Annotated in this window: 114 protein-coding genes and 3 pseudogenes (1 of these 117 only partly in view); 56 read left to right on the top strand and 61 right to left on the bottom strand. The window is 71.8% G+C overall.

Going from position 1 to position 111,300, the window contains the following annotated elements; translation table 11 throughout:
* From Val02_RS28175 to Val02_RS28155, 5 genes are all read right to left on the bottom strand, one after another.
* Window positions 1-311: the start of an ATP-binding cassette domain-containing protein gene (locus Val02_RS28175; protein ID WP_203902254.1), read on the bottom strand. The gene continues 664 nt to the left of window position 1, outside the view; the window shows 311 of its 975 coding nt (coding positions 1-311); its start codon is at window positions 309-311; its stop codon lies off the left edge, out of view.
* Window positions 312-340: 29 nt separating this feature from the next.
* Window positions 341-1,138 (bottom strand): DUF4097 family beta strand repeat-containing protein, encoded by a 798-nt coding sequence (locus Val02_RS28170; RefSeq protein WP_203902253.1) that lies wholly within the window; start codon window positions 1,136-1,138, stop codon window positions 341-343.
* A 64-nt stretch (window positions 1,139-1,202) separates the two neighbouring features.
* Window positions 1,203-1,721 carry a toxin-antitoxin system HicB family antitoxin gene (locus tag Val02_RS28165; protein ID WP_203902252.1) on the bottom strand — a complete coding sequence of 173 codons (519 nt, stop codon included), beginning with the start codon at window positions 1,719-1,721 and terminating at the stop codon, window positions 1,203-1,205.
* 175 nt (window positions 1,722-1,896) lie between these two features.
* On the bottom strand, window positions 1,897-2,739 hold the full coding sequence (locus Val02_RS28160) for an LLM class flavin-dependent oxidoreductase (RefSeq protein ID WP_239153391.1): 843 nt from the start codon (window positions 2,737-2,739) through the stop codon (window positions 1,897-1,899).
* A 17-nt stretch (window positions 2,740-2,756) separates the two neighbouring features.
* Complete coding sequence (locus Val02_RS28155; protein ID WP_203902250.1) at window positions 2,757-3,776, bottom strand: aldo/keto reductase; 1,020 nt, start codon at window positions 3,774-3,776, stop codon at window positions 2,757-2,759.
* An 87-nt stretch (window positions 3,777-3,863) separates the two neighbouring features.
* On the opposite strand from Val02_RS28155, the gene Val02_RS28150 reads away from it, so the two are divergent.
* On the top strand, window positions 3,864-4,454 hold the full coding sequence (locus Val02_RS28150; protein WP_203902249.1) for a TetR/AcrR family transcriptional regulator: 591 nt from the start codon (window positions 3,864-3,866) through the stop codon (window positions 4,452-4,454).
* 171 nt (window positions 4,455-4,625) lie between these two features.
* Entirely contained in the window at window positions 4,626-5,282 is a 657-nt protein-coding gene (locus Val02_RS28145) for a response regulator (RefSeq protein ID WP_203902248.1), read from the top strand.
* On the opposite strand, the gene Val02_RS28140 is transcribed toward Val02_RS28145, so the two are convergent.
* Window positions 5,283-7,751, bottom strand: a complete 2,469-nt coding sequence (locus Val02_RS28140) for an ABC transporter permease (protein WP_203902247.1) — start codon at window positions 7,749-7,751, stop codon at window positions 5,283-5,285.
* Window positions 7,748-8,431: an ABC transporter ATP-binding protein gene (locus Val02_RS28135; protein WP_203902246.1), complete on the bottom strand. Its 684-nt coding sequence runs from the start codon at window positions 8,429-8,431 to the stop codon at window positions 7,748-7,750. The genes Val02_RS28140 and Val02_RS28135 overlap by 4 nt, the downstream gene beginning before the upstream one ends.
* Window positions 8,432-8,542: 111 nt before the next feature.
* Between Val02_RS28135 and Val02_RS28130 the strand changes: the two genes are divergently transcribed.
* Window positions 8,543-10,045 (top strand): sensor histidine kinase, encoded by a 1,503-nt coding sequence (locus Val02_RS28130; protein WP_203902245.1) that lies wholly within the window; start codon window positions 8,543-8,545, stop codon window positions 10,043-10,045.
* Window positions 10,046-10,052: 7 nt separating this feature from the next.
* Here the strand turns inward: Val02_RS28130 and Val02_RS28125 are convergent, their stop codons facing one another.
* The 3 genes from Val02_RS28125 to Val02_RS28115 form a co-directional block, all read right to left on the bottom strand.
* Window positions 10,053-10,616: a DUF305 domain-containing protein gene (locus tag Val02_RS28125; RefSeq protein WP_203902244.1), complete on the bottom strand. Its 564-nt coding sequence runs from the start codon at window positions 10,614-10,616 to the stop codon at window positions 10,053-10,055.
* Window positions 10,597-11,877 (bottom strand): DUF1996 domain-containing protein, encoded by a 1,281-nt coding sequence (locus tag Val02_RS28120; RefSeq protein ID WP_239153390.1) that lies wholly within the window; start codon window positions 11,875-11,877, stop codon window positions 10,597-10,599. The genes Val02_RS28125 and Val02_RS28120 overlap by 20 nt, the downstream gene beginning before the upstream one ends.
* A gap of 173 nt (window positions 11,878-12,050) precedes the next feature.
* Complete coding sequence (locus Val02_RS28115; RefSeq protein WP_203902243.1) at window positions 12,051-12,482, bottom strand: hypothetical protein; 432 nt, start codon at window positions 12,480-12,482, stop codon at window positions 12,051-12,053.
* A gap of 113 nt (window positions 12,483-12,595) precedes the next feature.
* Between Val02_RS28115 and Val02_RS28110 the strand changes: the two genes are divergently transcribed.
* Window positions 12,596-13,723 (top strand): serine hydrolase domain-containing protein, encoded by a 1,128-nt coding sequence (locus tag Val02_RS28110; protein ID WP_203902242.1) that lies wholly within the window; start codon window positions 12,596-12,598, stop codon window positions 13,721-13,723.
* A gap of 88 nt (window positions 13,724-13,811) precedes the next feature.
* Window positions 13,812-14,777, top strand: a complete 966-nt coding sequence (gene add / locus Val02_RS28105) for an adenosine deaminase (RefSeq protein WP_203902241.1) — start codon at window positions 13,812-13,814, stop codon at window positions 14,775-14,777.
* On the opposite strand, the gene Val02_RS28100 is transcribed toward add (Val02_RS28105), so the two are convergent.
* Window positions 14,756-15,706, bottom strand: coding sequence for a GlxA family transcriptional regulator (locus Val02_RS28100; protein ID WP_203902240.1), 951 nt, complete (start codon window positions 15,704-15,706; stop codon window positions 14,756-14,758). The two genes, add (Val02_RS28105) and Val02_RS28100, sit on opposite strands and share 22 nt — an antisense overlap.
* A 70-nt stretch (window positions 15,707-15,776) precedes the next feature.
* On the opposite strand from Val02_RS28100, the gene Val02_RS28095 reads away from it, so the two are divergent.
* Window positions 15,777-16,514, top strand: coding sequence for an isocitrate lyase/PEP mutase family protein (locus Val02_RS28095; RefSeq protein ID WP_239153389.1), 738 nt, complete (start codon window positions 15,777-15,779; stop codon window positions 16,512-16,514).
* 8 nt (window positions 16,515-16,522) lie between these two features.
* Here the strand turns inward: Val02_RS28095 and Val02_RS28090 are convergent, their stop codons facing one another.
* Complete coding sequence (locus Val02_RS28090; RefSeq protein ID WP_203902239.1) at window positions 16,523-17,032, bottom strand: MmpS family transport accessory protein; 510 nt, start codon at window positions 17,030-17,032, stop codon at window positions 16,523-16,525.
* Window positions 17,029-18,009 carry a LysR family transcriptional regulator gene (locus tag Val02_RS28085; RefSeq protein ID WP_203902238.1) on the bottom strand — a complete coding sequence of 327 codons (981 nt, stop codon included), beginning with the start codon at window positions 18,007-18,009 and terminating at the stop codon, window positions 17,029-17,031. Before Val02_RS28085 ends, Val02_RS28090 begins: the two co-directional genes overlap by 4 nt.
* A gap of 70 nt (window positions 18,010-18,079) precedes the next feature.
* Here Val02_RS28085 and Val02_RS28080 point away from each other — a divergent pair, with 70 nt between their 5' ends.
* The 3 genes from Val02_RS28080 to Val02_RS28070 all read left to right on the top strand — a co-directional run bounded on the left by Val02_RS28080 (window position 18,080) and on the right by Val02_RS28070 (window position 21,369).
* Window positions 18,080-18,817: an SDR family NAD(P)-dependent oxidoreductase gene (locus Val02_RS28080; RefSeq protein WP_203902237.1), complete on the top strand. Its 738-nt coding sequence runs from the start codon at window positions 18,080-18,082 to the stop codon at window positions 18,815-18,817.
* Entirely contained in the window at window positions 18,814-20,271 is a 1,458-nt protein-coding gene (locus Val02_RS28075) for an MFS transporter (RefSeq protein ID WP_203902236.1), read from the top strand. The genes Val02_RS28080 and Val02_RS28075 overlap by 4 nt, the downstream gene beginning before the upstream one ends.
* Before the next feature lie 96 nt (window positions 20,272-20,367).
* The gene (locus Val02_RS28070) at window positions 20,368-21,369 is read left to right on the top strand and encodes an LLM class flavin-dependent oxidoreductase (RefSeq protein WP_239153388.1); all 1,002 of its coding nucleotides are present in this window, start codon (window positions 20,368-20,370) and stop codon (window positions 21,367-21,369) included.
* On the opposite strand, the gene Val02_RS28065 is transcribed toward Val02_RS28070, so the two are convergent.
* The 3 genes from Val02_RS28065 to Val02_RS28055 are packed head-to-tail and all read right to left on the bottom strand — an operon-like array spanning window position 21,356 to window position 22,901.
* Window positions 21,356-22,165 carry a hypothetical protein gene (locus tag Val02_RS28065; protein WP_203902235.1) on the bottom strand — a complete coding sequence of 270 codons (810 nt, stop codon included), beginning with the start codon at window positions 22,163-22,165 and terminating at the stop codon, window positions 21,356-21,358. The two genes, Val02_RS28070 and Val02_RS28065, sit on opposite strands and share 14 nt — an antisense overlap.
* A gap of 39 nt (window positions 22,166-22,204) precedes the next feature.
* Entirely contained in the window at window positions 22,205-22,468 is a 264-nt protein-coding gene (locus Val02_RS28060) for a hypothetical protein (RefSeq protein ID WP_203902234.1), read from the bottom strand.
* A 16-nt stretch (window positions 22,469-22,484) separates the two neighbouring features.
* Window positions 22,485-22,901 (bottom strand): hypothetical protein, encoded by a 417-nt coding sequence (locus tag Val02_RS28055; RefSeq protein WP_203902233.1) that lies wholly within the window; start codon window positions 22,899-22,901, stop codon window positions 22,485-22,487.
* A 427-nt stretch (window positions 22,902-23,328) separates the two neighbouring features.
* Between Val02_RS28055 and Val02_RS28050 the strand changes: the two genes are divergently transcribed.
* Window positions 23,329-23,628, top strand: coding sequence for a hypothetical protein (locus Val02_RS28050; protein ID WP_203902232.1), 300 nt, complete (start codon window positions 23,329-23,331; stop codon window positions 23,626-23,628).
* 377 nt (window positions 23,629-24,005) lie between these two features.
* Window positions 24,006-25,193, top strand: coding sequence for an alanine--tRNA ligase-related protein (locus Val02_RS28045; RefSeq protein ID WP_203902231.1), 1,188 nt, complete (start codon window positions 24,006-24,008; stop codon window positions 25,191-25,193).
* Here Val02_RS28045 and Val02_RS28040 read toward each other — a convergent pair.
* A complete protein-coding gene (locus Val02_RS28040; RefSeq protein WP_203902230.1) occupies window positions 25,165-26,607 on the bottom strand; it encodes a M20/M25/M40 family metallo-hydrolase in 1,443 nt (480 codons plus the stop codon). The two genes, Val02_RS28045 and Val02_RS28040, sit on opposite strands and share 29 nt — an antisense overlap.
* Before the next feature lie 98 nt (window positions 26,608-26,705).
* On the opposite strand from Val02_RS28040, the gene Val02_RS28035 reads away from it, so the two are divergent.
* Window positions 26,706-27,395 (top strand): hypothetical protein, encoded by a 690-nt coding sequence (locus Val02_RS28035; protein ID WP_203902229.1) that lies wholly within the window; start codon window positions 26,706-26,708, stop codon window positions 27,393-27,395.
* Between the two features lie 2 nt (window positions 27,396-27,397).
* On the opposite strand, the gene Val02_RS28030 is transcribed toward Val02_RS28035, so the two are convergent.
* A complete protein-coding gene (locus Val02_RS28030; protein ID WP_239153387.1) occupies window positions 27,398-28,630 on the bottom strand; it encodes a pectinesterase family protein in 1,233 nt (410 codons plus the stop codon).
* Window positions 28,631-28,810: 180 nt separating this feature from the next.
* Here Val02_RS28030 and Val02_RS28025 point away from each other — a divergent pair, with 180 nt between their 5' ends.
* On the top strand, window positions 28,811-29,212 hold the full coding sequence (locus tag Val02_RS28025) for a DUF805 domain-containing protein (RefSeq protein ID WP_203902228.1): 402 nt from the start codon (window positions 28,811-28,813) through the stop codon (window positions 29,210-29,212).
* Window positions 29,213-29,424: 212 nt separating this feature from the next.
* On the opposite strand, the gene Val02_RS28020 is transcribed toward Val02_RS28025, so the two are convergent.
* Window positions 29,425-32,493, bottom strand: coding sequence for an AfsR/SARP family transcriptional regulator (locus tag Val02_RS28020; RefSeq protein WP_203902227.1), 3,069 nt, complete (start codon window positions 32,491-32,493; stop codon window positions 29,425-29,427).
* Between the two features lie 122 nt (window positions 32,494-32,615).
* Here Val02_RS28020 and Val02_RS28015 point away from each other — a divergent pair, with 122 nt between their 5' ends.
* Window positions 32,616-33,509 (top strand): bifunctional helix-turn-helix transcriptional regulator/GNAT family N-acetyltransferase, encoded by an 894-nt coding sequence (locus Val02_RS28015; protein WP_203902226.1) that lies wholly within the window; start codon window positions 32,616-32,618, stop codon window positions 33,507-33,509.
* Here the strand turns inward: Val02_RS28015 and Val02_RS28010 are convergent.
* On the bottom strand, window positions 33,492-34,604 hold the full coding sequence (locus Val02_RS28010) for a serine hydrolase domain-containing protein (RefSeq protein WP_203902225.1): 1,113 nt from the start codon (window positions 34,602-34,604) through the stop codon (window positions 33,492-33,494). The two genes, Val02_RS28015 and Val02_RS28010, sit on opposite strands and share 18 nt — an antisense overlap.
* Window positions 34,605-34,636: 32 nt before the next feature.
* Complete coding sequence (gene ybiA / locus Val02_RS28005) at window positions 34,637-35,182, bottom strand: riboflavin biosynthesis intermediates N-glycosidase (RefSeq protein ID WP_203902224.1); 546 nt, start codon at window positions 35,180-35,182, stop codon at window positions 34,637-34,639.
* Between the two features lie 56 nt (window positions 35,183-35,238).
* Here ybiA and Val02_RS28000 point away from each other — a divergent pair, with 56 nt between their 5' ends.
* The 3 genes from Val02_RS28000 to Val02_RS27990 are packed head-to-tail and all read left to right on the top strand — an operon-like array spanning window position 35,239 to window position 37,950.
* Window positions 35,239-35,814 carry a TetR/AcrR family transcriptional regulator gene (locus tag Val02_RS28000; RefSeq protein WP_203902223.1) on the top strand — a complete coding sequence of 192 codons (576 nt, stop codon included), beginning with the start codon at window positions 35,239-35,241 and terminating at the stop codon, window positions 35,812-35,814.
* Between the two features lie 46 nt (window positions 35,815-35,860).
* The gene (locus Val02_RS27995) at window positions 35,861-37,258 is read left to right on the top strand and encodes a nitrilase-related carbon-nitrogen hydrolase (RefSeq protein ID WP_203902222.1); all 1,398 of its coding nucleotides are present in this window, start codon (window positions 35,861-35,863) and stop codon (window positions 37,256-37,258) included.
* 50 nt (window positions 37,259-37,308) lie between these two features.
* Window positions 37,309-37,950 carry a DUF2461 domain-containing protein gene (locus Val02_RS27990; protein WP_239153386.1) on the top strand — a complete coding sequence of 214 codons (642 nt, stop codon included), beginning with the start codon at window positions 37,309-37,311 and terminating at the stop codon, window positions 37,948-37,950.
* Here Val02_RS27990 and Val02_RS27985 read toward each other — a convergent pair.
* The 5 genes from Val02_RS27985 to Val02_RS27965 form a co-directional block, all read right to left on the bottom strand.
* Window positions 37,936-39,135 carry an MFS transporter gene (locus Val02_RS27985; protein WP_203902220.1) on the bottom strand — a complete coding sequence of 400 codons (1,200 nt, stop codon included), beginning with the start codon at window positions 39,133-39,135 and terminating at the stop codon, window positions 37,936-37,938. The genes Val02_RS27990 and Val02_RS27985 overlap by 15 nt on opposite strands.
* 37 nt (window positions 39,136-39,172) lie before the next feature.
* The gene (locus Val02_RS27980; protein ID WP_203902219.1) at window positions 39,173-39,664 is read right to left on the bottom strand and encodes a hypothetical protein; all 492 of its coding nucleotides are present in this window, start codon (window positions 39,662-39,664) and stop codon (window positions 39,173-39,175) included.
* 190 nt (window positions 39,665-39,854) lie between these two features.
* Entirely contained in the window at window positions 39,855-40,823 is a 969-nt protein-coding gene (gene add / locus Val02_RS27975; protein WP_239153385.1) for an adenosine deaminase, read from the bottom strand.
* Window positions 40,816-42,036: an MFS transporter gene (locus Val02_RS27970; RefSeq protein WP_203902218.1), complete on the bottom strand. Its 1,221-nt coding sequence runs from the start codon at window positions 42,034-42,036 to the stop codon at window positions 40,816-40,818. The genes add (Val02_RS27975) and Val02_RS27970 overlap by 8 nt, the downstream gene beginning before the upstream one ends.
* Window positions 42,026-42,598: a winged helix-turn-helix domain-containing protein gene (locus Val02_RS27965; protein WP_203902217.1), complete on the bottom strand. Its 573-nt coding sequence runs from the start codon at window positions 42,596-42,598 to the stop codon at window positions 42,026-42,028. Before Val02_RS27965 ends, Val02_RS27970 begins: the two co-directional genes overlap by 11 nt.
* A 72-nt stretch (window positions 42,599-42,670) precedes the next feature.
* On the opposite strand from Val02_RS27965, the gene soxR reads away from it, so the two are divergent.
* From soxR to Val02_RS27950, 3 genes are all read left to right on the top strand, one after another.
* Entirely contained in the window at window positions 42,671-43,108 is a 438-nt protein-coding gene (gene soxR / locus Val02_RS27960; RefSeq protein ID WP_203902216.1) for a redox-sensitive transcriptional activator SoxR, read from the top strand.
* A gap of 134 nt (window positions 43,109-43,242) precedes the next feature.
* The gene (locus tag Val02_RS27955; protein ID WP_239153384.1) at window positions 43,243-46,161 is read left to right on the top strand and encodes a glycoside hydrolase family 48 protein; all 2,919 of its coding nucleotides are present in this window, start codon (window positions 43,243-43,245) and stop codon (window positions 46,159-46,161) included.
* Between the two features lie 82 nt (window positions 46,162-46,243).
* Complete coding sequence (locus Val02_RS27950) at window positions 46,244-46,639, top strand: hypothetical protein (RefSeq protein WP_203902214.1); 396 nt, start codon at window positions 46,244-46,246, stop codon at window positions 46,637-46,639.
* Here the strand turns inward: Val02_RS27950 and Val02_RS27945 are convergent.
* Window positions 46,636-46,923 carry a GNAT family N-acetyltransferase gene (locus Val02_RS27945; protein WP_203902213.1) on the bottom strand — a complete coding sequence of 96 codons (288 nt, stop codon included), beginning with the start codon at window positions 46,921-46,923 and terminating at the stop codon, window positions 46,636-46,638. The two genes, Val02_RS27950 and Val02_RS27945, sit on opposite strands and share 4 nt — an antisense overlap.
* A 592-nt stretch (window positions 46,924-47,515) precedes the next feature.
* Here Val02_RS27945 and Val02_RS27940 point away from each other — a divergent pair.
* The 5 genes from Val02_RS27940 to fabG all read left to right on the top strand — a co-directional run bounded on the left by Val02_RS27940 (window position 47,516) and on the right by fabG (window position 52,726).
* Window positions 47,516-50,473, top strand: a complete 2,958-nt coding sequence (locus Val02_RS27940) for a sensor histidine kinase (RefSeq protein ID WP_203902212.1) — start codon at window positions 47,516-47,518, stop codon at window positions 50,471-50,473.
* Complete coding sequence (locus Val02_RS27935) at window positions 50,470-50,895, top strand: roadblock/LC7 domain-containing protein (RefSeq protein WP_203902211.1); 426 nt, start codon at window positions 50,470-50,472, stop codon at window positions 50,893-50,895. Before Val02_RS27940 ends, Val02_RS27935 begins: the two co-directional genes overlap by 4 nt.
* Before the next feature lie 43 nt (window positions 50,896-50,938).
* Window positions 50,939-51,346: a DUF742 domain-containing protein gene (locus tag Val02_RS27930; RefSeq protein WP_203902210.1), complete on the top strand. Its 408-nt coding sequence runs from the start codon at window positions 50,939-50,941 to the stop codon at window positions 51,344-51,346.
* Window positions 51,324-51,905 carry a GTP-binding protein gene (locus Val02_RS27925; protein WP_203902209.1) on the top strand — a complete coding sequence of 194 codons (582 nt, stop codon included), beginning with the start codon at window positions 51,324-51,326 and terminating at the stop codon, window positions 51,903-51,905. The genes Val02_RS27930 and Val02_RS27925 overlap by 23 nt, the downstream gene beginning before the upstream one ends.
* Before the next feature lie 68 nt (window positions 51,906-51,973).
* Entirely contained in the window at window positions 51,974-52,726 is a 753-nt protein-coding gene (fabG, locus tag Val02_RS27920; protein WP_203902208.1) for a 3-oxoacyl-ACP reductase FabG, read from the top strand.
* Window positions 52,727-52,733: 7 nt separating this feature from the next.
* Here the strand turns inward: fabG and Val02_RS27915 are convergent, their stop codons facing one another.
* A complete protein-coding gene (locus tag Val02_RS27915; RefSeq protein WP_203902207.1) occupies window positions 52,734-54,299 on the bottom strand; it encodes a PP2C family protein-serine/threonine phosphatase in 1,566 nt (521 codons plus the stop codon).
* A gap of 74 nt (window positions 54,300-54,373) precedes the next feature.
* On the opposite strand from Val02_RS27915, the gene Val02_RS27910 reads away from it, so the two are divergent.
* Genes Val02_RS27910 through Val02_RS27890 form a run of 5 tightly spaced genes read left to right on the top strand, consistent with a single transcriptional unit; the run spans window position 54,374 to window position 60,518 of the window.
* The gene (locus Val02_RS27910; protein ID WP_203902206.1) at window positions 54,374-56,464 is read left to right on the top strand and encodes a sensor histidine kinase; all 2,091 of its coding nucleotides are present in this window, start codon (window positions 54,374-54,376) and stop codon (window positions 56,462-56,464) included.
* A 10-nt stretch (window positions 56,465-56,474) separates the two neighbouring features.
* Window positions 56,475-57,476, top strand: coding sequence for a glycosyltransferase family 9 protein (locus tag Val02_RS27905; protein WP_239153383.1), 1,002 nt, complete (start codon window positions 56,475-56,477; stop codon window positions 57,474-57,476).
* Window positions 57,473-58,489, top strand: a complete 1,017-nt coding sequence (locus Val02_RS27900) for a bifunctional heptose 7-phosphate kinase/heptose 1-phosphate adenyltransferase (protein WP_203902205.1) — start codon at window positions 57,473-57,475, stop codon at window positions 58,487-58,489. The genes Val02_RS27905 and Val02_RS27900 overlap by 4 nt, the downstream gene beginning before the upstream one ends.
* Before the next feature lie 50 nt (window positions 58,490-58,539).
* On the top strand, window positions 58,540-59,781 hold the full coding sequence (locus tag Val02_RS27895; RefSeq protein WP_203902204.1) for a GAF domain-containing sensor histidine kinase: 1,242 nt from the start codon (window positions 58,540-58,542) through the stop codon (window positions 59,779-59,781).
* Window positions 59,727-60,518 (top strand): YqjF family protein, encoded by a 792-nt coding sequence (locus Val02_RS27890; protein ID WP_239153382.1) that lies wholly within the window; start codon window positions 59,727-59,729, stop codon window positions 60,516-60,518. Before Val02_RS27895 ends, Val02_RS27890 begins: the two co-directional genes overlap by 55 nt.
* Here Val02_RS27890 and Val02_RS27885 read toward each other — a convergent pair.
* Entirely contained in the window at window positions 60,471-61,004 is a 534-nt protein-coding gene (locus tag Val02_RS27885; RefSeq protein WP_203902202.1) for a metallophosphoesterase family protein, read from the bottom strand. The genes Val02_RS27890 and Val02_RS27885 overlap by 48 nt on opposite strands.
* 65 nt (window positions 61,005-61,069) lie before the next feature.
* Between Val02_RS27885 and Val02_RS27880 the strand changes: the two genes are divergently transcribed.
* Window positions 61,070-61,303, top strand: a complete 234-nt coding sequence (locus tag Val02_RS27880; RefSeq protein WP_203902201.1) for a hypothetical protein — start codon at window positions 61,070-61,072, stop codon at window positions 61,301-61,303.
* A pseudogene (locus tag Val02_RS27875) lies at window positions 61,303-61,932 on the top strand (Clp protease N-terminal domain-containing protein); the annotation flags it as partial. The gene Val02_RS27880 and the pseudogene Val02_RS27875, both read left to right, overlap by 1 nt.
* A gap of 51 nt (window positions 61,933-61,983) precedes the next feature.
* Here Val02_RS27875 and Val02_RS27870 read toward each other — a convergent pair.
* The 5 genes and pseudogenes from Val02_RS27870 to Val02_RS27855 all read right to left on the bottom strand — a co-directional run bounded on the left by Val02_RS27870 (window position 61,984) and on the right by Val02_RS27855 (window position 64,783).
* A complete protein-coding gene (locus tag Val02_RS27870) occupies window positions 61,984-62,385 on the bottom strand; it encodes a hypothetical protein (protein WP_203902199.1) in 402 nt (133 codons plus the stop codon).
* A gap of 74 nt (window positions 62,386-62,459) precedes the next feature.
* Window positions 62,460-62,780 carry an SbtR family transcriptional regulator gene (locus tag Val02_RS48725; RefSeq protein ID WP_373317959.1) on the bottom strand — a complete coding sequence of 107 codons (321 nt, stop codon included), beginning with the start codon at window positions 62,778-62,780 and terminating at the stop codon, window positions 62,460-62,462.
* 152 nt (window positions 62,781-62,932) lie between these two features.
* Window positions 62,933-63,076, bottom strand: a pseudogene (locus Val02_RS48720) (TetR/AcrR family transcriptional regulator); the annotation flags it as partial.
* Window positions 63,077-63,079: 3 nt separating this feature from the next.
* Window positions 63,080-63,403, bottom strand: coding sequence for a hypothetical protein (locus Val02_RS27860; protein WP_203902197.1), 324 nt, complete (start codon window positions 63,401-63,403; stop codon window positions 63,080-63,082).
* A gap of 312 nt (window positions 63,404-63,715) precedes the next feature.
* Entirely contained in the window at window positions 63,716-64,783 is a 1,068-nt protein-coding gene (locus Val02_RS27855; RefSeq protein ID WP_203902196.1) for a helix-turn-helix domain-containing protein, read from the bottom strand.
* A gap of 85 nt (window positions 64,784-64,868) precedes the next feature.
* Here Val02_RS27855 and Val02_RS27850 point away from each other — a divergent pair, with 85 nt between their 5' ends.
* Complete coding sequence (locus Val02_RS27850) at window positions 64,869-65,228, top strand: hypothetical protein (RefSeq protein ID WP_203902195.1); 360 nt, start codon at window positions 64,869-64,871, stop codon at window positions 65,226-65,228.
* Window positions 65,229-65,309: 81 nt separating this feature from the next.
* Here the strand turns inward: Val02_RS27850 and Val02_RS27845 are convergent, their stop codons facing one another.
* The 3 genes from Val02_RS27845 to Val02_RS27835 all read right to left on the bottom strand — a co-directional run bounded on the left by Val02_RS27845 (window position 65,310) and on the right by Val02_RS27835 (window position 67,013).
* Window positions 65,310-65,615, bottom strand: coding sequence for a DUF3817 domain-containing protein (locus tag Val02_RS27845; protein ID WP_203902194.1), 306 nt, complete (start codon window positions 65,613-65,615; stop codon window positions 65,310-65,312).
* 4 nt (window positions 65,616-65,619) lie between these two features.
* A complete protein-coding gene (locus Val02_RS27840) occupies window positions 65,620-66,006 on the bottom strand; it encodes a hypothetical protein (protein ID WP_203902193.1) in 387 nt (128 codons plus the stop codon).
* Window positions 66,007-66,104: 98 nt separating this feature from the next.
* A complete protein-coding gene (locus tag Val02_RS27835; RefSeq protein ID WP_203902192.1) occupies window positions 66,105-67,013 on the bottom strand; it encodes a cation diffusion facilitator family transporter in 909 nt (302 codons plus the stop codon).
* A 90-nt stretch (window positions 67,014-67,103) separates the two neighbouring features.
* Between Val02_RS27835 and Val02_RS27830 the strand changes: the two genes are divergently transcribed.
* From Val02_RS27830 to Val02_RS27815, 4 genes are all read left to right on the top strand, one after another.
* Window positions 67,104-67,868: an endonuclease/exonuclease/phosphatase family protein gene (locus Val02_RS27830; protein ID WP_203902191.1), complete on the top strand. Its 765-nt coding sequence runs from the start codon at window positions 67,104-67,106 to the stop codon at window positions 67,866-67,868.
* Between the two features lie 69 nt (window positions 67,869-67,937).
* A complete protein-coding gene (locus tag Val02_RS27825) occupies window positions 67,938-69,326 on the top strand; it encodes a GGDEF domain-containing protein (RefSeq protein ID WP_203902190.1) in 1,389 nt (462 codons plus the stop codon).
* Window positions 69,323-69,793, top strand: a complete 471-nt coding sequence (locus Val02_RS27820; RefSeq protein WP_203902189.1) for a MarR family winged helix-turn-helix transcriptional regulator — start codon at window positions 69,323-69,325, stop codon at window positions 69,791-69,793. Before Val02_RS27825 ends, Val02_RS27820 begins: the two co-directional genes overlap by 4 nt.
* Window positions 69,794-69,830: 37 nt before the next feature.
* On the top strand, window positions 69,831-70,724 hold the full coding sequence (locus Val02_RS27815) for an LLM class flavin-dependent oxidoreductase (RefSeq protein WP_203902188.1): 894 nt from the start codon (window positions 69,831-69,833) through the stop codon (window positions 70,722-70,724).
* On the opposite strand, the gene Val02_RS27810 is transcribed toward Val02_RS27815, so the two are convergent.
* Both Val02_RS27810 and Val02_RS27805 read right to left on the bottom strand, forming a co-directional pair.
* The gene (locus Val02_RS27810; RefSeq protein ID WP_203902187.1) at window positions 70,721-71,467 is read right to left on the bottom strand and encodes an ATP-binding protein; all 747 of its coding nucleotides are present in this window, start codon (window positions 71,465-71,467) and stop codon (window positions 70,721-70,723) included. The genes Val02_RS27815 and Val02_RS27810 overlap by 4 nt on opposite strands.
* A 59-nt stretch (window positions 71,468-71,526) precedes the next feature.
* Entirely contained in the window at window positions 71,527-72,219 is a 693-nt protein-coding gene (locus Val02_RS27805) for a phosphoribosyltransferase (protein WP_203902186.1), read from the bottom strand.
* A gap of 122 nt (window positions 72,220-72,341) precedes the next feature.
* Here Val02_RS27805 and rfaE2 point away from each other — a divergent pair.
* From rfaE2 to Val02_RS27790, 3 genes and pseudogenes are all read left to right on the top strand, one after another.
* Window positions 72,342-72,785 (top strand): annotated as a pseudogene (gene rfaE2 / locus Val02_RS27800) (D-glycero-beta-D-manno-heptose 1-phosphate adenylyltransferase); the annotation flags it as partial.
* Between the two features lie 6 nt (window positions 72,786-72,791).
* Window positions 72,792-73,262, top strand: coding sequence for a phosphatase domain-containing protein (locus Val02_RS27795; protein WP_203902184.1), 471 nt, complete (start codon window positions 72,792-72,794; stop codon window positions 73,260-73,262).
* 140 nt (window positions 73,263-73,402) lie between these two features.
* On the top strand, window positions 73,403-73,921 hold the full coding sequence (locus Val02_RS27790) for an RICIN domain-containing protein (RefSeq protein ID WP_203902183.1): 519 nt from the start codon (window positions 73,403-73,405) through the stop codon (window positions 73,919-73,921).
* Between the two features lie 55 nt (window positions 73,922-73,976).
* On the opposite strand, the gene Val02_RS27785 is transcribed toward Val02_RS27790, so the two are convergent.
* Window positions 73,977-74,189, bottom strand: coding sequence for a hypothetical protein (locus Val02_RS27785; protein ID WP_203902182.1), 213 nt, complete (start codon window positions 74,187-74,189; stop codon window positions 73,977-73,979).
* 107 nt (window positions 74,190-74,296) lie between these two features.
* On the opposite strand from Val02_RS27785, the gene Val02_RS27780 reads away from it, so the two are divergent.
* The 11 genes from Val02_RS27780 (at window position 74,297) to Val02_RS27730 (ending at window position 84,344) form a co-directional block, all read left to right on the top strand.
* Window positions 74,297-75,520 carry an MFS transporter gene (locus Val02_RS27780; protein ID WP_239153381.1) on the top strand — a complete coding sequence of 408 codons (1,224 nt, stop codon included), beginning with the start codon at window positions 74,297-74,299 and terminating at the stop codon, window positions 75,518-75,520.
* A 73-nt stretch (window positions 75,521-75,593) separates the two neighbouring features.
* Window positions 75,594-76,283, top strand: a complete 690-nt coding sequence (locus tag Val02_RS27775) for a class E sortase (protein ID WP_203902181.1) — start codon at window positions 75,594-75,596, stop codon at window positions 76,281-76,283.
* Between the two features lie 84 nt (window positions 76,284-76,367).
* Window positions 76,368-78,770: a chemotaxis protein CheW gene (locus tag Val02_RS27770; protein WP_239153397.1), complete on the top strand. Its 2,403-nt coding sequence runs from the start codon at window positions 76,368-76,370 to the stop codon at window positions 78,768-78,770.
* A gap of 4 nt (window positions 78,771-78,774) precedes the next feature.
* Window positions 78,775-79,218 (top strand): chemotaxis protein CheW, encoded by a 444-nt coding sequence (locus Val02_RS27765; protein WP_203902179.1) that lies wholly within the window; start codon window positions 78,775-78,777, stop codon window positions 79,216-79,218.
* Between the two features lie 237 nt (window positions 79,219-79,455).
* The gene (locus tag Val02_RS27760) at window positions 79,456-80,409 is read left to right on the top strand and encodes a hypothetical protein (RefSeq protein WP_239153380.1); all 954 of its coding nucleotides are present in this window, start codon (window positions 79,456-79,458) and stop codon (window positions 80,407-80,409) included.
* A gap of 94 nt (window positions 80,410-80,503) precedes the next feature.
* Window positions 80,504-81,745 carry a protein-glutamate methylesterase/protein-glutamine glutaminase gene (locus tag Val02_RS27755; protein ID WP_203902178.1) on the top strand — a complete coding sequence of 414 codons (1,242 nt, stop codon included), beginning with the start codon at window positions 80,504-80,506 and terminating at the stop codon, window positions 81,743-81,745.
* On the top strand, window positions 81,742-82,593 hold the full coding sequence (locus Val02_RS27750) for a CheR family methyltransferase (protein WP_203902177.1): 852 nt from the start codon (window positions 81,742-81,744) through the stop codon (window positions 82,591-82,593). The genes Val02_RS27755 and Val02_RS27750 overlap by 4 nt, the downstream gene beginning before the upstream one ends.
* 13 nt (window positions 82,594-82,606) lie before the next feature.
* Window positions 82,607-82,984, top strand: a complete 378-nt coding sequence (locus Val02_RS27745; protein WP_203902176.1) for a response regulator — start codon at window positions 82,607-82,609, stop codon at window positions 82,982-82,984.
* On the top strand, window positions 82,981-83,469 hold the full coding sequence (locus tag Val02_RS27740; protein WP_203902175.1) for a chemotaxis protein CheX: 489 nt from the start codon (window positions 82,981-82,983) through the stop codon (window positions 83,467-83,469). Before Val02_RS27745 ends, Val02_RS27740 begins: the two co-directional genes overlap by 4 nt.
* Complete coding sequence (locus Val02_RS27735; protein ID WP_203902174.1) at window positions 83,466-83,828, top strand: response regulator; 363 nt, start codon at window positions 83,466-83,468, stop codon at window positions 83,826-83,828. Before Val02_RS27740 ends, Val02_RS27735 begins: the two co-directional genes overlap by 4 nt.
* A 30-nt stretch (window positions 83,829-83,858) precedes the next feature.
* Window positions 83,859-84,344: a hypothetical protein gene (locus Val02_RS27730; protein ID WP_203902173.1), complete on the top strand. Its 486-nt coding sequence runs from the start codon at window positions 83,859-83,861 to the stop codon at window positions 84,342-84,344.
* A gap of 218 nt (window positions 84,345-84,562) precedes the next feature.
* Here Val02_RS27730 and Val02_RS27725 read toward each other — a convergent pair whose 3' ends face one another.
* From Val02_RS27725 to flhA, 4 genes are read right to left on the bottom strand one after another with little or no spacing between them, the layout of a single operon-like run.
* Window positions 84,563-86,125, bottom strand: coding sequence for a methyl-accepting chemotaxis protein (locus Val02_RS27725; RefSeq protein WP_203902172.1), 1,563 nt, complete (start codon window positions 86,123-86,125; stop codon window positions 84,563-84,565).
* A gap of 49 nt (window positions 86,126-86,174) precedes the next feature.
* The gene (locus Val02_RS27720; RefSeq protein ID WP_203902171.1) at window positions 86,175-86,426 is read right to left on the bottom strand and encodes a hypothetical protein; all 252 of its coding nucleotides are present in this window, start codon (window positions 86,424-86,426) and stop codon (window positions 86,175-86,177) included.
* The gene (locus Val02_RS27715) at window positions 86,413-88,209 is read right to left on the bottom strand and encodes a hypothetical protein (RefSeq protein ID WP_203902170.1); all 1,797 of its coding nucleotides are present in this window, start codon (window positions 88,207-88,209) and stop codon (window positions 86,413-86,415) included. The genes Val02_RS27720 and Val02_RS27715 overlap by 14 nt, the downstream gene beginning before the upstream one ends.
* Window positions 88,187-90,235: a flagellar biosynthesis protein FlhA gene (flhA, locus tag Val02_RS27710; protein ID WP_239153379.1), complete on the bottom strand. Its 2,049-nt coding sequence runs from the start codon at window positions 90,233-90,235 to the stop codon at window positions 88,187-88,189. Before flhA ends, Val02_RS27715 begins: the two co-directional genes overlap by 23 nt.
* Window positions 90,236-90,366: 131 nt before the next feature.
* On the opposite strand from flhA, the gene Val02_RS27705 reads away from it, so the two are divergent.
* Both Val02_RS27705 and Val02_RS27700 read left to right on the top strand, forming a co-directional pair.
* Window positions 90,367-91,647 (top strand): EAL and HDOD domain-containing protein, encoded by a 1,281-nt coding sequence (locus tag Val02_RS27705; protein WP_239153378.1) that lies wholly within the window; start codon window positions 90,367-90,369, stop codon window positions 91,645-91,647.
* Window positions 91,648-91,705: 58 nt separating this feature from the next.
* Window positions 91,706-92,971 (top strand): MFS transporter, encoded by a 1,266-nt coding sequence (locus tag Val02_RS27700; protein WP_203902168.1) that lies wholly within the window; start codon window positions 91,706-91,708, stop codon window positions 92,969-92,971.
* Window position 92,972: 1 nt separating this feature from the next.
* On the opposite strand, the gene Val02_RS27695 is transcribed toward Val02_RS27700, so the two are convergent.
* Together Val02_RS27695 and Val02_RS27690 are read right to left on the bottom strand one after the other, a co-directional pair.
* Window positions 92,973-94,376, bottom strand: a complete 1,404-nt coding sequence (locus Val02_RS27695) for an Nramp family divalent metal transporter (protein ID WP_203902167.1) — start codon at window positions 94,374-94,376, stop codon at window positions 92,973-92,975.
* Window positions 94,377-94,398: 22 nt separating this feature from the next.
* Window positions 94,399-95,271 carry a shikimate dehydrogenase gene (locus Val02_RS27690; RefSeq protein ID WP_203902166.1) on the bottom strand — a complete coding sequence of 291 codons (873 nt, stop codon included), beginning with the start codon at window positions 95,269-95,271 and terminating at the stop codon, window positions 94,399-94,401.
* A 95-nt stretch (window positions 95,272-95,366) separates the two neighbouring features.
* Between Val02_RS27690 and Val02_RS27685 the strand changes: the two genes are divergently transcribed.
* The 3 genes from Val02_RS27685 (at window position 95,367) to Val02_RS27675 (ending at window position 98,886) form a co-directional block, all read left to right on the top strand.
* Window positions 95,367-96,041, top strand: coding sequence for a TetR/AcrR family transcriptional regulator (locus tag Val02_RS27685; RefSeq protein WP_239153377.1), 675 nt, complete (start codon window positions 95,367-95,369; stop codon window positions 96,039-96,041).
* A gap of 12 nt (window positions 96,042-96,053) precedes the next feature.
* Window positions 96,054-97,889, top strand: coding sequence for a bifunctional sugar phosphate isomerase/epimerase/4-hydroxyphenylpyruvate dioxygenase family protein (locus tag Val02_RS27680; protein ID WP_203902165.1), 1,836 nt, complete (start codon window positions 96,054-96,056; stop codon window positions 97,887-97,889).
* A 109-nt stretch (window positions 97,890-97,998) separates the two neighbouring features.
* Window positions 97,999-98,886, top strand: a complete 888-nt coding sequence (locus Val02_RS27675; RefSeq protein ID WP_203902164.1) for an alpha/beta fold hydrolase — start codon at window positions 97,999-98,001, stop codon at window positions 98,884-98,886.
* Here the strand turns inward: Val02_RS27675 and ppk2 are convergent.
* From ppk2 to Val02_RS27600, 15 genes are all read right to left on the bottom strand, one after another.
* Complete coding sequence (gene ppk2, locus Val02_RS27670) at window positions 98,883-99,791, bottom strand: polyphosphate kinase 2 (RefSeq protein ID WP_203902163.1); 909 nt, start codon at window positions 99,789-99,791, stop codon at window positions 98,883-98,885. The genes Val02_RS27675 and ppk2 overlap by 4 nt on opposite strands.
* A gap of 44 nt (window positions 99,792-99,835) precedes the next feature.
* Complete coding sequence (locus tag Val02_RS27665; protein WP_203902162.1) at window positions 99,836-100,915, bottom strand: EscU/YscU/HrcU family type III secretion system export apparatus switch protein; 1,080 nt, start codon at window positions 100,913-100,915, stop codon at window positions 99,836-99,838.
* A gap of 12 nt (window positions 100,916-100,927) precedes the next feature.
* Complete coding sequence (gene fliR / locus Val02_RS27660) at window positions 100,928-101,695, bottom strand: flagellar biosynthetic protein FliR (RefSeq protein WP_203902161.1); 768 nt, start codon at window positions 101,693-101,695, stop codon at window positions 100,928-100,930.
* Window positions 101,696-101,699: 4 nt separating this feature from the next.
* On the bottom strand, window positions 101,700-101,972 hold the full coding sequence (gene fliQ, locus Val02_RS27655) for a flagellar biosynthesis protein FliQ (RefSeq protein ID WP_203902160.1): 273 nt from the start codon (window positions 101,970-101,972) through the stop codon (window positions 101,700-101,702).
* A 15-nt stretch (window positions 101,973-101,987) separates the two neighbouring features.
* On the bottom strand, window positions 101,988-102,806 hold the full coding sequence (gene fliP, locus Val02_RS27650) for a flagellar type III secretion system pore protein FliP (protein ID WP_203902159.1): 819 nt from the start codon (window positions 102,804-102,806) through the stop codon (window positions 101,988-101,990).
* Window positions 102,803-103,216, bottom strand: coding sequence for a flagellar biosynthetic protein FliO (gene fliO, locus Val02_RS27645; RefSeq protein WP_203902158.1), 414 nt, complete (start codon window positions 103,214-103,216; stop codon window positions 102,803-102,805). The genes fliP and fliO overlap by 4 nt, the downstream gene beginning before the upstream one ends.
* 13 nt (window positions 103,217-103,229) lie before the next feature.
* Window positions 103,230-104,051, bottom strand: coding sequence for a flagellar motor switch protein FliN (gene fliN / locus Val02_RS27640; RefSeq protein WP_203902157.1), 822 nt, complete (start codon window positions 104,049-104,051; stop codon window positions 103,230-103,232).
* Window positions 104,048-104,950 carry a flagellar motor switch protein FliM gene (locus Val02_RS27635; RefSeq protein WP_203902156.1) on the bottom strand — a complete coding sequence of 301 codons (903 nt, stop codon included), beginning with the start codon at window positions 104,948-104,950 and terminating at the stop codon, window positions 104,048-104,050. The genes fliN and Val02_RS27635 overlap by 4 nt, the downstream gene beginning before the upstream one ends.
* A 135-nt stretch (window positions 104,951-105,085) precedes the next feature.
* On the bottom strand, window positions 105,086-105,523 hold the full coding sequence (locus Val02_RS27630) for a flagellar basal body-associated FliL family protein (RefSeq protein ID WP_203902155.1): 438 nt from the start codon (window positions 105,521-105,523) through the stop codon (window positions 105,086-105,088).
* 12 nt (window positions 105,524-105,535) lie between these two features.
* Window positions 105,536-106,426 (bottom strand): flagellar motor protein MotB, encoded by an 891-nt coding sequence (locus Val02_RS27625; protein ID WP_203902154.1) that lies wholly within the window; start codon window positions 106,424-106,426, stop codon window positions 105,536-105,538.
* Complete coding sequence (locus tag Val02_RS27620; protein ID WP_203902153.1) at window positions 106,426-107,202, bottom strand: motility protein A; 777 nt, start codon at window positions 107,200-107,202, stop codon at window positions 106,426-106,428. The genes Val02_RS27625 and Val02_RS27620 overlap by 1 nt, the downstream gene beginning before the upstream one ends.
* Window positions 107,202-107,528 carry a flagellar FlbD family protein gene (locus Val02_RS27615; protein WP_203902152.1) on the bottom strand — a complete coding sequence of 109 codons (327 nt, stop codon included), beginning with the start codon at window positions 107,526-107,528 and terminating at the stop codon, window positions 107,202-107,204. The genes Val02_RS27620 and Val02_RS27615 overlap by 1 nt, the downstream gene beginning before the upstream one ends.
* 66 nt (window positions 107,529-107,594) lie before the next feature.
* Window positions 107,595-108,890: a flagellar hook protein FlgE gene (locus Val02_RS27610; RefSeq protein ID WP_203902151.1), complete on the bottom strand. Its 1,296-nt coding sequence runs from the start codon at window positions 108,888-108,890 to the stop codon at window positions 107,595-107,597.
* 14 nt (window positions 108,891-108,904) lie between these two features.
* Window positions 108,905-109,429: a flagellar hook assembly protein FlgD gene (locus Val02_RS27605; protein ID WP_239153376.1), complete on the bottom strand. Its 525-nt coding sequence runs from the start codon at window positions 109,427-109,429 to the stop codon at window positions 108,905-108,907.
* Window positions 109,430-109,448: 19 nt separating this feature from the next.
* On the bottom strand, window positions 109,449-110,462 hold the full coding sequence (locus Val02_RS27600; RefSeq protein WP_203902150.1) for a flagellar hook-length control protein FliK: 1,014 nt from the start codon (window positions 110,460-110,462) through the stop codon (window positions 109,449-109,451).
* Window positions 110,463-111,300: the final 838 nt, after the last annotated feature.

The following is a 111,300-nucleotide window of genomic DNA, read 5'->3' as shown; positions in this document are numbered from 1 at the left end:
AGGACCAGGTTCTCCCGGCCGGTCAGCAGGTTGTCGACCGCCGAGAACTGGCCGGTGACCCCGATCGCCGCGCGCACCGCGTCCGGTTCGGTGGCCAGGTCGTGGCCGGCGACGCGGGCGCTGCCGCCGTCGGCCTTGATCAACGTGGAGAGGATCTTGACGGTGGTCGTCTTGCCCGCGCCGTTCGCGCCGAGCAGGGAGAAGACGGTGCCGCGCGGGACGTGCAGGTCGATGCCGTCGAGCACGACGTGTTCGCCGAACGAGCGGCGCAGTCCGGTCGCGGTGATCGCCGGCTGGGATGGCGTGGCCATGAGGGGTTCCCCTTCGAGAAGAAGTCGGGTCAGGAGCGGCGGACGGTGATGTCGCCGTACGAGGTGTGCGCGCGGATCTCGACGGTCTGCTCGGACTTCGTCGGTTCGTGGTCGAGGTCGGCGAGGGCGTTGTGCACGCGGCCGAAGCCGGTCTTGAGGTCGAGCCACGCGGCAGTGCCGGCGGAGACGCCGACCTCCAGGTCGCCGGCGGCGGTGTGCAGCGAGACCACGTCGCGGGCCACCTCACCGACCCGGATGGTGCCGTTGGAACTCTTCGCGTCCACGCCCGCTCCGGCCCGTTCGACCGAGATGTCGCCATTGGCGGCGCGGACCCGCAGGGTGCCGGCGACCGTGCCCAGGTCGGTGCCGCCGTTGGAATTCTTGACGGTCGCGGTGCCGCCCACCTCGTCGACGCGCACGCGCCCGGTGCCGGTGGAGACATCGAGGTCACCGGAGAAGGCGGCGAGGGTGACGTGACCGGCCGACGTCTTGAACCGCGACGTGCCCAGCACGCCGGCGCTGTGGAAGTCCCCGGCGGTCAGGTCGCCCTGCACCGTCGAACCGGCGGGCAGCTCGATGAGCACGTCGACCGTGCGGGGCTTCTTGGAGAAGTTCATCGCGAGCGACTTCGGCCCGCGCACGGTCAGCGTGCCGTCGGCGAACTCGACGCGGGTCTGCTCGGCGGCCTTGACGTCGGACTCGTCGGCCTCGTTGCTGGGGCGCACCTCGACGTGGGTGTCGGTGCGGTCGCCGGCGACGAGTCGCACGTGGCCGCTGTAGACGTCGATGGTGACGGAGATCGATTCCGGGGTGGCGAAAACAGGCATGGTGGTCCCCTCGTGATGAGTCGGTGGAGCATCCCCGCAGGTCAGAGCGGGTGAGCGAAATGGGTCAGCGGGCCCAGCCGGTGAAGCGCTGGCTGCCGGCCCGGCCGCGGGAGGCGAGCGCGGTGTCGCGTTCCGAGGCGCGAACCGCGGTGGAGGCGGCCCGCACCAGCCAGGCGTTGACGGAGCGGCCCTCCTTGGCGGCCGCCTCCTCGACGGCGGTCTTGAGCTGCTCCGGCAGCCGAACGTTGATGCGCGCCGTGGCGCCGTCCTCGAAGCCGGCCGCGGGGTCGTCGGCCGGCGCCGCCTCCCGGACGGTGGCCTCCTCCGGCTGCCGCTCGGCCGGCTGCGGCGTCACGACGAACTCCGGGTCGCGGCCCCGCAGGCGGACCTGCACCGAACCGGGGGCCAGCTCGGTGGTGATCTCGTCGGCGGCGGCGGAGAGCGCCTCGAGCATGGCGAGCCGGATCGCCGACTCCATCGAGACGGTCAGCCGCTCGATCGACACGGTGCTGCCGTCGCCCCCGGTTTCGGCGGCGGTCAGCAGCTCCCGACCGAGAGCGGCGACGAACGGGTTCAGGTCCATGGCACCACTGTGGCACACGATGGCACCACGCGCAATGGGCTTGGCTCAGAGTGGCATCACTTTGGCACCACAGCGCGCGGTGGGCCGTTTCGCGGATTCCGCCGACCGCGGTCGCTGCTCACGGCGGCGCGCCGACGTCGCCTCATCGGCGCCGCCGGCGCGCTCACCTCCGGACCTACAGGGCGGCCGCGATCAGTTCGTCGGCGACCCAGCGGGCCACGCCCTGCGGGTAGGGCGCGCCCAGACCCAGGACCACGTGCGTGAAACCGGCGCCGACCGCCGCCGCGATCGCCTCGCGGGTGGCGTCCGGCCGTTCGTAGGAGACCGACAGGTGGATCGAACGGGTGATGGACGCCGGGTCGCGCCCGATCTCGGCGCAGTAGCGATCCAGCAGCGCGCTGCGGCGCACCACGTCGTCGAGGTCGCCGCCGGGGATGTTCCACAGGTCGGCGTGTTCGGCGACGACGCGCAGCAGCGCGCTCGAACGCCCGCCGATCATGACGGGCGGATGCGGCCGCTGGACCGGCTTGGGGCTGCCGAAGGCGCCCTTCAGGACGTGGTGCGCGCCCTCGAAATCGAACGGCTCCCGCTCTGTCCACAGTCGGCGGATCACCGTCAGCGCCTCTCCGAGGCTGTCGACGGAGTGCGCGAAGTCGTGGTACGGCAGGCCGTGCGCGTCGTACTCGCGCCGGGCCGGCGGATACGTGGGCCGGGAGCCCGCGCCGATCCCGAAGTCGAGCCGCCCGCCGGAGACGATGTCCACGGTCGTCGCGATCTTCGCCAGCATCGCCGGCGGGCGGAAGCGGTTGCTCGTCACCAGCAGGCCGAGGCGGAGCCGTTCGGTCCGCGCGGCGAGGGCGGACAGCAGCGTCCAACCCTCGAACGCCGGCCCGTGCGGGTCACCGCCGATCGGCATCAGGTGGTCGAACAGCCACGCGTGCGCGATCTCCGGGATACCGTCCGCCTCGCGCCACACCCGCAGAATGTCCTCGTAGGTGACCTGCTGCGGGGCGGTCATGATGCCGAAGCTGGGCATCAGCGCCGCCGCAACGCGGGCTCGAGCAGGGCCGGCGGCGTGTCGAACTTCTCGTGCGCAGCGAGGTCCGTCCCGGGGGCCACGATCGAGTCGATCGCGTCGAGCACGTCGGCGGAGAGCACGATGTCGGCGGCCGCCAGGTGGGCGCGCAGGTGCTCCACGGTGCGCGGCCCGACGATCGCGCTGGTCACGCCCGGGTGTGCGGTGACGAACCCGAGCCCGAGCTGGATCAGCGTGAGCCCGGCCTCCTCGGCGACCTTCGCGAGCAGTTCGACCGCATCGGCCCGCGCCCGATTGGCCGGAACGGTCGGGTCGAAGCGCTGCGGCAGGATCGTCGCGCGGTGGTTGGTGGCCGCGCGCCCGGCGCGGACGGCGCCCGACAGCCAGCCCGACGCGAGCGGGCTCCACGCCAGCACGCCGAGGCCGTACTGCTCGGTGACCGGCAGGACGTGGGTCTCGACGCCGCGCTGGAGGATCGAGTAGCTCGGCTGCTCGGTGACGTAGCGGCCGAGGTGGTGCTCCCGGGCGGCCCACTGCGCCTGCACGATGCGGTACGCGGGGAACGTCGACGAGCCGAAGTAGCGGATCTTGCCGGCGCGCTGCAGGTCGGTCAGCGCCGACAGCGTCTCCTCGTCGCTCGTGGCCGGGTCCCAGCGGTGCACCTGGTAGAGGTCGACGTGATCGACGCCGAGGCGGCGCAGGCTGTCGTCGAGCGCCTTGTACAGCCACCGGCGCGAACTGCCGCGGTGGTTGCGTTCCTCGCCCATCGGCTCGTTGGCCTTGGTGGCCAGCACGATGTCGTCGCGGCGGCCGGCGATGGCCCGACCGACCATCTCCTCGGAGGCGCCCTGGCCGTACATGTCGGCGGTGTCGATGAGGTTGATGCCGTGTTCGAGCGCGACGTCGACGATGGCGTTCGCGTCCTCCTGGGTGGTGCGGCCGATCGGGCCGAAATTCATGGCGCCGAGCACGAGGCTGCTGACCTGCACGCCGGTGCGGCCGAGGGGGCGATATTGCACGGGGGTCTCCCTTTTGAGATGCTGACAGAAGCGGAACGCCGTTCCGGTAGCGACTATACGGAACAATGTTCCGTTTATGCCAAGGGGATGACCATCACCACACCCAGGAAGCGGGCCGACGCCCGACGTAACCAGGAGGCGCTGCTGGACGCGGCGGCGGCGGCGTTCGTCAGCTCCGGCGTCGACGTGCCCGTGCGCGAGATCGCCGCCAAGGCCGGCGTCGGCGTCGGCACCATCTACCGGCACTTTCCGACCCGCGCCGACCTGATCGTCGCCGTGTACCACCACCAGATCGAGGCCTGCGCCGAAGCCGGCCCGGCGCTGCTCGCCGAGAGCGGTTCGCCGCATGCCGCGCTCGGCCGGTGGATCGACCTCTTCGTCGACTTCCTGGTCACCAAGCACGGGCTCGCCGAGGCGTTCCGCTCCGACAGCTCGTCGTTCGAGACGCTGCACGCGCACTTCCTCGACCGGCTCGTGCCGGTCTGCGCCGAGCTGCTCGACGCGGCCGTCGCGGCGGGGGAGATCCGGCCGGGTACCGCGGCGCTCGAGCTGATGCACGGCGTGGGCAACCTCTGCATCGGCGCGCGCAGCGAGACCTACGACCCGCGCCGGCTGGTCGCCCTCCTCATCGCGGGACTGCGCAACCCGCCCGACCGCCCTGCCGCCGCACGGGTGTGAGCTCACGGCGGTCCCGCTCACACGGGTGTGAGTTCACTGCGGACGTGTGTGAGCTCACGGATATCAACTCGCTTGTTGACCTCCCTGAGCTCACACACGTTCGGCGGCTGCTTCCACATTCTGGGACTCTCGGCGCTCACGCTCCGGGTGGCAGCGGGATACCGTCGCTTCGTGATTCGGGTGCTGCTGGCCGACGATGAGGCGATGGTGCGGGCGGGGGTGCGGGCAATCTTGGCCGCTGCCCCGGACATCGAGGTGGTCGCCGAGGCGGGGGACGGGCGCCAAGCGCTCGCGCTGGCCCGCGCGCACCGGCCCGATGTCGTTCTGCTGGACGTCCGGATGCCCACTCTCGACGGGCTCGCCACGGCGGCCGAACTGCGCCGCACCCAGCCCGACGTGGCGGTCGTGATGCTGACGACGTTCTCCGAGGATGCGTACATCGGTGGCGCGTTGGACAGCGGCGCGAGCGGCTTCCTGCTCAAGTCCGGCGACCCGTACGAACTGATGGCGGCGGTGCGGGCGGTGCACGCCGGTGCGTCGTTCCTGTCTCCGGTGATCGCGCACCGGGTGCTGCAGCGGGTCGGCGCCGGCCACATGTCCCGGCAGGCGGCCGCGCTCGACCGGATCGCCGTGCTGTCGCCCCGGGAACGGGAGGTGCTCGCACTCGTCGGCGCCGGCCTGTCCAACGCCGAGATCGGCCAGCGGCTGTTCCTCGTGGAGGGAACGGTGAAGGCCTACGTGAGCGCGATGCTGAGCCGCCTGGACGTGAAGAACCGCGTCCAGGCGGCCGTTCTCGCGCACGAGGCCGGACTGATCACCCCGCCCTGATCACTCCGTCCTGATCGCCGCCAGCAGGTCGAGGCGGGCGGCGCGGCGGGCCGGCCAGATCGCCGCAACCACCCCCGCGCCGGCCGCCCCGCACAGGCACAGCAGGAGCAGCCCCCACGGCAGCACGAACGCCCACGTCGTGATGCCCTCCTTCGTCGACACGACGTCGCCGACGGCCCAGCCGACGAAGACGCCGAGGCCGACGCCCAGAACGCCGCCGAAGAGCGAGATGACCACCGATTCCAGCCGGACCATCCGCCGCACACCGGCGCGGTCCAGCCCCACGGCGCGCAGCAGCCCGATCTCCCGCGTGCGTTCGTGCACCGACATCGCCATGGTGTTGACGATGCCGAGGACGGCCACGACGACGGCGAGGGCGAGCATCCCGTACAGGACGGTGAGGATGATGCCGATCTGGCCGATGACGTCGTCCAGCAGGGCGCTCTTGTCGCGCACCAGGACGGCCGGGCTGTCGCCGAGGGCGTGCGCGAGGGCGCGTTCGTTCGCGGCGGTGACGCCACCCCGGGTGCGCACGTAGACGTCGGTGGCGCTGACCCGGTCGAGGTGCGGGTCGAGCAGGGACAGGTCGACCTTCACACCGTCGTCGAACGTTCCCTTGTAGATGCCGCTGAGCGTGAGCGTGCCGGGCGCGCCGTCGGGCCAGACGACGGCGAGGGTGTCGCCGACGCGCCAGCCGTTCCCGGTGGCGGTGTCGGCGTCGACGACGGCCGCGTCGCCGTTCGCGTAGCCGCCGGCGGTGAACTCGAGCGTGAGCAGCTGCCGGTACTCGGCCATCCGCCAGGCGGTCACCTCCCGTTGCACGCCGTTGAACGTCGCGTGCGCCACGCGGCGCGGCGAGGAGGCGGTGACCTCCGGCAGTTCCCGCAGAATGTCATCGGTGTCCGGAGCGAGCGGGCCGGAATTGGCCATGCTCACGATGTAGTCCGCGGTGAGATAGTCCGACGCCGCGAGCCGGTGCGCGGCCCGGTCCGCGCCGGCACCGATCACGGTGAGCGCGGCGACCAGGGTGAGGCCGATCGTCAGCGCGGAGGCGGTGGCGGCGGTGCGCCGCGGGTTGCGAACGGCATTGCGCCCGGCCAGGCCGCCGACGACCCCCGTCCGGCGCAATGCCGGCGCCACGACGGCGATCACTCCGCGCGACAGGAACGGCGTCAGCACGAACACGCCCGGCAGCAACAGCACGACACCGAGCCCCAGCGGAAGAACCCCGTCCGCGCGCACCGTCGAGACGATCACCAGCGCCCCGCCGGCGACCGCCAGCACGGCACCGATCCCGTTGCGCACCCGCAGCGATCGGGCCGACGCGGGCGCGTGCACGCCGGCGAGCGCCGCCACCGGCGGGATCCGCGCCGCGCGGCGGGCGGGCAGCCACGCGGCGAACAGCGTCACCCCGATCCCGAGGCCGAGCGAGACGGCGACCGTGGCGGCGTCCACGACGAGCGGCCCGTCCGGCAGCGAGTCACCCGCCGCGAAGAGCGCGTACCCGCCGCCGATCCCGACCGCCAGCCCGATCGCCGACGCGACCGACCCCACCAGGAACGCCTCGACCAGCACCGAACGGGTCACCTGCCCGCGGCTCGCCCCGACGGCCCGCAGCAGGGCCAGTTCCCGGGTGCGCTGGGTGACCAGCATCGTGAACGTGTTGACGATCAGGAAGATCCCGACGAACAGCGCCACCCCGGCACAGGCGAGCAGCACCTGGGAGAGGGCGGTGACGCTCTCGGCGTTGCGTTCGGCCTGCCGCTCGGCGAGCTGCGCGGCGGTGACGGCCTCGACGCCGTAGGGGAGCAGTGCCTTGAGCGCGTCCGGGTCGAAGCCGGGCCCGACCGCCAGGTCGATCTGGTTGTAGCGGCCGGGCTCGGCGAGGAGGCGCTGCGCGGTGGCGGTGTCGAAGAGGACGAGGGTGCCGCCGGCGGCGACGTTCCCGTCGTCGGTGTCGAAGACGCCGGTGACCGTGGGCGTCAGCACGGGGCCGCTGACCGAGAGCCGGACGGTGTCGCCGACGGCGTAGCCGGTGCGCCGGGCGGTGTGCGAGTCGAGCGCGATCTCGCCCTCGACGGCGGGCATCCGGCCCGTGGTGAGGCGGTGCCGGGTGCCGGAGGGGTTGGCGCCGCGGGTGGGCCAGCCGTCACCGACGAGTCTGCCGTCCTTGCCGGCGAGCGCGGTGAACCCCTCGACCGCACCGGCGGCGCCGGTGACGCCCGGCAGCGCGGCGGTCTTCGCGCGCAGCGCCTCGTCCAGGAGGCGACCCTCCTCGACCGGGCGGACGCGGACGTCGACGCCGGAGAGACCCTGCCGGGAGGAGGCGACGTACGCGTCGGAGACGCTGGTGGTGAAGACCAGGGTGCCGGCGACGAACGCCACCCCGAGCAGCACGGCGAGCACGGTCATCAGCAGCCGCGCCCGGTGCGCGAGGACGGTTCGCAGAGCGGTCCGGAACACGGTCACGCCCCGCGCACGTCGTCGACGACGCGGCCGTCGGCCAGGTGCACCACGCGGTCGGCGTGCGCGGCGGCGGCCGGGTCGTGGGTGACCATGACGACGGTGCTGTCGAGCTCGCGCACCGCCTCGCGCAGCAGGCCCAGGACCTCGGCGCCGGAGCGGGAGTCCAGGTTGCCGGTGGGCTCGTCCGCGAAGATGATCTCCGGCCGGGAGGCGAGGGCGCGCGCCACGGCCAGCCGCTGCTGCTGCCCGCCGGAGAGTTCGGCGGGCCGGTGGTGCAGGCGGTCCGAGAGGCCGACCGTGGAGATCACGCGATCGAGCCACTCCCGGTCGGGGCGGCGCCCGCCGAGGTCGAGGGGGAGCGTCACGTTCTCGGCCGCGTTCAGGGTGGGCATCAGGTTGAACGCCTGGAAGACGAAGCCGACCCGGTCCCGGCGCAGTCGCGTGAGCCGCCGGTCGTCGAGGCCGGCCAGTTCGACGTCGCCGATGCGCGCGGAACCGGAGGTGATGCTGTCCAACCCGGCCATGCAGTGCATGAGCGTGGACTTGCCCGAGCCGGACGGGCCCATGATCGCGGTGAACTCGCCCCGGCCGAACGCGATGGAGACCCCGTCGAGCGCGACGACCCGGGTCTCGCCCCGACCGTAGACCTTGGTCAGGTCGGTGGCACTGCTGACTACCTTCATGCCGTCGAACGTAGGAATGCCGGCGGTTGTCGCGCGGTGCCCGTTCGTCAGCCCGGGGTACTTACTTTCGTCAGGTGTTCCCGCGGCTCCCGGCACGTACCGTGATTTTCCGTGGAACGGGTGAACCGCCGGCACGCGCTCGACCTGCTGCTGTGGGTCGTGATCACCGCGCCGGTGCTGATCCCGGACGCCGGCCCGGACCTGCCCGGACTGCCGCTGCCGTGGTTGCGCGTCGCGGCCGTGCCGCTGTTCGCGGCGGCGGCGCTGGTGGCGCGCCGCAGCCCGGTGCTCGCCGCGGCGATACCGGCCGCGCTGAGCCTCGCGGCGACGCCGGAACTGCTCGCCACCCACTTCGTGCTCGCCCAGACGGTGCTGGTGTACCTGCTCGGCCGGCGGGCGGCGGGCCAGCGCGCGGCGCTGCTGCTGTTCGCCGCCGTGGCGGCCGTCGGCGTGCTGGCGGTGCTGGTGCGGGCCGACACGACGGTCGCGCACGTGATCTCGGTCGTCGTCAACACGCTCATCCTCCTCGTGCTGCCCTGGGCGGCCGGCCGCTACCTGTACCAGAACGCCGAACTGGCGCGCACCGGCTTCGCCCTGGCCGAGAAGCTGGAGCGGGAGCGGGAACTGGCGGCCGAGCAGGCGCGGCTGCGGGAGCGTTCCCGGATAGCGCGGGACATGCACGACTCGCTCGGCCACGAACTGAGCCTGCTCGCCCTGCGGGCGGCCGCGCTGCAGGTGGCGCCGGACATCGGGCCGGAGGGCGAGCGGGCGGCCGGCGAACTGCGCCGGGACCTGGCCACCGTCACCGAACGCCTGCGCGAGGTGATCGGCGTGCTGCGCGAGGAGGGGGAGGGCCCGCCGACAACACCGGCGGACGACCCGGTGGCGGCGCTGGTGCGGCGTGCGGAGGACTCCGGCCTGACGGTCGCGCTGGAGGGCGCCCTCCCGCCGGTGCCGCCGATGACGGACCGCGCCGTCCACCGCGTGGTGCAGGAGGCGCTGACGAACGCCGCCAAGCACGCGCCGGGCGCCCCGGTGACGGTGACGCTGCGGGTGGACGGCCCGGACGCGGTGGTGACGGTCCGCAATCCCGCCGCCGCGCGGGAGGAGTCGGCGGGCTGGGGCCTGGTGGGGCTGGACGAGCGGGTCCGGCACGCCGGCGGCACCCTCGACGCGGGTCTGTGCGACGGCACGTTCACGCTCAGCGCCCGGCTGCCGCTTACCGGGGGAGCGCCGGCCGTACCCCGGGAACTCACGCTCGCGCGCCGCAACCTGAGGCGCAGCGCCGGCGCGATCTGGGTGCCGGTGGCCGTCGCCGCCGTTCTGGTGCTGCTCGGCTCCGCGTACGACTTCTACGCGTCGGGGCGTTCCGTGCTCGAACCGGCCGTGTACCGGCAACTGCGCGTCGGCGAACAACTGTCCACTGTGGAGACCCGCCTGCCGGTGGAACAGATCGGTCGCGGCGTCCGCCCCCGGCATGCGCCCGCCGACCCGCCCGGTGCCGACGAGTGCCGCTTCTACCGCAGCGCCCGGCAGGTGCTGACGCCCGCCTACCGGTTGTGCTTCACCGGCGGCCGACTGTCCACAAAGGACGAGGTGACGCTGGACGACTGAGCGTTCCTCAGGAGGCGAACTCGGCCAGCGCCCGGGTGCGGGCGGACTCGATGTCGGCGGCGATCGCCTTGCAACCGGCGTCCCGCCCCGCCTGCTGCTCGGAGCGCGCCAGCCGCACCGACTGCTCCATCTCCTCGCGCAGCTGGCCCGCGGCCGACGCGTCGAACGCGCCACCGGACTGCGCGCCGAGCGCGGTCAGGTCGGTCGCGGTGACCATGCCGGGCAGGTCGTGGCCCTCGTGCTCGTTCGTCTCCGGGACGCCGGCCGCCGCGAGGAAGGCGCGCAGGCGTTCGGTCTCCTGCCGGTAGGCCGGCGCCAGCCGGGCGGCGTACGCGGCGAACCCGGCGTCGCCGGCCCGCGCGGCCACCAGGTCCAGCAGCGCCGCGGCCTGCGCGGTCATCGGGATCATGAGCTGGGTCCAGGCGAGGTCGGTGCCGCCCAGGCCGGTCGTCGAGGAGGACGGCGCGGCCGATGCGGAGGCGGGCGGCGCCTGCGGCGGTGGCCCACCGCAGGCGCCGCACATCACGAGGACGAGCAGCAGAACGATCCCGTTACGGGCGGCCGTCGACACCGCACTTGATGATCGGGCGGATGCAGTCGTTGACCCGGCGCGCCATCTCCGCCTCGGGCCAGGCGTTGAAGAAGTCGCCGTGCATCGTGTAGCCGCCGCCGGACGCCAGCCGGAAGTTCGCCGGGCTGCCGTTGACCGGATAGCGCAGGACCTGGCGCAGCTTCGGCACCGGCACCGGGTGGCTCGCCGGGCAGGCGTTGTTGACCGGGTACGCCATGTGGCTCTTGTGGTCGGCCGAGTCGAGGTCGCGGCCGTTCCAGCACTGCGGGAAGTCCAGGTAGGACTCCATCATCGTGCCCGAGGGGCAGGTCACGAAGTCGTGCGAGGGCGGCACCTGGCCGGCGTGCAGGCAGGACCAGCGGGAGATGGTGTTGTCGTTCGGGCCGGTGGCCTTGGCGTTGCCGGCGACGATCCGCAGCCCGAGCGGGATGGGCTGGGTGGTCGCCACGATGTCGTCGCGCACGCCCTCGCCGAGGTAGTAGAACGTCACGATGGTCGGCTCGACCGGCGTGTTGTTCACGTACAGGGTCGGCACCCAGTACGAGGACTTGTCGACGGCCGGGTTGCAGTTGCTGTTGCCGTTGAGCAGGTCGTTGAGCTGGGTGTGGGCGTTGGTGATCGTGCTGCCGAAGAAGCTGTGCATGTGCGAGGCGCCCGGCAGGCCGGGGTAGATGATCGGGTCGTCCGGCAGCCGGTGGCTGTACGGGCAGTCCGCGAGGAACTCCGCCACGCGCACGATCGGCCCGGTCGGCGGCGTGCTGCCACCCGAGCCGTACACCTGGAACTCGAAGAGCGAGGCGCCGTACGTCGTGCCCCGCCGGGTGGTGGTCAGCCGCACGTAGCGGCCACTGCCGTTGGTCGCGAACGTCTGCCGGCCACCCGTGCCGTTGGTGACGTTGACGATCGGGGAGCCCCAGTTCGTTCCGTCGGAAGAGAGCCGGACGGCGAAGTCGGCGGCGTAGGCGGCCTCCCACGTCAGCACGACGGACGTCACGGTGGCGGTGGCCCCGAGATCGACCTGGAGCCACTGCGGGTCGCTGAACGCGCTGGACCAGCGGGTGCCCGTGTTGCCGTCGGTGGCGGCGGAGGCCGGGTAGGCGGCGGACTCGGTGGAGGAGGCCGTGGTGGTGCGCCCCTGGGACAGGAGCGTGTCGGCGGCCAGCGCGGAGTTCGGGGAAACGGCGACGGAGCCGGCCACCAGTGCTGCGGTGACGGCGACGATCGCCAGAAGGTGTGGGCGACGCCTTCTGAACGGATGCATGGAGTTGTCCTTTCCCCGTCCGGGCCCGAAATTGGGGGTGGGCGCGGACGCGGTCGGTTACCTGGGCAGGGTTTCGACCGGCCAGAGGGGAGGTGGCCAGAGACGGAGCTTGAGAGCGCTCTCTAGGACAACTGTGCGGTCCTTACTGAAGACTGTCAATGTTTTCCCGCGGGCTACACGAACAGGGCGTCCACGCCCTTGCCCGCCTTGCGCGCCGCACTGGCGAAACCGCCGTACAGGAACGGGATGTTGTCCGCCTCGTCGCCGCCCAGCCGCCCGCGCACCTTGTCCCACGTCAGCAGCGCCACCCGGAAGTCCGGCTCGCCGACCACCAGCACCGGCGCGTCCCGGCCCGGGTGCCACAGGTACCGGCCGCCGAACTCCCGCCGGCCGACCTCCAGCACGTAGCTGCCGAGCTGCTCCACCAACGCGTCGACCCGCTCCGGCGGGAGTTCCGCCACGAAGGGCGCGGCCTCGGCCAGCATCTCCTCGATCGCGTCCAGGCTCGTCTCGCTGAAGTCGAGCCGGTCGCCGACCCGCTCCTTGGTGGCGTCCACGGCGTTTTGCGCCGCCCGCCGCACCTCGTCGATCAGTTCGTCGCTCACGCAGGGAAGGTACAGCAGGCTGTACCCGATCACTCCAGGTCGCGGGATCGATCGACGACGGTCTCCGAAGGCATTCTCAGGTGGTCGAAACGATCACTTTCCGGGAGGTCCACATGTCCCGCCGCGCCATCCGCCTGATGTCCGCGCTCGGCGGAGCCGCCGTCGCCGTCGCCCTGATCGCCGTCCAGGCACCCTGGGCGAACGCCGAAAGCGCGGCCCGCCCCGACGCCGTGCAACGCGCCCTCGACGTGCTGACCCGCGACGACGGCTTCCCCGGCGGCCTCGCCTCGGTGCGCGAGCCGAACGGCCGCAGCCGCACCTACACCTCCGGCGTGGGCGACCTGCGCACCGGTGCCAAGGTGCCGGCGAACGGGCGGGTGCGCATCGCCAGCAACACGAAGATGTTCACCGCGACCGTCGTGCTGCAACTCGTCGGCGAGGGGAAGATCGGGCTCGACGAGCCGGTCGAGACCTACCTGCCCGGCGTGCTGCGCGGCCGTCAGGTCACCGTGCGGCAGCTGCTCCAGCACACGAGCGGACTGGCCGACTACGACGACCTGCTGGTCGGCGACTACTTCTCGGTGCAGCACCGCCACTACGAACCGCGCGAGGTCGTCGACGCCGCGCTCACCCGCCCGGACACGCCGGTCGGCACGTTCAGCTACAGCAACACCAACTACGTCCTCGCCGGCCTCGTCGTGCAGCGGGTGACCGGCCGGCCGATCGGCGAGGAGATCACCAAGCGCGTCATCGAACGCCTCGGCCTGCGCGACACCTACTGGCCGGCGCTCGGCGACCAGGAACTGCACGGCCCGCACCCGCAGGGCTACCACGCCAACAAGGCCGGCGACCCGTGGGTGGACGTCACCACGAACGACCCGTCGATGGGCTGGGCCGCCGGTCAGCTCGTCGCCACCCCGGCCGACGTCAACACGTTCCTCGCCGGGCTGCTCGGCGGCAAGCTGCTCAAGCCGGCGCAGCTGGAACAGATGAAGTCGACCGTGGAGGCTCCGGAGTTCGACTTCAGCGGCACCGCGCGCTACGGCCTGGGCATCGCGACGTTCACGCTCAGCTGCGGCGGCACCGCGTGGAGCCACGGCGGCAACAACCCCGGCTACACGACGGTCAACGCCATCGCCCCGAACGGCCGCGCCGCCTCGATCGCGGTGACCGCGCTGCCGACGAAGATCGAGGGCGTGCAGCACCTGGAGACGGCCCTGGACACCGCCCTCTGCAAGTAGCGCCGTCCCGCAGCGGGGCCGGACCGGGGCAGACCCGCGGTCCGGCCCTCAGCGGCGTCTCAGGTTGTCCCGGGCATCCTCGAAAACCATGGCGAAGATCGAGCTGCACGTCCATCTCGAGGGCACGGTCCGACCGGCCACGCTGCTGGAGATCGCGCGCCGCAACCGTCATCCGCTGCCGGCCCCGGACGAACGGGCGCTGGCCGACCTGTTCGCCTTCCGCGACCTGCGCCACTTCGCGGGCGTGTGGAACCTGACCACGAGCTGCCTGCGCACCGCCGACGACTTCCGCCGGATCGTGGTCGACTACGCGGGCGAGGCCGCCCGGCACGGCGCCGTGTACATCGAGGGGATCGTCACGCCCGAACAGTCGCTGGCGGACGAGGTGGGGCTGGACCGGGTTCTCGGCGGGTACTGCGACGGGATCGCCGAGGCGGAGGAGACCCACGGGGTGATCGTGCGGCTGACGCCCGAACAGTGTCGGGGTTGTGACCCCGCGTTCGGCGAGGCGCTGGCGCGGGCCGCCGTGGCGCATCGCGAACGCGGCGTCGTCGGCTTCGGACTCTCCGGTGTGGAGGATCATTTTCCGGACGGGCCGCACCTGCGGGCGATGTGGATCGCGGCCGACGGGGGACTGGGGCTGGTGCCGCACGCGGGGGAGGCGGCCGGGCCGGCGGCGGTGCGTTCGGCGCTGTGGATGGGGGCCGCGCGCATCCGCCACGGGATCCGCGCCGTCGAGGATCCGGAGCTCCTGGTCGAACTGGCCGAACGCGGCACCGTGCTCGACGTGTGCCCGACGTCGAACGTGCGCCTCGGCTACGCGACGTTCGACCACCATCCACTGAGGACACTCGCGGCCGCCGGGGTGGCCTGCTCGATCTCGACCGACGACCCGGCGCTCTTCGACACCGACCTGTCGGCGGAGTACGCGCACGCGGAGCGGCTCGGCGTCGGCGCGGCGGACGCGTACCGGGCCGGATACAACGGGGCGTTGTGCGACCCGACGACGAAGTCCCGCCTGCCCGAACCGGCCTACTTGAATCCCCTGCGGTAGGCGGTCGGCGCGAGCCCCACGACCCGCGCGAAATGCGCCCGCAGGCTGGCCGCCGTCCCGAAGCCGCACGTCGTCGCGATCCACTCGATCGGCCGGTCGGTCGTCTCCAGCAGCTGCTGCGCCCGGCGGACCCGCTGCTGGAGCAGCCACTGCAGCGGCGACATGCCGAGCACGGTGGCGAACCGGCGTTCGACCGTGCGCACGCTGACGTTGGCCCGCGCGGCGAGGTCGGCGGCGGTCAGCGGGCGGTGCAGCTGTGCCGACGCCCAGTCGAGCAGCGGGGCGAGCCACCCGTCGTCGACCGGCGAGGCCACCGGGCGCACGTACTGGGCCTGCCCGCCGTCGCGGTGCGGCGTGGTGACGATGCGCCGGGCGACCTCCGCCGCGACGGCGGCCCCGTGGTCGACCCGGACCAGGTGCAGGCACGCGTCGATGCCGGCGACGGTGCCCGCCGAGGTGATGACGTTGTCGTCCTCGACGTAGAGCACCGAGGCGTCGACCTTGACGGCCGGGTGGCGCTCGGCGAGTTCGGGGGCGTGCAGCCAGTGCGTGGTGGCCCGGCGGCCGTCCAGGATGCCCGCGGCGGCCAGCACGAACGCGCCGGAGCAGATCGACAGGATGCGCGCCCCGCGCGCGTGGGCGGCGCGCACGACGTCGAGGAGCTCCGGCGGCTGCTGCGCGTGGACGTTCTCGCAGGCGGGCACGATCAGGGTGTCGGCGTGCGCCGCGTCGGCGTCGGGGTCCGGCGGCGTGAACGAGAAGCCGTCGCTGAGCGGCATCGCACCGGCGCCGATCCCCACCACGGAGAACGTGTACCAGGGCGACACGAGGTACGACCGGTCCACGCCGAAGATGATCGACGGGACGGCCGCCTCGAAGATCGGCATGCCCGGCGACAGGACCATCACGACCCGGTGCGCGTCGGCCATGTCGCGAATCTAGCGAACATGGTCGTTCGCGGCGCTCGCCCGCCCGGGTGCGCCGCGTCACGATGCTGCGGTGACGAACGCAGCCCGGTTCCGCCGAATGCACGTGAAGACCCTGATCCTCCCGAACGCCTGGGATCCGGCGAGCGCCCGGGTGATCGAGGAGGCCGGCGCGGCCGCGATCGCGACGACCAGCGCCGGGGTCTCCTGGGCGCACGGCCGCGCCGACGGCCAGACGCTGACCCGCGACGAGATGCTGGGCGCGCTCGCCCGGATCGTGGCCGCGGTCGAGGTGCCGGTCAGCGCCGACATCGAGCAGGGATACGACGACGTCGCGGCCACCGTGCGGGCCGTCGTCGACCTCGGGATCGCCGGGGTCAATCTCGAGGACGGCTCGGGGGAACCGGCGGAGCACGCCGAACGCCTCCGCACCGCCCGCGCGGCCGGTGGCGACCTGGTGATCAACGCGCGCACCGACGTGTACCTGGCGGGGATCGGCGAGCCGGAGGGTCGCTTCGACGAGACGGTCGCGCGCGCCCGGCTGTACCTGGCGGCCGGGGCCGACGTGGTGTTCGTGCCCGGGGTGGTCGACGAGGAGACGATCGCGCTGCTCGCCAAGTCCATCGACGGCCCGCTGAACGTCATGGCCTGGCCCGGCGCCCCGTCCCCGACCCGCCTCGCCGAGTTGGGCGTGGCGCGGATCAGCGTCGGCCCGGTGATCGCGATGGCCGCCTACGGCGCGGCGCGGCGGGCCGCCGAGGCGCTGCTCGAACGCGGCGACTACGGCGACCCGGAGCGCTTCGTCTTCTGAGGCGGGGCTCAGTCGTCGGTCAGTACGCAGCCGACCCGCGCGAACGGGCCGCTGCCGCTGCGGACGGTGTTGAGGGTCTCGTAACGCCAGATCCGGCAGCCGATGCCGCCCGCGTCGGAGTCGAGGCGCTGGGCGGTCACCACCATCAGCGGCCCCTCGGCCGGGAACGCGATCCGCCACGGCAGCGTCGCCTCCGCCACCTCCAGGCGGTCGAACTGCTCGTTGTTGTACTGGATCTTCGCCTTGCCGTCGCCGGTGACCTCGTAGGTCACGACCGCCTCGAACGACGGCGCCGGCGACCCGGACCCGCCGGGGGCCGGGGACAGGACCGGCCCGCCGGTGGGCAGCCCGGGCGCCGGGGAGGCGCTCGCGTCGGCGGCGCTGAGCCGCAGCGGCGGCGCGGCCCCGGAACGGTTCTGCAGGCTGGTGCCCGCCAGCACGGCGACGACGAGGATCACGACGGTCCCGACGACGCTCGGCAGGAAGGCCCACGAACGCTTGATTCTCAAGAGATTCATGGTGTGCGTCCTTGTTCGATGAGTGGGGACGCCTCCATCGTCACTCCGCCGCCCGGGCGACGGCCGGGGATCGCGCCAATCGCACCCGAGCGCCGCAGCAGACCCAGGAACCGCGCCAGCACGGGCGAGGGATCGTCGCCCCGCCACATCGCCGCCGACACGATCGGCACGTCGGCGTCGCGAACGGCCACGTACGCCAGCCCTTCCGAACGCAGCAGCCGCGTCGACTCCTGCACCAGCGCCACCCCCAGCCCCGCTGCCACCAACGTCAGCAGGGCGCCGAGTTCGCCGGCGTGGCGCACGCCGCGCGGGGCGAACCCGCCGCGTTCGCACATCGCCACGAGGTCGTCGTGCCAGTGGGCGCACACGTCGCGGCCGAGCAGGGCGAGGCGTTCGCCGGTGAGGTCGGCGAGCGCGATCCCCGGCCGGCCGGCGAGCGGGTGCCCGGCCGGAACGGCCGCGACGAAGCGTTCCGTGGAGAGGGTCCTGACGCGTAGCGCCGGCTGCCCGCAGTCGACCTGCCCGAGCGTGCTGAGGAACGCGACGTCGACCAGGTCCTCGCGCAGCGGCTGCCCGAGCGCGCCCATCGGCAGCTCCCGCAGCGTCAGTTCGACCTCCGGCGCTACCAGCTCGAACGCCGCGATCGCGCGCAGGAACGGCTGCGACGACGCGGTCGGGTGGTAGCCGACGCGCAACCGCCCCAGCTCGCCGCGCCGGGCGCGTTCGGCGACGGACTCGGTGACGCGCGCCTGCTCCAGGGTGCGCCGCGCCTCCACGAGGAACGCCCGCCCGGCGTCGCTGAGCGCGGTGCGGCGGCGTTCCCGGATCAGCAGGTCGACGCCGAGGGCGGCCTCCAGGCGCAGGATCTGCTGGGAGAGGGCGGGCTGGGCGACCCGGAGCCGGTCGGCGGCGCGGCCGAAGTGCAGTTCCTCCGCGACGGCGACGAACGCCTCCAGGTGCCGCAACTCGAACTTCATGCGCTGAGGTTATCAACTGTTCAAAAAAGATTCTTGGACGTGATGAACGGATCGTCCATAGCTTCTCCGCATGACTCTCGAAGGAAAGACCGCCGTCGTCACGGGCGCCACGGGCGGCATCGGCGAGGCGATCGCGCGCGCCCTGGCGGCGGCCGGCGCCAACGTGACCGTCGTCGGCCGCCGCAAGGACCTCGGGGAGGCCGTCGCCGCATCCCTCCCGCGGGGCCTGTTCGTCGCCGCCGACCTGACCGGACGCGACAGCCACCGGGTGGTGCTGGAGTCCACTGTGGACACCTTCGGCGGGCTCGACATCCTCGTGAACAACGCCGCCGTGCTCGTCGGCGGGCCGGCGCTGCACGCCACCGAGGACGACTTCGACCGCGTCGTCGGCCTCAACTACCGGGCCGCGTTCTTCCTCACGCAGGCCGCGCTGCCGCTGCTGATCGCCGCCGGCGACGGGCGGATCGTGAACGTCAGCTCGATCGGCACCGTCAAGGCGTTCTGGGGCGGGGCGGTGTACAACTCCTCGAAGGCCGCGCTGGACAACCTCACCAGGACGTGGGCGCTGGAACACGGCCCCGACGGCGTGCGCGTCAACGCCGTCAACCCGGGCATGGTGCTCGACGGTCCCATGTCGTTCGGCCGGCAGGCGAGCATCGACGTCGCGACCGAGGTGCTGCCCCAGATCCCGGCGCGCCGGCTCGCGACCGCCGCGGACGTCGCCGGCGCCGTGCTCTTCCTCGCCGGTCCCGGTTCCGCTTACCTGAACGGCGTCACGATCGCGCTCGACGGCGGCCTGACCGCGTGAGCCGTCGTGCCGGCGCCTTCGCCGTCCTGTGCGTGGTGCAGTTCATGGTGATCCTGGACAGCACGATCACCGTGGTGGCGCTCGACGCGATCCGCACCGACCTGCACGTCGGCGAACGTTCCCTGCAGTACGTGCTGACGCTGTACGCCGTGCCGTTCGGCGGGCTGCTGCTGCTCGCCGGGCGGCTCAGCGACCTGGTCGGCCGGCGGCCGGTGTTCCTCGCCGGAACGGCGCTCTTCACGGCCGCGTCGCTGCTCTGCGCCTCGGCCGGCGCGCCGGCCGTGCTGCTCACCGGGCGGGCCGTGCAGGGGGCCGGTGCGGCGCTGGTGTCGTCGGCGGCGTTCGCGGCGGTGCTCGACCTGTATCCGCAGGGGGAGAGGCGGCACCGCGCGCTGGGCGTGTGGAGCGCACTCGGCGCGTCGGGCGCGGCGGCCGGGCTGATCCTCGGCGGGGTGCTGACCGACCTCGTGGGATGGCGGTTCGTCTTCGCGGTGAACGTCCCACCGGGGATCGGGTGTCTCGCCGTGGCGGCCCTCGTGCTGCCGCGAACGCCCGGCCGGCCGGTGCGGCTCGACCTGCCCGCCGCCGTGCTGACCACCCTCGGCGTGGGAACGCTCGTGTTCGCCCTCTCGCTGCGGCACGCCCTCCTCCTGCTGCTCGCCGCCCTGCTGCTCGCGGTCGCCGCGCTGCTGCACACGCCGCGGCCGGTGCCGAGGCGCGCGCCGCGGCCGGTCGGGACGCGCCCGGCTCGGGCGGCCGGGATGCGGGCGGTGCGGCCGGTCGGCCTTGCTGTTCCAGTCGGTGCGCGGGTGTCGCGGCTGGTGCGGGTGGTTGGGGGACGGGTGGCGCGGCGGGTCCGGCGCGGCGGGTCGCTGGCCGTGGCGGCCCTGGCGGTCGGCGCTCTCATGGCGGTCGTGGGGAGTCAGGACTTCTTCCTCACGCTGTATCTGCAACGGGTGCGCGGGTTCGGTGCGACGGCCGCCGGGCTGGTGATCGCGCCGGCGGCGGGGTCGGCGTTCGTGGGCAGCGCGGTGGCGTCGCGGGCCGTCACGCGGATGCCGCCGCGCGTGGTGGTCGTCGGCGGGTTGGCGTGCGTGGCCGTGGCGCAGTGGCTCCTCGCGCGGCTCCGCGTCGACGGACTGTCCACAGTGGACCTGCTGCCCGGGCTGCTGCTGTTCGGGTTCGGGCTCGGGGTGACGTTCGTGGGCGCGACGGTGCTCGGCACGGCCGGCCGTCCGGCGGGGCTCGCGTCCGGAGTGCTCGGGACGGCCCAGCAGGTGGGGCTCGCGGTCGGCGTGGCCGCGCTGGTGGGGGCGGTGGCGTCGGACGGCCCGCCCGCCGACCTGGTGGCGGGCTACAACGCCGGGTTACGTGCCGGCGCCGCCCTGACAGCCGTGACCGCACTACTCGTCGCGGCGACCCATCGTTGGCGGAATGCTACGCGTGCCACGTAATTCCGCCGCGGTTACGTGGCACGCGTAGCATTCCCGCGGCACGCGCCCCGGCGTGGCGGCGGCGGTAATGGGAATCGTTTCGGATAAGCTCCGCCCGTGGTGGACCTGCACGTGTTCCTGCTGGCGTCCCCGCACACCGGCGGGCTCGCCGGCGCGGTCGACTACGCCCTCGCGGCCGAACGCCTGGGCTACTCCGGCGTCTGGACGGCCGAGCACCACTTCATCCGCTACGGCGTCTGCCCGTCGGCCGTGGCGTTCGCCGCGCACGTGCTCGGCCGCACCGAACGCCTCACCGTCGGCACCGCCGCCGCCGTCCTGTCCACCCGGCACCCGGTGGCCTTGGGCGAGGAGGCCGCGATGCTCGACGAACTCTCGGGCGGCCGCTTCGCCCTCGGCGTCGCGCGCGGCGGCCCCTGGGTCGACCTGGAGGTCTTCCAGACCGGCCCCGAGCGCTACGCGCACGGCTTCGCCGAGTCGCTGGACCTGCTGCTGGAGTGGACCTCCGGGGCGCGCACGGTCGGCGCGGACGGGCCGACGTTCCGGTTCCGCGAGGTGGCCGTGGTACCGCGCCCGCGCCGCCGGCTGCCGGTGTGGGTGGCCGCGACCGGTACCGGCACCGTCGACCTGGCGGCCGAACGCGGGCTGCCGCTCCTGCTCGGGATGCACGCCACCGACGAGGAGAAGGCGGCGCTGCTGGCCCGCTACGCCGCGACGGCCGCCCGGCACGGCCACGACCCGGTGGCCGTCGGCCACGCCGGTGCCCTGCTCGCACACGTCGCCGCCGACGACGAGACCGCCCGGGCGGAGGTGCGCCGGCACCTGCCGCGGCTGCTGTCGGGCACCCGCGACTACGTGCGCCTGGACGGGACGACGAGCACGAAGGACCTCACCGCGTACACGGAGAGCCTCATCGGGATCGGCGCCGTCGGCTCACCGGAAACCTGCCGTCGCCGCCTGGAACAAGCCGCCCGGGTGGGAGTGCGGCACCTGCTGCTGATGGTCGAGGCGGCCGGCGACCGGGAGGACGTGCTTCGCAACCTGGCCCGACTGTCCACCGGAGAAAGTCTGCACTTTGCTGACGACCTCATGCCTTCCTGATCTTGATACGAAACGGGCCGGATCTCTTCGAGCCGAACGCGACGTACATGTCATAGTCGCCCGTTGCGATATCGGCGCGGCAGCCCTGCTCCTGGTAGGCAAATGACCGCGTGTAATCCGACTCTCCCGGCTCATGTGAACGACTCGGGGTGAGGAGCACGATCGTGGCCCGTGCCGCAGCGTCGCAGCCACTCGAGCGCCACACGTACACACCGATGGCACTCTCAAGCGATAGCTCCACGGTCCGTTGCCCGACGATCGTGCAGGCGTTGTCGGAGATGTTGATGATCCGCCAGGTGACATACGTACGGACCGACTCTCGGATGTCATCAGGAAACGTCGCCCAAAGGTCGACGTCGCGGTCAACGCACCACCGAACCGACGGAGCAGGCGGAGTCGTGGGATCGCCGTCGGCCAGGGCCTGGGACGTCAGCACGGTGCCGGCCATGATGACAACGGCCGCCAACGCGGCAGTAAGCGGTGCCGGCCGGCGGCCCACCGTCCGGGGGGCCGGGGCAGCAACTTGAGCGACCGGGGCTGCGGTATCGAGCGTGCGATCAGCAACGGCGGGCGTGACCACCGTTGCCAGGTCGTCGCGGTCGATAGCGCGTAGCGCCTCCGGCAGGTCGCCGAGGCGACCACGCGCCACCAGCCAATCGCGAATCTCGCCGGCCTCATGACCTGCGCGAAATCTGTTGCGTATGTGCGGGGGTATGTCCAGCACCGTCGAGAGTTCGTGCCAGCTGCTGTTCAGGTTCCGATCGAATGTCAGCCAGACGCGGCCGTGAGGGCTCATCGGGCGCACTCCTGCTGCACGTGGTCCGCATGCGCTCGCTTAGTGGCCGGTCCGAAAAGTCCGGGCTGCGGCGTGAGCAACCATGAGGTAGGCGCGAGGACGGTCAGCTACGTCCCTGATGTCGTCGATCAAACTGTGCAGCAGCCGCGTGCTGTTGTTTCGGACCGCGACGACCTCATCAGGTCTCAGAGAGCTACCGGTGATGATCTTCTGGAGCAGTGGTGCGAGTTGCTGCGCAGCGTGGCGGGGATTGCCGGGGCTCGTGGGATCGTCCAACAGCATGACGTCCAGGAACTGGGCCATTTGAGTCCTCGTCTGGTCAGGATCGGTGATCTGAGCGGACAAATGGAAGGCTGCAGCCGAGTACCAGGCCGACGAAAAGAACGGCGACCGCGATCCGTGCTGCGAATGAGGAGCCGGGCGGCAAGACCACCTCGACGCCGAACCACGCCGATGCGATGACCGCGGCGAGGAACATCAAGAACGAGAGAACCGAGCTGATGCCGGTGCCCTCTGAACCCGTGTAGCTGCCTCGAACGTGGAGGCGGCAGCTGAACCTTAGGCCGTTCGGCTCTGACACACGGTCGACCCGAACAATTGCTGCTGAGGTGGGCAGCGAGGGCCGTTGCTCCTGCTGCGTCATGGTGATCGGTGCTGCGGCGGGCGAGGGCACTGCCTCTGTACCGGAGGCGCCCGCGAGGTTGAGTTCTGTGGGTTGATCCGGCAGCGCTGCCATCGTGCTCCGTCTCAAATGGACAGGGTGGGGTACATGCGTTGATCTTGTTTGATGTGACGATCCGTAGCGTACGGCAGGACGGCGATCTCGTCACGCGTTCATGCAGTCGGTCGGCGTGTCATCAACTGCATCTTGTGTGTACTCAGAGCATCAACGTAGCCGTATGGCGAAGCTAAATGATCCTTAAGTATTGCGTTGAGCTGGTGAAACCTTCTTCTCGGCCAGTACGGTGACCCTGATTGTGTGACGCAACGCTCGTCTGTATCCGTCATTCCATCGTGGATGGCCGGTTGGCGTATGCCCATGCGGCTGGCTAGCGATGTAAGGTAACCAGTAACGATTGATGTAGTTACGAAGGGTAGTTGAAGTCGAGTCATTGAAACTGGACATATTGGCTGATTCAACGCTTCACCAGGAGGAGCGATCGATGGGCAAGTCCGGAGCGGTCAGGTCAGATGCATTGCCCGACGGGGGCTTGGGCCCGCCGTCCATGCCGCCCGCGGTTGGTGCGGCGGGCAACGGGTTGACGCGCATGACGGTCAACCTGAACCGGCAGGCGGTTCAGGCGCTGGAGCAGGTGAGTTCCGCGACCGGTTACAGCAAGACCGACTCGGTCAACCGCGCGCTCCAGATCTACGCGATCATTCACGCGATCATGGAGCGCAACGAAGGCGTGCTGCGGGTGGCTCATCTGGACGGTGAAGTCGAGCGCATCTACCTGGTGTGACTCGGCCTGAGCCCGGTAATAGTCGAAGCCCCGGGGGCTAGCCCGGGGCTTCGCTGTCTGACGCCAGGAACGTCATGACGAACGGAAAGTATTTGCGTGGTTGCTGAACGTCAATACCCCTGTCGGTCGACCGATACCCCCCGTGTGGCCATCGCTGGACAGCTAACCGTTCGCTTAGTCCTCCCGGGGCGAGGCCACTGGCGTTACACTCATCCCGTGGATCACCGCTTCATCGTTGCCGCTGCCGCGCGAGCTGCCAGCTCGCCGGCCGCCGCTGCCTGATCCGCACACCCCGATCACCCGGCGTCCGACGGACCGCCGGGTTTCTTCTTGCGCGCGCATCGTCGGTCGTCCCCGACCCCGGAAGGCGCATCGCCATGGACACCGAGACCACCGTCCGCACGTTCGTCGAGTTCTTCCGCGAACGCGGCCATCACCGCATCACGGGCACGTCCCTCGTCCCGCCGCCGGGCGACGTGCTCTTCACCAGCGCGGGCATGCACCCGCTCACGCCGTTCCTTTCGGGCGAGCCGCATCCCGGTGGGCGCCGGCTGGTGAACGTGCAGCGCTGCCTGCGCACCACCGACCTCGACGAGGTGGGCGACCCGACGCACCTGACCGTCTTCGAGATGCTCGGCTCGTGGTCGCTCGGCGACTACCCCGGCCCGCAGAGCCTGCGGTGGGGGTTCGAGCTGCTCACCGACGGGTTCGGGCTGGACCCGGAGCGGTTGCACGTCACCGTCTTCGGCGGCGACGACGAGGTGCCCCCGGACACCGGGTCGATCGAGGTGTGGGGCGGGCTCGGCGTTCCCGTCGAGTTGACCATCGAGGAGAACTGGTGGTCGAACGGCCCCACCGGCCCGTGCGGCCCGGACAGCGAGATCTTCGTCTGGACCGGCGACACGCAGCCCGTCGGCACACCCACCACGGACCCGCGCTGGGTCGAGGTGTGGAACCACGTCACGATGCGCTACGAACGCCTCCCCGACGGCCGGCTCGTCCACCTGCGACAGTCCAATGTGGACACCGGCATGGGCCTGGAGCGGATGCTGGCGGTGCTGCAGGGCCGGCGCTCGGTGTTCCACACGGATCTCTTCAAGCCCTGGACCGGAACGGTCTCCCGGCTGTGGCCGCACCTCGACGCGCACTCGACCCGCGTCGTCGTCGATCACCTGCGGGCGAGCACGGTGGTGCTCGGCGACGGCGTGCGCCCCGCGAACACCGGCCGCGGCTACGTGCTGCGCCGCCTGATCCGCCGCGCGCTCACCGTGCTGTGGCGCGGCGAGCCGACGGCGTCCCTCGGCGACCTGCCGCCGGAGCCGTTCGCGCACACGCTGAACCACTTCGGCCAGCCGCTCGACCCGCAGGACGTGCGGCGGTCGCTGGTCGAGGAGGAGCGGCGCTTCACCCGGCTCCTGGAACGCGGCCGCGACGTGGTGGCGCGCCAGCGCAGGCGTTCCGGCGGGGCGCTGGGCGAGGCGGACTACCACTACCTGCACGACACCCACGGCCTGCCGCGCGACCTGGTCGACGGGATCACGGACGACGGGTCAACAGCAGCGTGAACAGGTCCACGCCGTACCAGAGGTTGCGCAGGAGCAGGTTCTCATCGGCGGCGTGCTGGTTGTTGTCGGCGTTGGCGATCGGCAGGATCACCAGTGGACTGTCCAACCTGGACAGTGCGTGCAGCGGGAGTGAGCCGCCGAGGCCGGGCACGGTGAGGGCCTCCTCGCCGGCCGCCTCGGTGGCCAGTTCGGCCAGGTGCCGCACGATCGGGGTCCCGGCCGGGGTGCGCACGGCCGGGTACCCCAGCGCCGCGTCCAGGCGCACGATGCGGTGGTGCGCACGGCGTTCGGCGTCGGTGGGGTCGCGGTCCAGGACGAGGCAGCCGTGCGCCGTCAGGTGCTCGCGCACCCGTCGCAGCATGCGCTCGGGCCGGTCGCCCGCCGCGAGCCGGATGTCCACGGAGGCGCTCGCCGTCGCGGGCACGACGTTGCGCGCCGCGTCGCCGACGTCACCGGCCCGCAGACCCCTGATGTTGAACGACGGGAGCATCAACCGGTCCGCCAGCCGGCTGTCCGGGATCTCGGGGCCGGCCACTCCGACCCGTTCCAACAGAACATCCTCGACCGGCGGCAACGCCGCGAGGGCCGCGCGGTCGGCGTCGCCGGGCGGCGCCGTGTCATCGTAGAAGCCTTGCACCGTAACGTTTCCGTGCTCGTCCTTGAACGTGGCGAGCAGGTGCGCGAGGGTGAGCGCCGGGTTGGGCACCCAGTTGCCGAAGTGTCCACTGTGGAGCTCGCGGGTCGGCCCGTGGACGGTCAGCTCAAACCCGCAGTACCCGCGCACGCCCAGTACCACCTGCGGCGCGCCGGAGTGGTGCACCGGCCCGTCGAAGACCAGCCACGCGTCGGCGCGCAGCCGTCCGCGCAGCGCGTCCAGGTACCCGGCGAGGTGCGGCGAACCCGACTCCTCCTCGCCGTCCAGGCAGAAGACCAGGTCGACGGCGGGCTCGACACCGGCGTCCCGCAACCCGTCGAGCGCCGTGGCGAGCGCGATCAGCGGCGCCTTGTCGTCGGCGGCCGCCCGCGAGTACAGCCGCCAATCGTCGTGCACCGCGTCACCCGGCCCCGGGAACGGCACCTCCCGGTCGCCGTCGCGCAGCGTCGGCGTGAACGGCGGCGAGTGCCAGCCCGTCCCGACCGGCTGCCCGTCGTAGTGCACGTACACGCCGAGCGTGGGCCTGTCGCCGGTACCCAGCCGCCCGGTGACCAGGGGAGCGGCGCCGGCGTGCTCGACGACCTCCATGCGGGCGCCCCGGGCGGTCAGCAGGTCCGCCACGGCGGCCGCGTTGCGGCGCAGCGCCGGCAGGTCACCCGTCACGTTCGACAGCGCCAGCAGCTCCCGGAACTCCGCCAGCACCCGCCACGCGTGGCGGGCCCGGTAGGAGCGCACGGCATCGAGCGGTTCCCTGTGCATCTCATCAGCCTTCCCCACCGGTCGGTTTCGCGCCACGCCCCGGCCGGATCCGTGGGTTAGGCTTGCCGCTTTCGTGCACCCTGCGGAAACGAGGCGACATGCGGTGGTTCCGGCGGCGGGGCGGTGGTCCTTCCGATCTTGACCCGGCCCGTCAGGAGGAGCTGCTCCGCGAGGTCCGGCGGTTCGGCACCGACGGGCGGGCCCGTCCCGCCGACGAGGTCGCCGCGCTCACGCCGCTGCTCACCGAGCCCGACGGGCTGGCCGTCGCCGCGCGGCTCGTGCAGGAGGCCGCCGGCGAGGCGTTCGCCGGGGTGCGCGCCCAGATCAGCGCCGGCTACCCGGTCGACCGCCGCAACTACCGCGTGCTGTGGCGCGCCGCCGGCGCCCGACTGCGCACCCCCCTCTTCGAACTGCCCGGCCGGCTGCACCCGTACGTGCACCTGACGGCCGCCGCGGGCGCGCTCGGGGACCACGCCGACCGGGTCTCGAAGCTGATCGCCCCGCAGCCCGTCGTCGACGCGCTCGTCGAGCTGCTCGACCTGGTGACGGCGAGCTGGGAGTTCGGCGGCGTGCCGGCCGACCCCGACGGCGCCGACCTGGTGCGGGCGCTCATCCACGCGGCGGGTCAGATCCGCGCGGTCATGCCGGACGAGCCGGCCCCGCTGCCGCCCGGGATCCGGGAGCTGATGCGGCGCAACAACACGACCCCGGTGGTCGATCCCGCCGCCCATCGCGTGGTCGGCGGGATCAACGTCGGCGCCGAGATCCGCCCGGCCTTCCTCACCTGACGCTATGCGGCCCCGGGGCCGACGTTGCGGTACTCGTGGAGCCGGTTGAACGCCGGGTCGTCCAGGTTCCGGCCCGGTGCGACGTTCCCGCTGAACGGCCGTGCCGTGGTGGCCGCCGCCGCCCAGGGCGCATCCGTGGCGAAGCCGTCGCCGATGACGCTGTCCCGGATGACCAGCTGCCCGTTCGGGGAGACGCCCGGGACGTACCCGGTCGAGCCCGCGCCCTGGTCCCAGGCCCGGCCGAGGTGCGCGGTCGGTGCGTCGTCGTAGCCGCTGTCGGTGCTGATGACGCTGTGCCGCACCAGGAACCCGAACGGGTACAGCGGCGTGGTGCTCGGCGCGAAGACGACGCCCTCGGCCGGTTTGCGGGTGGAGACCACGTGGAACCGGCAGCGTTCGAAGACGGCCTGCGCGCGGCCGAACACGAAGTCGGTGTCGCCCTCGATGTAGCTGTCCCGCACGAGCACACGGGCGATACGCGTGGCGTCGCTCGTGTTGGGGTGGAACGTGTCCTGCCGGCTCACCAGCCGCACCCGTTCGACCTGTTGGCGGTCGGCGTCGGTGCGCAGCGCCAGGGCCTGGTGCGTGCCGGGCAGGTCGGCGAGCGTGTTGGTGAGCGTGAGGCCGGCGATCTGGAGGTCCGGCGCCTGCGACCAGACGACCGTGGCGCACAGGCCGGCGGTGGCCTGGGTGCGCGTGGCGCACGAGCGGAACATGCTCCAGGCGGGATCGCCCTCGGCGTACCGGGTGCCGCCCGGGTTGACCAGTGCGGCCCACTCCGCCGGCGGGACGGCCGCGTCGATCGCGAACTCGATCCGCGCGTCCCCGATCCCGTACAGCGTCAGCGGCGGCCCGCCGGCCGGGACGAACACGGTGCCGGTGTGCGTGCCCGGCCGCAGGGCGATGTAGCGGCGTGCGGTGCCGCCCCGCGCGTAGGCCTCGTTGACCGCCGCCTGCACGCTCTCGCCCGGCCGCACCACCGCGTCGGGCCGGACGCCGACGGTCCGGATCGGCCCGGGGTGCCACGGGTCGGCGACCGGTGCGGCGTAGGGGCCGGAGACGTCGAGGTACGCCGACGGGGTGTACCTGGCGGCCTCCACTGTGGACAGTACGGGCCGCTGCGGGGTGCCGGGGGCCCGGTCGCGTTTCGCCTCGGCGACGGAAGGGGTCGCAAGGACGAGAGCGGCCGCGATCGCGGCGAGCGCGAGATCGTCCACGGTCCGGGCTCTGCGCACGGGTGGCCTCCTGGGGTGGCAAAGTGCTGAGGTAAGCGCTTTCCTGAGCTTCGGGGAGGCCGCGATCGATGTCAAGCGCGCGCGTGCGGCTGCCCGGTATCAACGCTTTCGCCGGTAGTTATCCACAGAAACCATTTGGGTCTGGTGGCCCCGCGCGCACCACTGGCACGGTCGATGGCCATGGGACCTCCGGAGAAGGAAGACGCGATGCGGGTGATCCGCTGGTACGTGAGCGGATGGCTCGGAGTGCTCCGCTACCGCGGCCGCGCGCGGCGCGGCGAGCTGTGGAGCTACTACCTGATCAACCAGGTGATCATCGGATTCACCACGTACCTCGTCGGCGATGTGCCCGCGACGGTCTTCGGCCTCGTGCAGGCCCTGCCGCTGTTCGCCCTGGCGGTGCGCCGGCTGCACGACACCGGACGGGAGGGCGCGACCCTCGTGGTGGTGCTCCTGCCGATCGTCGGCATGATCATGCTGATCGTCTGGCTGGTGCGCCGCGGAGACATCGGGCCCAACCGGTACGGGTCGGACCCGAGGTGGGAATCGCTGCGCGTGCCCGCCGGGTCGGTGCACGGATGAGGGGCGTTCCCGCGGCGGCCGGTTGTAGCGGACCGGCCGCCGCCGGGAGCCCGACCGGCCCATCCGTCGCGTCGGACCAACTGGAAGTCCGCGCACGACGCGATGTCCCCCGTGGCGCGGGCCGGTGCGGAGGAATCGTAAGGAGCGGTCCTTTCGCCGACCTTGAATTTTTCTTGAACGCCCTGGTCCCGCCGTCCTTTGTCCGCAAATGCCTAGGTGCGCAGGGGCGCGGAGCCGGCCACGGTCGCCGGCGCGCAGTCGCAGCCCCAGCGCGCCCGCCACTCGTCCATCTCGCCGGCCTCGCGCGTGCCGAAGAGCGCGAAGACGGGCAGCGCGTTGCGCCAGGCGGCGTGTGCGGCGTCGCAGTTCCCGGCCCGCGCGTGCACGGCCCCGAGGTCGCGCAGCGTCCGGGCCCGGTTGAGGTCGTGGTCGAGCGCGCGCCACTCGCGCAGCGCGCGCTCCAGTTCGCGGCGCGCCTCGTCCAGGCGGCCGGCCGCCAGGTGCATCTCGCCGAGCGTGCGGCGCACCAGCGCGGCGCCGAAGCGGTCGTTGCGCTCGAGGCAGACCCGGCGGGCGTGCGCCAGCGGCGCGGCGGCGCGGTCCGGATCGCTGCGGCGGATCCACAGCTTCGCCAGGCTCTGCGTGGTGTAGCAGTTGAGCAGCGGGTCGTCCTGCCGGCGCACCATCGCGTGGGCGGTCTCGCCGTAGGTGGCGGCCGCGTCGAGTTCGCCGCGGGCGCGGTGGACCAGGCCGATGCCGCGGATCGCGATCGCCTCCCCGCGCCAGTGCCCGAGCGAGCGGTACAGCCCGGCGGCGCGTTCGAGCTGGGCGACGGCCGCGTCGTCGTTGCCGAGTTCGCGGTGCGCGAAGCCGAGCCCGTAGCAGGCGTGCGCCGCCCCGTCGGTGTCGCCGAAGCGGGTGAACGCCTCCAGTGCCAGCGTGAGCAGCGGGATCGCGCGCCGGTGGTGCCCCACCTCGCGCAGCACGGTGCCGAGACCGCTGCGCGCGGCCGCTGTTCCGTGGTCGTTGCCGGCCTCGCCGAAGAGCGCGACGGCGGCCGAGAAGTGTTCCTCCGCCTCGGCGAAGCGGTCCTCCTTGTAGCGCAGGAAGCCGATGCCGCACTCGATGACGGCCTCGGCGTCGCGGTTGCCGGCCTTGCGGGCGGCCCCCAACGCGGCGGCGTGCGCCCTGTTCCAGCCCTCGAAGTCGTTGCGCAGCCCGAAGGAGGCGAAGACCAGCCCGTCGGCCAGGACGCTCGCGACGTCGTCCATGCCGAGCGCGGCGGCGCGTTCGACGGCGGCGACGAGCGTGCGGCTCTCCGCGTCGAGCCACCCCGGGCCGCCGGCACCGTCCACGATGGACGGATCGACCGGCATTGGCGGCGGGCGCAGCCGGTAAAGCCGAGGCACGGCAAACGGCAACTGCACGGCCTGCCGTTCGACCAGCGCGATCGCCGCCGACAGCCCGCGCGTCGCCGCGTCGCGCAACTGCGGCTCGGTCTCCTCGGCGTCCGCCCGCTCCTGGGCGAACAGGCGCACCAGGTCGTGCATCCGGTAGCGGAAGAGGCCCAGCACCGGATCCTCGACGACGTCCACGAGCCGCGCGTCGACCAGCTGCTCCAGCAGGTCCTCGGCCGCACCGACGGAGGTGTCCGCGACGGCCGCCGCCAGCCACTCGGCGAAGTCCGGGCTGCCCAGGTGCCCGAGCAGGCGAAACATCCGCTTGGCGGCGTCGTCCAGCGCCCGGTAGCCGACGGCGACGCTGACCCGCACGGCCAGCCCGTCGGCCGTCATCTCGTCCAGCCGGCGCCGCTCGTCGGCCATCCGTTCGGTCATCCGCGCCATCGTCCAATGTGGACGGGCGGCCAGCCGGGCACCGACGATGCGAAGCGCCAGCGGCAGGTCGCCGCAGATGGCGGCGAGGGTGAAGATGGCGCCCGGTTCGGCGTCCACCCGGGCGGCGCCGACGATGCGCCGCAGCAGGGTCATCGACTCGTCGCGGGAGAAGACGCCCAGCTCGATCTGCTCGGCGCCGGGGATGGTGGTCAGCCGCGCCCGGCTCGTGACGATGAGCGCGGAGCCGGGCGTCGCCGGCACGAGCGGGCGGATCTCGCCGGCGCCGGCCGCGTCGTCCAGGACGATGAGGACCCGGCGGGTGCTGATCTCCTGGCGGTAGCGGGCCAGCCGTTCCGCGTCGGACGTGGGCTGCTGCGGGCCGGCGACGCCGAGCGCGCGCAGCACCCAGCCGAGCGTCTCCCCGGAGCCGTCGCGGCCGCCGAGGCTGACGAAGACCTGGCCGTCCGGATAGGACTTCCGCAGTTGGTGCGCCAGGTGCACGCTCAGCGAGGTCTTGCCCACGCCGCCCGGGCCGGACAGCACCACCACCGGCGTGCTGCCGTCGGCGAGCGCGGTCGTCGCCTGTGCGATCTCCGGCTCGAAGCCGGTGAGGTCGGGCAGGTCGGCCGGGAGCTGGCAGCCGAGCGCGCCCGGGTTCTCGGCCTGTTCGGGCGCGCGCGGCTGCGGCACCGACGGCCCCGTCTCGCGCAGGAACTCCGCGTGCAGCGCGCGCAGCTCGGCACCGGGCTCCACACCCAGCTCGTCCGAGATGCGCCGGCGGGAGCGGGCGTACTGCTCCAGCGCCTCCGAACGCCGCCCGTCGGCGTGCAACGCCCGCATCAGGTGCGCGATCAGCGGCTCGGCGAGCGGGTACTGGTCGAGCGCGCGGGACAGCCGATCGGTGACGCGCGCGGGATTGCCGGCGTCCAGTTCGGCGGCGGCCCAGTCGGCGAGGACGCCGAGCAGCTGACGGGTCAGGCCCTCGCGGATGCGTGCGGCCCACTCGCCGGGCAGGCCGGCCAGCGGTTCGCCGCGCCACAGGTCGACCGCCTCGCGCAGCAGCGTCAGGCGTTGCGGGTCACCGGGTTGCGCGCGGCGGGCGCGGTCGGCGAGGTCGCGCAGCCGGTGCAGGTCGACCCGGCCGGCGACGCCGTCCAGCAGGTAGCCGCCGGGCCGTCGGGTCAACGCCACCGCGGGAGCGTCGGTGGCGGGGGAGGCCGCGGCGATGATGCGCCGCACGCGGGTGATGTACGTGTACAGGACGTTGCGCGCCTCGGCCGGCGGGGCCTCGCCCCACACCCGGTCGACGAGGGTGTCGGCCGGCACGGGGCGGCCGGCATCCAGGAGCAGGGCGGCGAGCACGGTGCGCTGCTTGCGCGGGCCGAGGTCGACCGGTCGGTCGGCCACCAGCAACTGCAGGTCGCCCAGCAACCGGAACTCGCTCACACCGCTCCCGCCCATACGCGGATCAGGCCCGCTGCCACGGCCATCAGGGTAGCCGAGCGGCATTCCCGTTCCCGGTGGGCGAGATCCGGGCCTCCGGCGACTTCTCGGACTAAGGTCAGAGAATGGACGCCAGTCAGGTCGACCGGATCCGCCGGTTCAACCGCACCGTCACCCAGCGCATCGGTGCGCTCGACGACGCCTTCCTCTCCCGCAGCCGCCCGCTCGGCCAGGCGCGGCTGCTGTGGGAGATCGGCCCGGCCGGTAGCGAGGTCCGGACGCTCCGGGCCCGGCTGGCCCTGGACTCGGGCTACCTCAGCCGGCTGCTGCGCGCGTTGCAGGCCGACGGGCTGGTCACCGTCGACGCCGACGCCACGGACGGCCGCGTACGCCGGGTGCACCTCACGCCGGCCGGGCTGGCGGAGCGCGCCGAGCTCGACCGCCTCTCCGACGGCCGGGCCACCGAGATCCTGCGCCCGCTCGCCCCGGAGCAGCGCACCCGGCTCGTCGCCGCCATGGCCGAGGTCGAACGCCTCCTCACCGCGTCCACTGTGGACATCGCGGTCGTCGACCCCCGGCACCCCGACGCGACGTTCTGCCGGGAGGCCTACTTCGAGGAGTTGCGGCGGCGCTTCGAGGGCGGCTACGACCCGGCCCTGGCCATCCCGGCCGACGACGCCGCCCTCACCCCACCCGCCGGTGTCCTCCTGGTGGCCCGCCTGCACGACGAGCCGGTCGGCTGTGCCGCGCTCAAGCTGCCCGCCGGCGAGCCGGCACACCTCAAGCGCATGTGGGTCGCGCCGGCCGTTCGGGGCACCGGGCTCGGCCGGCGGCTGCTGCACGAGTGCGAGCGGGAGGCCGCCACCCGGGGTGCCCGCGTCGTGCGGCTGGAGACCAACCGCACGCTCACCGAGGCGATCGCGTTGTACCGGGCCGCCGGCTACCGCGAGGTGGCCCGGTTCAACGACGAGATCTACGGCGATCACTTCTTCGAGAAGGTGCTAGAGGTCCCCGGTTGACTCCCACGCCGCCATGCTGAGGCCGAACCCGCGCAGGTCGGTCTCGCCCAGCATCGACATGCGGTTCATCGTGTAGGCCATCGCGGTGCGGGTGTCGAGGTCGGCGACGGCGAACGCGCCACCCCGGCCGCCCCAGTACAGCGTGTTGGGGTGCGGCAGCATCCCGCCCTGGCCCGAGACGGCGAACCCGATCCCGAAGCGCATCGGCATCCCGAGCACCAGGTCCGTCCCGTCGACCTGCACCTCCAGCGCCTTACGGCAGCCCGCCTCGGAGAGGTACCGCCGCCCGCCGAACGTCCCGCCGTTGGCGAGGATCGCGTGGATCTTCGCGACGGCGTGGGCGTTGCCGTGCCCGTTGCCCGCCGGGATCTCCGCGGCCCGGTAGGCGCGGGTGCGCGTGACCGACACGGGGAACGGCGGGTTGACGGCCGCGTTCCGCTGGATCTCCGAGGCGGTGAAGAAGTCGCCGGGTGAGTCGTCCGCGATGATCAGCTCCGCGACCCGGTGGTCCTCGGCGGCCGGCAGGCCGATGTGGAAGTCCGCGGCGAGCGGCTCGGCGATCTCCTCCCGGAACACCGTGCCGAGGCTGCGCCCGGTGACCCGCCGGACCACCTCGCCCACCAGGTACCCGAACGTGACGGCGTGATACCCGGAGGCGGTACCCGGCTTCCAGAACGGCTCCTGCGCCGCCAGCAGCGACGTGCACTTCTCCCAGTCGAACAGATCCTCGGTGGCGAGCGGCTCGCGCCAGCCGGAGAGCCCGGAGCTGTGGCTCATCAGCTGGGCGACGGTGACGTCCGCCTTGCCCGCCGCGGCGAACTCGGGCCAGTAGCGCGCGACCGGCGCGTGCACGTCGAGGTCGCCGCGGTCGGCGACGAGGAGCGCGGTCAGCGAGGTGACGCTCTTGGTGACGGAGTACGTGTTGACGATCGTGTCGGCCGTCCAGGGCCGGGTGCGCTCGGCGTCGGCGTAGCCGCCCCACAGGTCGACGACGGTCTCGTCGCCGATCGTGACGCTGAAGGAGGCGCCGACGTCCGCCCCGCTCTCGAGGTGCTTGTCGAACATGTCGCGCACGCCGGTGAACCGCTCATCCATGCGCGCCAACGTAGGGGAGGCGTTACGCGGGGTCACCCGATTAAAAGCGTCTCCCGGACGTTCATGAGGGCGAAGCCGAGCAGGTTGCGCCCGAGCCATTCTCGGGGCCGGCCGGCGCGCGGGTCGTCGGCGGCGAGACCGATGCCCCAGACCCGGTCCAGCGGGCTGGCCTCCACGAGTACCCGCCCACCGGTCCCGAGCAGGAACGCGGAAAGCTCCTGGCGCTGGCGGAACTTGGCCTCGTTCCCGGCCACGACGATGTCGAAGCAGGCGGCCTCCCAGGCGTCGGCGTCGAACCCGCGCACCTGCCGCCCGACGGTCTTCGCCTCGTTGGGATGCGTGGCGGCGAGGACCCGTTCCGCGGCGTCGGCGTCGCCGAACAGCGTGGCCTTGCGCCACATCATGTAGTGCTCGGCGGTGGCAAATATCCGACCGTCCACCGAGAACGGAGCCGGCCACCACTGGCTGAGGCAGCCGGCGCCGACGCTGCCGTCGCGCTGGGGGCGGTGGCCCCAGAAGAACAGGTACTTGATCCGTTCGCCGGCGTCGGTGCGGCGGATGAGTTCGGCGACGTCCATGATCCAAAAGTATACGGTGTAGACGCCAGCGAATATTCATGTCTACGGTGTAGACCATGTCCCACACGGCAGAACGGATCGCCGTCACGGCGCGCGCCCTGCTCGACGCGGAGGGCTCCGCCGCCGTCAGCATGCGCCGCGTCGCCGCCACGATCGGCGTCACCCCGATGGCCCTCTACCGCCACTACCCCAACCGCGACGCCCTCCTCGCCGTGCTGGCCGAGCGGGCGTTCGGCGACCTGGAGAAGGAGTGGCGGGCCCGGCCGTCCGGCGGTGGCGGCCCCGAGGCCGAGCTGTTCGCCGCGTTCGACGCCCTCTTCGACGTCGCCGTCAGCCGGCCGCACCTGTACCGGTTCCTCTTCACGGAGGTGCGCGACCAGGCGCGGGTCTATCCGGACGGGTTCCGCGACGGGGGTTCGCCGACCCTCAACGTGCTCACCGGCATCGTCCGCGCCGGCGTCGACGCCGGGGTGTTGCGCGCCGCCGACGAGTGGGAGGTGGCGTTCACGCTCGCCGCGCACATGCAGGGGCTGATCCTGCTCTACCAGGGCGGCCGCACCGAGCCGGGCGAGGCGTTCCGCGCCCGGGCGCACGCCTCCCTCAAGCGGGTGCTCGATGGCCTCCGCGCATAGGGCCTGTCCCGCGGATCACGCCGGCCTACGGCGGACTCGGCTCGACGTGATCCGCGGGACAGGCCCTCGCGCCGTCGTCGCCGCGGCGGCGAGCGCGATTCTCTTCCGGTACGGGACCGGGCTCGCGCCGCTCTGGTGGTGCGCCTGGCTCGCCCCGCTTCCCGTGCTGCTGCTGGCATCCCGCACGCGGGCCCGGGTGGCGGTCGCGGCGGCGTTCGTGGCGTGGCTGGTGGGGGAGAGCGGACTGTGGTCCTACTACACGGGAAGCGACGGGTTGGCGCAGCCGATCCCTCTGGTGGCAGGCGTTTTCGTCGCACTGGCCGCGCTCTTCGCCGGCGTCGTCGCGGGATTCGGTTACCTGGTACCGCGAAATGCCGCCGCGGCCGCGCTGTTCCCGCCCGCCGCGTGGGTGCTCGTCGAGTACGCGCTCTCCGTCGCCACGCCCAACGGGCTCTTCTGGAGCCTCGCCTACACGCAGGTCGACGCGCTTCCCGTGGTGCAACTGGCCGCGATCACCGGGCCGTGGGGCCTGACGTTCGCGGTGCTCGGCCTCCCGTCGGCCGTCGCCGCCGCGTCCGCCGCCCCGCGCCCGTCCCGGATCAGGCTCGCCGCCGCCGCGCTCTGCTGCCTCGCCTTCATATGGGGGAACGGCCTCACCCGCCTGGCCGCTGCTGCGGAGCCCGCGTCGGGGCACACCGTCGGCGTGGTCGCGCTCGCCCAGCCGGCCGACCCCGTTGCACTGTCCACAGAGGAGGGTCGGCGGCTGCTCGACGGCTACGTGGCGCGCGTTCGCGCCGTGGGCGCGCGGACGGTCGTGCTGCCGGAGAAGGTCTTCGCCGCCGACGAGTCCACGCTGCCGCTGCTGGACGAGGCGTTCCGGACGGTGGCGCGGGAGTCCACAGTGGACATCGTCGTGGGGCTGACGCTCACCCGGGCCGGCACGACGCACAACGTCGCCCTGGTCTACCCGCGCGGCGGCGCTGCGGCGAGCGAGTATCGGAAGGCTCATCTCGTTCCCACACTGGAAGACGCGATGACGGCGGGCCGTGACCGGACCCTCGTGGCCGGCGACGACGGACGCCGGGGCATTGCCGTCTGCAAGGATCTCGACTACCCGGAACTGGTCCGGGCGTACCGGGCCGACGGCGCGCGACTGATGCTCGTGCCCGCGTGGGACTTCGACCGCGACGCCTGGCTGCACAGCCGCATGGCGATCCTGCGCGGCGTCGAGAACGGCCTGCCGATCGCCCGGGCCGCCCGCTCCGGCACGCTCACCGTGACCGACGCCTACGGCCGCGTCCTCGCCGAGGACCGCGCATCCGCCGTCGCGCCCGTCCCGCCCGCCGCCGGCCGGACGGTCTACTCGGTGCTGGGGGAGTGGTTCGTGTGGCTGTGCCTGCCGCTGCTCGCCCTCGGATGGCTCAGGCGACCGGGTCGGCCGTGACGTGGCGATGCGCCTCTTCCTGTCCGGGTACTTCGACTAGCTTCGGAACCGTGGCATTCACCGGGTGGCCGATCGAGGCCGTGGAGTTCTACGAGGGCCTGGAGGCCGACAACTCCAAGACCTACTGGACCGCGCACAAGCCGGTCTTCGACAACCAGGTGCACGCGCCGATGGCGGCCCTCGTCGAGGAACTGTCGGCGGAGTTCGGCGCCGGGAAGATCTTCCGGCCCTACCGGGACGTGCGCTTCAGCAAGGACAAGACGCCGTACAAGACCGGCATCTACGCGACGTTCGAGCGCGGCGGCTACGTGCGTTTCAGCGCGCGCGGGCTGACCGTCGGCCGCGGCTACTACATGATGGCGCCGGACCAGATCGAACGTTACCGGCGCGCGGTGGCGCACGACGTTACCGGGCCGCAGCTGGAGGAGGCGATCAAAGCGGTCGAGTCCGCCGGCATCACCGTCGGCGGCGCGCCGAGCCTGCGCAGTTCACCGCGGGGGTACGCGAAGGATCATCCGCGGATCGGCCTGCTGAGGCACAAGGGGCTCATCGCGTGGCGCGACTTCCCGGTGGCCGCGTGGCTCGGCACGAGGGCGGCGAAGAAGCGGGTGCTCGACACGTTGCGCGCCGCGCAGCCGCTGCAGCACTGGCTGGACGAGAGGGTCGGGGCGTCGGAATCACCTTCCCGGTGACGGCCGCACCATGACGAGGTAGGTCCCCACGAGCGCGACCGCCAGCACCACCAGCGACGGCCCGAGCAGCTCCAGGTCGACCCGGCTGAGCAGGACGCCGACGCCGGCCGGGATCAGCGTGCCGCCCAGCGCCCCGGCCGCCACCTGCAGGCCGATCACCCGGTCGGCGTGCACGGCCCCCACCCGGTCCGCCGTCGTCAACATCAGCAGGGGGAACACCGGAGCCTCGGCAAAACCGATCACCGCGAGCCCGACCGCCGCGATCCACCCACTCCCGGGAACGGCCACCAGCACGGCGCCGACCGCCATCCCCACGAGGCTGCCCAGCAGCACCTTCGGCGCCCCGAACCGCTGCGACACGACGCCCTGCACCAGGCGGCCCACGAACAACATCGCCCAGTACACCGACACGCAGACCCCGGCGACCGACTCGTCCATCCCGCGCCCACGCGTCAGCAGCAGGAACGCCCACAGCCCGGCCGCGACCTCCAGCGAGACGTACAGCACGAACGCGGCGACGCTCAACCACGTGGCCGGCAGCCGGAACGTCTCCCGCGAGCGCACCTTCACCGGCTCCGCTGCTGTCCCACCGCCCTCCGGCGAGGAGGACGGGGAGGAGCCGGTACGCCACGACCGCGCCGTCACCGCGAACGCGGCCGCCAGGGCGAACTGCGCGACGGCCACGACGCCGTAGCCCACCCGCCAGGACAGCCCGGCGGAGAGCGCGGCCGTCATGATCAGCGGCCCGAGGGCGACCCCCAGCCCGAAGAACGCGTGCAGCCAGTTCATGTGCCGCGGCCCGAACGCGCCGGCCGCGTACGCGTTGAGGCCGGAGTCGATCGCGCCGCCGCCGAACCCCGCCACGACGGAGCACGGCACCACGACCGCGAGCGCGGGCGACAGCGCGTATCCGGCCAGCGCCGACGCCGCGAGCACCGTGCTGGCGGCGAGCAGCCAGCCCACCCCGAAGCGGTTCAGGATGAACCCCGCCGACGCGCTCGACACGAAGTAGCCGCAGATCCCGGCGAACGTGATCACACCGGCCGTCTCGGTCGACACGCCGAACTCCGCGGCCATCGATGGCCAGCCGACGCCGAACAGGCCGTCCGGCAGGCCGAGACTGATGAACGCGAAGTAGGCGAGGACGAGCAGCGACGTGCGGATCGGGGCGAGAGCGACGGTCACCCGCCGATCATCCCGTGCGCGCGTTGCGCGTGCCGACCTACGCCATCACGTCGACGTGCGGCCCGTCGTCGGCCGACTCGACCTTCGCGACCGGCTCGACCGCCGGCGTCTCGGCCTTGGGCTCGACCGCCGGGACCTGGCGCTGCTGCACGTACTGGATGATGAACTGCCACGGGGGCAGTCCCTCGGGAGTGACCTCGCCGGTGGCCGAGACGTAGAAGCCCGTCGCGGAGGCCACGGCGGCGCGGTCGCTCGCCGACAGGGTCGACAGCGAGGCGGGTGCGCGCACCTCCCGCTTGACCTCCTGGGCCTCCTGCGCCTGCTTGGCCTCCGGAGTCTGTGCGGTACCCGTCCCGGTCACGCCGGTGCCGCTGGCGCCGATCCCGGTCACGCCGGTCACGGCCCTGGTGGTCGTGCCGTTCGCCCCGGTGTTCGCCGGGGAGACCGGAGCGGCGGGGGCGGCGCGGTTGGCCGCGACCATCGCCAGTTCGACCGGTTCCATGGTCATCATCGCGCGTTGTACCTGCATGATGGGTCTCCGTGTCCTGCAAGTGCCGTCCGTGGAATTCACACGTTCCCGGTGCTCGGTTGCAATGGGGACGGATCACGGGTGCGGTTCGGGTGCGGATCCCCGATGCGCGTCCGGCGCGGTGTGCGCGCTCGCGGGTTCAACTGTAGCGACGGCATCACTTAACGTACTGTCCGGCGGTCGGACACGTTCAGCAATCGACGAGCCATGCGGTGACGCCGGCGCGAAGCCGTTCCTTGACCCCGGGCGGCGCCGCCGACGCGTCGATGGAGTGGCCGGCGAGCGCGGCGTACTCCTCGTCGGTCAGGCCGAGGCCGGAGTACTGCTCGACCAGGCCGGCGCCGAAGATCAGCGGGTCGTCGGTGCCGATCGCGACGGGTACGCCGGCGGCCAGCACCGCGCGCACCGGCAGGCCGTCGGGGCGGTCCAGCACTCCCAGCGGAACGTATGAGGCGGGGCAGAGCTCGAGGGCGACGCCGCGTTCGGCCAGCAGGGCCAGGGTGGGTGCGTCGCGGGTGGCGGTCAGGCCGTGGCCGATCCGGCCGGCGCCCAGCAGCCGCACGCACGCGGCGACGTGCTCGGCCGGCTCGTAGAACCCGGCGTGCGGAGCGATCAACAGCCCGGCCTCCGCCGCGACCGCGCACGCGGGGACGAAGTCCTCGACCCGGCCGAGGCGTTCGTCGTTGGACAGGCCGAAGCCGACGACACCCCGGCCCGCGTAGCGGGCGGCGAGCCGGGCCAGCATCAGCGCGTGCTCGCCGCTGCGCGCCCAGCTCGACGCGACGATGATCCCCACCGGGATGGGGGCGGCGGCGGCCCCCGCCAGGACCGCCTCGACGACGGCCTGGTAGCCGCCGATCCGTTCCACGTACGAGGTCGGATCTACCTGCAGCTCGGTCCAGCCGCCGCCGGCCGCGGCGTCGTCCTGCGCCGCCTCGACCACGACCCGGGCGATGTCCTCAGGGCTTCGCACGGTGTCGCGGGCCGCGTCGTATCTCTGCTGGAACGCCGACCAGACGTGCCGGCGCACCGTGCCCATGGACAGCGGCGGGAGGGCGATCCCGTGCCGGGCGGCCAGCTCGGCGACGGTGGCCGGGCGCATGGACCCGGTGAGGTGCAGGTGCGGGTTGGCCTTCGGCAGCTTCGCGAGTTCACGCATCGACGGCCACTTTAGGCAGGTACGCCGCGGCGATCTGGGCCCGGTTGCGCAGCAGCAGCGCGACGACGGCACACCCGACCACGAACCCGGCGATGCCGGCCGCCGCGAAGACGGTCGCCACGTCGGTCGCGGCCGCCAGTGCGCCACCGGCGACGCCGCCGACCGGGATGCCGCCCCACACGAGCGTGCGCCAGGCGCCCTGCACGCGGCCGAACAGCTCCTCGGGGATGAGCGCCTGGCGCAGGGCCATCGTCAGGACGTTCAATATCATCACCGAGGCGGCGGAACCCCCGAACAGCACGGCGCCCGCGACCGGGTGCCGGACGAACCCCATGGCGGCCAGCAGCGCCGGGCTCACGACGGTGCCGAGGACCATGGTCGGCAGCCGGCCGAGGCGCGCGGCGGTCAGCGGCGCGACCAGCCCGCCCAGCAGCCCGCCGACGCCGCCCGCGAGCAGCAGGAACCCGTACCCGCGCGGGCTCAGCCCGAGCACGTCCAGGGCGTAGAGCACCAGCACGGCGTTGGCCGCCGACCCGCACGCCGAGGTGAGCCCGAACAGCAGCGTGAGCCCGCGCAGCAGCGGCTGCCTCGACAGCCAGCGCACCCCGTCGACGATGTCGGCCCGGATCGAACTCGTCGAGGCCAGCGCCGGCCGGAAGTCGCCGGCCACGGTGACCATGACCAGCGCGCACGCCAGGAACCCGGCCGCGTTGGCACCGAACGGCAGCGCCACGGCGAGCGTGAACAGCAGCGCGCCCACCGGCCCGCCGAGGAAGATCTGGCCGACGGCCTCTCCGGTGACCAGCAGGCTGTTGCCGCGTTCCAACTGATCCGGCCGCACGACCTGCGGCAGGAACGCGTTGGCGGCGCTGTCGTAGACGGTCTCCGCGATCCCCAGCGCGAACGCCACCACATAGAGCAGCGGGATCGTGGCGTGCCCGGTGGCGACGGCGACGGTGAGCCCGGCGACGAGCAGTCCCCGCACGGTGTTGGCGAGCACCATGGCCCGGCGCCGGTCGGTCCGGTCGACGAGCGCACCCGCGGGCAGCGCGCACAACAGCCACGGCAGGAACGCCAGCGAGTACAGCCCGGAGATCGCCAGCGGGTCGCGGGTGAGCGTGGCGGCCAGCAGGGGGAGCGCGGCGCGGCCGATCCCGTCGGCGAGATTGGACGTGGCGCTGGCGGCCAGCAGTTTCCAGAAGTTAGTCCCCATCGGGGTCTCCCAGCGGAAAGCCGACGAACTCGGTGCGCACCCGGCGGGTCTCGGGTCCGGGCGGCAGTCCGCGGTACCGGTCCACGACCGCCTCGATCTCGCGCTGGAGCGCCCCGAGCTGTGCGGCGTCCAGCTCCAGGTGGGCCTGCTGACGGATGGCGGCGACCTGCCACTGCGGCGACCACCGGGGCAGGTCGTGGGCGAACTGCCGCACGCGGCGGTAGGAGTTCTCCAGCAGGGTGCTGACGACCATGCCGGTCGCGGCGTCCTCGCGCTGGTCGTCCATGCGCATCGTCCAGCCGCCGGTGACCGGCCGCCACCAGCGCTCGCGGGTGGTGCCGACCTCGGGCAGCTCCTCGATGAACCCGTGCCGGGCGAGCTGGCGCAGGTGGTAGCTGGTGGCGCCGCTGGTCTCCCCGAGGTCCTCGGCGAGCTGGCTGGCGGTGGCCCGACCGCGCACGGCGAGCGCGTCGAGCAGCTGCAGGCGCAACGGGTGGGTGAGCGCCTTGAGCGCGGTGGGCCCCGGGATGTAGCCCGGCCCCTCGAGCGGGATCTCGGTCACGCATCGACCGTAGCGATGCAAAGAAAGTTTTGCAAAGGAATCTTTGCGACTCGGGATCCCTAGGATGGGCCGGTGACCGCACAGCACGAACTCACCGTCGGCCAGCTCTCCGCCCGGTCCGGCGTCGCGGTCTCCGCCCTGCACTTCTACGAGGCGCAGGGGCTGATCCACAGCCGGCGCACCAGTGGCAACCAGCGCCGGTTCAGCCGGGACACGCTGCGGCGGGTGGCGTTCATCCGGGCGTCGCAGCGGGTCGGCATCCCGCTCAAGGAGATCGCGGCGGCCCTCGACGAACTGCCCGACGGCCGCGTGCCCAACCGCAGCGACTGGGCGCACCTCTCGGCCACCTGGCGGGAGTCCCTGAACGCCCGCATCGAGGCCCTCCGGAAGCTGCGCGACAGCCTGGACGACTGCATCGGCTGCGGCTGCCTGTCGATCGACCGGTGCGCGCTGGCCAACCCGCGCGACGTGCTGGGCGCGCGGGGTCCGGGCGCCCATCGACTGTTCTGAACGTTTCAGCTTCGTTAACTGGCGGGCGCCCGGCTGACCTGCGGTGACCGGCTGTCGATCGCCCGAACGCTGTCCGGTGGGAGCGCTCCCGTGCAACGCTCCCGGCACCCCCGTCCCAGATGAGGAGTGCACCCGTGACACCCCTGCCAACGAGAACAAGGCGGCGGATAGCCCTCGGGCTCGCCGCCGTCCTCGGCGCGGCCGGCCTCAACGCCGTAGCGACCAGCGCCGCTTACGCCGCCCCGGGCTGCGACGTGCAGTACACCACCAACGACTGGCCCGGCGGCTTCACCGGCCGCGTCATCATCAAGAACCCGGGCGACCCCATCAGCGGGTGGACGCTCAAGTGGAAGTTCCCCACCACCACCCAGAAGGTCGTCAACGGCTGGCAGGCCAGGTGGAGCCAGTCCGGTCAGGACGTCACCGCCACCAACGAGTCGTACAACGGCACCATCCCTACCGGTGGTCAGGTGGAGATCGGCTTCAACGGCTCCTGGTCCGGCACCAACCCCAAGCCGACCGAGTTCTCGGTGAACGGCCTCACCTGCGGCGGGACCGCCAACCCGCCGCCCACCGTGGACATCACGGCGCCGACCTCCGGCCAGTCGTTCACCGCGCCGGCCGACATCACGGTCGCCGCGACCGCCGCGGACACCGCGCCGGGCACCGTGTCGAAGGTGGAGTTCTACCGCAACGGGCTGCTGGTCGGTGAGGACACCTCGGCGCCGTACAGCTTCGCCCAGACCAGCCTCCCCGTCGGCACCTACGTGCTCGGCGCGAAGGCCACCGACAACACCGGCCTGTCGGCCACCGACGAGGTCACCGTCACGGTCGCCGCCCCGGCCGGACCCGCCGTCGTCACCTCGCCCGCCGCGGTCAGCGTTCCCGAGGGCAGCTTCGCCGACGTCGCGGTCAAGCTCTCCCAGGCTCCCTCGTCGAACGTCACCGTGACGGCCACCGGCAGCGGCGACGCCGACGTCACGGCCACGCCGACCACGTTCACGTTCACCACGTCGAACTGGAACACCGCGCAGAACTTCCGGATCAGCGCGGCGGAGGACAGCGACTCGTTGAACGGCGTCAAGACGTTCACGCTCGCGGGCACCGGGGTCGCCTCGACCGCCGTCACCGCGACGGAGTCCGACAACGAGGTCTCCGACTACGTGCGGCTGTTCCGCGAGCAGTACCAGAAGATCAAGACCGCCGGGTACTTCAGCCCGGAGGGCGTGCCGTACCACTCCATCGAGACGCTGATCGTCGAGGCGCCGGACCACGGGCACGAGACCACGTCCGAGGCGTTCTCCTACTGGCTGTGGCTCGAGGCGTACTACGGCCGCATCGAGGGCGACTGGGCGCCGTTCAACCAGGCGTGGACGATCATGGAGAAGTACATCATCCCGTCCTCGGCCGACCAGCCGACCGCCGGTGTCGCCGGTGACGCGCAGTACGCGTCGGAGTACAACTGGCCGGACCAGTACCCGTCGGCGCTCAACGCGAGCGTTCCGGTCGGCAAGGACCCGCTGCGCAGCGAGCTCCAGTCCACCTACGGCACCGGTGACGTCTACGGCATGCACTGGCTGATCGACGTGGACAACACCTACAAGTTCGGCCGGTGCGGCAACGGCACCACGCGGCCGGCGTACATCAACACGTTCCAGCGGGGCCCGCAGGAGTCGGTGTGGGAGACCGTGCCGCACCCGTCCTGCGAGAACTTCAACTTCGGGGCCACCGGCTCCGGCTACCTCCCGCTGTTCATCAAGGAGTCGGGCACCTCGGCCAAGCAGTGGCGTTACACCAACGCCCCGGACGCCGACGCACGCGCCGTCGAGGCCGCCTACTGGGCCCTGACGTGGGCCACGGAGCAGGGTAAGGCCGCCGACGTCGCCGCCACGGTGGCCAAGGCCGCCAAGATGGGCGACTACCTGCGCTACGCGATGTTCGACAAGTACTTCAAGAAGGTCGGCAACTGCACCAGCCCGACCAGCTGCCCGGCGGGTAGCGGCCGGGACGCGGCGCACTACCTGATGTCCTGGTACTACGCCTGGGGTGGTGCGCTCGACACGTCGGCCGCGTGGTCCTGGCGGATCGGCTCCAGCCACAACCACTTCGGGTACCAGAACCCGATGGCGGCGTGGGCGCTGTCGAACGTGGCCGCGCTGAAGCCGCGTTCCTCGACGGCGGTCGCCGACTGGACCAAGTCGTTCCAGCGGCAGATGGAGTTCTACCTGTGGCTGCAGTCGGCCGAGGGCGGCATCGCCGGCGGCGCGACGAACAGCTGGGAAGGCGCGTACGGCGCCCCGCCGAGCGGAACGGCGACGTTCTACGGCATGGCGTACGACGAGAAGCCGGTCTACCACGACCCGCCGTCCAACGAGTGGTTCGGGTTCCAGGCCTGGTCGATGCACCGGATCGCGGAGCTGTACTTCCAGACCGGTGACGCCAACGCCAAGAAGCTGCTCGACAAGTGGGTGCCGTGGGCCATCTCGGAGACCACCATCGGCAGCAACTGGTCGATCCCGTCGACCATGGCGTGGAGCGGCCAGCCGACCAGCTACAGCGGTGCCACCGGAGGCCCGGGTGCCAACGCCAACCTGCACGTCGACGTGGTGGCCACCGGCCGTGACGTCGGTGTGGCGGCGTCGCTCGCCCGGACGCTGATGTTCTACGCGGCGAAGTCCGGCGACGCCTCGGCCAAGGCGACCGCGAAGGGCCTGCTCGACGCGCTCACCTCGCACGCCGACACGAAGGGTGTGTCCACGACCGAGACCCGCGAGGACTACAAGCGGTTCGACGACGTGTTCAACTCCTCGACCCGTCAGGGCCTGTACGTGCCGAGCGGGTACAGCGGCAAGATGCCGAACGGCGACGTGATCGCCCCCGGCAAGTCGTTCCTCGACATCCGTTCCTTCTACAAGACCGACCCGGAGTGGGCGAAGGTCCAGGCGTACCTGGACGGAGGTCCGGCGCCGACGTTCAACTACCACCGGTTCTGGGCGCAGGCCGACATCGCCATGGCGTACGCGGACTACGCGAAGCTCTTCCCCAACGGGTAGCGGCTAACCGCCGAGGGCCCGGGGCGGTCGTTACCGTCCCGGGCCTATTACCAGGTAGCGCGCGAGTCCTACGCTCCCGGGCATGGAATGGTTGTGGCTGCTGCCGGTCGGGATCATCCTCTTCACGCTGTTGCTGACGGGGATCATCCTCTTCGTGGTGACGCGCACGGTGCGACGCGCGGTCTCCGGCGTCTTCTCCGGGTTTCCCGGCGGAGGCCACCGGGTCTCGCGCGGCGGGTCGTCCTCGTCGTCCTCGCACGACTGGTCGTCGTGGACGCCGGACGGCTCCTCCGGGTGGTCCTGGAGCAACGACCCGCACCACCACAACCACCACGGCGGTCACGACCACCATCACCACTCGTCGTCGAGCTGCGGCTCGTCGTCCTCGTCCTGCTCCAGCTCGTCTTCGTCCTGCTCGTCGAGCTCGTCGTCGTGCTCCAGCTCCAGCAGCTCGTCCTGCTCGAGCAGCAGCAGCTAGTCGACCAGCAGGTCCGCGTAGGCCGGGTGGGTGTCGACGTACTTCGCGATGTAGGGGCACTGGGCCGCGAGGCGTAGCCCCCGCGCGCGCACGTCGTCGAGCGCGAACGCCGCGAGCCGGCCGGCGAGCCCGCGCCCGCCGTACGCCTTGTCGACCTCGGTGTGCGTGAAGATCAGGAAGCCGTCGCGGGGGAGATAGTCGGCGTGGCCCACAAGCGCGCCGTCGACGGTGATCTCGTACCGGTGCCGCTCGGGCTGATCTGAGATCGCAATCTCTTCCGCCATGCCCGCCTCATTTCCGATTACTCAATGAATTGCGGCAAGCACTGAATGTAGTGCGCGTGCGGCGACTTTTCAGAAACATAGGGAGGCCGGCACTCACGGGGGAAAGTGCCGGCCTCGATGGATAAGAGTATGGCTCCGGAGCGTCTCGTGCAATCGCCGGTCGGTTACCCGACGCGGAAAAATCGCCGCGAACCAGGATCCGGCCGGCCGACAACGCGGCTAATGCTACGAATGCCTGTTTCAGCTACGTATAACGGCGACGGTCCGGCTTGTACACGCGCTGTTGTCGCTCTGTGTGGCCGCGGATGCGATGTTCGGATGGCCCCCGACGGGACGATCGGCCGATGTATGGCATTCGCTGTTGACCGGTCCCTGTCCGTTACCCGTAGATTCACCCACGGTCGGGTAACACAGGGGACCCGGACTCAGCCCTGCCTCGTTACGTCCCGCATTTGGCGGCGCGGACCAACGACCTACGGCGGGCCGTCCGGCGAGCGGAGGCGACATTGGCAGCCCCGGATCGGGATTCCAGCGCGGGCTGGAGGAGGGCCGCGGGCGGCGACGGCTTGGCGGGCGTGCCGGTGGGTGCCCGGTGTTAGCCGGAGCGCGTCGACGCTTCGCCCGTCTGCGCGTCGCCTCCAGGCTTGCCCTCCTCGTGCTGATCCCGCTGCTCGCGGTGATCGGACTCGCCGTTCCGGTCGTGATCGAACGGGTGGACCAGGTCGAGGCGGCCAATCAGATCTCCGCCGAGACGCGGTCCCGCCAGGCGATCTCCGTCCTGATGGACGAGGTGCAGCGGGAACGCCTGCTCGCCATCGTCGACCTCGCCACGCGCACCGGCGACACGGTCACGCTGACCAAGCAGCGCCTGCGCGTGGACGCCGCGCTGGAGGCCGCCCGCAAGAGCGACCCGCGGCTGAAGGACGGCGCCGAGCGGCTCGCCGCACTCCTCGGCGTGGTGCGCCGGCTCGTGCTCGGCGGCGAGGTGTACGGCCAGACCGTGCACCTGCTCTACAGCCAGGCCACCGCCGCCATGCTGGACGCCATGCCGGCGCCGATCGGCCGGGAGGCGTCCGAACCGCCGCTCGCCCCGCTCGACGAGCTGCTGCGCGCCAACGAGCACGCCACCCGCGCCGGCGCCGCGGCGATCGTGGCCGTCACCGAGCCGCAGGGCGGCCAGCTGCTGTACGCCGACTCGCGCACCGCCGAACGCGTCAACACCGGCCGCTTCTCGGCCCTGGCCCGCAACGAGCACCTGCGCCTGCTGTCGGCCGCGCAGAACAGCCGCGCCGCCGAGTCCGTGGTCGAACAGGCACAGGTGATCTTCGCCGAGACCGCCGCGCCCACCGGTCCCCAGCGGAACTCCGTCGTCGCCGGCCTCGCGCAGGCGGTCGAGACGTACAGCAACCTGCGCCGCCAGATCGTCGACCAGGTCGCGCAGAAGATTCTCGACGAGTCGGGGGCCGCCTCGGACAGCGCACGCACCACGGCGATCCTGGTCGGTGGGCTGGCCCTGCTGCTGGTGCTGCTCGTCGCCGGTCTCGCGGCGGCCGGCGCGCGTTCGATCGCGGTGCCGCTGTCGCGCCTCAACGACGCGGCCGTCGCCGTGGCCGCCGCCACCGGCCGGGAGCTCGAACGGGTCAGCGACTCCGACTCCGACTCCGACGCGCCACCACAGCTCCGCGCGGTGCCCACCACCGGCCCCGGCGAGGTGGCTGACCTGGCGGCCGCGTTCAACCAGGTGCAGAACGCCGCCGCCGCCCTGCTCGAACGGCAGGTCACCACGCGGCGCAACGTGTCGGCGATGTTCGCGACCGTCGCGCGGCGCACCCGTAACCTGGCCGACCGGCAGCTCAACCTGATCGACGTGCTCGAACGCCAGCAGCAGGACCCGCAGCTGTTGGACCGGCTGTACCGGCTCGACCACGTCGCCACCCGCCTGCGCCGCAGCGCCTCCGCGCTGCTCGTGGTCTCCGGTGTGGCCGACGACAACCCGGCGAGCCCGATGCGCCTGGCCGACGCGGTGCGTGCCGGTGCGGCCGAGATCGAGCAGTTCGCGCGGGTACAGCTGACGGACGTCGTCGACGTGGCCGCCGTGCCGGGTGTCGTGCCGGACCTGATCCTGCTGCTGGCGGAGCTGCTGGACAACGCGGTGTCGTACTCGCCGCCGCCGTCGCCCGTGACCGTGGCGGTGGGCCTGACGGCGGACGGGTGCCGGTTGACGATCGTGGACACCGGCATCGGCATGGACGAGGCGCAGTTCGCGGCCGAAAATCGCCGGCTGGTCGAGCGCGAACGCCTGGACGTGGCGCCGACCCAGGTGCTCGGCCTGTTCGTGGTCGGGCGGCTGGCCCGCCGGCACGGGCTCGCGGTCACGCTGCGCCCCACCGCGCCGCACGGCGTCACCGTGCACGTCGACATCCCGGCCCGGCTGCTGACCACCGCGTCCGGCCCGGTGGCGCCGGTTCCGCAGGCGCGGGGTGTGCGACAGGCCGTCCGGCAGCCGGTGGGCGCGCTGCCGACGCCGGATCACACCACCCGCGCGATGCAGGCGACCTCGGTGCGTGGCCAGTTCGCCTGGTTCGGCGAGGAGGAGGTCGTGCCGGCGGCGGCGCTGCCGGAGCTGAGCCCGGCGCTGCTGGACGAGGCGGAGCCGATCGCCCTGCTCGCGCCGCTGCCCCCGATCCCCGCCGCGCCGCAGCCGATGGCGATCGCACCCCCGCCGCCGGCGACGGCCGCGCCGCTGACGACGACCGGCCCGCTGAACGGCGGGGTACCGGCGACCGGCCGGGCCGCGGTGCCGGGGCCGCGCCGTTCGCCGGAGTCGATGCCGGCCGACCGGGCTCCCGACGCGCCGCCGGCCGTCGAGTCCAGCCCGAGCGGCCTGACCCGCCGCGTTCCCGGACGGAACCTGCCGAAGGGCACGTTCGCGCCGGCGAGCGAGCGGGAGAACACCGTCGAGGTCGATCCGGCCGCCGCGCGGGCCGAGGCGGAGGCGTTCACCACCGGGTTCGCCCGGGGAATCGCCACACCGCCCGGCGGAGCGATGCGGCCGCCGGACCTCAGCCCACCACCCGCCGGGGCCGGTCGCCCGATACCGCCGATGCCACAGATGCCCGGGATCTTCGAACGGACGGCCGCACCGGCGCCGGCGCCGAACCCACCGGCGACGAACGCCCCGCCGCGGCAGTGGCCGCTGCCGGCCGGCGGCGCGCCCGCGGCACCGGCACCGCCGTCGGCCGGGCGGGCCGCGGTGCCGCCACCGGCCGCCGCCGGTGGACTGAGCCGGCGCGTGCCCGGCGCGAACCTCGCCGAGGAGCTGCGCCTGCCGGACGGCCCCGGCCGGGGCGGTCCCGCGGCGGGTCGCGGGTCGGCGGTCCCGCCGCCGCCGTCGTCCGGGCCGGTCGACCGGGACCCCGAGGCCGAGGCGCGGGCAATCGACACGTTGGTCGCGGGCTTCGCCCGCGGCGAGCAACAGGATCTTCAGCAACCAGAGTTCGTCGGGCGGGTCCAGGCAGGATCCGAGCCCCAGGATGTGGAGCGACGATGACCATCGCATCTCCGGAAGCCCGCAGCTTCAACTGGCTGCTCGACCGGTTCGCCGTGGAGACGGCGGGCGTGTCGGACGCCATCGCGGTCTCCTCCGACGGCCTGCTGATCGCCATGGCCACCAACAGCAGCCGCGACGACGCCGAACGCTTCGCCGCCATCACCTCGGCCATCACCAGCCTGGCCGGCGGCGCCTCGCGGCTGTACCAGCTCGGCTTCACGAACAAGGTGATCATCGACTTCGAGTCCGGTTACCTGCTCGTGGCGACGATCTCCTCCGGCTCCGCGCTGGGCGTGCTCGCCACCAAGCAGGCCGACCTCGGCACGATCGCCTACGAGATGGCGGTCTTCGCCAACCGGGCCGGTCGCGTGCTCACCCCGCAGCTCATCGACGAACTGAAGAACACCGTCGCGGCGGTCTGAGATGACCGAGGCCGACGGTGCAGGGCGGCGACTGCCCCCGTACATGCGACATGCGGACGCATCCCGTCCGCTGCCGGACGACCCGGGAGCCCAGGCGTACCTCGACGCGGACGACGCCCCGCGCCTGCGCCCGTACCAGATGACCGGGGGCCGCACGGCGCCGGTGGATCCGACGCTCGCACTGGAGGCGCAGGTGGTCGCCGACGGTGCCGTGATCGCCGCGCCGCACGCGCTGCGCTTCGAGCACCGCGAGGTCGTCAACCTGGCGCACGACCCGGTCTCGGTGGCCGAACTCGGTGCGCTGCTGCACCTGCATCTCCAGGTGGTCCGGGTGCTCGTCGCGGACCTGGCGGCCGCCGGGCACCTGCGGGTGCTGCGGCCGCAGCGGGCGGCGGCCACCGACCCCGCAATGATCGAAAGGGTGATCCGTGGGCTATCCGCAATCGCATGAGCCGGCGGCGCCGACTCCCATCAAGATCGTGGTCGCCGGTGGGTTCGGCGTCGGCAAGACCACCACGGTCGGGGTCATCTCCGACACGCCGCCGCTGACCACCGAGGCGGCGATGACGGACGTGGCCGCGCACGTCGACCGCACCGGCGACGTGCCGGACAAGACCACCACCACGGTCGCGATCGACTTCGGCACCATCCGACTCGACCAGGGGCTCAAGCTGTACCTGTTCGGGACGCCGGGGCAGGACCGGTTCGGGTTCATGTGGCACGACATCTGCGTGGGTGCGCTCGGCGCGCTGGTCATCGTCGACACCCGCCGGCTGGACGACTGCTACCCGGCCGTCGACTACTTCGAACAGGCGCGGATCCCGTTCGTCATCGCGGTGAACCTGTTCCACGGCCGGCTCGCGCACTCGCTGGAGGAGGTCCGCTGGGCGCTGGCCGTCAACGGCGACACGCCGCTGACGACGTTCGACGCGCGGTCGCGGCAGTCCGTCCGGGACGCGCTGCTCACCGTCTGCCGGCACGCGCTGCAACGGGCGACGGCCGCCGCCTGACCGGAGCACCCGGGAGGTTACCGTGGGGTAATCGAAACGGTGTGCCGGAGCAGTGGGGAGTGCGTGGGATGAGTCAGCGCGTCGCGATCGTCACCGGAGCGGCCCGCGGGATCGGGGCGGCCGCCGCGCGTCGCCTCGCCGCGAGCGGCCACGCGGTCGGAGTGGTCGACCTGACCGAGGACGGCGGCCGGGAGACCGTGGAGGCGATCACCGCCGCCGGCGGCAAGGCCGTCGCGGTCGGTGCCGACGTCAGCGATCCCGCCCAGGTCGACGCGGCCGTGAAGCGGGTCGTCGCCGAGTTCGGGCCGGTGGCCGTTCTGGTCAACAACGCGGGTGTGCTGCGCGACAACCTGCTCTTCAAGATGACCGACGACGACTGGGACACGGTCATGGGCGTGCACCTCAAGGGGGCGTTCCTGATGAGCCGGGCCTGCCAGTCGCACATGGTGGAGCAGCGGTTCGGCCGGATCGTCAACCTGTCGAGCAGCTCCGCCCTCGGCAACCGCGGGCAGGCGAACTACTCGGCGGCGAAGGCCGGCCTGCAGGGGTTCACCAAGACGCTCGCGATCGAACTGGGCCAGTTCGGCGTGACGGCCAACGCGATCGCGCCCGGGTTCATCGCCACCGAGATGACCGCCGCGACAGCGGCCCGGATGGGCGTGGACTTCGAGGAGTTCCAGAAGGCGTCGGCGGCGCGGATCCCGGTACGCCGGGTGGGCACGCCCGACGACATCGGCGCACTGGTGGCGTTCCTCGCGGGCGACGACGCCGGGTTCATCTCCGGCCAGGTCATCTACGTCGCCGGCGGCCCGCTCGACTAGGACACGCCTAGGCCGCGCGGGCGGCCAGGATGCAGGTGTCGTCGTGCGGGTTGGCCCGCGGCACGCCGTCGACCACGGCGGCCGCGAGGTCGTCGTCCGGGTGCCCGGGCAGCATCTCGACCACCGCCGCCGAGAGCCGGTCGATGCCCTCCTCGACGGTCTCCACCGGTCCCTCCACCAGCCCGTCCGTGTACATCAGCAGGAGATCGCCGGGCAGTAGGCCGGTCGTGGCCGTGTGGTACGTCGCGTCCGGGATGGCGCCCAGGACCACGCCGGCCGGGCGGGCCAGCCGGTGGCCGAAGCCGTCGCGGAAGAGCAGGCACGGCGGGTGGCCCGCCTGGGCCCACGCCAGCCGACGGGTGACCGGGTTGTAGCGGGCCACCACGGCCGTCGCGAGGGTCGGCGGCGACACCTGTTCGCACAGGACGGTGTTGAGCATGGTCAGCAGCTTGGCCGGGTCGCCGGTGGAGACGGCGAGCGCGCTCAGGGCGTGCCGGAGCTGGGCCATCACCGCGGCGGCCGGCAGCCCGTGCCCGGCGACGTCGCCGACGGCCAGCAGTACCGAGCCGTCCCGCAGCGGCATCGTGTGGTACCAGTCGCCGCCGACCCGGCCGACCCGTTCGGCCGGCAGGTACCGCACCGCTACCCGCAGGCCGGGCAGCGGCATGGGCTCCGGCAGCACCGGCAGGATGACCTCCTGGAGGCGGCCGGCCAGGGTCAGTTCCTCGGCCCGCAGGCGCTGCTGCTCCAGCAGTTCGCGCTGGGTCGACACCAGGCGGCGGTTGCTCATCCACAGCGACGTGTTGTCCTGCAACAGCCCGAACACCTCCGACGGCGCCCCGGAGCCGTCGCGGGCCACCTCCGCCACCACGCGCAGGTGGTGGTCGCCGTCGGGCAGGACCATGCGCACCTCCACGTCCAGGCGGTCCCCGTGCGTGAGAAGTGCGCCCATCCGCTCGTCGAACATGTGCCGGTCGTCCTCGTGCACCAGCGCGAGGAAGCCGTCGTAGTCCAGGGGTCCCTCGTCGGGGTGACGCTGGAAGATCCGGTACAGATTCTCCGACCACTCGTCGGGCATCCGGCCGTCGACGCGCCAGACGCCGTAGCCGAGCTTGCCCATCCGTTCGGTGTCGGCGAGGCGCTGTGCGGCCCGCGCGTCTAGGTCGATCCGGGTCCAGCTGACCATGAGCCCGCCCTCGACCCGGCCGAACCGCAGCATGCTCACGCCCGGTGGAGTGTCGCCGGTGTGCGGGCGGATCCCCGGGAACGGCCCGATCGTGCCGGCCACGCCGGTGAACCAGGTGCGCCGGTATCCCGCCAGGATCGGGGTGTCGTGGATGCCCGGGTAGGCGGCGCGCACCCGCCGCCCGATGAGGTCCGGGGCACGACGCCCGGACAGGTCCACGGCGTTCGGGGAGACGGCGGCCATCAGCCAGTCGACGGGCTCACCGGCGGGGTCGAGGATCGGCGTCAGGTAGCCCACGGAGCCGGGCACGACATCGAGCACCGCCTGCATACCGGCAACCAGGTCCGGCGGGCTGTGATCTCGTTCCGTAAGTACCGGCTCACTCACGATGCGTACCGTACTAAGGGCGCAACCTGGCTGAGTAGAGCACATCGGTCAGCAATGCTTGCCATAGTGGCGGGATGGAGCGGCTGCTGTCTTTGCTCCGTCCCGGCTGGCGGTACCTCGCTCCGCCGCTGGCCGTGTGGCTCGTGGTGATGCTGGGCGCGGTCGGCGGCGCGTTCTGGGTGCGCGGGGACAGCCGCGACGAGCTGGGTCATCGCTACGAACTGCGGGTCGGCATCGCCGCGAAGTTCGTCAGCACGTACGTCGAGGACCTCATCACCCGCGAACGGGCACAGGCCACCCAGTTCCTCGCCGACCCGAACGTGGACCAGGAGACGTTCACCCGGGCGGTGGCGGCGTTCGGGTATCCGGCGGCGGTGCTGCTCGACGGGCGCGGCCACCTGATGCAGGTGATCCCGCCCAGCCCGACGCTGCTGGGACAGGACCTGACGACGCGGTACGACCACCTGCGCGACGCCCTGCGGACCAACCGGCCGGCGGTCTCGGCCGTGGTGCCGTCGGCGGCGAGCGGGGAGCCCGTGGTGGCGTTCGCCGTGCCGTACGAGACGGAACGCGGGCGGCGGGTCTTCTCCGGCGCCGTCGAGGTGCGCTCCAGCCCGCTGGGGACCTACCTCACCCACGCGATCGCGCTCGACCGGGCCCGCATCTACCTCGTCGACGCGGCCGGCACGATCGTCGGTTCCAACCAGGGCATCGGCGCCGTCACCAAGCTGCACGAGCGGGAGCCGAACCTCTCCGGGGAACTGGCCCGCGCCGCCGACGGCACGTTCGCCGGCCCGGACCGGGAATGGCACTACTACTCGCGGGCCGTCGCCGGAACGCCGTGGCGCCTCGTCTCCACCGTTCCCACGGATGTCCTCTATCAGCCCGTGGCCGGCGCGACCCGGGGCGGCGTCGCGGCGGTGACCGGGATCGGCCTGGTGGGTCTGGTGGCGGCGCTCGCGGCCGCCGCCGGGGTCCGCGAACGGGCGCGGCTGCGCGACAGCGAGGCCCGATTCCGCGGCATCTTCGAGAACTCCCTCGTCGGCATGATGATCGGCGAACCCGGCTGGGGCCGGCTGACCCGCGTCAACCAGGCGCTCTGCGACATGCTGGGCCGCGCGGAGGGCGACCTGCTCGGCACCGACTGGCAGGAGCTGACCCACCCCGACGACCGCGAACGCTGCCGCGACCTGGTCCTCGACGTGCTCGAACGGCGCCGGCGCGGCTTCGTGACGGAGAAGCGCTACGTGCACGCCGACGGGCACGACGTGCCGGTGCTGGTGCACTGCACGCTCATCCGCGACGAACGCGAGCGCCCCGTCCACTTCACCACCCAGGTGGTCGACATCAGCGAACGCCGCCGCCTCGAACAGGAACGCGAACGCGGCCGCGCCGCCCTCGCCGAGCACGCCCGCGACCTGGAGGCCGCCAACCGCGAACTGCGCACCGCCCAGCAGCGCACCGCCGACCTGGTGGCGATGTTGAGCCACGACGTGCGGCAGCCGCTCGGCGTCATCAACGGCTACTGCGGCCTGCTGCTGGAGGCGTGGGAGCACGCCGACGAGGCGGAGAAGCTGCGCGACCTGAACCGGATCAAGGGGGCCGGCGCGACGATGATGCAGCTCGTCGAGGAGATCCTGACCCTGTCCGAGCTGGACAACGCCGACGTTCGCCCGCGGCAGGCGCCGATCCGGGTGGACGCCGCCGTCGCGCAGGCGCTCGCCGGGCTGTACACCGAACGCCGTCCGCCGGTGCCGGTCGACGCCGACGGCGGGCTGGCCGTCTTCGCCGACGCCCGGCACCTGCAGCGCATCCTCGTCAACCTGCTGAGCAACGCCCGCAAGTACGGCGGCGACGAGGTGGCGGTGTGCGCGCGGCGGGGCGGCGACCGGATCGCGATCGCGGTGTGCGACCGGGGCGAGGGTGTGCCGCCGGAGTTCGTGCCGCACCTGTTCGAGCGCTACGCCCGGGCCGAACGCGGGGTCGCGCCGACCCGTTCGGGGACCGGCCTCGGCCTCTACATCGCGCACCGGCTCACCACGGCGAACGGCGGCACGCTGCACTTCGAGCCGAACGAGCCGAACGGGAGCCGGTTCGTGCTGACGCTCGTGGCGGCCGAGGTGCCGGTGCGGCGGGCGAAGTATCTTTCGGCCACAAGCGGGTAGTTCTCCGCACGTGCTCGTCGACGACGTCAAACGCATTGCCGTGCTGCGCGCGAACGCGCTCGGCGACTACGTGTTCGCCCTGCCGGCCCTGGAGTCGCTGCGGGCGGCGTATCCGGACGCCGAGATCGTCCTGCTGGGCGCCGAGTGGCACGTGCGCGACCTGAGCGGGCGGCCGGGGCCGGTGGATCGGTTCGTGCTCGCTTCGGGGCCCGTCGAGGAGAAGTTCGACCTGGCGGTGCAGCTGCACGGCGGCGGGGCGCAGAGCAATCCGCTGGTCGCCGGGCTGGGCGCGCGGGTGACGGCCGGGCTGCGGGCGGAGGGGGCGCCGGCCCTCGACCGCACCGTTCCCTACATCTACTACCAGTCCGAGGTGTTCCGTCACCTGGAGGTCGTCGGGCTGGTCGGCGCGCCGCCGGTCACCTACCGGCCGCGGTGGGCGTTGACCGACCGCGACGTGGCCGAGGCGGCGCGGGTGGTGCCGGACGCGCCGTTCGCCGTGCTGCATCCGGGTGCCAACGATCCCCGTAGGCGCTGGCCCCCGGACCGGTTCGCGGCCGTCGGCGACGCGCTCCGCGCCGCCGGTGTCCAGGTCTTCGTCTCGGGAACCGGCACCGAGGCGCCGCTCGCCGATGCGGTGGTGTCGGCGATGCGGGCGCCCGCCACGTCTTTGGCGGGGACGCTGTCCCTCGGTGGGCTGGCCGCTCTGCTCGCCCGCAGCGCGGTGGTGGTCGCCAACGACACCGGCCCGTTGCACCTCGCGGCGGCCGTCGGTGCTCCGGTCGTCGGCCTGTACTGGGTGGGCAACTTCATCAACAGCGCGTTCGTGGACCGTTCGACCTACCGGCCGCTGATCTCGTGGACGAACGTCTGCCCGGAGTGCGGCGCCCCGGCCAACACCGACGAGTACCCGCGCCGGGGCGGGATGCCGACCTGCGGGCACCGGCCGTCGTTCCTGATCGACATCCCGGTGTCGGAGGCGGTCGGCGACGCGCTCGACCTGGTCCGCCGATGACGGTCGACCCGGCCCGCTGGCGCGGCGCGACTGTGGTGGTGCTCGGCGACGTGCTGCTGGACCGCTGGCTGAACGGCACCCCGACGAAGCTGGCCCGCGAGGCGCCGGCGCCGGTGGTGGATCTGGACGACGTGTCCGAGGCGTGCGGCGGCGCGGCGAACACGGCCGCGAACCTGGCCGCCCTGGGCGCCGCGCCGGTGCTGGTGGGCGCGGTCGGCGACGACGCGGCCGCCGAACGGCTGTGTCGACGGATCACCGCGGCCGGCGTGCGCGAGGCGCTGCACACGATCCCCGGCAGGCGAACGCTCACCAAGAGCCGCGTCATGGCCGACGGCCACATCCTGGCCCGGGTGGACGAGGGCGACACGGACCCGCTGAACGACACCGACGCCCGCCGCCTGTGTGCCGGCCTGCCGGCGGCCGACGCCCTGATCGTCTGCGACTACGGCGCCGGCACCCTTTCGCAGACCGTGCTGCGGCACCTGGTGGCCGAACGCGCGAGCCTGCCGCCGCTGCTGGTCGTGGACGCGCACACGCCGGCCCGCTGGTGCGAGCTGCGCCCGACCCTGGTGACGCCGAGCTTCGCGGAGCTGGGCGACCTGGTCGAGCCGCTCGACGGCCCCGAACGCGCGAACGCCGTCACCGCCGCCGCCCCGCGCATCCTGCACGCGACGGGCGCGCGGGTGGCCGCGGTGACGCTCGACTCGGACGGCGCGCTGATCCTGCGTGCCGGCCGGCCGCCGCACCGCACGTACACCCGCCCGGCCCCGCCGAGCCGGACGGCCGGCGCCGGCGACGCCTACGCGGCGGCGTTCACCCTGGGCCTGCTGGCGGGCGCGGACCCCGAGGCGGCCGGCGACCTGGCCCAGCGCGCGGCGTCGGCCGCGATCGATCGCCCGGGCACGTGCGTCTGCGACCTGAACGCCCTCCGCGCCCACCCCGCGGCCCCGCCCCCACTCACCCCGAACGCCCGCCCGCCGGCCCACGGCAGTGCGGTCAATATGCGTACCTAAGGGGTGAAGCGCGCGTATCGTGAGCCTGTTTCGCGATCTAGGGGGTAGTGATGCGCGCTCCGATCCCGAGCACCGAGCTCGAACGGCTCTCCGCCCTCCGGGAACTCGACCTGCTCCCCGAGCGCGCCGAACCGGACCTCGACGACATAGCCGACCTGGCCGCCGGCATCTGCGGCACGCCGGTCTCCCTGGTGACCCTCATCGAGATGGACCGCGCCGACGTGCTGGCCCGCGGCGGTGCCGACGCCCCGGAGGCGGAGCCGCCGCACGGCACCGACACGGGCAGCGCAGCCGTGCCGCGCGACGAGTCGTTCTGCGCGCACGCGATCCTCGGGCGCGGCCTGCTGGTCGTCCCGGACGCCCGCTCCGACCGCCGCTTCGCGGAGAACCCGCACGTCATGAACGACCCCGGCATCCGCTTCTACGCCGGAGCACCGCTGGTCACCACGAACGGCCACGCCCTCGGCGCCCTGTGCGTCGTCGACGCCGTTCCGCGCCGGCTCGCCATCGGCCAGTTGCGGGCACTGCGCGCCCTCGCGAGTCAGATCACCGCCCAGCTCGAACTGCGGCGCTACGCGAAGGGCGCAGCCGGCGAGGCCGCCCGGCGGCACGAGCTCGACCGGGTGCACGACGACCTGGGTGTGCTGGTCGGCTCCCGGCTCCGCGAACCCCTCGCCGAACTGCGCCGCTGCGCCGAGGTGCTGCGCGACGTGGAGTTCTGCCCGCCGGACGTCGCCGCCAGGGTCGGCGCGGCCGTCCACGCCCAGGCGCCCGACCTCGTGCGGCTCCTCGACGACCTGCTCACCATCGCCGGCCCGCCCGGCAGCGTGCCCGACCTGCAGCGGCAGGAGGTCGACCTGGTGACGCTCACCGAGTGGGCGGTGCGCGAGGTGCGGCCGATCGCCGACGCCAAGGACATCATGCTGTCGATCGACGCCGGAACGCCCGCGCCGATGTCGGCCGACCCGCGCCGCCTCGCCCAGGCGCTGGCGCACCTGCTGTTCAACGCCGTGAAGTTCACGCCGCGCGGCGGCAAGGTGCGGGTCCGGGTGCACGGCGACGGCGCGCCGACGATGGAGCTACAAGACACCGGCGCGGGCGGCGAACCGGCGAAGCTCTACGAGCACGTCTACCGGGGCGCGATCTCGCCGGCGGCGGGCGACCCCGCGGAGGCGCCGGACGCCGGGCTGGCGGCGGTGAAGGCTATTCTCGACGCGCATCACGCCAGCGTGGCGCTGTGCGACGGCTCGTCCGCCGGGACGGCGCTGCACCTGGTGTTTCCCCGGCGCTGAGCGGCGGAAGGGAGGGCCGACGGATCACTCCTCCCGAGTCGCCGGTCGTCGCCCGGCCGGTCATGTTCCAGCACTGGCGGCATCTGACGTTCCTGCACTGGCGGTACCCGGTCGAGGCGGTGCAGGCGTTGTTGCCGCCGGGGCTGACCGCGCAGGAGTTCGACGGGAGTGCGTGGATCGGCCTCGTGCCGTTTCTGATGGACCGGGTGCGGGCGCCGTTCGTGCCGCCGGTGCCGTGGCTGTCGCGGTTCCCCGAGACGAACGTCCGCACCTACGTGAGCGGCCCCGACGGTTCCCAGGGGATCTGGTTCTTCTCGCTGGACGCGGCCCGGATGCCGGCGGTGCTGGCCGGACGGTCGGCGTACCGGCTGCCCTACCTGTGGGCGCGGATGGCGCTGCGGCACGGCCCGGGGGAGTACCGCTACCGGTCGAGCCGCCGCTGGCCCGGCCCGCGGGGCGCCCGCTGCGACGCGACGGTGGTGCCCGGCGACCCGGTCGAACCGGGCGAGCTGGAGTACTTCCTCACCTACCGGTTCCGGCTGTACGCGGCGATGCGGCGCGGGCTGGTGGTGGCCGAGGCGGGGCACGGCCCGTGGCCGCTGCGCACCGGCCGCCTGGTGCACCTCGACGAGAACGTCGTCGAGGCCGCCGGCCTGCCGAAGCCCGAGGGCGAGCCGCTGGTGCACACCTCACCCGGGGTGGGTGTGCGGATCGGCCCCTGGCGCCGCCTGCTGTGAGCCGACCAGTTCGACGGCGGTCAGCCGGCCGTCGGTGATCTCCGCCCGCATGTGGGTGTGCCGGGGCTGGCGTCGCCGGTCGGTCGGCGAACCGGGGTTGAGCAGCCGCAGGCCGCCGTCGGCGGTGGTGTCCCACGGGATGTGGCTGTGCCCGAAGACCAGCACGTCCGCGTCGGGGAAGAGCGCCGCGCAGCGCGCCTCACGCCCCTTGGCCTGCCCGGTCTCGTGGATCACCGCGAGGCGCAGCCCCTCCAGCTCGACCCGCGCGATCTCCGGCAGCCGGGCACGCAGCGCGGGGCCGTCGTTGTTGCCGTAGACGCCGATGACCCGCTTCGCGCGGCTCTCCAGCGCGTCGAGCAGCCGCACGTCGACCCAGTCGCCGGCGTGGATCACGACGTCGGCGGCCTCGACGTCGGCCCAGAGCAGCGGCGGCAGGTCGCGGGCGCGGGGCGGCACGTGGGTGTCGGCCATGAGGACGAGCTTCACGGAACCAGTCTGCCCGCCGTCAACCGTCGTTGACAAGCGCGGTCTTGTCAACGTACGTTGACGCCATGGAAGCAGCGGACACCGCCGAAGCGGCCAGCAGCCGAGACCCCAGGGTGGGGCTGCGGGCCGTGGTGGCCCTGCACCGCCTCGCCGAGACGCTGGAGATCCTCCAGGTCGACAACGCCCGCGCCCAGGGCTGGTCCTGGCAGGAGATCGCCACCGCGCTCGGCGTCAGCAAGCAGGCGGTGCACAAGAAGCACGCCGGCCGCACGGCCCCGACCGACCGGAGGAAAGACTGATGTTCGAGCGATTCACCCAGGACGCCCGCAGCGTCGTGACCGCCGCCCAACTGGAGGCGCGCCGGCTCGACCATCGGATCATCGGCACCGAGCACCTGCTCCTGGCGCTGGTCCGCTACGGCGACCGGGCCGGCACGGTGCTGCTCGACGCCGGCGTGACGGTCGACCGGATCGACGCCGGCATCCGCGCCGCCACCCGCCCGCCGGTCGACCCGCCGGCCGCCGACTGGCTCGGCATCGAGGACGCCGACGCGCTCAAGGCCATCGGCATCGACATCGACGAGGTGCGCGCCCGCATCGAGCAGAACTTCGGCCCCGTCGACCTCGCACCGCCCACCCCGGAACGCCCGCGCCGCATCCTCGGACTCTTCCCGCGCGACGTCGACCAGCCCGGCACCGGCAAGGACGCGCCGATGGGCCGCCGGCCGAGCGGGCACATCCCGTTCTCGCCCAGGGCGAAGAAGGTGCTGGAGCTGTCGCTGCGGGAGGCGTTGCGGCTCAAGCACAAGCACATCGGCGCGGAGCACATCCTGCTCGGCCTGCTCCGCGAGGGCGAGGGCCTGGCCGCCCTGATCCTGAGCGAGCTGAACGTCGACCCCGCCGCCCTGCGCACCCGCACCGAAGCCGCGCTGCAGAAAGCCGCATAGGACCGCAGCTCCGAGACATCGCGGATCCTGGGGTCAGGCCAGCCGGGCCGCCAGGGTGCGTGCCCGCTGCAACTGGCCGGCGCGCGCCTGCCTGCGGGCGTAGCTGCGCACCGGCGCCGCCGCGGTCAAGGTGATCGTGTCGTCGGCCACGGACCCCTCGGGTGCGGGCGCCAGATCGGTCTCGACCTTCACCCGCACACCGCCCCGAGCGCCGACCTCCATGACGAACCGCGTGCCGCCCTCCTCGCTCCGGACCCGGACCCTGAGCGCGTTGTGGAAGTGGAACCCGAGGACGGGCAGCCGCTCGATCGCCGTGTAGGCGATGCTGCCCTCCTCCTCGCGGATGTCCCGAACGGCCACCACCAGTCCGTTGAGCCCCACGTAGCTGGCCGGCTCCAGCAGGTGCGAAAGCACCACCTCAGGCGGTGCGGGCACGGTGAACCGGTGGCGCAAAACATCACTTTTCACATCGACATACTTCCACCAACGGGTTCAGACCAGTCATCGGGCTACCGCCATTCGCGGCGTCGTCTGCCTCGCGCCGAAGCACTTCGGCGCAGCCCGTCGACAACAACCGCGAGCGCGCTGGTTCGTCCGCCGACATGATGGCCGACCTGCCGAAGCGCGTAGGCCGTTCCCACCATCACCGCGATGACAACGGCGGTGTCGACGTCCGGTCGTACCTGGCCGGAGCGTTGGGCGCGGTCAAGTAGGCGCCCGAGAGCGGCGTGCAGCGGGTGATCGGGACGGGTCGCGGCTGCCTCTGCGTCCTGTCCCGCTCGGGCAAGCGTGTCCGAGAATCGCTTGTCGGTGGGATTCTCGCCGACCATTCCGGCGAAGAAGTCGAGGAATGCCCGTCCCGGATCGGATTGCGCGCCGCGTGCTCGGCATGGTCGGTGAGTCGTTGCAGCCGGCCGGCGAATACCGCATCCCGCAGCGCCTCCCTCGTCGCGAAGTGCCGGTACACCGTGCCGACGCCGACTCCCGCGAGGCGGGCGACATCCTCGACCGCAGCGGCGGGACCCTTGGCGGCGAACACCGTCTCGGCGGCGACGAGGATTCGAATTCTGTTACGAAGCGCGTCGGCGCGCAGTGAACGCTCCGGCCACTTCGAGTCAAGGGTCATCGGCTAGCTCGTTATCGGTAGCAGTTCGCCGAGTGACGCGTGGAATGGCGATGCGACCTCTTTGTCCAGGAGGAATCGACCCGCTTTGCCGGTGACCGGATCACGCATCACCAGTTCGATCGAGACCGGGGCCAGCTCCAGCGGCTCGTCGATCACGCAGGAAAGCTGCATGGTGATTACGATCCCGCCGGCGCGATCTCCGCTTATTCGTCGGGGTGTACTCATATGGCAGGGGACAGGGTTCGACATTCCACAGTATCGGCGATTGCACCACCAAGGATGGTCAAAATTGCCTTGCCCGAGACACGGGTCGATCAGCTCAATCATGAGTCCCTCCTCATTGACTCAATTCTCGATTGAGGAGGGATCCGGGCGGAAGGGGCCGCTTGTGCCCACACCTAGGACTGCGGCCAGCAGATGGGACGTGGTGCCCCCGTCGGTGCGTGGGCTGTCCCTCCGAACGCACATAGGAGGGCGCAGTGTCCCAGCATGGTTTCTAGTTCGGCAGTCCGAGGTGTCGGGCCACATTGGCGAGTTGGTTGCTGTGGCGTCGCACCGGCCGCTGCCACAGATCCAATGTCACGTCCCGGGCAAGGCGGTAATAGCGCACCCATTCGGGTGCCACCTGGACCGCCTGAGTCAACGACGCACCGCCGATTGGTCCTTGTGGCGTTCGACCTGTGCCTGGGCCAGGCCGAGCAGATAACGCGCCTCCCACGTCGGCGGCATGGTTCCCCGCGTCTGGTCCACGGTTTCCGCCAGGTGTAGAGCCCGTTCGTAATCGCCGCCTTCGACCGCGTTCATGACCGCCGTATGCGCGAGAAGGCGGGGACCGAACACCGACCAGCGGTCGGTGTGTTCCCGTCCGAGCCTCGCAGCGGCACCGCGTGCGTAGGACAGCAACTCGTCGGCCTGCTCGGGCCGGTCCGCACGGGCTGCCGCGCCGGACGCGGTCACGAGCAGCCCGCCCCATACGGCAAGCTCGGCGTCACTCGCGCGCATCAGGCTCGGCTCGTGTTCTTCAGCGGCGCGGGTCGCCAACGAGACGCACTCGCCGTAGCGGCCCTGGCGGCGCAGGATCCAGGCCGCCCAATGGCGGGACGAGGCGGCGACGACGGAGGTACCGCTCTGCTCGCCGGCGGCGACGGCGCGTTCTGCGGCCAGCCACGCCAGGTCGTCCATGCCGAGCATGATGGCGACTCCCGCCGCAGTCTCATAGGCGGACGCGAGGTGGCCGAACGCCTCGACCCGATCATCACCGGCCAGGTCCCGGCAGGCATGACGTGCCTCGGCGACAAACGTCGGAAGCAGCGCCGCGACGGTGGAGTAGTCACCTCGCTGCCACACCCGCCACGCCGTCGCAGCGCCCTCGGCGAGAGTCGGGACGGCCGGCTCCGGCTCGTCTGGCTCGTCCAATCCGGGGATGCTGCCGCAGGTGACCGCCTGTCGGATGGCGTCGAGCGCCGGGTCGTGCTCGTCGAGTGGCGCCAGCCGGGTGCGTGGAGTGATCAACACAGACACATTGGCGTCCAGCGCTTCGGCAAGGCTCACCAGAGTCCCGATGCGGCATGTCGAGCGGGTGCCCTGTTCCAGCTTTTTGATGACGTCGACAGAGACACCGGACCGTTCGTGTAATTGCTCCTGCGTCAGACCGCGCTGGGTCCGTAGGCGTCCGAGTTGCTCGCCGATATTGGTCACGCCGGTCATCGCATGGTCTCCCTCGGTCAGCCGACGCGGCTGAGTCTAGGCTGCGGATTGCTGATCAGGGGTGACCGGATTGTGAGGGGAATCGATGACCGAGGGCGTGGACGGCGGCCGGATCTTCCGTGCGGCGTGGATAGCCGGGGTGCGTCGCCACTTTCCGGGTGAGCCGAAGGCGTCGTACGTCACGCCCTGGGAAGACACCCCGGAGTGGGAGCGCCGGGCCGCAGCAGCGGTGTACGAACAGGTTCGCTCATTCCTGGCGGTGACGGACGGTGCCGCGACGAAACTGAGCCGCGAGCAGAAGGGCAGATTCGTCGCACTCTGCTGGATCGGCCAGATGTACGCGCATTTCGGCGACCCGAAGCCCGCGTACGTCGCGGACTGGTCGGCGATGCCGGAATGGCAGCGGGAGACGGACGCCGACATCTTCGATCACATCGCGGTGTGACCGTACGCGGGCGTGGCAGCGCAGCGGTGCGGCCCGGGAGGCAGCGGTCGCGCCCCCGGCGGACCCGCGTAAAAAAGAGAGCTACGCGGGGACGGCTTCGCGGGCGTGGTTGGTGGCCCAGCGCTCCGCCACGAACGACAGCACCGGAATCGTCCCCGCCAACAGCAGCAGGATCGTGCGCTTGAGCGACCACCGCTGCTGCTGTGCCAGCATGAACGCCGCCACGATGTACACCATGTAGAGGAACCCGTGTACCGGGCTCACGAGCTGCACCATCGTCGGGTCGTCCCCGATGTACTTCATCGGCATCGCGACGAACATCAGGATGATCAGCACCACGCCGACGATCCACGCGATGTACCGGAACCTGGTCAGGGCCGAGCCCATCCGTCTACACGTCCCCTCGATAGTCCGACGGCCGCGCGTCGGGGTTGGCGGCCAGCCAGGCGAGATAGCGGTTGTACGCCGCGAGCTGCGGGTCCTCGTCGTCCGGCGCGGCCGGTACGGGCACGGGCCGCCGGGGCCGCAACGGGGCCGGGGCCGCCGGCACACCCGAGTCGCCGCGGGCGGCCGCGCGTTCGGCCAGCGCCCGCTTGACCTCCCGGTACCAGACGAACGCCACGAACCCCGCGAACACCGGCCACTCGACGGCGTACCCGTAGCTGAGGATGTTGCCCTCGGCGGCCCGGCCGACCTGCCACCAGCCCAGTCCGAGGAACCCGCCGATCAGGACGACCGCGAGAGCGTGCCGCAGCAGCCACCCGGGAGTCCAGAACACGCTGCGAGGATACTCGGGGGTGTGTCAAAGTGGCTGGCCGGCCTGCGGCGGCCTCAGGCGCCGCCTCGGCTCGACCGACCACTTCGACATGCCCCCGCTCACCATCCGGGGTGCCCGCAGGCCTTCCCCGCCGCGGCCGGTTCGACCTGCAGGGTGGCGTGCTCGATGTGGTACTCGTCGTGCAGCAGCTCCCGCGCGCCGTCGAGCACGTGCGCGAAGTCGGCGTCCCGGTCGATGGCCAGGTGGGCGCTGGCGACGTCCATGCCGGTGGTGAGCGTCCACACGTGCAGGTCGTGCACGTCGAGTACGCCGGGCACGGTGGCGAGGCGTTCGCGGACCGTCGACAGGTCCAGCCCGGCCGGGGCGGCCTGCACGAGCACCCGCACGGCGGCGCCGGCGAGCTTCCACGTGCGCGGCAGGATGAACGCCGCCACGGCCACCGCCACCAGCGGGTCGACCCAGCGCCACCCGGTCGTCGCGATGACGCCGGCGGCGACCAACACACCGACGGAGCCGGCGAGGTCGGCGAGCACCTCCAGGTAGGCGCCGCGGACGGCGAGGCTGTGCTCGGCACCCTGGCGCAGCAGCGCGAACGCCACCACATTGGCGATCAGCCCGGCGGCCGCGACCAGGGCCATCGGGCCGGTGGGCAGCTCGGGCGGGTCGCCGAAGCGGTGCGCCGCCTCCCAGGCGACCCAGCCGGCGACGCCGACGAGCAGCACGGCGTTGGCGAGCGCGGCCAGCACCTCCAGCCGGTACAGGCCGAAGCTGTGCCGGGCTGTCGTGCGGCGCGCGGCGGTCACGGCGGCGAGCGCCATCCCGAGCGCCAGCACGTCGGTGAACATGTGTCCGGCGTCGGAAACGAGCGCGAGAGAATCCGTGTACCAGGCCGCGACGGCCTCGATGACGGCGAAGGCGAAAACGATTCCGAGTGCCGTCCACAGGCGCGTCATCGAAGAGGCCGCGGCGTGCCGCGCATCCGCCCCGTGATCGTGACCCGCTCCCATTCCGCCGATTATCCGGTACGAACTCCAAAAGAAAAGTCGGCTATGACAACGGTTGTCGGCTTCGTGATCAGGCGCATATAGCGTAGGCGCGTGCGCCTCGCGACCTTCAACATCCTGCACGGCCGTTCGCTGCATGACGGGCTCGTCGAGCCGGAGCGGCTGCGCGACGCCGTCCGCGGGCTCGACGCCGACGTGCTGGGGCTCCAGGAGGTCGACCGCAACCAGCCCCGCAGCGGGGGACACGACCTGGCGGCCGTCGCGGCCGAGGCGATCGGTGCCGTCGCGCACCGCTTCGTTCCGGCAGTCGTGGGAACGCCCGGCGAGGAGTTCCGCGCCGCGACGGATTCCGAGTCGGCGCACGACCTGCCGCAGTACGGCGTGGCGCTGGCCTCCCGCTGGCCGGTCGAACGCTGGCTGGTGCACCGGCTGCCGGCCGCACCGGGGCGTTCCCCGATGCCGGTCGGACCGGGGAAGATCGTGCTCATGCCGGACGAGCCCCGCGTGTTGCTGGCCGCCGTGATCGGCACGCCCGCCGGCCGCTACACGGTGGCGACCACGCACCTGTCCTGGGTTCCCGGGTGGAACTTCCGCCAGCTGCGCCGCGTCGTGCGTGCCCTGCGCGCGCTGCCCGGCCCGCGGATCCTGCTCGGCGACCTCAACCTGCCGGCGCGCGTGGCGGGGTTCGCCACCGGCTGGCGGGTCGCGGCGGGGGGTGCGACGTTCCCGTCGCCGGACCCGCGCATCCAACTGGATCACGTGCTGCTCGACCCCACGGTCGACCGGCGCGTCGTGGAGGTGACGACGCCGGTGGTACCGGTCTCGGACCACCGCCCGCTGGTCGTACGTTTGGACTGATATTTGGCTGCGGTAGGCGTTCCCTCAGAATCGGCTCAAGCGGCTCGGTCCGCCTCCGATGGTCGAAGCATGGATCGGGACTACGCCGCGGCACCGGAGAACCGCGCCGAACGGCTCGCCCGTCTGATCCGGTGGCCGGCGGGCCCGCTGAAGCGCATCCGTTTCGTCAGTATCGCCGCGACCTCGACGATGGCGGTCGCGGTGGGGTGCTACGCGGTGCTCGCCACGGGGGAGAGCCTGCTGTACCTGGTCGCCACCGGCGCGGCGGTCGCGATGATCTGGCCGCTGGTCCGCCAGTACCGGCGGGGTCGGGTCACGAACAGCAGCCACCTCACCCAGCTGCTGATCATCGCGGTCGCCTCCGCCGTCGACGGGCCGCTGCAGGTCGGGCTGATCCTGGCGCAGACGACCGTGTTCCTGATGGGGCTCTTCGGGTCGGCCCGCCGCTGCCTGCTGCACTGCGTCGTCGTGCAGGCGATCGTCACGGCCTGCGTGATGGGCAAGCTGCGGTTCGGCATCGACCCGGGCACCACCGTCATGGAATCGGCGGCCGGGATCGTTGGGCTGCTGTGGGGCTGCCTGATCTCCTACGTGGTGGCCGCGATCGTCGGGCGCTACGAACGCCTGGTCGCCCGCGACACGATCGTGCTCCAGGCCGGGGTGGCGCTGGTCGCCGCGCACACCCGCGCACAGGTCTACGAGTCGGTGCACCGGGCCGCCACGGCGCTGGTGGAGACGCCCGCCGAGCGGATGGTGGTGGCCGTTCAGGGGGACGGGGGGTGGACCGTCGTCGCCCCGGCCGAGGGGGAGGCGCCGCCGGCGGACGGGTTCGCGGTGTCGCTGGGGCTGGAGGGGGAGCGTCCCGTGGTGCTCGCGTCGGTCGGCGGCCAGCGGCTGTCGAAGAACGTCATCCACGGGGTGCGCGCGATGCGGCCCACGGTCGAGCTGGCGCTGCGGACCGCGGACCTGACCGAGGGGTTGCGGCGCCAGGCGTTCGAGGATCCGCTGACCGGGCTCGCCAACCGGGCCGCCTTCACGGAACGTCTCGAGCACTCGACCGGTCCGGTGGCGCTGCTGCTCATCGACCTGGACGGGTTCAAGGCGGTCAACGACGGGCTGGGGCACGCCGCGGGCGACCGGCTGCTGATCGAGACGGCCACCCGGCTGCGTACCTGCGTGCGGGAAAAGGACCTGGTGGCGCGGCTCGGCGGCGACGAGTTCGTGGTGCTGATGGAACGGCTCGACGACCCGCGCCACGCCGTGCGGATCGCCGAACGGATCGTGACCGCGCTCGCCGGTGCCGTGCAGGCCAGCGTGGGGGTCGCCGTGAGCGCGTCGGGCGAGGCGGTCAGCGGCGATCAGTTGCTGGCCCGCGCCGACCAGGCGATGTACGACGCGAAGGCGCAGGGCAAGGGCTGCTATCGCGTGCACGGGGCGGTGCTACGGTCCGGGACATGAACGCGACCGGCGACGGGATGGGCGTCGTGAGTGCGTTGGTGCGGGCGTCGTTCCTGGTGAACGCCGTGTACGCCCGCTCGGCGCGGGAGTACGACCTGACCCCGCAGCAGGGACAGTTGCTGTGCGTGCTGATGGCAGGCCCGTACGGCATGGGCGACCTGGGTGCCGTGCTGGGGCTGGCGAAGTCGAGCCTCACCGGCCTGGTGGACCGGACCGAACGCAACGGGCTGGTCCGGCGCGTGCCGGACGGGCGGGACACGCGTGCCGTGCGGGTGTCGTTGACGCCGCGGGGGAGCCGGGTCGCGGGGGAGTTCTACGCGGCGACGTGCCGCCGGATCGCGGAGTTGCCCGCCGGGCTGGCGGATGCGGAACGGGACGCGCTGGCCGGTCTGCTGGGTCGGGTGGTGCTCGCCAACGACGTGCCCGAGGTTTTCGTCGACCCCGTTGAAGTTCGCACCACGAACTAATACAGTTCGCGCCACGAACTATCGCGGGGGTGCACACGTGGTCGTATTCGGATTCGGCGCGCACACGGGAATCGACGACGTTCCGGAACTGCTGCGGCTCGTCGGTCGGGCCGACGCGGACGGGCTGGATCTCGTGTCGCTGTCGGACCATCCCTACTTCGGCGGGCGCCTCGACGCCTACGCGGCCGTCGCGTTCGTGCTCGGGCACACCCGCCGGCTGAGCGCGTTCGCCAACGTGACCAACCTGCCGACCCGCCCGGCGCCGATGCTGGCCCGCACGGTCACCTCCCTTTCGGCGCTCTCCGGCGGGCGCGTCGTGCTGGGCATGGGTGCCGGTGGGCTGTGGGACCGCATCGCCGCCATGGGTGTCGAACGCCTCTCGCCCGGCGCCGCGGTGGCGGCCTTCGAGGAGGCCGTCGTGCTGATCCGCGCGCTGTCGGGCGGGGGCGGGCCGGTGACGTTCCACGGGAAGTACTACCGGGTCGACGGCATCGAACCGGCGCCCGTGCCCGCACCACCGATCTGGACCGGCTCCAACGGTCCGAAGTCCCTCGCCGCGACCGGCCGGGTCGCCGACGGCTGGATCCCCGGCCGCGCCGCCGACTGGCGTAGCCCCCGCTACCGCGAGTCCCGGCCGGTGATCGACGCGGCGGCGACCGCGGCCGGACGCGAACCCGGCGACATCGCCACGATCTACAACCTGCCCGGCCGTATCTCCGCCCGGCCGCTCGAACGCACCCGCGACGGCGAGGGCCGCTGGATCGGCGGCGACGTCGCGCAGTGGGTCGAGGAGCTGACCGGCGCGGTCCTGGAGCACGGCGCGGCCGGCTTCACCCTCTTCGCGCCCGGCGGCGGCACCCAGGACGAGACGTCCCTGCGGGTGTGGGCGACGGAGATCGCGCCCGCGGTCCGCGAGGCGGTCCTGGTCTAGAAGACCCCGGCCGTCTCCAGCGTCGCCCAGACCACCTTGCCGTCCGGCGTCGGCGTCGCCCCCCACGCGCGGCACAGCAGGTCCACCACCAGCAGCCCGCGCCCGCCTTCGACGGTCGGCGCCACCGGGCCGCCCGGCCGGGGCAGCGCGCCGCTGTGGTCGCGCACGCTGATGTCGACCGCCCCGGTACGCCGCGACAGCGCCACCTCCAACGGCGTGTGCGCGTGCCGGACGGCGTTGCTCACCAGCTCCGTCACCACGAGCCGGGCGTGGTCGCGCAGGGCGGCGAGGTCCCACTCCGCGCAGCAGCGGTCGACGAGCCGGCGGGCCCGCGAGGCGGCGGTGATGTTGGGCTCCAACGGCATCAGCACCCGGTCCGGCATCGGCGCCTTGGCCGGCACCAGCATCAGCGCCTCGTCCGCCGAGCGGTACATCGGCACCCGCTGGGTCAGCCCGGCGGCCATGAGCATCGCGGTGACGGCCGGTGCCGCGCCGCCGAGCACGAGGCGCGCACCCGGCCAGGCCGAGGCCTGGTCGGCGAGGCGCGCGAGCGCGCTGACGGCGTCCGTCGCCACGTCGGCCGCACCGAGGTCCAGCACGATCAGGCCGGGCTCCTCGGGCAGACACCGGTTGAACGCGTCCTGGAGCACCGGCGAGGTTTCGCTGTCCAGGGAGCCCGTCAGACGCAGGATCACCGGATCGCCCGGCTCGGCCGCCGTGGCATCGGCGGTCAGGCGGGTCATGGCGCGAACTTTACCCAACCGTCCTGTGCGGGCAGCGGGCTCCCGGCCGTTCGGTCCGTTCAGCGCGCCGAGGCGACCGGAACGGTGTCCCAGACCGAGTGCAGCGCCTCGAGCACGTCGTCGTCGGTGAGTTCCGGGATGTCCCGGTACCAGAGGCCGGTGGCGTTGTAGCAGCACGGGCAGCGCACGTGGACCAGCCCGTCGGCCTCGATCGCGAGCCGGTCCATCGACTCGGCGGCGCAGACCGGCGTGGCGAAGACGAGGTGTGCCGGCAGGTCGCCGTGGATGGCGCGCAGGGCGGCGCGGGCCCGCACCCCGGTCTGCATCCCGTCGTCCACGACGATGACGACCCGCCCGGTGACGGAGGGAACGCCGTGCCCGCCCCGGTAGCGTTCGAGCTGACCGATGATCTCCTCGCGCTGCATGGCGACGACCGGCGTCAGGTCGGCGACGGAGATGTTCGCCCTGGTGAGAGCGTCGTGATCGATGACGGCCGGGCCTTTCTCGGCGAGCGCCCCGACCCCGAACTCCGGCCGCCACGGCAGCCCGATGCGGGTCACGACGATCACGTCCAGGTCGGCGTCCAACTGCCGGGCGATCTCGGCCGCGACCGGTACCCCGCCGCGCGACATGCCCAGGATGAGCGGCCGTTCGGTGATCCCACCCTCGTCCAGGTAGGTCCGCAGGTTGGTCGCGAGCTCGGCGCCGGCCTCCCGCCGGTCGGCGAAGCGCTGTGACTCCTCGGGCCGCATCTCGTACCACCCTTCACAAAACCGACCACATGTCGGAACCACTACGGACGGTACGCCTAGTGATCGCTTTCAGTAATCGGTTCCCTGAAGTGTTTTCGGGTAGAGGTCACGCCATGACAGACGACGCGCTAGAGGCGTTCCTCGCTGGTCAGCGTGCCGCGGGGCACCGGATCGTCTTCACGAACGGCTGCTTCGACATCCTGCACGCCGGCCACGTCACCTACCTCCAGCAGGCGCGCGCCCTCGGGGACGCGCTCGTCGTGGCGGTGAACTCCGACGACTCGGTGCGCCGGCTCAAGGGCCCCGGCCGTCCCGTGCACCGCGCCGCCGACCGGGCGCTCGTGCTGTCGGCGCTGTCGTGCGTGGATCACGTGGTGGAGTTCGCGGAGGACACGCCGGTGCGCCTCGTCGCGCGGGTGCGCCCCGACGTGTACGTCAAGGGCGGCGACTACGACCTGGCCGACCTGCCGGAGGCGCCGGTGGTGCACTCGTACGGCGGTCAGGTGCGGCTGCTGCCGTTCGTCGACGGGCACTCGACCACCGGGATCCTGCAACGCCTATCGTGAGATCCCGTGCTGGCGGTCTTCGATGTGGACGGCGTGGTCGCCGATGTGCGGCACCGGCTGCACCACGTGGTCAACGCACCCAAGAGCTGGACCCGGTTCTTCGCCGGCGCCGCCGACGACCCGCCTTTGGAGACCGGCGTCGAGCTGGCCCGCCGCTGGTCGGCCGAACATGACATCGTCTGGCTCACCGGCCGCCCCGAGAGCCTCCGCCGGGTCACCGAGCGCTGGCTGCGCGACCAGGGCCTGCCCGCGCGGCGCGTGCTGATGCGCCCCGCGAACGACCGCCGGCCCGCCCGCCTCTACAAGGCCGATCGCCTGGCCGAACTGGCGAAGCGTTCGACCATCGCCGTGGTCGTCGACGACGATCCGGACGTGGTGGCGCTGCTCGAGGCGAAGGGCTTCCCGGTCTACCTGGCCGACTGGGTGCCGTACGCGGACGCCATGCGCCAGGCGCAGGAGTCCGACGGCCGCACCTGAGCACCGGCTTCGGATAGAGATCAATCACTGCTACGCTCGCTGCGGATCAGGTCCGCACGGGGGTGGTTATGACCTTGATCTCCCCCTGACACACGCGTGCGGCCTGACGGTCCCTGCTCATCCCTCGCAAGGAGAACCTGATGCGACGCGTCCTCGCGTTCCTCGTCATGTCGCTGTTCACCGTCGGCGTCGTGGCGGCCACCCCGTCACCGGCCTCGGCCGACACGCTGCAGGGCATCTACAAGCTGGTCAACGACCGCAGCGACAAGTGCCTGGACCAGAGCTGGACCGGCGGCACCGAGGACAAGAACGTCCAGGCCTACGTCTGCAGCAACCCGGGCACCAACCAGCAGTGGAAGTGGGTCACCACCGGCGACGGGCGGATCTACTTCATCAACGTCCGCAGCAACAAGTGCCTCGACCAGAGCTACAGCGGCGGCACCGCGGACAGGGAGGTCATCGCCTACCCCTGCAACGGCAACGCCAACCAGTACTGGCGCCTCGTCAACCTCTCCGGCAGCACGTTCAGCCTGCAGAACACGCGTAGCGGCCAGTGCCTGGACCAGAGCTGGAGCGGCGGCACCGAGGACCGTGCGGTGATCGCGTACGCGTGCGACGGGAGCAAGCTCAACCAGAAGTGGATCGCCCTCACGGTTTGATCCGCACCGTCGCGTCGGGGCGCCGGCACACCGGATGCCGGCGCCCCTTCGCGGGTCAGTTCGGGCCGGTGCGGCCGTCGACCGTCGGCCCGTCCGGGGAGGGGCGGCCGGGGCGCCGCGCGGTCGAGCCGTCGCCGAACTCCAGTTCCGCACCCGCGTCGTTACCGGTCGCGTCGTCGGCCTGACCGTCGTGCGAGTAGGTCGCCATCGCCCGGTCCAGCTCCGCCAGGGGCAGCCGTTCCTCGTCTCTCCACTGCGCTTCGCTCATGGAGCAATCCCTACCCGCTGTCGCGGCCAGGAATCATCCGGGTGCCGGAGAAGTGCGGCACCGGTCTCTCACTTCTGCCGGACGTGCCCCGGCCGAACGAGCCCTCCGTGGGTCGATTCGGTGAAGTGCTGCGGCAGTACAACGTCCGGCTGTGGGCCGGGGCGGACCTCGTCTCGGTGACCGGTACCTGGATGCAGGTGCTGGGCGTCAACTGGTACGTCCTGCAGGTCACCGGTTCGTCCACGCGCATGGGGCTGGCGATGCTGGTCCAGGCGCTGCCGGTGCTGCTGCTCGGCCCGTACGGCGGCGCGCTCGCCGACCGGCTGCCGGTGCGCCGGATCCTCGTGGTGACCCAGGTGCTGCACGCCGTTCTGGCCGCGGCGCTGGCGCTGGCCGTGTTCGCCGACGCCGGCCTGTGGGCGATCTACGCGGTGGCCGCCGTCTCCGGGGTCGTCTCCGCCGTGGACGGTCCGGCCCTGGGTCGGTTCGGGGGCATGGTCGCCGGTCCGGCCCGGCTCGGGACCGCGCTCGCCTTCGGCTCGCTGATCCACTCCACCGGCCGCATCGTGGGCATGGCCGCGGGTGGCGTCCTGGTCGCGTCGTTCGGTCCGGCACCCCTTTTCCTGTGGAACGCCGTGAGCTTCGCCGGCGTCGTCGTGGCGCTCCTGCGCGTCCGGGTCGCCGACCTGCACCCGCTGGCCGCCGCGCCGCGGGAGGCGGGAGCCGTGCGGGCCGGCTTCGCCTACCTGCTCCGGCAGCCGGTGGTGCTCGGGACGCTGGCGCTGTCGTTCGTGCTGGGCAGCCTGGGCCGCAACTACCAGGTGACGATGGCGGCGATGAGCGACGGGCCGCTCGCCGGGGGAGCCGCGGGCTACGGGCTGCTGTCGGCCGTCTTCGCCGCCGGAACGGTGCTCGGCGCGCTCGTCGCCGGCCAGCGGGCGGAGCTGACGACGCGGCTGCTGGTGGGCGCCGGGCTGCTGGCGAGCGCGCTTCAGGTGGTGGCGGCGTTCGTGCCGGGGCTGTGGGCGTTCGCGCTGGTGCTGGTGCCGATCGCGGCCGCCGCGGTGCTGCTGGACACCACCGTGTCGGCGCGGGTGCAGCTCGACACCCGGGAGGACATGCGCGGGCGGGTGCTCGCCGCGGTCGGCGTCGTGGGTTCGCTCTCCGGGATGGTGGGCGCGCCGCTGCTGGGCTGGCTGTCGGAGGTGGCCGGACCGCGGGCCGCGCTGGCGATCGGCGGCGCGGTGTGCCTGGCGGCGTGCGGGCTGGCCGGGGCGCGGCTGGTGCGCCGGAGCGAGCCGGCGGTTCCGGCCGCCCTCGCGACCGCGTAAAGGGCAAACCGGTTATTCTCTGCTAGTGCCGCAATCCGGAATTTCTGCTCAATCGGGCAAGATCATTCGTGGCGTGGCGGTGCTGCTCGTGCTCGCCGGCCTGGCCGTCGGTGCCGGTTCGGGGTGGCAGTGGGTCGGCAAGATCCGCCATGTGCTGGCGCAGCAGAAGGTCCTCGACCGGGCGCTGACCGAGCAGTGGGGCCCGGCCGGCGCCGGTGAAGGCGACGCGGCACCCGCCCCCAACGCCGCCCGTCCGGCCCCGGCGCACCGGCTCGCCGACCGCCCCCGGCGCGAACCCGTCACCCCCGTGCCGCCCGGCACCCCCGTCGCCCGGCTGTACCTGCCCAGCCTCGGCCTGGACTTCGTCGTCGTCGAGGGCGCCGAGAAGCCGCAGCTCAACATGGGGCCGGGGCGCATCGTCTCGACCCAGCCGTTCGGCTCCCCGGGCAACACGGCGATCGCGGCGCACCGCTACCCGAAGGTCTTCTGGGACCTCGACCAACTCCAGGCCGGCGATCCGGTGATCGTGGAGACCGGCACCAGCTGGCTCGTCTACCGGGCCGCCCGCACCGTGATCGTCGAACCCCAGGACGACACCGTGCTCGCGGATCCCGACAGCAGTCGGCCGACAGTCCTCACGCTGGTGACCTGCGAGCCGAAGTTGAGCACGGCACAACGTCTGGTCAAACAGGCGGAGCTGGTCCGCACCGACCCGCGCGCCGGCCCGGAACCCAAGGAGCTGGCGGTCACGGTTCGTCGCTGACTAACCACGCTCTGGGCAACAAGCCTCAGGTTGCGCCGAAACCAGCCGATACGGCGCACGGTGAAGGGAGGCAGCGTGGACGAAATGGGCGACATCGTCCAGGAGTTCCTCGTGGAGAGCCACGAGAACCTGGACCAGCTCGACCGGGACCTCGTCGCGCTCGAACAGGACCCCGGGTCGCGGGAGCTGTTGTCGAGCATTTTCCGGACGATCCACACGATCAAGGGCACCAGCGGGTTCCTGGCGTTCAACCGCCTGGAGCGGGTGACCCACGTCGGGGAGAACCTGCTCGCCCGGCTCCGCGACGGGGCGCAGTCCATGACGCCGCAGACCACCGACGCGCTGCTCGGCATGATCGACTGCGTGCGCGGCCTGCTCACCCACATCGAGGAGAACGGCAACGACGGCAGCGGGGGCGACGACTCCGACCTCGAACCCGTCATCCAGGCCGTCACCGCCTGCATCAACGGCACCGCCGCCCCCGCCGCGAAGCCCGCCGCCGCTGTCGCCGCGACCACGCCGGTCGAGGTCACCGTCACCGTCACCACGCCCGGCGAGGGCGATGGTGAGGGGGCCGAGGACGCGTCGGCCGGTGGGCGCAAGCCGCGCACGCGCAAGTCCGCGGCGAAGCCGACCGCGAAGGCGACTCCGGCGAAGGCGGTCCTCGGGGCGGCCTTCGGTGGCGAAGCTGACGACGTTCCCCCGGAAACTCCGCTCGCCGCGGCGGCGCCGGCACCGGCCGAACAGGTCGAGCCGGTCGGACCCGAGGACGAGACCGGCGGGCAGGCCCGCCGGAGCATCGCGGACAGCTCGATCCGGGTGGACGTCGACCTGCTCGACACCCTGATGCGCCTGGTCGGGGAACTCGTGCTGACCCGCAACCAGCTGGTCCGCGCGATCGGCGGGGCGAACGACCCGTCGATGACCCGCACCGGCCAGCGGCTCAACCTGATCACCAGCGAGCTGCAGGAAAGCGTCATGAAGACGCGCATGCAGGCCATCGACCACATCTGGGCCAAGCTCCCGCGGGTCGTCCGGGACCTCTCCAGCGGCTTCGGCAAGCGGGTCCGCCTGGCCATGGAGGGCCGGGAGACCGAGCTGGACCGCAGCCTCCTGGAGGCGGTGAAGGACCCGCTGACGCACCTGGTGCGCAACGCCGTCGACCACGGCATCGAGCTGCCGGACGACCGCCGCTTCAAGGGCAAGGACCCGGAGGGCACGCTCACCCTGCGCGCCTACCACGAGGGCGGCCACGTCATCGTCGAGGTCACCGACGACGGGGCCGGCCTGGACCCGGACCGGATCGCGGAGGTGGCCCTCGAACGTGGGGTCGTCACCCGCGAACAGCTCGCGCTGATGGACCGCCGGGAGATCCTCTCCCTGGTTTTCCGGCCCGGCTTCTCCACGGCCAAGAAGGTCACGAACGTCTCCGGCCGCGGCGTCGGCATGGACGTCGTCAAGACGAACATCGAGCGCATCGGCGGTGCCGTCGACGTCGAGTCCACGCTCGGCGTGGGCACCACGTGGCGCCTCACGATCCCGCTGACCCTGGCGATCATCCAGGCCCTCACCATCGAGTGCGGCGCCGAGCGGTACGTCATCCCGCAGGTCGCCGTGCACGAACTCGTGTACCTCGACGGCCAGGGCGGCCGGGTGATCGAGTACGCGATGGGTGCCCCGGTCTACCGGCTGCGCGGCAAGCTGCTGCCGCTGGTGCACCTCGACCAGACGCTCGAACTGCGCGACCCGTCCTCGGACCACAACCGCGACGTGTACGTGGCGGTGCTGCACGCCGAGGGTCGACGCTTCGGGCTGGTTGTCGACCGGGTGCTCAACACGGAGGAGGTCGTCGTCAAGCCGCTCACGTCGCGGTTCAAGGACGTGGGTGTGTACGCCGGCGCGACCCTGCTCGGCGACGGAAAGGTGGCGCTGATCCTCGACGTGGCGTCGCTGGCCCGCCGGTCGCACCTGGGCTCCGACAAGATCGAACGCGCCCAGGCCCAGCTCGACGCCACCACGAAGGCGACCTCCGGCACCATCGACCGGCTGCTCATCGCCGGCATCGGCGAACGCCGCGTCGCCATCCCGCTCGACATGGTCACCCGCCTGGAGGAGTTCCCGGTGGAGCGCCTCGAACGGGTCGGCAACCGCGAGGTGGTGCAGTACCGCGACCAGATCCTGCCGGTCCTGCGGCTGGCGCACCTGCTCGGGGCGTACTCGTCGGAGGACGGCGCCACGGTGCCGGTGGTCGTCTACACCGAACGGGGCCGCAGCGTCGCGCTCGCCGTCGAGAAGATCCTCGACATCGTCGAGGACGTGGTCGACGCCCGCAGCGACGTCGGCGACGACGGCATGATGGGCTCGGCCGTGATCCAGCAGCGGGTCACCGAGCTGCTGGACGTGCGCCGGGCGATCCTGGCGGCGGACCCCAGGTTCGACGCCGCGGTGGAGTCGGACCCGATCAGCTACGACATGGCAGGGATGTGACGCGGTGGCCAGTCGTCAGTACGCCACGTTCGAGGTGGACACCCAGCTGTTCGGGGTCCCGGTGGCGATCGTGCAGGAGGTGCTCTCCTTCCACGAGTACACGCCGGTGCCGTTGGCGCCCAAGGCGGTCGGTGGGCTGTTCAACCTGCGCGGGCAGGTGATCGCCGCGGTGGACCTGCGGGTGCAGCTCGGCCTCCCGGCGCGGGACTTCGACGGCCCCGCGATGAACGTCATCGTGCGCACCGACGAGGAGTCGGTGAGCCTGCTGGTCGACAAGATCGGCGAGGTGGTCGAACTGTCGGACGAGGCGTTCGAGCCGCCGCCGGACACCCTGCACGGTCCGTTGCGGGAGCTCATCAACGGCGCGTTCAAACTGGACGGTCGATTGATGCTCGCCTTGGACACGGCCCGCGCGACGGACACCGGCGGCGGTTCAGGCAGCGACTGATCCATTACAGCGAGTAATATTCAAGGAGCCCGGCCTGGGTCACCCGGCCGGGTTCTTTGTTGCTCAGGGTAGTGGATCTGGTGCGCAAAGGCTCGGCCTTGTCACACCTGTCCCGGTAGCACCTCTGCTGCCACGGCGCGTCGATTGCGGAGAGTGACTGCGAAACCGTTCGGTGGATTGCCGGTTGCAGGCAGGTTGCTGAAGACTGTGGGTGTGTACAGCCTGGTGAGTGCCCCCGTGTTGGGATTCGATCTGACCCGCCTCGACGGCGGTGCGGCAGTGGCCGACGTGCTGCTGCGCACCCTCGTCCTGACCCCCGAAGATCTGGACCCGATCGCCGCCGCCGGCGCGAACGAATGGGACCGGATCGCCCTCTGGCAGGATGTCGAGACCGCTGCCCGGACCCGCCGCGAGCAGGCCGCTCGCGCCGGTGCCGCCGGACGCGAGGAGGTGGACCCCGGACTGGAGGTCATCGACCTCGCCGGCGCCCTCGCGGTACTCGAACGCACCCCGATCGGCACCGTCGACGGATTACTGCACTGCCTGCGCCACGATGTCATGGACTGGACCTGGCGGCGTCACCCGGCCGGGGTGGTCCAGCTCAAGTCGGCGGCCCGCGCCGCATCCGTCCTGTGCGACGCGGCGGTCGCCGCCTACCTGCGCGAACTGCTCAGCGACGAGACGCGCCGCAAGCTCGCCGCGCCGTACGTGTCGGCCGTGCGCCAGCTCCCCGAGCGCCCCGTCGACCTGGGCCCGCAGGCGACCGCGCTGAACGCGTTCGTCGACCGGATCCGCCGGCTGACCCGCACCGATGTGCTCAAGCTCGCCGCCGTCACCGGTCAGGGCCGGCCCGGCATCGCCGACTGGGCGGGAGCCGTGCACTCCGCCTCGTGGGCGGTCTTCGTCTCCGGACGGGTGCGCGCCGCCGCGGCCGCCCAGCTCCTGCTGGTGCAGGCCGTCGACAGTGCCGCCGTGCCGGTGGCCGACCGCGCGGGCGGCGTGTGGAACCTGCTCAGCGGTGCCGCCCAGGCGCTGACCGTGCGCGACGTGCTGGACAGCGCGACGCTCTACAAGCTGCTCGACCCGGTCGTGACGGCCCTCGGCCCGATCGCCGGCCCGGAGCAGCTCACGGTCGATCGTGCCATTTCTGAGACGGCCGTCGCGGATCAGGTGGCGGACTCCGGGGAGTAACCGGGAGTTCTCCTTATCACCGAGGCGATTCCGCCGATAGTCCGGCTGGAGAGGACGGGCACCGTGCCCGTTCCCGGCGCTGGAGGCGGCTCGCGTGATCTCGGTCCTGGTGGTCGACGACTCGGTGGTCGTCCGTCGCCTGATCACCGACGCGCTGACCGACGACCCGGGCATTCGGGTCATCGCCACGGCGCCGCACGGCCGCATCGCGCTGCAGAAAATAGCCCAGCTCCGGCCGGACCTGGTCACACTGGACATCGAGATGCCGGTCATGGACGGCATCGCCACCCTGCGCGAACTTCGGCGCAGCGACCGGCGGCTGCCGGTCATCATGTTCAGCACCCTGACGGCTCAGGGCGCGGCGGCCACGCTCGACGCGCTCTCCGCCGGGGCGAGCGACTACGTCACCAAGCCGGCCAACGTCGGCAGCATCTCCGAATCCATCCGTAGCGTCCGCGAGCAGCTCATCCCGCGGATCTACGCGTTGTGCAACGGCAAGCCCGGGATGGCCCCGCTCCGACCGGGCGGCGCCGCCCCCGGGCCGGCCGCGCCGGCGGGCCTCGTGCCCCGGGTGCCGCACGCGCCCCCGGCGTCGTTCCGGCCCGGTCTCGGCGCTCCGCCCGCGACGGCTCCCACGCGTCCGGGCCCCGCCGCGCCGCCGTCCACCCCGCGCCCGGCTCCGGGGACTCCCACCCCGGCGCCTTCGACGCGTCCCCGTTCCCGGAACGAACGGGTCGACGTCGTCGCCATCGGCTGCTCCACCGGCGGCCCCGACGCGCTGTCGCGGATGGTGCGCAACCTGCCCGCCGGGTTCCCGGTGCCGATCGTGGTCGTGCAGCACATGCCGCCGGTCTTCACGAAGATGTTCGCCGAACGGCTCGACCGTACGAGCGCGCTCACCGTCGTCGAGGCGACGGCCGACATGCCGGTCACGCCCGGCTCGGTCTACATCGCGCCCGGCGACTTCCACCTGGAGGTGCACCGAAAGGGCACCTCGATCATCACCGCCCTGAACACCGCCCCGCCGGAGAATTTCTGTCGGCCGGCGGTTGACGTGTTGTTCCGGTCGGTGAACCGCACCTACGGCGGCGCCACCCTCGCGGTGGTGCTGACCGGCATGGGCCACGACGGCAAGCGTGGTTGTGAGGACCTGGCGAACTCGGGGGCGGACATCGTGGTCCAGGACGAGGCAACGTCAGTGGTTTGGGGAATGCCCGGGGCGGTCGCCACCGCCGGTCTCGCGTCCGCGGTCATGCCGCTCGACGAGATCAGCAGATATTTGATCACTCGCGTTAATGGCGGACGCGCTGCGCGGTCCATGGAGGTGACCCGATGACACTGACGGCCCAGGAGTTTGCATTCATCAGCAGCCTGGTCCGGCGCGATGCGGCAATTGTCCTCGAACCCGGCAAGGAGTACCTGGTCGAGGCCCGTCTGATGCCGCTCGCGCGGCAGACCGGGGCGTCGACCGTGTCGGAGTTCGTGCTGCGGGCGCAACAGCGTCCCGAACCGGACGTGCACCGCCGCATCGTCGACGCGCTGACCACCAACGAGACGTCGTTCTTCCGGGACGGCGAGCCGTTCACGGCGATGACCTCGATGGTTCTCCCCGAACTGCTGGAACGCCGAGCCGCCGCGCGTCACCTGCGGATCTGGTCGGCCGCGTGCTCCAGCGGACAGGAGCCGTACACGCTCGCCATGCAGATGCAGGACAACCTGCCGGCAGGCTGGACGTACGAGATCCTCGGCACCGACATCTCCACCGAGATGCTGGCCCGTGCGGAGGCCGGCCAGTACACCCAGCTGGAGGTGAACCGTGGCCTGCCGGCGGCGTCGCTCGTACGCCACTTCGAACGGGTCGGCGCGCACTGGCGGGTCTCGCCGCAGCTGCGCCGCAACGTGTCGTTCCGCCGGCTGAACCTGGCGGCGCCGCTGCCACCGCTGCCGTCGTTCGACGTGGTCTTCCTGCGGAACGTGCTCATCTATTTCGACGTGGAGACCAAGCGGTCGGTGCTGCAGCGGGTGAGTGCCGCGCTGAAGCCCGACGGTTGGCTCTTCCTCGGCTCGGCCGAGACCACGATCGGGATCGACGACCGGTTCGAGCGGGTGGTGACCGGGCGTACCTCGGCCTACCGGCTCAAGGCCGCGACAACAGCGCCCTTGGGCGCCTACGGAAAGGGGTGACGCCGTGCACGCCATGGTGATCGACGACTCACGCGCGATGCGGCTCATTCTGACCCGTATCGCCACTCAGCTGGGGTTCACGGTGGTCGAGGCCGGCAACGGCCGCGAGGCCCTGGACAAGCTGGCCGAGATGAGCGAGGTGCCGCAGCTGGCCCTCGTCGACTGGAACATGCCCGAGATGAACGGCCTCGAGTTCGTGACCGCGGTCCGCGCCGAGGCCCGTTACAAGCCCATGACGCTCATGATGGTCACCACCGAGAGCGAGCAGAGCCAGATCGTTCGCGCGCTGGCCGCGGGCGCCCACGAGTACGTCATCAAGCCGTTTACGCCGGACGCCATCGTGGAGAAGTTGGCGCTTCTCGGCCTGGTTCCGAACGGAGCAGCCGCATGATCGAATACCCGTCCCCGACAGCGGACGACCTTCTTGTCATCGCCGAACAGGTGTGGACCTCGTACCTCGATCCCGAGGGCGTCAACCCGCTGATCCAGATGCCGCCGGGCGAGACGCCGAAGGAGGTGTCGGCGGCCGTCTCGGTCACCGGCGCCTGGCGCGGTCACGTCGTGATCAGCTTCTCGGCGGCGGCGTCCCGGCACGCGGCGGCCGGCCTGCTGGGCATCGGCTACGACGACGTGAGCACCGCGGACATCACCGACGCCGTGGGCGAGCTGGTGAACATCATCGGTGGGAACGTCAAGAGCCTCCTGCCGGAGCCGTCCGCGCTGTCCCTGCCGCACGTGCAGACCGGCGGCAGCGGTCACTGGCCGAACGTCAAGGAGGTCTGCTCCCTGTTCGGCCTGTGGCACAACGAGCCGTTGACGGTGTCGGTGCTGGAGGGCACCTCCAGTGCCGCGGAGGCCGGTGGGGTGGGGGCATGAAGATCCTGATCGCCGACGACAGCCGGGTGATGCGCCAGATCGTGACCCGGACGCTGCGGCAGGCGGGCTACGAGGGGCACGATCTGGTCGAGGCGTCGGACGGCCGGGAGGCCTACAACACCGCGAAGTCCGAGAAGCCGGACCTGGTGCTGTCGGACTGGAACATGCCGGAGATGACCGGGGTCGAGGTGCTGCGCCAGCTGCGCTCGGAGGGTGTGCAGGTGCCGTTCGGCTTCGTCACCAGCGAGGGCACCCCGGAGATGCGCCAGGCGGCCGAGGCCGCGGGTGCGTTGTTCCTGATCACGAAGCCGTTCACGCCGGAGTCTTTCAAGGACGCGCTCGACTCGATTCTCGGGTGAGCGAGGTCCCTTTTTGGGACGATATATGGCATGACAAGGGAATTGCCGGCCCCCAAGGCGGTCAAGGACATGTTCGAGGAGCTCCTCGGCCGCTCGGTGTCGGTAAGCCCCGGTAATCCGTTGAAGGTCGTCGACATCGGGCAGAAGCTGCTGGTCAGCGTCTATGTCGACGACCGCAAGGTGATGCGCGCCGTGGTCGGCATGGACGTCCCCCTGTCCGTGTACGCCGGCGCCGCGATCGGCCTCATCCCGGTTGCCGGGACCGAGGAGCCGATCGAGAAGAAGGAACTCACCTCGATGCTCGCCGAGAACGTCACCGAGGTCTGCAACATCTGCAGTTCACTGCTCAACCAGGAGGGCGAGCCCCGCCTGAAGATGGACAAGGCGTTCATGCCCGGCGAGATGCCGCCGCCCGACGCGATCGGCTACCTGCTGGCGCTCGGGCGGCGACTTGACCTCAACCTCGAAGTCCAGGGGTATGGATCCGGGCGCTTCGCCATGTGCCTTGCGAACTGAGAATCCTTAGAGGCTCTATTTCACGGGTGCGTCGGGGGCCCTACCGTTGCCTCCCGGGCTGCACCGCTGGGCCCTACGGGCCTACGCTTTCCCGTCCGCGTGTAGTCGCGCCGCCTCCGGCGGGGCGGATAAACCATGTCACCGCCCGTCCGCCCGTCGGCCAAGGGGCGCGCTGGATCTCTCCGGCGCGCCCCTTGGCTCTTGGCTGTTCTTCTTGGTCAGTAGCGGAATTGGGAGACGACGCCGCGGAGTTTGTTGGCCATGTCGTTCAGGCGGGTCACGGAGGCCTGGGAGCGGTTCACGCCGGTCGTGGTGGTCTCCGCGGCACCGGCCAGCCCTTCGACGCTGTCGGCGATCCCGCCGGCGGCCACCGCGGCGGCCGTCACGCTGCGGTTCATCTCGGCGGTGGTGCTGGTCTGCTCCTCGACCGCGCTGGCGATGGTCGCCTGGAAGTCGTTGATCTGGGCGATGACCGAGCTGATCTGGTTGATCGCCGAGACGGCTCCCGTGGTGTCGGCCTGGATGGCGGCGACCCGCTGCGAGATGTCCTCGGTGGCGCGGGCCGTCTCCTGGGCCAGTTCCTTGACCTCGCCGGCCACGACCGCGAAGCCCTTTCCGGCGTCGCCGGCCCGGGCCGCCTCGATCGTCGCGTTGAGCGCCAGCAGGTTGGTCTGTTCGGCGATCGCGGTGATCGCCTTGACGACACTGGCGATCTCGGTGGACGACTCGCCGAGCTTGCCGACCTGAGCGGTGGTCGCCTCGGCCACGTCGACCGCGTGGCTGGCGACCCGGGCCGCCTCGTTGGCGTTCTCCGCGATCTCCCGGATGGAGGCGCTCATCTCCTCGGTGCCGGTCGCGACGGCGCGGACGTTCTCCGAGACCTCATTGACCGAACTGGAGACGTGCGCCGCCTGACTCGAGGCGTGGCGCGCCGACGCCGTCATCGACTCGGTCGTGGACGACATCTCCTCCGCGGCCTCGGCCACGGCGGACGCCGCACCGGCGACCGAACCGATCGCGCCCCGCATGCCGCGCTGCGCCTCCTCCAGCGTGCGGGCCATCTCGCCGACGTCGTCCTTCGAGCGCACGTCGATCGGCACCGTCAGGTCGCCGCCGGCCATCGCGCGCAGCGTGCTGTTGATCCGGCTCAGCGGGCGGGTGATCGACAGGACGACGATCCGCGCCAGCGCGCACAGCAGCAGGCCGACGACCAGAACGGTGATGCCGAGGATCATGTTCGCGCCGTCGCGTGCCTCCTCGGCGTCCTTGTTGATGGCCTTGATCATTTCGGCGAACAGCGTGCGTTCGTTGGCGACGACGGCGCTGGTCAGGTAGTTGTCCACGCCGATCTGCTCCCACGCGAGGCGGCTCGCCGTCTGGTCCGCCCCGGCCGAGTCGACGAACCGGGTGACCACCGCCGTGTAGTCGGTGTACGCCTCCTTGATCCGCCCGACCGCCGAGTCGAGCTGACTCGGCAGGTCGATCGCCGCCAGCTCGGCCAGCGCCGCCTCGGTGGCGGTGATGTTCTCCTTGAGCAGGTCGACCTGCTCCTTCGGGTCGTTTCGGATGACCGCCTCGAGGCCGCTGACCTTCAGCTCGCTGGCGAGCCGGTCCAACTGCAGCACGAGCGCGCTGGCGGCGTTGACCCGTTCGAGTCGGGCGTCCGCGGTGCTCGTGGTGTGGTTGTTGTTGAGCGTGACCGCGAAGCTGGCGGCGAGGGCCACCAGGCTGGCGCTCACCAGGGCGGTGAGTTTCCACCGGATGGGCAGGTCGGAGAACATGAGGGGCCTCCAGCGTCCGTGCGTGGGGTGGGTCTGCTTGTGGAAAGGGCTACGCGGTGGGGGCGGGGGACTCCTCCGGGGGCGGGGCCTTGTCGGTGCCGCGCCGTTCGGGGTGACTCGGGCCGAAGCTTCGGACGACGGTGCGCAGCAGCCAGAGCATGACCGCCGCGGCGGGTACGCAGAACAGGTACCGCAGAGCCGCGTCGGTGTAGCTGACCTGCTGCGTCACGAACGCCGTCCACAGCGTCGGACTCGCCAGCACCGCCGCCAGGAGCAGCGTGGCCGGACTAGTGATCAGCACGCGCGCGTTCCTCGTAGAGGCGACGGCAGAGCAGCGCCGCCCACGTGTGCGGGCCGGCCGGCTGGCCGTCCAGCATCGCGATGGGGATCTCCAGCGCCAGCGGGCTGGCCGGGTCGGCGGTCGCCTGCACGCCGTGCACCGCCAGCGCGTCGACCCGGGGCAGGATCGCCAGTTGCCGCGCCACGTCGGCCGTCTTGCGGGTGGCGTCGACGGCGTACCAGATCGCGTCCGGGCGGATCGCGTCGAGCACGCCGCAGGCCCAGGCGTTCGTGCCGGTGGCCGGGACGTCCACGGCGATGAGCCGGGGCTGGTCGCCCTGGCGGGCGCGGTGTGCGCGGCGCAGCGCGTCGTCGACGTCGCCGATGTGGCGTTCGAACGTGGCGTTGTCGGTCGCGATCAGTGTGCGCTGCGGGTCGAGGCGCATCGTCTTGGCGAGTTCGTCCGCGACGGCCAGGGCGCCGGCCAGTTCGCCGATGACGGCGATGATCGCGCCCGGCTCCTCCGGCAGCGGCGGCGGCCCGGCCTCCGCCTCGAACGCGTGCGCGATCGCCGGATAGGCCTCGTCGGCCGGCAGGCGGTGCAGGACGCGTGCCGGAACGCCCAGGTGGGCGAGCCGGTCGATGAGACCCATCCCGCTGCTGGGCCGGTACGCCGGCGACTCGAACCCGACCTCGCCGGCCGCCTCGTCGGTGTGCACGGCGCCGGCCAGGTAGGCGTGCCCGCTGGGCAGGTCGGGGTCGGTGTCGTCGCCCGCGGCCCAGGTGGCCCGCAGCCCGCCGGCGACCGGGTGCCCGCCGCCGTGCGGGAACTCCACCCGCACCTCGCCGGCCCCGAACCCGCCGAGCGCGGCGCTCAGGTTCGGCGGCGCGTCGTCGTCATCGCCGTGCAGCCCCGGCCCGCCGCTGATCGGGAAGGCGGGCGAGCCGCTCACCCCGCTGACCGGGAACGCCGCGCCCGGCACGTGCCCGGCGACGGGGTAACCCTCGTCGGCGTAGTCGAACCGGTCGTCGTAGGGCAGGTCGCCGTCGGTGGCGAACGGCGGTTCGAGCGCGTCCAGTTCCTGGTCGAAGAGCGGGTCGTCGGCGTAGGGGTCGGCCGTCGGCAGCACCGGCGTGCCGTTGATCGCCCGCGGCGTGCGTGGGGGCATCGTCGGTCCGTAGTCCCCGAGCGGGGTGGCGGCGTTCAGGAACTCCTCCGGTGGCAACTCGTCGTGGAGGGGGTCGGAGACATCATGTGCCGCCACCGGCGAGGGCACCTCGGGTACGGCCGAGAAGTGCGGATCCAGCCGGAACTCGAACGTCTCGTCCGCGCTCGGCGCGGCGGCGGTGGACGGCCGGGTCGCCTGCGCCGGTGCGCGCGACGGCGGCGGGGCCGGGGTCTCGGGCGCCTCGGGGGCCTGGTGCCGCGCCTCGGACAGGGCCTGCGCGAAGGAGGCGGCGGGCGTCGAGGCGGCGGGAGCCGGCGGTGCCGAGGCGGGCGCGGAGTCCGGCTGGCGCGCCTCGCGTTCGTTCAGCAGCGCCAGCAGGCCGTCGATCGCCGGTGTGCCGGTCTCCGGCCAGGCCGCGTCGGCACCGGCCTCCGGCGGGTCGGCGGCCGGCGGCGGGTCGTCCTCGTCGGGAACCTCGACCGTCAGCTCGAAGCGTTCGGCGCGCAGCAGGCCGGTCAGCCCGCCGGAACGCACCCGCTCCGCGGAAACGATCTTCGCTTTGGGCCCGTGCTCGTCGCGCACCTGCGCGAGAAGCTCCTGGAGATCCCCACCTTCAAGCAGCAATCGGGTAGGCACCGCTCACCACCCCCACGGTCTCGATGCGGAACGTGCACTTCGCGATCTCGGCGTACGACAAGATCGGCAACCGGGGGACTGCGACGGAAATCAGCCGCCGGAGCGGCATGCGTAGCTGGGGCGAGACGACCACGACCGGCGTGGCGCCCTGCTGCTCAGCCTGTTCGAGCAGGCGACCGAGGTCGCTGATCAGGGACTCGGCCCGCTGGGGGTCCACGAGGAGCTGCAGCCCGGAATCGGTGGGCCGCAACGCCTCCAGCAGCGACTGCTCCAGGCGCGGTTCGAGCGTGATCGCGTACAGCGTACCGTCGCTGACGAACCGTGCGGCTATAGCCGGACCAAGTGCTCCCCGGGCCGATTCGAGCAGCATGTCCGGGTCGGTGGTGGTCTTCGCGGTCAGCGACAGCGCCTCGAAGATGCGCACCAGGTCGCGGATCGGGACGTTCTCGTCCAGGAGTCCCTGGAGCACCTTCTGCACCTGGCCGAGCGAGAGCAGGGCCGGGGTGAGTTCCTCGACGACGACCGGGTTGCCGCGGCGCACCATCTCCACCAGGGAACGCACGTCCTCGCGGCCGAGCAGGCGGGCGGCGTTCGTGCGCACCACCTCGGCCAGATGCGTGATGATCACCGACGCCCGGTCGACCACCGTGGCGCCGGTGAGTTCCGCCTGGTGGCGCAGCTCGGCCGGGACCCACTTGCCGGGCAGGCCGAAGACGGGTTCGACGCCGGCGCGGCCGGGCAGGAAGTCCAGGCCGTCGCCGATCGCGAGCACCGTGCCCGGCGGCGCCTGTCCCGCGCCGACCTCCACGCCGCTGATCCGGATCGAGTAGGCCGACAGGTCCAGGGCCAGGTCGTCGCGGGTGCGCACCGGGGGCATCAGGATGCCCAGTTCCAACGCGACCTTGCGGCGCAGTGCCCTGACCCGTTCCAACAGATCTCCGCTGTTGGTGTCGACCAGATCGACCAGGTCCGGGGCGAGGGCCAGCTCCAGGGGGTCGACGCGCATCTCGCCGATCAACGCCTCGGGCGAGTCCGGGCTCGGCACGTCCTCGACGATCTCGCCCTCCAACGCCCTGTCGGCGATGTCCTCGGGGTTGGGCAGGCGCTGGGCGATCAGCAGCACGCCGGCACCGACGAGGATGAACGGCAGCTTCGGCAGCGACGGGATGAGACAGAGCGCGAGCGCGGCGCCGCCGCCGATCTGCATCGCCCGCTTCTGCTGGCTGAACTGGTACAGCACCTGGCTGCCCATGTCCCCGTCGCTGACCGAACGGGTCACCATGAGGCCGGTCGCCACCGACAGCAGCAGCGCCGGGACCTGCGAGACGAGGCCGTCACCGATGGAGAGCAGGCTGTAGGTCTCGACCGCGTCCATCGGGTCCATGCCGCGCTGCACGATGCCGATGACCATCCCGCCGATGAGGTTGATCAGCGTGATGACGATGGCGGCGATGGCGTCGCCCTTGACGAACTTCGACGCACCGTCCATGGACCCGTAGAAGTCGGCCTCGGCGGCGACGTCCGAACGGCGTTGCTTGGCGGTCGCCTCGTCGATCAGGCCGGCGTTGAGGTCGGCGTCGATCGCCATCTGCTTACCCGGCATGGCGTCGAGGGTGAACCGGGCCCCGACCTCGGCGACCCGTTCCGCGCCCTTGGTGATCACCAGGAACTGGATGACCACCAGGATCATGAAGATGACCAGCCCGACGACGAGCGAACCACCGACGACGAAGTGGCCGAACGCCTCGATGACCTTGCCGGCGTAGCCGTCCAGGAGCACGAGCCGGGTGGCGCTGATGTTGAGCGCGAGCCGGAAGAGCGTCGCGACGAGCAGCACCGAGGGGAAGACGGAGAAGTCCAGCGGCCGGCTGACGAACATGCTCACGAGGACGGTCAGCAGCGCGACGGTGATGTTCAGCGCCAGCAGCATGTCGATCAGGAACGACGGCAGCGGGACGACCATCATCACGATGACCAGCACGACGCCCATCGGCACCACGAACTGGCCGAACCGCCCCTTTGCCACGAGCACCTTCCCCGGTCAATTTCATCCGTGGTTCAACTCCGGTGCCGTCCTGGCAATCGCCCATTCGGCCGACACGCCGGTGGCCTGAGGTTTTTCTTGAGTGCGTGCATCCGGTGCCGATGTGTGCATCCGTGACCTCCGTAACCTCGACCGGCAACGAGTCCCAGTTGGTGCACATCGGCCGGCAGGCGATCTACGACCGCACCGGCGAGGTCGTCGGCTACGAGCTGCTGTTCCGGGGCGGGTCGGAGGCGACCGAGGCACACCGGCGCAACGCGTACGCCACCTCGCAGGTGATCGTGAACGCGTTCGCGGAGTTCGGGCTCGAACAGCTCGTCGGCGATCGCCCCTGCTTTCTGAACCTGACCCGCGAGTTCCTGGTCGGCGACCTGCCGCTGCCGTTCGGGCCGGAGCAGGTGGTGCTGGAGGTCCTGGAGACGGTCGACGTCGACGACGACGTGTACGCCGGCGTGACGATGCTCTCCGAACAGGGCTACCTGATCGCCCTGGACGACTTCGTGCTCGGCGAGGGGCACGACAAGCTGCTGGGCCTGGCGTCGTTCGTGAAGCTGGACCTGCTGGACGTCGAGGCCGACACGGTGGCCTCGACGGTGGCGGAGGTGCGCAAGCACAAGCACATCAAGCTGGTCGCCGAACGCATCGAGTCCTCGCACCACCGCGCGCTCGCGCACGACCTCGGGTTCGACCTGTTCCAGGGGCACATCTTCGGCCGGCCGCAGACGCTCACCGCGGTGTCGCTGAACCCGTCGCGGATGCGGCGGCTGGAGCTGTTCGGGGCGTTGACGGCGTCGGACATCCAGATGCAGCAGGTGGTGCAGATCGTCACGACCGACCCGGCGCTCTCCTACCGCGTGCTCCAGGCGACGAACTCGGCCTCGGTGGGCCTGGCCCGCAAGGTCTCCTCGGTGCACGAGGCGATCACCATGCTGGGCATCGACCGGATCCGCCAGTGGGTCGCGTTGATGCTGGTCAGTGACATCTCGGAGGCGACCGAGGAGCAGCTGTCGACGATGATGTCGCGGGCGAAGCTGTGCCAGATGATCGCGGAACGGCTGGACGTGCCGACCGATTCGGCGTTCACGGTGGGGCTGCTCGCCGGCGTCGCCGAACTGGTCGCGGAGCCGTTGGGCGAACTGCTGGTGCGCCTGCCGGTGAGCACCGAGATCACCGACGCGCTGCTGCACGGGCGGGGCCGGCTGGGCCAGGTGCTGTCGATGGTGCGCGCGTACGAGCAGTCGGACCTGCCGGCGTTGAAGACCGGGCCGGTCTCCTCGGCGGAAATGGCGCGCGCCTACCTGTCGGCGCTGGGATGGTCGCAGCGGACGATGGCGGGCGCGCTGTCCACCCAGCGGCGCCGGCCGCCGAGGCCCGCTTCCGTGGCCGGATCCTGACGCATGTTGTCGTTCGGGCCACTCGTCTGAATCATGGTGCGGCCGGCAGGCTGAAGCGGTGACTCGCACCCGCATCCATCCGGCCTGGTACGTGGCCGTCGTGACGTTCGTCGTCCTGATCAGCTCCGCCGGTTTCCGGGCCACGCCCTCGGTCCTGATCCGGCCGCTGCACGACGAGTTCGGGTGGCCGCTCGCCACGATCTCCGCGGCCGTGTCGATCAACCTGATCCTCTTCGGGCTGACCGCGCCGTTCGCCGCCGCGCTGATGGAGCGCTTCGGCATCCGGCGCGTCGTGGTCTTCGCCGTCACGCTGGTCGCCCTCGGCAGCGGGTTGACCGTCTTCATGAACGCCTCGTGGCAGCTGCTGCTCTGCTGGGGCGTGCTCGTCGGGCTCGGCACCGGCTCGATGGCGATGGCGTTCGTGGCCACGGTGACGGGGAAGTGGTTCGTCGAGAAGCGCGGGCTGGTGACCGGCGTGCTGACCGCCGGGGGAGCGACCGGGCAGCTGATCTTCCTACCCGGCCTGGCCGCGCTCACCGAACACGCGGGCTGGCGCACGGCCGCGCTCGTCGTCACGGCGGCCTCGCTGGCCGTGGTGCCGCTGGCCTGGTGGCGCCTGCGCGAGCCGGCCGACCTGGGCGTCCTGCCCTACGGCGCGACGGGGCCGGTGCCCGAGGTGAAGGTCGCGAACCCGGCCCGGCGCGCGCTGAGCGCTCTCGGCGGTGCCGCGCGGACCGGCCCGTTCTGGCTGCTGGCCGGCGGCTTCGCGATCTGCGGCGCCACCACGAACGGCCTCGTCGGCACGCACTTCGTCCCCGCCGCGCACGATCACGGGATGACCGAGACGACCGCCGCCAGCCTGCTGGCCGTGGTGGGCCTGTTCGACATCGTCGGGACGATCGCCTCGGGCTGGCTCACCGATCGCATCGACAGCCGTTACCTGCTCGGCATGTACTACGCGCTGCGCGGACTCTCCCTGCTCGTGTTGCCGGCGCTGTTCGCCGCGACGGTGCGCCCGAACATGCTGCTGTTCATCGTCTTCTACGGGCTCGACTGGATCGCCACCGTGCCGCCGACCGTCGCGCTGTGCCGCGAGTACTTCGGCGACGCGGGCCCGGTCGTCTTCGGTTGGGTGTTCGCCTCGCACCAGCTCGGGGCGGCGTTCGCGGCGACGGCGGCGGGGCTGGTGCGCGACACGATGGGCGACTACCGGCTGGCGTGGCTCGGGGCCGGGATCCTGTCGATGTTCGCGGCGGCGCTGTCGCTGTCGCTGCGCCACCGCAAGCCGATCGGCACCCCGGCCCCGGAGCCCGCACTGGCCTAGGTCACAGCCGTTGGAGTTGGGTGACCACCATCGCGATCGCGAAGAACCCGTAGAAGCCGATGGCGAGCACCATCGCGCAGAGCCGCCAGCCGCGCATGCGCAGCGGTGCGGGCAGGTCGCGGGTGTTCAACCGGACCAGCAGGATCGAATAGAGCAGGGTGACGACCGAGGCGGCGCAGGTGGAGACGACCAGCAGGCCGAGCGGCTGGGTGAAGCCGGCCAGCAGGATGATCGAGCCGAGGACGATCTCCGCCCAGACGACCGTCAGGTAGAGCCGGGGTTCGGTCCAGCGGGTCGAGTCGAGGAGGTAGTTGCGGCGCAGGAAGTCGGCGGCGACCCGGCCGATGATGTCGAGCAGGCCCATCGCCGCCGCCCACAGCGAGACGGCCGCGACGGCCAGGAAGAGCACCTTCAGCCAGCCGCCGACCTCGTCGGCGAAGATGTCGCCCTGGATGCGCAGGAACGACGGGTCGCTCTTGAGATCGTCGCGGCCGAACAGCGTCTCGTAGGCGAGCAGCGTCATCACGCCGATCGTCACGAAGCACACCGCCACGAACGTGACCAGGTGCTCGACGTTCGCCCGCCGCCACCAGACGCGCCAACGGCGAAGCGACGCCTCGTCCAGCGGGAACGTGTACCGGTCGGTGCCGCTGGCCTCCTCCCGGCCGGTGATGGGGGAGATCAGCCGCGGCACGTGGGCGCCCATGCCGTAGCGCTTGTCCCGGATCCAGTTGCTGAGCACCAGGTTGTGCACGCCACCGGCGCCGGCCGCGCCGATCGCGCTCAGCAGCATGGTGAAGGTGATCCCCTCGGGGATCCGGCCGAACCCGGTCACCGTCGCCGCCGCGCCCTCGCCCCATGTGCTCAGGGAGATCACGAAGACGACCACCACGAGGAGGAAGAAGAGGGTCAGGGCGACCTTGAGCGTCTCGACCCGTTCGACCGCCGTGTAGGTGACGCGGGAGAACGTCAGGAAGACACCGATGGCGGCCAGCACGGCCACGGTGATCCAGACCGGGTCGCCGCCGCCGCTCAGGTAGGTGAATACGGTGGATCCGCTCGTCGCCCAGCCGGGCCAGACGTACTGAAAGGCGCCGGCCAGGCAGATCAGCACGCCCCAGCCCTTCCACCACCGGGAGAACCCGGCCACGGCGGTCTGCCCGGTGGCCAGCGTGTAGCGCTCGATCTCCAGGTTGATGACGTACTGCACGGCCAGCGTGGTGAACGCGAGCCAGAGCAGCCCGAGACCGCCGATCGCGGTCAGGTACGGCCAGAGGATGATCTCGCCGGCGGCCATGCCGATCCCGACGGCCACGACGCCGGGGCCGATCATGCGGCGGTAGGGGAGGGGCTCGGGGAGTTCGCGGGTGACGGCGGTGTCGTCGGAAGTGGTTCGTGCACGCATGGAACGCTCCTGGGGCGGGGGTTCACGCGGCATGGTGGTTGCCTCGTTCGGCGAGCAGCTCGTCGAGGTGACGCAGCATCCGCGCGGTGTCGGGGGTGTGTCCGGTGAAGAGCCGAAAGGCCGCGGCGGCCTGGTAGACGCACATGCCCGCGCCGCCGACCGCCCGCGCGCCGGCGGCCCGGGCGGCGCGCAGCAGCTCCGTCTCGACCGGCATGTAGACGATGTCCACGACCCAGAGGCCGCGGCGCAGGAGTGCGGTGGGCAGCGGCGAACCGGGGTGGGCGGCCATGCCGACCGGGCTGGCGTTGACCACGCCGTCGGCCTCGGCGACCACCGCCGGGAGGTCGTCCGGGGCGGCGACGGCGACGCGCCCGGCGTCGAAGTGCCGGGCCAGTGACGCGGCGAGCGTCCGGCGCCGTCCCGCGTCCGGGTCGACGACGGTCAGGTGGCCGGCGCCCATACGCAGCTGCGCGTACGCGCAGGCGGCCCCGGCGCCGCCGGCACCGAGCTGGACGACCCGGCCGGTCGCCGCGTCCGGCAGGCCGTCCCGGAACGCGGCGGTGAAGCCGTGGGCGTCGGTGTTGTGGCCGTGCCGGCGACCGTCGCGGAAAACCACGGTGTTGACCGCGCCGATCGCGTGCGCCTGCGGCGACAGGTGGTCGAGCAGCTCGATCACCTGCTGCTTGAACGGGTGGGTGATGTTGAGGCCGGCGAAGCCGTCCCGCTCGGCGTCGGCCAGCAGTCGACCGAGCGCCGCGCGGGTGTCGGGCGGGTCGACGTCGAACAGCGTGTAGTCCAGCGCGAGTCCCCGGTGGGCGGCCTCGACCCGGTGCAGGGCGGGTGACAGGGACGCGCCGATGCCCGTTCCGATCAATCCGCACCGGCAGGTCGACATGGCCGCTCCATCGATGGCAAGGTATGTACGAACTGGTACGTTAGTTATCGACCGTGACGGCCGTCACTGTCAAGAGGCCGGGCAGACTTGCCCGCATGACGCGCACGCCCGAGGAGAAGCCGATGACGCCGGCCGTGGCACCCGTCGCCGAGCGGAGGCGCGACGCCGAGCGCACCCGCGCGGAGATCCTCGACGTGGCCACCGACGAGTTCGCCGAACGCGGCTACAGCGGCGCGCGGGTCGACGAGATCGCGGCCCGCACCCGCACCACCAAGCGGATGATCTACTACTACTTCGGCGGCAAGGAGCAGCTCTACCTGGCCGTTCTCGAACGCGCCTACGCGCAGATCCGCGCGGCGGAGCGCACCGTCGACGTCGACCACCTCGACCCCGTGGCCGCGCTGCGGCGCCTCGCCGAGGTGACCTTCGACCACCACGCCGCGCACCCGGCGTTCATCAAGCTCGTCGGCGTGGAGAACGCCCAACAGGCCAGGCACATGACCCACGTGGCCCGCCTCGTGGACCTCAACAGCTCCGCCGTCGACCTGCTGCGCGGCGTCCTCGAACGGGGCCAGCGCGACGGGACGTTCCGCACCGACGTCGACGCCCTCGACGTGCACATGCTGATCAGCTCGTTCTGCTTCTTCCGGGTCGCCAACCGGCACACGTTCGGCGCGCTCTTCGACCGGGACCTGCTCGATCCGGCCCGCCGGACGCACTACCGCACCATGCTCGGCGACCTGCTCACCGGCTATCTGAAACGATCCTGACGGGGAGGCCCGATGAGGAGAGGACCGCGCCGGTCGATCGCCACCGTCTGCGTCTCCGGGACCCTGGACGACAAGCTGAGCGCGGCCGCCGCGGCCGGCTTCGACGGCATCGAGCTGTTCGAGAACGACCTCGTCGTCTCGCACCGGTCGCCGGCCGAGATCCGTTCCCGCGCGGCCGAGCTGGGCCTGACCATCGACCTCTATCAGCCGTTCCGCGACTTCGAGGCGGTGCCGCCCGAACGGCTGCGGGCCAACCTGGCGCGCGCCGAGCAGAAGTTCGCCGTGATGGCCGCGCTCGGCGTGGACACGATGCTGGTGTGCTCGAACGTCTCACCGGAGGCGGTCGACGACGACGACCTCGCGGCCGAACAGCTCGCGCTGCTGGCCGACCGGGCCGCCGCGCACGGGCTGCGCATCGCCTACGAGGCCCTCGCCTGGGGGCGGCACGTCTCCACCTGGGACCGCTCCTGGCGGATCGTCCGGCGGGCCGGGCATCCCGCGCTCGGCCTGTGCATCGACTCGTTCCACGTGCTCTCCCGCGAGGTGCCGGCGGCCGGCATCGCGGACGTGACGCCCGGGAAGATCTTCTTCCTGCAGCTGGCCGACGCCCCGTACCTGCGCATGGACGTGCTCCAGTGGAGCCGGCACCACCGGCTCTTCCCCGGCCAGGGCGCCTTCGACCTCCCCGAGCTGATGCGTGCGGTCCTCGCGACGGGCTACGACGGCCCCCTGTCGCTGGAGGTCTTCAACGACGTCTTCCGCCAGTCCGACCCGCGCCGCACCGCCGTCGACGGCATGCGTTCGCTGGTGGCGCTGGAGCATCGCATCCCACCGGTGCCCGGCCGGGAGGACCTGCCGCTGCGCCGGCTGCCCGCCGCGCCGCGGCTGCGGCGGCACGCGTTCACCGAGTTCAGCGTGGACGGGCGCTCGGGTCCGCAGTTGCGTGCCGCCCTGCGCGGCCTCGGGTTCGCGCACACCGGCCAGCACCGCACCAAGCCGGTCGAACTGTGGCGACAGGTCGCCTGCGAGATCGTGCTCAACAGCGCCGTCACCCACCCGGGCCCCTCGGCGATCAGCGGCTTCGCGGTCGTCAGCACCGATCCGGGGAGTTCGCTGCGGCGGGCGGCGGCATTGCTCGCGGCGGCGCACCCCAACGAGCGCGGCGCGGGGGAGGCCGAGCTGGCCGCCGTCACCGCCCCGGACGGCACGAACGTCTTCCTGACCGGGCCGGACGACGACTGGAACGCCGACTTCCTGGACACCGGCGAGGCGCCCGGCCCCGGCGCGGGGCTGCGCGGCACCGACCATCTCGGCCTCACCCAGCCGTTCGACCACTTCGACGAGGCCGGCCTGTTCTACCGGACGGTGCTCGGGCTGGCGGACGTCGCGGCCGAGGAGTACGCGGCGCCGTTCGGCATGATGCGTTCGCGCGCCGTCGCCGACTCGGCCCGCGGGGTGCGGCTGGCCCTCACCGTCGCGCTGCTGCGCCGCGGCACGTGGGCGCCGGCCGTCGTCGACCCGCAGCACGTCGCGTTCGGCACCGACGACATCGTCGCGACCGCCGCGGCGATCGGCGCCCCGGTCCTGCCGGTGCCGGCGAACTACTACGCCGACCTGGCCGCCCGCTTCGGGCTCCCCGACGACCTCGTCGCGACCCTGCGCCGGTACGGCATCCTCTACGACCGCGACCCGGCCGGCGGCGAACTGCTGCACCTGTACACGCCGGTCCTCGGCGGGCGGGTCTTCTTCGAGATCGTCGAGCGCAGGGGCGGCTACGACCGCTTCGGCGAGGCGAACGCCCCGGTGCGGATGGCCGCCCAGCGCCATCACCGGCTCACCGCCGACTGACCCCGTCGACTACGCGAAACACGGGATCTCGTGCAGTCGATGGAATCGGCACCTCGGCGTCAAGTAGCGTCCCGGCGGCCGGGCCCGACCCGGTTCGAGAGGAAAAGGTATGGCTGCCACGAGCCGCAATCTCGCGCAGGCGCTGGTTCTGGGGGTGGGCCGCCCCGTCTTCCGGTTGCTGGAGCGCGTCGCGCCGAACGCGGGTGGGACGCTCGTCCGGCGACTGTGGTGCACGCCCCCGCGCGCCTACCTGCCCCCGGGTGAGCCGCTGCCGCCCGGCCGCCGTTCCACCGTCGCGGTGAAGGCCGGCCAGGCCGCGGTGGAGGAGTGGGGCGACGGCCCGACGGTCTACCTCCTGCACGGCTGGGGCGGCCGGCGCGGCGACCTGGACGCCTTCGTCGCTCCGCTCGTCGCGGCCGGCCTCCGGGCGGTGGCGATCGACGTGCCGGGGCACGGCGCGGCCGGTGCCGGCAGGTTCGGCGGCCGGCGGACCGTCCTGACCGAGTTCAGCGACACCGTGGCGGCCGTGGTGGCGGCGAACGGCCCGGCCTTCGGGATCATCGGCCACTCCGCCGGTGCCACGGCCGCCGCCGTGTCGGTGCTGGACGGCACGCCCGCGAGCCGCCTCGCGCTCATCGCGCCGATGGGCCGGCTGCAGTACTACACCGGCCAGTTCCGCACGGCGTTCGGCTACGGCGACCGCGTCGAGGCGCAGTTCCACCGGCAGTTGGAGGTCTGGTCCGGCCGCCCCCACGACGACTGGGACATCGCGGGGTACGCGGCGGACCGGGACGGCCTCCCGCCCGTCCTGGTCGTGCACGACGAGAAGGACCGGCGCAACCCGGCGGCCCACGGGGAGGCGATCGCGCGGGCCTGGCCCGGCGCCGAACTGAGGCTCACCACGGGGCTGGGGCACAGCCGGATCCTGCGGGACCCGACCGTCGTCAAGAGCGTGGTCACCTACTTCACCGACGCCCTCGACGACCTCGGGAGCTAGAGGGACGGGAAGACCCGGGGTGCCGGTTCGTCGGCGTCGAGCCCGAGGTTGGTCGCCCCCACGATCTTCGGATCCGGGGTGCCGACCACCTCGGGGTCCTTGTTCTCGTAGTCGAACTTGTTGAGCACGAAGCGCATCGCCTCGACCCGGGCCCGCTTCTTGTCGTTGCTCTTCACGATCGTCCACGGTGCGTCGGCCGTGTCCGTGTAGAAGAACATCGCCTCCTTGGCCTCGGTGTACTCGTCCCAGCGTTCGAGGGAGGCCAGGTCGGTCGGCGAGAGCTTCCACTGGCGCACCGGGTCGACCTGCCGGATGGCGAAGCGGGTGCGCTGCTCCGAGCGCGACACCGAGAACCAGAACTTCACCAGCCGGATCGGCGCACGCGCGAGCATCCGTTCGAGTTCGGGGGCGGTGCGCATGAACTCCAGGTACTCCTTGCGGTCGCAGAAGCCCATGACCCGTTCGACGCCGGCGCGGTTGTACCAGGAACGGTCGAACAGCACGATCTCACCGGCCGCGGGCAGGTGTTCGATGTAGCGCTGGAAGTACCACTGGCCCTGTTCGCGTTCGCTCGGCTTCTCCAGGGCCACGACGCGGGAGCCGCGCGGGTTGAGGTGCTCGATGAAGCGCTTGATGGTGCCGCCCTTGCCGGCCGCGTCGCGCCCCTCGAAGAGGATCACCAGCCGTTCGCCGGTCTTCTTGACCCAGTTCTGGAGCTTGAGCAGCTCGATCTGCAGCAGCCGCTTGTGCCGGTCGTACTCCTCGCGGGACATGCGCTCGTCGTACGGGTAGCGCTCGCGCCAGGTGTCGACCGGCGTGCCGTCGGGCTTCAGCAGCACCGGGTCGTCGTCATCGTCGACATCGACGGTGTACCCGTCGAGCGGGTTGATCACGGTCTCCGTCATGCCGGCACTATGCCCCGAGGCGGTGAAGACCACACGTCCAACCGTCAAACGGAGGAAGGCGTGCGGTGCAGGCCGGCCGCGGAGCCGCGCGATCGCAGCGACATGATGAACGCCAGCACCCGCGCGACCGCCACGTACAGTTCGGGCGGGATCTCCTGGCCGATCTCGACGGCCTTGTAAAGGGTGCGCGCCAGCTGCACGTCCTCGACCATCGGCACGCGGTGCTCGGCCGCCGTCTCCCGGATCCTCAACGCGATCAGGTTGACGCCCTTGGCTACCACGCGGGGCGCGCCCTTCGTGGGTTCGTACCGCAGGGCGACGGAGACGTGGGTCGGGTTGACCACGATGACGTCGGCCTGCGGGACCTCGGCCATCATGCGGTTGCGGCTCATCGCCATCATCCGGGACCGGATGGCGTTCTTGACGTGCGGGTCGCCCTCGCTCTGCTTGTGCTCCTGCTTCACCTCTTCCTTGGTCATGTAGATCTGCTTGTTGATCCGGCGGCGGGCCATCGCGTAGTCCGCGGCGGCCATCGCGAGGCCGGCCCCGGCGGCGTACCGCATCAGTTCGACGGACTTGTCGGCGACCAGCGGCATGATCGAGGTCAGCGGCATGGTGCCGGCCGCCATCAGCGTCGGCACGAGGTCCTTGGCGACGGCGTAGAGCACCCAGCCGACGACCGCCGTCTTCACCGTGATCTTGAAGCTCTCCCAGAGGGCCTGGCCGCCGAAGGCGCGCTTGATGCCGGGCAGCGGGTTCAGCCGGGAGAACTTCGGCATCAGCAGCTTGCTGGAGAAGTGGATGCCGCCCTGCGCCCCGCTGGCCGCGACGCCGATCACGAGCATGCCCAGTGCCAGCGGCGCGACCGCCGCCGCCGCGCCCAGCATCGCCGTGCGCAGCAGTTCCAGCGCCTCGGCCGGATCCGGATCCTCGGTGAACCTCGTCGCGGTGCGCAGCAACTCGGCGCCGCGTTCCATGGTGGAGCGCAACGCCATCGGCACGAGGAAGCTCGCGGCGAGCATGCCGGACCACGCGCCGAGGTCCGGGGTCTTCGGGATCTGTCCTTCCTGGATCGCCTTCTTCTTGCGTTGCGGGGTGGGCTTCTCGGTCTTCTCCCCGGCCACGGATCACCTCCCCTAACCTGCGCCGATGACCTGCAGGACCACCCGCACCGCGCGGTCGACCAGGAAATCGAAGGCCCGCGGCAGCAGCGTGATCGCGGTCCCCGCCAGGCCGATCGTGATGGCGATCTTCAGGGGGAACGCGATGTTGAAGACGTTCAGCTGTGGTGCGACCCGGGTCAGCAGGCCGAGCCCCACGTCGGTGATGAACAGGACGGCCACCAGCGGCCCGGCGATCTGCACGGCCGCCACGAGCATCTGGTCGGCGCCCTCGGTCAGCAGCTTCGCCAGCCGGTCCAGCGAGATCGTGTCGGTGAGCGGCAGGCCCTTGAAGGAGTTCGCGAAGCCGCGCAGGATCATCGCGTACCCGTCGGTGGCGAAGAGCAGCGCCGTCGCGACGACGTTGTAGAACCGGCCGAAGACGGCGTTCTGGGCGCCGGAGAGCGGGTCGTACATCGAGGCCATCGAGAAGCCGCCGAAGATGTCGATGATCGCGCCGGCCGACTGGACCGCCGAGAAGAACAGCGCCGTGACGAAGCCGAGCCCGGTGCCGACGACGACCTGCTGCGCGGTGGCCGAGATGAGCCCGCCGCCGCTGGTGGCCGGCACCTGGTCGAGCACGTTCGGGGTGATCGGCAGCGCCATCGCGACGCTCAGCAGCGCCTTGACCCGCATCGGCACCGACCGCGAGTTGAACGGCGGCACCACGATCAGCCACGCCACCACCCGCACCGAGGTCAGCAGCAGCGCGGTGAGGAACGACAGCGACAGCTGGACCTGCAACGGCTCAACTCCCGAGCAGCGTCGGGATCGACTGGAACAGCCGGGTGGTGTACGTGGTCATCTCGTGCAGCATCCAGTTGCCGGTGAGCAGCAGCGCGACCCCGCAGCCCACGGCCTTCGGCACGAACGACAGCGTGGCCTCCTGGATCTGCGTCACCGACTGGAACAGCGACACGATGAACCCGAGGATGAGCGCGGTCAGCAGGACCGGCGCCGCGATCTTCATCGAGATCTCGAACGCCTGCAGGCCGATCTGCACGACCTGGTTGTCTGTCATCGGAAGACTCCCGAGCTAGGTGCGGTAGCTGGCGACCAGGGCCGTGATGATCAACCCCCATCCGTTGACGAGCACGAAGAGCAGCAGCTTGAACGGCAGCGACACGGTGACCGGCGGGAGCATCATCATGCCGAGCGACATGAGCGCCGCCGAGACGACCATGTCGATGATCAGGAACGGGATGTAGATCACGAACCCGATCACGAACGCCGCCCGCAGCTCCGACAGGACGAACGCCGGTATCAGCGTGGCGAGCGGCACGTCGTCGCGCGTGCGCGGCAGCGGCCGGTCGGCCACCTTCGTCAGCAGCGCCAGCTCTTCCTCGCGCGTCTGCTCCAGCATGAACTCGCGCAGCGGCTTCACCCCGTCGTCGAACGCCACCTGCTGGGACTTCTCGCCCTTGAGGTAGGGCTGGACGCCCTGGTCGTTCACAGCGGACAGAATCGGCGACATGATGAACAAGCTGATGAAAAGCGCGAGTCCGGCAATGACCTGATTCGGCGGCACGTTCGCCAGGCCCAGCGCGTTGCGGGTGATCGACAGCACCACGAACACCTTCGTGAACGCCGTGCACAGCAGCAGCAGCGCCGGCGCGACCGACAGGACGGTCAGCGCGATGAGGATGACGACGGACTGGCTGGGCTTGCCGTTGTTCGAGCCGCCGATGTTGATCGTGACGGTGCCGTCGGGGGCGGGGGAGCCCGGCGGGGCCGGCGGAGCGGGCGGGGTCGGTGCCCGCACCACCGCCGCGGCCGCGGCCGGCGCCTGGGTCGCGACCGCGCACCCCAGGGCGATCCCGAGGGCGAGCAGCACGCGCGCGATGACCGTGCTCATGGCATCCGACCGCGCCGGAGCGCCGCCACCGCCTGTCGCCACGTCGCGGGGGAGAGCGCCGAACCCGCCAGGCGGCCCGCCGGGGTGCGCCCGGCCGCCGGAGCCGCGCCGGCGAGGTCGGCGAGCGAGATCTTCTCCCGCAGTTCCGGTCCCTGCGCGGGAACGCCCACCGCCTCCGGATCGGTCTCGCCGAGCAGCGTCACCTGGTGCTCGGTGACGCCGACGACCAGGGCCCGTTCGCCGACGCGCACGACGGCGACGGCCGCGCCACGGGTCAGCTGCTGGCGGGCCAGCACGGTAAGCGCGCCGCCGCCGCGGGTCAGCGGGCGCCGGACGAGGCGGGCCAGCAGCCACATCATCCCCAGCACCAGGGCCAGCGAGAACAGCACGTTCAGCGTGAGCCCGATCATCTCAGCCTCCCCGTCACGCTGTGCCGACGATCTCGGTGATGCGGATACCGAAGTTCTCGTCGATGACGACGACCTCGCCGCGGGCCACCAGGCGGCCGTTCACCAGGAGGTCGGCGGGGCCGCCGGCGAGCCGGTCGAGCTCGATCACCACGCCCGGCGCCAGCGACAGCAGCTCCCGCACGCTCATCCGGGTGCGGCCCAGTTCGGCGGTCACCTCCATCTCGACGTCGTGCAGGAGGTCCAACCCGCCGCGCATCTGCGTGGCGCCGCCGCGCGGGCCCGGGGTCAGCGGGGCGAACCCGGCCGGCACCGGGGTGCCCACGCCGCCGCCCGCGTCCGGCGCGGCCGCCCCGGCGGGGGCGTCCGGATCGGTGGCTGTCGCGTCGGCCGGCTCTGCTTCGGGCGTTCCACCGATCTGAACGTCGACCGCGAGGGCGACGAGCGCGCGGACCTGGCCCTCGTCGGTCAGCGGCACGAGAAGGCCGCCCGCCTCGAGGATCGCCTCCATCGCCTCGGCCGGATCGCCCTCGGAGCCGGGGTCGACGACGACCGGGCCGAGGGTCTGCGCGGCCGCCTCCAACGCCGGGCGCACGGCCTGGCTCATCTCCAGCGCGCCCATCGGGCTCATGGCCAGCGCCCCGACCAGCTCGGGCCCGACCACGACGACGACCGTCCCCTGCGCCGAACCCGCGAAGCGGGCACTGACCGCCTGCCCGTGCAACGTCACCGGCTCGTTGGTCGGGGTGCCCACCGTCAGCGGCGTGGGCGCGGGCAGCAGCCCGACTGCGGCCTCCGCGGCCGCGCTCGCCCGCGCGTCGGTGAGCGTGCTCGTCATCGGTCGTCCTCCTTGGGGGTGGGAACCACCAGGCAGGCCAGGCGGCGGCCGGAACTACCGGGCACCGCGTGGGCGAAGGTGATGCCCGCCGAGGTGACGGCGAGCGGCGCGGTCACCGGATGGCCCAGCGGAACCACGTCGCCGGGGCGCAACATCACGAGCTCGGAGGCGGTCAGCGTGACCGGGTCGAAGCGCACCGAGATGTCGATCGGCGTGTTGCTGAGGCCGGCCGTCATGTTGCGCAGCGCCGCCTCCTTCGCCTGGCGTTGCGCGTCGGTCAGCGTCGAGCCGAGCCCGTCGCCCTGGAGCTTCGAGAACAGCGGCCCGAACGGCATGCAGATCGTCGCCACACACTCCTCCGTGCCGACCCGCATCTCGAACGAGGCCACGATCATCGCGTCCGACGAGCCGGCGGCCTGCACGAACTGCGGGTTGTACTCGATGCTGCCGAGCTTGGGCCGGATCTCGGTGATCGGCTCGTACGCGTAGCGCAGTTCGGCCAGCACCCGCGTGAGCAGCCCCTGGATCAGCGGCGTCTCGATGTCGGTCAGCGGCCGCTGGGGCTGCTTGCCGCCGGGCCCGCCGAGCATGTGGTCCACGCAGACGAGGGCCGTGCTCAGGGAGAATTCGAAGATGTTGATTCCGGACAGCGGCTCCATCTCCACCATCGCCATGACGGTGGGGTTCTCCAGGGCGGTGATGTACTCGTCGTAGGTCAGCTGCTCGATGGAGATCAGGGTCACCTGGGACACGACGCGCAGCGTGCTGGTGAGCACGGTCGCGTACTGGCGGGCAAAGGTCTCGTAGGCGATCTGCAGGGTCCGTACGTGTTCCCGGGACAGCTTTGTGGGCCGACGGAAGTCGTACGGAACGGGTCCGGCGCTCTTGCGCCTGCTCATCCGGCCCCGGGTGGGGCCTGCTTTCGGGGAGGACGGTTGACTCATCTCACCGCCTCACCGCACCCGGCGGTTCGTTCGTCCACACCCGCCCCATCGGCTCCGCACGCGTTCACATGAAAATAACCATATAAGAGGCTATTGCATCACGAACTCCGTGAAGTACAGATCCATCACCTCACCTTCATAAGCCTCAGCAACCGCCTCCTTCAGCTTCTTCTTTGCTTCCTCACGCGCCTCGTTGGACGACAGCTCAGCCACGGACTTGTTGCTGAACTGGCTGATCATCAGGTCCAGCGCCTTACTGCCGTCCGGCTCCTCGTGCGCCTCCGCGGTCGCCTGGAGCGCGATGCTGACCTTCAGGAAGTGCCCGTCGGCGAGGTTGATCGTGATCGGTTCCAGCGCCACCACGATGCCGGGCTCCGGCGCCGGTGCCTCCTCCTCGCCGCCGGCGAAGTAGAAGTAGCCGCCGGCGCCACCGCCGCCGAGCAGCAGGACCACCACCACGATGATGATGATCAGCTTTCCCTTGCCCTTCTTGGGCGCATCGCCCTCAGCGGGCTTGTCCTTGGCCATGACGCTCTTCCCTCAGTTCTCGCCGGCCGCGGCGGGCAGCAGCGCCCGTTCCTCGGCCGGCAACGTCGACAGGACGACCACCTCGACGCGCCGGTTGAGGGTGACCGCCCGCGGATCGGAGGCCGGCAACAGCGGCCGGGTGTCGGCGAAGCCGGTCGCGCTCAACCGCTCGTTGGTGATCCCGAACCGCTCGTGCAGGTAGCGGACCACGCTGGAGGCGCGCGCCGACGACAGCTCCCAGCCGCTCGGATAGTTCGACGTGCCGATCGGGAGCTGGTTGGTGTGGCCGTCCACCTGGATCCGGTTCGGGATCGCGCCGATCGACGGGCCCACGCCGTCCAGGATCTGGCGGCCGGCCGCCAGCAGCACCGCCCGGTCGCCCTCGAAGACCACGCCGCTCGTCACGATGGTCACCACGAGCCCCCGTTCGTCGATGGTGAACCGCACCGCGTCGGCCAGGCCCTGCGCCTCCAGCGCCGCGAGGATCGCTTTCTTGATCTCCTCAAGGTTCTCCACCTCCTTCTCGGCGTGCTGCGCCATCTGCGACTGCCTGGCCCGGTCGGCGTTCTGGACGGCCTCCTGCAGCTCCTTGTCCTGCACGGTCTGCTTCTTCGGGACCTCCTCCATGGGGTTCGGAGCGGAGTCCTGCGCCTCCTGCACCTGCTCGCCGCGCCCCTGGAACGCCACGCTCTCCCCGCCGAAGCCGGCCGAGAGGCTCTGTCGCAGCTGGTTGAACTTCGCCTTGTCCACCTGGCTCATCGCGAACAGCACGATGAACAGCACCATCAGCAGCGTCATCATGTCCGCGTAGCTGACCAGCCAGCGTTCGTGGTTCTCGTGTTCCTCGTGTTCCTCGTGGTGCTTTCTTCGGCGCCCGCCGCCGCCCCCGTGGCCGCCGGACATCAGGCCGCCTTCTTCTCTTCCGCCGGTTCCGAGCCGGGCGGCAGCAGGCTACGCAGCTTCTGCGCGACGAGGCGGGGGTTCGCGCCGGCCTGGATGTTGATGATCCCGGCGACCACCATCTCCATCAGGCCGGACTCGATCTCGGAGACGCGCTTCATCTTGTTCGAGATCGGCAGGAAGATCATGTTGGCGCTGAGCAGGCCCCAGAGCGTCGCCACGAACGCCGACGCGATCAGGTGACCCAGCTTCTCCGGCTGCGCCAGGTTCTCCAGGGCGTTGATCAGGCCCAGCGTCGTTCCCACGATGCCGATCGTCGGCGAGAACGCCCCCATGTCCGCGAACGTCTTGGCCGCGAACTTGTCCGCGTTCTTCTTCGCCTTGACCTCCGCCTCCAGGATGTCCGCCAGCTCCTCCGGGTCGGTCCCGTCGATCGCCAGCTGCAGCCCCTTCTTGAGGAACGGGTCCTCGACGTCCTTCATCGCGTCCTCGAGCGCCAGCAGCCCCTCCCGGCGGGCCCGTTCGGCCAGCTTCACGATCTGCTCCACCAGCGCGTCCGGCGGCGTCACCTTCGTCGTGAACGCGCGCACCATGATCTTGCCGATGTTGACGGCGTCCTTCATGTAGCCGCCGGCCATCGTCACGCCGATGGTGCCACCGAAGATCAGGATCAGCGGCGGAATCAGGAAGATCGATCCGATGCTGCCGCCCTCGAGAATGATGAGCAGGAACACCGAGCCGAACGCCAGCGCGACGCCGATGAGAGAAGCCGGGTCCATCAACGCTCCCTGCGGTGCAGCGGTACGACGTTCGTCGGCTCCGCGTCGTTGTCTGAGGCGGGGGGCTTGTCGGGCACGGGGGAGGGCGGCTCCGGTCGGGAGGACGGCCTGGTGGACGGCCGCTCGTTCGCCAGGTGCTGCGCATCGGCGATGACCGACGCGCGGAACTGGCGGATCAGCGCGATCACCTCGGGCAGCGACTCCGCGACGACGTGCTTCTTGCCGTCGACCATCGTGATCACGGTGTCCGGGGTGCAGTCGGCCCGCTCGATGAGGTCCGGGTTCAGGGCGAACACCGGGCCGCCCAAACGGGTCAGAAGGATCACGGGAGGCCCTTCGAGGTCGGGCCACCCGGCCCCGCACGGGACCGGGTGACCGGGTCAGGACTGGACCTAGCGCTTCATGTTGACCAGTTCTTGGAGAAGCTCGTCGCTGGTGCTGATCACCTTCGAGTTCGCCTGGAAGCCGCGCTGCGCGACGATCATGTTGGTGAACTCCTGGCCGAGGTCCACGTTGGACATCTCCAGCGTCTGGCTCTGCAGGAAGCCGCGACCGCCCGTACCGGCGGTGCCGAGCTGCGGCTCACCGGAGTTGTTCGTGTTGCGGTACACCGACTCGCCGACCTTCTCCAGACCGGCCGGGTTGTTGAAGCTCGCCATCGTCAGCTGCGCCAGCGGCTGCTTCAGACCGTTCGAGAAGACGCCGATGACCTGGCCGTCCTTCGAGATCGAGAACGCCGACAGCGAACCCATCGCCGAACCGTTCTGGCCCTCCGGCGCCACCGTGTTCTGACCCGCGAACGACGTGATCTGGCTCAGGTCCACGGCGATGTCCGACCAGGCGGCACCACCGGCGGCCGGACCGTTGCTGTCGCGGCCGGTGAGGTTGATGATGCTCGGCCCGATGAGCGTGCCGTTCGGGTTGAACGTCATCAGCGTCGTCGCCGCCGTCGTGTTGAACCCGTCGGTGATCGAGACGTCCCAGCCGTCCGGCGCCACGGGCAGCCACGGCGCGGTGACCGACGCGCGCGCGAAGTCGCGGGTGAAGGTGACGGCCAGCGTCAGTTCGGTGCCGTCCGGCGTGTACGCCTTGATCGACCGCGTGGTCTGCACGGTGCCGGTGAGCGCGCTCGGGTTGGCCGGCGTCGGCACCGCGTCCGACGGCAGGTTACCGGTGAACGAGGCGCTGTTCGTCTCCGCCGGCGGGAAGAGCGTGCTGATCGGCAGCTGCACGTCGTCCGGGATGGTACGCGTGTCGACGACGCCGTTCACCGCCGCCCAGCCCTGCGCCACCATGCCGGACGGGTTGACCAGCCGCCCGTCCGCGTCGAACGAGAACGCGCCGGCCCGGGTGTACATCTGCACACCCTTGTTGTCGACCACGAAGAAGCCGTCGCCGCTGATCATCAGGTCGGTGTTCTTGCCGGTGACCTGGGCCGAACCCTGCAGGAAGTTCGTGGTGATGCCGCCGAGCTGCACACCGAGGCCGACCTGGGCCGGGTTGGTGCCGCCGAGCCCCGCCTGCGGCGCCGACGAACCGGTCACCATCTGGCTGAGCGTGTCCTGGAAGACAGCGGTCGACGACTTGAAGCCGGTCGTGTTGACGTTCGCGATGTTGTTGCCCGTCACATCCATCATCTGCTGGTGTGTCCGCAGACCACTGATGCCGGTGAAAAGGGAGCGGAGCATCTATTTCTGCCTCTCTACGGGGTTGCCGCTCGGACTTCCGTGACCGAAGACAGCGGCACGTCCGTGTTCCCGACCCTCACGGTCGGGCTGCTGCCCGAAATGGTTGCCGCGGTGACGACACCCGATCCTTGGCCGCCGTTGCCGTCGACAAAGCTGACCGTGCGACCCACCAGACCGGCGGCGGTGGTCATGAGCTGGGCCGTCAGCAGCTGCTGCTGGGCCTTGTTCGACTCTTCGACCTTCTCCACCATCGTGAACTGCGCCGTCTGCGCCAGGAACTGCGTCGAGTCCGCCGGCTTCGTCGGGTCCTGGTACTTCAGCTGTGCGACGAGGAGCTTCAGGAACAGGTCCTTGTCCATCTCGGTCTTCGACCGGGGCTGGCTGCTCTTCGTCGTGTCGCTCGTGACGCCCAGGTTGCCGGCGACGGGCGCGTCGGACCTGACGGCACCCGGCGCGCTCGTCGGATCGGCGGTCGCCATCCGGTCGAACCTCGATCCGTCCGTGGACGGCGCCGTCGAGCCGGAGATCGGCGTGGTCATGATGTGTCTCCCTCCCGTCTTACAGCTGCAGGTCGAGTGCGGTGTCGGACCGGCTGCCTCGACCCGCGGTCGACGGTCCACGGTTCTGGTGCCGGTCGGGCCGCTGCCCGTCACCGGCCCCGTCGGACCGTCCACCGGTGCCTTCGCGGGGGTTCCCGTTGCCCGTTCCCCCGTTGTCGAGGGACCAGGCCGGGCGTCCGGAACGGTCCTGCTGCTGCGCGCCGTCCTGGCCCACGTTCAGGGCCAGTTGGCTGAATCCGCCGTCCCGCAGCTCGCGTTCGAGCTCGGGCAGGGCCGCCCGCAGCGCTTCCGTCCCGGCGTCAGAGGCACCGGTCAGGTGCACCGCGAGTTCGTCGCCGCGCACCTGCGCTACAACGCTGATCGGCCCCAACTCGTCCGGGTTGAGGTGGATCGTCATCTGATGTGTGCCGTCCGGCGCCGTTCGGAGGATCGCCAACCGCATGGCGATCTGCGCCGCCGGTGGCAGAGGTGGTGGCCCGCCGGTGCCGCCCGCCGTGGGCTGTGGCGCGGCCACGGGGGCCGTGGCGTCCGTGCGCGCCGTCGCCAGCGTCGAGGCCCATGCCGATTCGGTGGAACCGGCACCGCCCGCGCTGTCGGCCGGTTCGACACCGTTCGACGTGGATCCGATCCCGCTTCCCGCGTGCCGGCCGTGCTGCCCGCTGTTACCGGCACCGGCCCCGCTTCCGCCGGCCTGCGCCGCAGCGGCCAGCGCCGACCCCGCAGCCCCCACGAACCCGGCCGCTTGCTGCTGGGCGCCCTGAGCCTGCGCGTTCTGGCCTTGCACGTTCTGCTGCCCCTGCCCGGCCTGAACCTGTCCCGCCTGAGCCATCGCGGCGCCCTGAGCCTGCGCGGCGGCCTGAGCCTGCGCGGCCTGGGCGTGCGCGGCGGCCTGGGCCGGATCGATGCCGGCGGCACGCGCGGCGTCGGCGACCGCCTGTGCGGCGACGGCGTTGACAGTCGCCTGATCACCGATCGGAACGCCCGCCGGCAGCCCCGCCGCCCCGATCGGCACCGAGGCTCCCGAACCCGCGGCACCCGGACCTGTGGCGCCCGGTACCGCCGTGCCCGGCCCGCCGACGGCCGAACCGTTCGTCGGTCCGGCGGCTGTCCCCGACGCCCCGACGGCCCCGGCCGGACCCGCGCCCGGTGCGCCCGCGCCCGTGGTGCCCGCTACCGCCGTGCCGGGGACGGCACCCGCTGTTCCCGCGGCACCCGCTGTTCCTGGGGCACCGGCTGTTCCTGCAGCACCCGCGGTTCCGGCGGCGCCCGGCGCGCCCGCGCTACCCGGGGTGCCCGCGGCCGCGCCGGTGCCCGGCATGGCTTGGCCACCCGGCACGCCCGGGCTGCCCGGCGCACCCGCGGCGATGCCTGATGCGCCCGCCCTGTCCGAGACTCCCGCAACCGAGGCGGCACCCGGCACGCCAGTCCCGGCTGCCCCGGCACCGGCTCCTGCGGCGCCTGCGGTCCCGGTGGCGCCTGACGCTCCCACGCCACCTGTAGCGCCGGCACCGCCTGTCGTGCCCATGCCGCCTGCGGCGCCCGCACTGCCTGTCGTGCTGGCACCGCCTGTAGCGCCGGCGCCGCCTGTTGTGCCGGCACCGCTTGTTGTGGCCATGCCGCCTGCGGCGCCCGCACTGCCTGTTGTGCCCGCACCGCCTGTAGCGCCGGCACTGCCTGTTGTGCCCGCACCGCCTGTAGCGCTGGCACCGCCTGTTGTGCCCGCACCGCCTGTAGCGCTGGCACCGCCTGTGGCGCTCGCGCCTGTTGTGCCCACGCCTGCGGCTCCTGCGCCGGCTGTTGTGGCGGCGCCGCCGATCGTGCCCGCGCCCGCCGTGGCGCCTGCGCCCGCC

Origin of the sequence: Virgisporangium aliadipatigenens, assembly GCF_016863615.1 — a bacterium.
Lineage (GTDB): Bacteria > Actinomycetota > Actinomycetes > Mycobacteriales > Micromonosporaceae > Virgisporangium > Virgisporangium aliadipatigenens.
This window is presented reverse-complemented; position numbering and strand designations above follow the sequence as displayed.

Bases quoted from the DNA above. Each gene is read 5' to 3' on its own strand.
- Val02_RS27790 (WP_203902183.1), top strand. From the start codon at position 73,403: ATGCGACGCGTCCTCGCGTTCCTCGTCATGTCGCTGTTCACCGTCGGC.
- Val02_RS28170 (WP_203902253.1), bottom strand. From the start codon at position 1,138: ATGCCTGTTTTCGCCACCCCGGAATCGATCTCCGTCACCATCGACGTC.
- Val02_RS27745 (WP_203902176.1), top strand. From the start codon at position 82,607: ATGGTGATCGACGACTCACGCGCGATGCGGCTCATTCTGACCCGTATC.
- Val02_RS27950 (WP_203902214.1), top strand. From the start codon at position 46,244: ATGGAATGGTTGTGGCTGCTGCCGGTCGGGATCATCCTCTTCACGCTG.
- Val02_RS27630 (WP_203902155.1), bottom strand. From the start codon at position 105,523: ATGGCCAAGGACAAGCCCGCTGAGGGCGATGCGCCCAAGAAGGGCAAG.
- Val02_RS27620 (WP_203902153.1), bottom strand. From the start codon at position 107,202: ATGGACCCGGCTTCTCTCATCGGCGTCGCGCTGGCGTTCGGCTCGGTG.
- Val02_RS27860 (WP_203902197.1), bottom strand. From the start codon at position 63,403: ATGATTGAGCTGATCGACCCGTGTCTCGGGCAAGGCAATTTTGACCAT.
- Val02_RS28150 (WP_203902249.1), top strand. From the start codon at position 3,864: ATGACCATCACCACACCCAGGAAGCGGGCCGACGCCCGACGTAACCAG.
- Val02_RS27980 (WP_203902219.1), bottom strand. From the start codon at position 39,664: ATGCAGGTACAACGCGCGATGATGACCATGGAACCGGTCGAACTGGCG.
- Val02_RS27910 (WP_203902206.1), top strand. From the start codon at position 54,374: ATGGAGCGGCTGCTGTCTTTGCTCCGTCCCGGCTGGCGGTACCTCGCT.
- Val02_RS28040 (WP_203902230.1), bottom strand. From the start codon at position 26,607: ATGCACAGGGAACCGCTCGATGCCGTGCGCTCCTACCGGGCCCGCCAC.
- Val02_RS27680 (WP_203902165.1), top strand. From the start codon at position 96,054: ATGAGGAGAGGACCGCGCCGGTCGATCGCCACCGTCTGCGTCTCCGGG.
- Val02_RS28015 (WP_203902226.1), top strand. From the start codon at position 32,616: ATGGACGCCAGTCAGGTCGACCGGATCCGCCGGTTCAACCGCACCGTC.
- fliO (WP_203902158.1), bottom strand. From the start codon at position 103,216: ATGATCGGGCTCACGCTGAACGTGCTGTTCTCGCTGGCCCTGGTGCTG.
- Val02_RS28080 (WP_203902237.1), top strand. From the start codon at position 18,080: ATGACTCTCGAAGGAAAGACCGCCGTCGTCACGGGCGCCACGGGCGGC.
- Val02_RS48725 (WP_373317959.1), bottom strand. From the start codon at position 62,780: ATGGTCGGCGAGAATCCCACCGACAAGCGATTCTCGGACACGCTTGCC.
- Val02_RS27730 (WP_203902173.1), top strand. From the start codon at position 83,859: ATGACAAGGGAATTGCCGGCCCCCAAGGCGGTCAAGGACATGTTCGAG.
- Val02_RS27725 (WP_203902172.1), bottom strand. From the start codon at position 86,125: ATGTTCTCCGACCTGCCCATCCGGTGGAAACTCACCGCCCTGGTGAGC.
- Val02_RS27810 (WP_203902187.1), bottom strand. From the start codon at position 71,467: ATGACCCGCCTGACCGCCGATGCCACGGCGGCCGAGCCGGGCGATCCG.
- Val02_RS28160 (WP_239153391.1), bottom strand. From the start codon at position 2,739: ATGACCGCCCCGCAGCAGGTCACCTACGAGGACATTCTGCGGGTGTGG.
- Val02_RS27850 (WP_203902195.1), top strand. From the start codon at position 64,869: ATGACCGAGGGCGTGGACGGCGGCCGGATCTTCCGTGCGGCGTGGATA.
- fabG (WP_203902208.1), top strand. From the start codon at position 51,974: ATGAGTCAGCGCGTCGCGATCGTCACCGGAGCGGCCCGCGGGATCGGG.
- Val02_RS28060 (WP_203902234.1), bottom strand. From the start codon at position 22,468: ATGGCCCAGTTCCTGGACGTCATGCTGTTGGACGATCCCACGAGCCCC.
- Val02_RS27740 (WP_203902175.1), top strand. From the start codon at position 82,981: ATGATCGAATACCCGTCCCCGACAGCGGACGACCTTCTTGTCATCGCC.
- Val02_RS27970 (WP_203902218.1), bottom strand. From the start codon at position 42,036: ATGGGGACTAACTTCTGGAAACTGCTGGCCGCCAGCGCCACGTCCAAT.
- Val02_RS27900 (WP_203902205.1), top strand. From the start codon at position 57,473: ATGACGGTCGACCCGGCCCGCTGGCGCGGCGCGACTGTGGTGGTGCTC.
- add (WP_203902241.1), top strand. From the start codon at position 13,812: ATGGCGAAGATCGAGCTGCACGTCCATCTCGAGGGCACGGTCCGACCG.
- Val02_RS28120 (WP_239153390.1), bottom strand. From the start codon at position 11,877: ATGCATCCGTTCAGAAGGCGTCGCCCACACCTTCTGGCGATCGTCGCC.
- Val02_RS28010 (WP_203902225.1), bottom strand. From the start codon at position 34,604: ATGGATGAGCGGTTCACCGGCGTGCGCGACATGTTCGACAAGCACCTC.
- Val02_RS28025 (WP_203902228.1), top strand. From the start codon at position 28,811: ATGGGACCTCCGGAGAAGGAAGACGCGATGCGGGTGATCCGCTGGTAC.
- Val02_RS27685 (WP_239153377.1), top strand. From the start codon at position 95,367: ATGACGCGCACGCCCGAGGAGAAGCCGATGACGCCGGCCGTGGCACCC.
- Val02_RS28045 (WP_203902231.1), top strand. From the start codon at position 24,006: ATGGACACCGAGACCACCGTCCGCACGTTCGTCGAGTTCTTCCGCGAA.
- Val02_RS28035 (WP_203902229.1), top strand. From the start codon at position 26,706: ATGCGGTGGTTCCGGCGGCGGGGCGGTGGTCCTTCCGATCTTGACCCG.
- Val02_RS28050 (WP_203902232.1), top strand. From the start codon at position 23,329: ATGGGCAAGTCCGGAGCGGTCAGGTCAGATGCATTGCCCGACGGGGGC.
- Val02_RS27625 (WP_203902154.1), bottom strand. From the start codon at position 106,426: ATGTCCGGCGGCCACGGGGGCGGCGGCGGGCGCCGAAGAAAGCACCAC.
- fliQ (WP_203902160.1), bottom strand. From the start codon at position 101,972: ATGACAGACAACCAGGTCGTGCAGATCGGCCTGCAGGCGTTCGAGATC.
- Val02_RS27935 (WP_203902211.1), top strand. From the start codon at position 50,470: ATGACCATCGCATCTCCGGAAGCCCGCAGCTTCAACTGGCTGCTCGAC.
- Val02_RS27690 (WP_203902166.1), bottom strand. From the start codon at position 95,271: ATGTCGACCTGCCGGTGCGGATTGATCGGAACGGGCATCGGCGCGTCC.
- Val02_RS28085 (WP_203902238.1), bottom strand. From the start codon at position 18,009: ATGAAGTTCGAGTTGCGGCACCTGGAGGCGTTCGTCGCCGTCGCGGAG.
- Val02_RS27855 (WP_203902196.1), bottom strand. From the start codon at position 64,783: ATGACCGGCGTGACCAATATCGGCGAGCAACTCGGACGCCTACGGACC.
- ppk2 (WP_203902163.1), bottom strand. From the start codon at position 99,791: ATGACGGAGACCGTGATCAACCCGCTCGACGGGTACACCGTCGATGTC.
- Val02_RS28065 (WP_203902235.1), bottom strand. From the start codon at position 22,165: ATGAGCCCTCACGGCCGCGTCTGGCTGACATTCGATCGGAACCTGAAC.
- Val02_RS27610 (WP_203902151.1), bottom strand. From the start codon at position 108,890: ATGCTCCGCTCCCTTTTCACCGGCATCAGTGGTCTGCGGACACACCAG.
- Val02_RS27895 (WP_203902204.1), top strand. From the start codon at position 58,540: ATGCGCGCTCCGATCCCGAGCACCGAGCTCGAACGGCTCTCCGCCCTC.
- Val02_RS27825 (WP_203902190.1), top strand. From the start codon at position 67,938: ATGGATCGGGACTACGCCGCGGCACCGGAGAACCGCGCCGAACGGCTC.
- Val02_RS27695 (WP_203902167.1), bottom strand. From the start codon at position 94,376: ATGCGTGCACGAACCACTTCCGACGACACCGCCGTCACCCGCGAACTC.
- Val02_RS27945 (WP_203902213.1), bottom strand. From the start codon at position 46,923: ATGGCGGAAGAGATTGCGATCTCAGATCAGCCCGAGCGGCACCGGTAC.
- Val02_RS27635 (WP_203902156.1), bottom strand. From the start codon at position 104,950: ATGAGCAGGCGCAAGAGCGCCGGACCCGTTCCGTACGACTTCCGTCGG.
- Val02_RS27735 (WP_203902174.1), top strand. From the start codon at position 83,466: ATGAAGATCCTGATCGCCGACGACAGCCGGGTGATGCGCCAGATCGTG.
- Val02_RS28110 (WP_203902242.1), top strand. From the start codon at position 12,596: ATGTCCCGCCGCGCCATCCGCCTGATGTCCGCGCTCGGCGGAGCCGCC.
- Val02_RS27820 (WP_203902189.1), top strand. From the start codon at position 69,323: ATGAACGCGACCGGCGACGGGATGGGCGTCGTGAGTGCGTTGGTGCGG.
- Val02_RS27605 (WP_239153376.1), bottom strand. From the start codon at position 109,429: ATGACCACGCCGATCTCCGGCTCGACGGCGCCGTCCACGGACGGATCG.
- Val02_RS27770 (WP_239153397.1), top strand. From the start codon at position 76,368: ATGGGCGACATCGTCCAGGAGTTCCTCGTGGAGAGCCACGAGAACCTG.
- Val02_RS27750 (WP_203902177.1), top strand. From the start codon at position 81,742: ATGACACTGACGGCCCAGGAGTTTGCATTCATCAGCAGCCTGGTCCGG.
- ybiA (WP_203902224.1), bottom strand. From the start codon at position 35,182: ATGGACGTCGCCGAACTCATCCGCCGCACCGACGCCGGCGAACGGATC.
- Val02_RS28135 (WP_203902246.1), bottom strand. From the start codon at position 8,431: ATGAAGGTAGTCAGCAGTGCCACCGACCTGACCAAGGTCTACGGTCGG.
- Val02_RS28100 (WP_203902240.1), bottom strand. From the start codon at position 15,706: ATGGCCGACGCGCACCGGGTCGTGATGGTCCTGTCGCCGGGCATGCCG.
- Val02_RS27845 (WP_203902194.1), bottom strand. From the start codon at position 65,615: ATGGGCTCGGCCCTGACCAGGTTCCGGTACATCGCGTGGATCGTCGGC.
- Val02_RS27805 (WP_203902186.1), bottom strand. From the start codon at position 72,219: ATGCGGCCCGAGGAGTCACAGCGCTTCGCCGACCGGCGGGAGGCCGGC.
- Val02_RS27880 (WP_203902201.1), top strand. From the start codon at position 61,070: ATGGAAGCAGCGGACACCGCCGAAGCGGCCAGCAGCCGAGACCCCAGG.
- add (WP_239153385.1), bottom strand. From the start codon at position 40,823: ATGCGTGAACTCGCGAAGCTGCCGAAGGCCAACCCGCACCTGCACCTC.
- fliP (WP_203902159.1), bottom strand. From the start codon at position 102,806: ATGAGCACGGTCATCGCGCGCGTGCTGCTCGCCCTCGGGATCGCCCTG.
- Val02_RS28165 (WP_203902252.1), bottom strand. From the start codon at position 1,721: ATGGACCTGAACCCGTTCGTCGCCGCTCTCGGTCGGGAGCTGCTGACC.
- Val02_RS27835 (WP_203902192.1), bottom strand. From the start codon at position 67,013: ATGGGAGCGGGTCACGATCACGGGGCGGATGCGCGGCACGCCGCGGCC.
- Val02_RS27675 (WP_203902164.1), top strand. From the start codon at position 97,999: ATGGCTGCCACGAGCCGCAATCTCGCGCAGGCGCTGGTTCTGGGGGTG.
- Val02_RS28055 (WP_203902233.1), bottom strand. From the start codon at position 22,901: ATGGCAGCGCTGCCGGATCAACCCACAGAACTCAACCTCGCGGGCGCC.
- Val02_RS28090 (WP_203902239.1), bottom strand. From the start codon at position 17,032: ATGAATCTCTTGAGAATCAAGCGTTCGTGGGCCTTCCTGCCGAGCGTC.
- fliN (WP_203902157.1), bottom strand. From the start codon at position 104,051: ATGACGAGCACGCTCACCGACGCGCGGGCGAGCGCGGCCGCGGAGGCC.
- Val02_RS27785 (WP_203902182.1), bottom strand. From the start codon at position 74,189: ATGAGCGAAGCGCAGTGGAGAGACGAGGAACGGCTGCCCCTGGCGGAG.
- Val02_RS27930 (WP_203902210.1), top strand. From the start codon at position 50,939: ATGCGACATGCGGACGCATCCCGTCCGCTGCCGGACGACCCGGGAGCC.
- Val02_RS28000 (WP_203902223.1), top strand. From the start codon at position 35,239: ATGTCCCACACGGCAGAACGGATCGCCGTCACGGCGCGCGCCCTGCTC.